We start from the raw sequence: 115,343 nt of genomic DNA, 5'->3' as shown, positions 1-115,343 counted from the left end.
GGCTGAGCGTTGCCTGCAAGAATATTGTGATCAGACGCACTAACAGCGACACCTTCTTGAACAGGTAAACCACAGAATCTTGCTGTTACCTTGATTACTTCGATGGTTTCATTTGAATCTGTACGGGCTAAACCAAGATTCAGTTTTCCGTCAACTAAACGTGAAAAATAACGGTCACTGTTTAGATTCATGTAAAGTTCAATTTGACCAGCGTTATTCGAGCCGCCGTTTGCACCATTCGCTCCCTCAAGCCTACCTGAAATCGACATTGCTTCTGTAGTGCGGTTAGCTAAAAGAACCCTAACTGAAAGGCCTCGTGGATTTTCAATCTTGTCGTAGCCGAAATCAAAATCAAACTTTTCGATTTCACCCCATGTACTGGTGTTGTAATCAATGATGAGTGGTTTATCTGGCTCGATGATACTTTCTAGCCATTGAGAGCCATCGGTTTCTCCCGAGTAGCAGCCGCTGCTGGCCATTGACTGCGCTGATGTCATGAATAATGCACTGGTGATAGCTGTGATAACCGATTTGTTAAGTAAGTTCATTTTGTTCTCATTGAATTGTTATAAGACTAGCCATTGTTTAGAACGACCGACGTACGCGAATTATAGCTATCAAAGCATTGATTAATTGACCTGATGGTTTTTTGTTCTTTTAAATCAGTGGCTTGTGACGAGCTACTTCGGGTTGTACCCTATATTAATACACAGTGTGAATGCAAGCTCCTATAGTGGTAAATGTTATGGGGTTACACATTGATGGTGTGAATTTATTATGTTGTGTTTAAATTATGTACTAATGTTGCTTGAGTCGTTCTAATTAGCTTTATAAAGGGCTAAATTATTTGGGTTAATTGAAATGGCCAGTTAACAAACAGTGCAGCATGATGGTGACTAAACTTGAATCTTTCTTTGCAGAGAAGGGTAATTACTCCCACCTCTAACTTCCCCACTCACGCCTTCACTCAACCATTCACTCCGCATTATTGCCATTCGTCGCATTGATAAAACGGCGTGACAGTTTGTGGTTAACCTTTCAACGTCAACATTTGAGAGGGATTACACATCATGACGGCTTCAAACACTTCAAACTCATTTACTGCTCTGTTTCGTCGTTCACTTTTAATTGGGTTAGCTTTAATCGCTCCTACTCTGGCGCTAGCTAATCCAAGTTCAGACGTGCTTGATATTTACAATCAAGCCGCGCAAGGCAATGAAGACCTAGTCGAGATGGCCTATGAACGCCTCAATGACACGCTGCAACAAGACGGTGCGACGCCGCTGACTTTGGTTTACCTAGGCAGCACAGAAACCTTAATGGGTCGTGATGCACTCTTGCCTTGGAACAGAATGAAGTATGTCGAGAAGGGCTTATCGACCATAGACAAATCACTGGTGTTGCTGAAAGACGAAGACCAACCCATTCATGAACAACCTCGTGTTCAAAGATTACCAGATTCTTACCTGACTCGCGCCATGGCCGCGGTGACTTACACTTCTCTACCTGACATGTTTAACCACTTTGATCGCGGTTACGACTTGTTTCTCTCGCTACTCGCGGAAGATGAATTTCAACAACAGCACTTCTCTGCAACCTCATGGATTTATCGCTACGCAATTACTGCATCGATTCGTGCTGAAGACCTAACGCAAGCACAGGCGTGGTTAAAGCAAATGGAAATGGCCGATGCCGATAACATCGAAACGATGACTGCTAAGGCCCTAATAGCGAAAGCCAAGTAATAGTAGCGAAAGCTAAGTAATAGTTGCGAAAGTGAAATAAAGGGCATGGAAGCTGAATAGTTGGCGAGTAATCATAGGAAAACGGAATGATTGAATTTAAAGGGATCAGTAAGTCGTATCTCACGGGTGGACAAAGTGTCGATGCTCTCAAGGGAGTCGATGGTCAGATAAAACGTGGTGAAATGGTGGCACTGTGCGGCCCTTCTGGATCAGGGAAAAGCACGCTTTTGAACATCCTAGGTTTGTTGGATATGGATTATCGAGGTGAGATAAATATTGATGGCAAAGCGTATCCAACAGAGCAGATTGCTGCTGCGCGTTTTCGCCGCCAGTCATTGGGTTTTGTGTTTCAGCGCTTCAACCTTGTTCCGGTGATGACAGCACTTGAGAACGTCGCATATCCGTTGATGCTGAACCAATGTTCAAAGCAAGAACAGCAGATCAGAGCCCAAGATATGTTAGATCGTGTTGGGCTAGGGTGTTATATCCGTCACCGTCCAGACAACCTTTCAGGTGGTCAGCAGCAACGTGTTGCGATAGCCAGAGCATTGGTCCACAACCCAAGTTTAGTGATTGCTGATGAGCCTACTGCCAGCTTAGACAGCCACACAGCCAATCTGGTGATCGACATTATGAAAGAGCTCGGTCACGAGATGGGCACCACCTTTATTGTCGCAACGCATGACCCAAGAATGGCGGAGCGCTGTGACCGAATGATTGAACTTATCGATGGGCAACTAGCGTCACAAGCCGAAGCAATGGAGGTGATCTCATGGGCAAGTTAACGCAAGGCTTTAGCTCCGTTTTACTTCCAACCTCGGTCCGTTTGGCGTGGCTCAATCTATTGAGAAATGGTCGACGTAGTCTGCTTTCGGTGTTGATCATCGCGATTGCGGTGTTTGCGCTGACTAGTGCGGGCGGTTATGGACTTTACACCTACGAATCTTTGAGAGAATCAACCGCGCGCGATATGGGTCATCTTACTTTGAGCACGCCGGGTTATTTTGAACAAGACGAAGACATGCCGCTGAGTAATGGTTTAGATAATGTTCAAGCGCTCACCAAGAGCATTATTGGCGACAGCGATGTACGTGGTGTGCAGCCTCGAGTTTACTTTAGTGGTTTGGTGTCTAACGGCAGCAAGTCGACCATCTTTATGGGAACAGGCGTTAATGAGCGCGAGTTCGACATGAAAGGGCCTTTCCTTGACGTGCGCAGCGGTCAAACCCTCTCGGATGTGAAATCACCAAGATACGACAGCCAAGAGCCACAAGTGATGCTCGGAACCGACCTTGCTCGTAACCTTAAAGTGGCCGTTGGTGATTGGGTTACATTGCTTGCGACCACCAGTGATGGCGCATTGAATGCCTTTGATTTTAAGGTGCAGGGCATTTACTCGACTGGCGTACCTGAGCTCGACAAACGTCAGTTGTACGTACACATCACTACCGCACAAGAGCTTTTAGCGTCAGACAAAGTCAGCACCTTGTCGGTATTTCTTTTTGAAACTAATAAGACTTCGACGGTTCAACAACGCATCCAATTGGCTTTGGATAAGCAAGTTGGTCAACAAGGCTCAGGCATTGAGATCACCCCATGGCAAGATCGCGCATTCTTCTACACCAAGGTTAAAGATCTTTACGACCGTATCTTCGGCATCATGGGCGCAGTGATGGCATTGGTGGTGTTCGTATCTTTGTTTAACACCATGACCATGTCGGTGACGGAACGCACTTGTGAGATAGGCACTTTGTCGGCACTTGGCAGTTACCCTTCTGAAATCGTTGCGGGTTTTCTAAAAGAGGCGGGCTTACTGGCGGTAATTGGCAGTGCGATAGGCGCACTAGTGAGTGGTTTAGTGTCGGTGTTATTGCTGGTGATTGATGCGCAAATGCCACCACCTCCGGGTCGAACCGAAGGTTACCCACTTAATATTTACTTCTCATTGGAATTGGTTGGTTACGCCACCTTAGGTGTGCTGACGATATGTTTGCTGGCTGCTTACTTCTCTGCTCGCAAAGGCGTAAATAAGCCAATCACGGAGGCGCTGGTTTATGTATAAACTTACTCGTTCACTCACTATTTTAGGTTCTGCGTTGTCCTTGGCTCTAGTATCGGCATCAAGCTGGGCTATCGATTCACAGCTAGTTACCGAGATGATTGCTAAGGCAGACAGCTACCGTCTGAACAGCGAACAGGCATCAAAAGTGGTATCTCTGGTCGCGCTATATCAAGACGAGCAACTGGACAAAACCCGTGAGTACAACGTCTACACAAGACCAAATCGAGAGTCGCTGGTCGTGTTCAAGTCGGCGGTCGAGGCGGGTCAAAAGATGCTGATGATAGAGGACAACTATTGGTTACTGATGCCGAAATCGCGCCGTCCAATTCGTATCACCCCGATGCAAAAATTGCTTGGTGAAGCTTCGGTTGGTGATATCTCAACGCTGACTTGGAGTGAAGACTACCAAGGCGAGTGGGTTGCTGAACAATCGGTTGAGATGCCAAGTGGTGAGCTGCTTGATACCTACCACTTAAAACTCACGGCGAAAACTAAGGGCGCGAGTTATCAATCGATTGATCTGTGGTTAACGGCAGACCGAGCGTTTCCTGTTAAAGCGGATCTGTATCTGCGTTCAGGTAAGTTAGCCAAGCAAGCTTGGTTTACTGAAGGCGTGCGAGATGGCTTGCCAAGTGTGGTGTCGATGACCTTGCTCGATAAGATTCAACCAAGTAAGAAAACCGTGATTGAGTATCGCGAGGTAAGCGAGCAAGCCTTGGCAGATAAATACTACAACCCTGCTTACTTATCGCGTAATAGCGTGTCTGGGCTTTAGGTGGGTGGTATGAAAGCTTCTAGCCGTCGATTCCACATCAAGCCTTCAATCGCTACCTTGTTTGCATTGTCTTGTATGAGTCACACGACTCAAGCGGGCGATCTGAGCCTAGCGTGGGACTGGCAACTGAGTGCTGAAGGCGTTGAATCGCGAGAGTCGCCATTTAGTCCTTTCGTATCTGATAACCGTCAGTCACTCAATGGTTTGCTGGATCTTGAAGTTGGATATGGTAATTGGCTTGGCCTGTTTGCCGTAAAAGCCAATGACATTTTGAGTAATACTCCTCAAGACCAAGACGCGAGCTTTGAATCGGAATTCATTGTACGCGAGTTGTTTTGGCAAGGTGGTGTTGAACTGTCTAATTCAGCGTTCGGTGATCATTACTTCGATGCCACACTCGGTAAGGTTCGCCTAGATTGGGGCGTTGGTTATGGTTACCGACCTTTAGACATCATTAAGCCTTACCGACAAAACCCTGTGGGCATTGTCGCAGAAGAGGGCGCAGGTGTGGCTTCCGCGTCACTGTTCGATATGACGGGCGAATGGACACTGCTTTACAGCGATTCATCATGGACTTCCCAAGATGTGAATCAATTCGAAAAGCAGAATCAGCAACAAGGGTTTGGCTTACGTCGTTTCAACTTAGTAGGCGATCACGAATATCAATGGGTCGCTTATTACGACGATGTACGCCACGGTTTGTTTGGAGCAAGCTTGGTGTCGGTATTAAACCTCGCGTGGGAGTTTCACGGTTCGATGGTTTATCAGCGACAAAGTTTGGGTTACAGCCAGCCCAACTCACTGCTTGAACCGGTTTATCTAGAAGAGCGGGGCGAGGCTTACCAAGCCTTACTCGGACTAACATGGGCCAACGAGACGGGCCACAATGTGGTACTGGAATACTGGTTTGATAGCCGCGCTTGGAGTGATAGTGAGTGGCAAAGCGCTTTAGAGAATGCGGAGTCTTTGTCTCTTAATCCCATGACAACATCGTTGGCGGGCTCTTACGCTCAAGGTTATCAACACGCTAATTTGGTTCAACACAATCTCATGTTTCACTGGTCTTTGGACTCGACACATGGCTGGCTTGAAGATATCACGCCAACATTTGATGTCATGCTGTCTCCGCAAGACGGTGGCTTTATTGCTACGCAGTGGCTCAATTATCAGGCTTTCGATAATGGCGATTCGTCGTTGGAATTGGAACTTGCTGCACGCTTTCTAGGCGGTAAAAGTGATTCTGCTTACGCCAACTTACCGGATAGTCATATGATTCTTTTAAATATCAAAGGACGATTTTAATGGACACTTCTTCAAACAGTCGCTTTTCATGGATCAAAAGCTTCGCGTTCACCACGCTATTTTGCGTTCTTATTGCAATTACAACCCATACGATTTGGGGAGGCGGGTTAACACTCAATTTAGCCATCAGCTTCGGTTTTGGCTACAGCGCGGTGGGCTCTTCGTTTGTGTTGGTTAAGTGGTTTAAACGAGAATCTCGCGTATTTGAAGTTGGCGTTTCGATGGCCATTGCTATGGTGGTGGGTACCTTGAATGCACACTATTGGTTGAACGGCTTTTTCGGCTCTAACCTTTCCGATCTTAAATCCGTGATACTGCTTGGTGTGATCTTCTGTTCCGTTTGTTATTACTACTTCTACACAAGAGAGCAGCAGCTACGTGCCGATAATGAATTAGAGGTGGCGAAACGTCGCCAAGCTGATCAAGAAAAGGTCGTTGTACTTAGCCAGTTAAAACAGCTACAAAGCCAAATCGAGCCGCACTTTTTGTTCAACACTCTTGCGACCATTAATGTATTGATTGAGAGTGATAGCGCCAAAGCTAAGTTGATGCTTGAAAAACTGACAGACTTGTTGCGTGTGACCCTCAAGAACAGCCGTACTGAGCAATTGACCATAGCTCAAGAGGTCGATTTACTAGACGCTTATTTGAACATCCAGAAGATACGATTAGATGAACGTTTGACGTTCTCGATTGAAACCAACGACATCAGCGAACAACAAGTGATTCCACCTTTCTTGATTCAACCTTTGGTTGAGAATGCGTTAACACACGGAATTGAACCTAAGGCTACTGGTGGTGAAGTCAATATCCGAATTGTTCAGCAAGACGACCAGATGAAAATTGAAGTATCAGACAGTGGCGTGGGGCTGACAGCACCGTCTATTGCTGCTGGCCATGGTGTTGGATTGAGTAATATTCGTCAGCGTATTGCTACCCTATACGGAGATAAGGCGAGCCTGACGATCACAGAGCAAGCGACTGGCGGCGTGGTGTCGACAATCTTGTTGCCGCTCATCAGCGAAACTAGCTCCGAGAATGCAGTTCTGAAACTCTAAGTACTGTTACGAAAACAGACGATTTACAGTGTGAATTTAAAGGAAGAATAATGATCAACTCAGGACTAAAACACAGTGTGACGGCAATTATCGCAGACGATGAAGCACTGTTAAGGCATCACTTGGATAAGAGTCTTGCTGAGGTTTGGCCTGAGCTAGAGATTGTCAGTAAGGCCAAAAATGGGACAGAGGCTATGCAGAGTATTCAGCAGCTAAAACCTGATGTCGTCTTTCTTGATATTCGTATGCCAGAGCTTGATGGCATTTCCCTAGCCAAACAATTGAACAAGCTTGCATCACCGCCGCTGGTGGTCTTCATTACGGCTTACGACGAGTATGCGGTTAAAGCTTTTGAGCATAATGCGATAGATTACCTACTCAAGCCAATCAATGAAGAGCGCCTGCTTGCTACCTGTCAGAAGATTCAAGCGCGCTTATCAAGTAATCAAACACAGTCCGGTCATATGCCAGAACAACCCGACATCGCTGCACTCATGAGTCAACTTCAGCAACTGTCACAGTCGGCGTCACAGCAAACGCAGCCTCCTTATTTGTCGCAGAAAAAGTATCTTACGTGGCTCAAAGCCAGCGTTGGCGAAGACATTCACCTGATCGCCGTCGATGATGTGGCGTATTTCAAAGCCGAAGATAAATACGTATCGATATTCAAGAAAGGGCACGGTGGGCTATTAGAGGAGTTTATTCTTCGTGTATCTCTAAAGGAGTTACTCGCTCAACTTAATCCGGATGAGTTTTGGCAGATCCATCGTTCAGTGGTGGTGAAAGTGTCGGCTATTGATAAGGTCAAAAAAGGACTATCCGGTCAGATGTCGGCGTATGTATCCGGTGACAAGCTGCCAATCAGCCGTGCCTCGCAAGCTCTGTTTAAAGGCATGTAGTCTGTTTTTCTTCCCCTTACTCCTGAACTTCTAGTTGAATATGGCTGACTTTACATGTGTTATTGTAATTTATAAGATGACGATCTAGATCACAACTATATTCATTTGGTTAAATATTAAATAATAATCATTAACTCAATCTGTATATTGTCAGTGAATGACATTAAGAGGTTGTTATGAAGACATATTATTTAGCGACGGCAATATGCTTTGCCCTGGTTGGTTGCAGTTCTACATCAAAAACCAATGAAACTTTAATTCAACCAGATCCTGCCTGGACATCTGCTCAACTGGATAATGGTTTTACCTACCATGTTTATCCTGATCATGAAGCATCGGTATCTGTGCGTTTAGTTGTGCACGCGGGCTCCATTCAAGAAACACCTCAACAAGAAGGCTATGCTCACTTTGTCGAGCATATGGCATTTAATGGCAGCAAGAACTTCTCTCAAAATGATGTGATTCGTCTATTTGAAGAAGCTGGCTCCAGCTTTGGTGCGGACATCAATGCCTATACTTCCTATGAAGATACGGTGTATGAATTAGATTTGCCAGATAACCTCCAATTAGAGCAAGCATTGACTTGGATGCGTGACGTTGGCGATGGCCTCGATCTCTCTAGTTCGGAAGTTGAAAAAGAAAAGGGAGTGATTCTTGGTGAGTTTCGTATGGCTCGTCTCGATGATAAGTCATTCCCCGAGAAATATGTTGATTACCTATTCGAAGGCAGCCCTTACGAATCGCAAGGTGCGTTAGGAACTAAAGCTTCGGTTATGGCTGCCACGTCGGAAGGGCTTACCGACTTTTACCAAACTTGGTATCAACCTCAAATCGTTGAGCTAGTGGTTTCTGGTGATGTGGACCTTAAAACACTGATCCCACTGATTGAAGAGAAATTTTCGGGTTGGGAGCGCGGCGAAACGCCAAGACCAGAGAAACAGAATACGACTTCGTTTAATGAAGGTGATTATGTTGAGTATGCAGGTAGAGAAGCGCCAAGCATCACTTTAACGTTCAATCGTGGTCTGTATCGCATCGAAAACCATGCTCAACAACACCAGCGCTGGTTAGATGAAACGGCTCTACAACTCATTCGTCAAAGACTCGAAACGGTATTCAATGACGCAGCTTTACCGACCCAATGGGTAGCATCTGAAAACTATCAGATGGGAGCTCTGAATTATTCATCAATCAGTGTTGGTTTTCCGAATGGTGGGCGTGATGTAATCCAACAGGAGCTTCTCTCTACGCTGGCATCACTGCGTGATTTTGGTGTGTCGAAAATGGATATCGTTGCCGAGCAGCACTACTACCAAGACCTGCTGGATAACATCGAGGATGACTGGGATAAGTTTGATAGCGCTGATCACGCGAGCGATAAAGCGAGCGCTCTTGTTAGTGGCCGAATCGTCCAATCACAGAAAGACTATCAAGCCAGCCTAGAAGCATTCATCGCTAATCTAAGCCTTGAAACGATCAACGACAACATCAAGAATCTGCTTTCTGATGATTACTTCCTTGTTATCGGGATGGACGACTCTGAAGATAGAACCGCTGTCGTCAATTCTTTAGACAGCTTAAAAGCAACTTATAGCGAACCAGGAACCCCACCGCTCGTTATTGCTTCTGCAAGTGCCTTCGCCGTTCCTAGTTCGGCGGGCGAGGTTGTGCTGGTAGAACAAATGTCGGTAGATCCATACATTCAGAAATGGACGTTAAGCAATGGCGTCGATATGTGGTACCTGCGTGATTATGCGGCGGGTGATGATGTTGGTGTGATGTATATGAGTCTCGGTGGAAAAGCCGCTTTGGAACCGAGCTTATACCCAGCGGTTGAAGTGGCATTGCCGACGTTTGCTCGAAGTGGTGTCGGTGAGTTTACGGGATCTGAGCTACTTGCTTATTTTGACCGTGAAGATATCCGAGCAGATAGTTTCATTGGCAATACCCGTCATGGCATTGAATTTAATATTCAGAAAGATGGGCTAAAAGATACATTTGCTGCACTGTATACCTTCATCACGGCACCTAAAATCAACCCTGAGCAACTAGAGGCGGTGAAGCAAGAGTTTGTACAGGGACAAGAATCTTTCTTGAGCAGTCCGGTCGGTCAGTTTGAACGCGCAATAAACCAAAATATCTATAGTCCGGATAGTCGTCACCTGTTGGTTGATAAAGAGCGTGTTGCAGCGGTTTCAGTGGAAGATGTCGATAACCTTCATCAGCAGCTGTTTGGTCAAATGAGACAAAACCAGCTGGTGGTCGTTGGTGATATCGACCCAAGTCTATTGAAGCCTTTGGTTCAGCAGTACTTGGCTTCTATTCCGTTGGAAAAAGCCGCGGTACCTGAATTTAAAGTGGCATACAACCAGCCACTGGAGTCACGTATTGATTTGGCGATTAACAATGTAAATAGTGCTGAGTACATCTTGCGAGTGATCTCTGAACCCGCAAGCGCTACCGAGCAAGACTTCACGGCAAAAGATATTTTCATGGAAAGCTTACTGGAGCGCCTACTGGCGACTCGTTTAGATAGCTATATTCGTGAAGAGTTAAGCTTAGATTACTCGCCTTATACCTACTTAGCATCTGCCGATGGGGAGCCATTTCTTGAGTGGGCTATTGGGGCGATGGTCGCGCCAGAGAATGTCGAAAAAGTAGAAGTGGCAATCGATAAGGTCATTAGCGACCTTCTACAAGGTGTCTCTGAGCAAGAGATGCATGCGGTGGTGAAACAGTTTGAAGCTGATTTTAAGCCTCTTGAGATGAGCTCTATTGACCAAGCCTGGTATGTATCTCGTTATCTGCTTCATGGCTACGATATCGATGCTTTATCTCAAGTGGAACGAATGGCGAGATCGATTTCAGCAGATGATATGAATGCGTTAGTGCAGCGTATCTTTGGTGAAAATAGCCGTAAGGTCAAGAACATCATGCGACCTAAAGCGTCATAACGATCAGCGTTGGACGCATACGTAATGGAAAGCCAAGCCTCGTTGCTTGGCTTTTTTTTTTGGAAGCACTGAAGCTTAATCGGTTGCATCGAATCATTTTCTAAAAAAATGATTTTAAATCAAGACAGCGTTTCATTTGTGTTGTAGATTGGCGATCTACGAGAATATTGTTTGGATATTAGATTGCTTAAACTGGGTACCCGATTAGTCTTAATGTTGTTTTTACTGAGCTTTGGCTTAGTGAATTCTAACGGCTATTCGTTTCCTTCTAAGCCGTTTCAAATCGAGACTGCTCAACAGCAATCTTTCGCGCAAAAACAGTGTCAGAACGCTGCCATTGATGACCCATCGGCCTATTTGGAGTGCGATAAAGTTCAAGTAGGCGCTTCGTCAGTAGGTGACAGATCCAATTATCACGATACTGAATCTAGCCTTCAAGCGACCACTTACCGACGTATATCAACCAATGAGCAAGAAAGCGCGCCTGACCTTGAGCCTGCTTATCACTTGCTGATTGACTTCTCTCCCCCTTCTTTACTGGCTTCGCTGTTAGCGACAACCCCTATGTTGGACCTCAAACAGCACTGGACCAGTATTGTCAGCTCTCCGCCTTCCCGTTTGTCGGGGTGGAAAGAGGGCAACATCCAATATTCCCACTTTCGAGAACTTCTTAGCTAATCCTTTGCCCCTGATTGGTCGCATCGACGATCCCCTGTGTCCGTTGTTTTAGCCAATCCCCAAAACAATTCGCGAATGCACTCTGCTGCCGTTAAATCAGTTTGGTCTGGTTGGGGGTAGCCATCGTTCGCGTTCGCAAAACTTAGTTAAAATAAGAGATCTTGACTGTGAAAAAACGCATTCCAAGAAAACAAATCAACCACTACTCTAAGTGGAAATACGTGGTACTTATTACCACCATTATCATCATGATTCTGAGCGCTTTGCCGTCGTGGTATGGTGAAGATGCTTCGGTTCAAATTAACAATCGCTCTGAGCAAACCATCGACGCGACGCAGGTGACTCAATACCTTGCAAGCGAAGGCATCCAAGCTAAATCGGCTTATCAGAAAGACAAGCGTTTAGTGGTGATCTTAGAAGATGCAGAGCAGCAAGCAAAAGCCAAAGAAGTGCTGAATGAGCGTCTGCTTGATACTGCAACCGTCGCGCTAGCAATGGAGCCAGCAGCACCAAAATGGCTGACTGACATGGGCTTTGCACCGATTCAGCTAGGCCTTGATTTACGTGGTGGTGTGCAGTTCTTACTTGAAGTAGACATGGAACCGGTTTACCACGCGCAAGCGCAAGCCATGGTCGATGAGATCACTAACCAAGTGCGTTATGCCCACGGTAAAGTTGCAAAGGACAAAGTGGAATTTAACTTCCGTACCGATGCAGACTTTGAAAAAGCACAGAAGCTGATTCGTGAAGAGTTCCCACAATGGTTACGTGACCGCTCGGACAAAAAGCTGACTTTGACGCAATCAGAAGACGAACAACGCACGCTTCGCAACCTAACGGTTCAACAAAACCTACAAATCATGCGCAGCCGTATTGAAGAGCTCGGTATCACTGAAGCCTCAATTCAACGCCAAGGCGAAAGCCGTATCCGTATCGAATTACCGGGTGTACAAGATCCTGCAGCTGCAAAAGACGTGATTGGTGCCACAGCATCATTGGCGTTCTACTCGGTATACGACAACCCAACTCGTAATACTCAGACGCTAAAAGATACCGATGGCAACCGTGTGGTTGTTGCTCGCAAAGCAGTACTAAGTGGTGAACACATTATTGATGCACGTAGTGGCATTGGTGAAATGGGTAGCGCAGAAGTAAACATCACCTTAGATTCTGCGGGTGGTAAGAAAATGTCTGAGTTCTCTCGTCACAACATCGGTAAGCCAATGGCGACCGTGTACAGCGAGTACAGCCGAGACAGAGCTGGGAACAGCGAGAAAACCAGTGAAGTGATCAGCGTTGCGAACATCCAATCTCAATTGGGTAGCCGCTTCAGAATTACAGGTGCAGGCAGCATGGCTGAAGCGCAAGAGCTTGCTCTGTTGCTTCGCGCAGGTTCACTAACAGCACCAGTGACTATCATTGAAGAGCGTACCATTGGTCCATCTTTAGGCGCAGAAAACGTGACTAACGGCTTTGCTGCACTGGCGCTTGGTCTTGGTCTTACTCTTACGTTTATGGCGCTATGGTATCGCCGTCTTGGTTGGGTCGCGAATGGTGCGCTTATCGTTAACATGGTAACACTGTTTGGTCTGATCGCATTGCTACCGGGTGCGGTATTAACCCTGCCGGGAATAGCTGGCTTGGTATTAACCGTTGGTATGGCGGTGGATACTAACGTACTTATCTTCGAACGTATTCGAGACAAAATGAAAGAAGGACGCAGCTTTGCTAGTTCCATCGATCGTGGTTTCGATAGCGCGTTCTCATCTATCTTCGATGCTAACTTTACCACCATGATTGTAGCGGTTGCTCTTTACACCATTGGTAACGGACCAATTCAAGGCTTTGCGTTGACATTGGGCTTAGGTCTTCTAACCAGTATGTTTACGGGCATTTTTGCTTCACGAGCAATCATCAATTTGGTTTGGGGGCGTGACCAACGCCATGATGTAAGGATTTAAGCATGAGTACTTCAACAAAAATGACAATTTCAGAACGCTATTTTTCAAATAGTAATATGACTCTCCTTCGTAAGGTTATGTCGGTAATCTCTATTGTGTTGTTCATGAGCTCAGTAATGCTGGTGGCCGTGAAAGGGTTTGACTGGGGGTTGGACTTTACAGGCGGTGTGGTTGCTGAGGTTCAACTTTCAGATCAAGTGACCAAAGACGCGCTGAAAACACAGCTTGATGCTGCTTTCCAACAAGACGTGCAAGTGGTTGGCATGGCAGAGCAAGATCGCTGGACTATTCGCTACAGCCAGCTGACAGACGCACCGCAAACCAACTTAGTTGATGCCTTGGCATCGGTGAGTGACCAAGTGAAAGTACTGAACAGCAGTGTGGTTGGCCCTCAAGTGGGTCAAGACATGGTTGACCAAGGTGGCTTGGCGGTATTGGTGTGTTTCTTAATGATTATGCTTTACCTAAGCGTACGATTTGAATGGCGTTTAGCTCTAGGCGCTTTGGCTGCGATCATTTACGACGTGACGATTATCTTCGGCTTATTCGCCTTGACTCAGTTTGAGTTCAACCTAACGGTGCTGGCGGCGGTATTAGCGATTCTGGGCTACTCACTGAATGACTCGATCATCATTGCTGACCGTGTCCGTGAGATGCTGCGTGGCAATCTTGACGGCGATACTGATAACCTGCTTAACGAATCAGTCAAAGCAACGTTCTCTCGTACCATGGTGACTTCAGGTACGACTTTGTTGACGGTATCTGCGCTTTGGTTGCTTGGTGGAGCGGCTCTACAAGGCTTTGCAATCGCATTGGTAGTGGGCATTGCGAGTGGTACATGGTCTTCAATTTCGGTCGGTATAACCCTTCCGAAATTACTTGGCTTACAGCCTTGTCACTATCAAGTGAAACCGCCTGTAGAAGTTGAGGGTGAGTACCCTTAAGTTATCTATTTTGATAATGCTGCAACTCAGTAAGTGAGCTTACTTTAGCCCTTCGCTTTTAACCGAACGAAGGGCTTTATTTTATTTAAGAGTCAATTAGTTAAGGAAAGAGAGCCTATTTCAAAAAACGACGGGTTGAGCAGGCAAGTACTAATGATATGAAGTATGTTTATATGACGTTAGTAGAAATGAGGCAAGGGAATGGAATATCGACATCAATGTCACGTAGGCGACCACGGTGATGCACTGAAGCACCCTGTATTAAGTGCTCTGGTTCAGTCATTAATGCAGCAGCATTCGCGCCTCAATGTTATCGACACTCACTCAGGTACCGGGTGTTATGACCTAACCATTGCGCCAAGTAATCACGCAGGCGAATTTGCAGAAGGGGTTGGATACCTTTGGCGCAACAAGGCCTACCTTCCTGATTCATTTGCATCTTTTATGTCGATGTTGGAATACTACAATCCGAATCAACTTATCACGCTGTATCCCGGCTCGGCAGCGATTACCTATCAACAAGGTCGCAGCCAAGATAGCTTCTATTTTTCAGATATTCAGCAAGATGAAGCCGATTTACTGCAAACCAATATTGAGAAGTTGCAACGCGATCTCGATGTCTCTAGCAAGTTGATCATTACTGCGGGCGATGGCCTTAAAGCACTGCCTGACGATGTCGCGAAACATGATAGCCACCACCTGATTGTGATCGACCCACCTTACGAAACGGATTCCGAATATCACGCGGTGATTGATGCTTTGGTTAAGGCCTATCAACAGTCAGAGAAAGTCTCTGCGCTGATTTGGTATCCACTCTACACCGATGACAAAAGCTCACTGATTTTGAACCACTGCGTGACAGCGGTGAAAGATGGCTTGCTACCAAGCCCTATCAAATCGGAATTGCGACTGCGCGATCCTAAGGGCGATGACCGACTCATCGGTAGTGGTTTGTTGTTATTTAACCCACCACAAGGCATTGCAGGGACGGTTGCTGACACGCTCGATTACTTACATAGTCAGCTTGCAACTAATGGTGAAGGCTACTGGCAAATGAAAAGCCTATAAATCTGATTGGTATGGGCTTTCTGATGAATTAGTAGACACAGCTCACTAAATAATTGTTATTTATGTGGTTTAAATTGACCAAACGCTAACTTTTATCGATTGATTAATTGCTGTGAATCATTTAAAAATGGAATATTAGTGCGCATAAGTGCATAATGGCTCATAAGTTAAATAATTAGCCCAAATTAATATCAGATTGTGGTTTACCCCCTAAACTGCATTAGGCTCGCACTAGTCACGCGAGCCTTTCTTTTGCCTGAAAGAAACGTTTATAACAATTCTTCTTCAATCTTTAGTGCCTTCTCTCTGAGCTGGGAGTTGAACTCAGTAGCGTTTATTGAGTAGTGCGCTTCTCGGTGGCAATTAGGGCAGAGAGCAATCACGTTTTCAGGACAATCAGCACCACCATCCGCTAATCGTGTCAGGTGATGTACCTCTAGGTAGGGACCAGACTTTGCCTCAAAGGGCGATGCTATTTCACAGCCTTCACAAGTTCCATCTGCTCGTTTTTTTGCATAAAACTTGATAGCGTCACTACGATATTTCACGTGCGTGAGTTGCTCTTTAGGGCTAGCTTTAAGTGGTGTTGAAGCTAAAGCGATGTCTCGTAACTGCTTCAGTGATTTACTTTTAGTTGGCTTGGTAAGGTATGACATTTTTGGAGTTTGAATTTTATCTCCAATACTTTGCGGGACTATATCTAAATGGAAAATTATTGCGTCGCGAAGTTGGTCGTTTTTGTCGGGGCGTTGCTCTATGTGATGACAAATGTAGTTGCAAACTCCAACGAATCTAACCAAACCAGTTGAGACAGATTCAAATAAGAGAATCTCTTTTAGGTTGTTTTGGTGTTCAAAGATGGCCAAGTTTCCTTTAATCATCTGCATATCACCTTCTTGCCCTTCTCCTGTATATCGGAAAGTCCCGTCTGCACTAAAGCCATCAGAGTAACCAAATTCTTCACCTGCATCGCTTGTGAAGATAAATACATATGGGTGTGCTGCAGGCGTAGCTATACCACCATATTGCTGACCTTTGTAACGGCCGTGTATATCTGTACGTCGATTGTAAACTTGTCCTACGTTGAACAATGGAGAGTCCTCATTTATCCGTTTGAATTGGAATTATTATTGATATTTTTATAGTTTGTTTTTTATGTAAAGTTTAAATATAACAGTGGTTTAAGTTAAAGTGTGTAAGTGGATTCTTGGGTGTGAAAAGGTATCGGCTTGGTCACGTTTTTAAAGAGATAAGCCTGCAGGACTCATGCAGGCTTGGGAGGTGTTTAATTCTTGACCACTACAACGCTGGATAATCGATATAGCCCTTTTCGTTGCCGCCGAATAGAGTCGTGCCATCGAGTTGTGCTAGCTCACTGCCGTTTTGTAGGCGTGATACGAGATCTGGGTTAGCCACGAATGGGCGACCAAATGCGACGAGATCCGCGTAGCCTTTGTTTAATACTTCTTCGGCGCGTTCTGGTGTGTAGCTGCCAGCGACGATGATGGTGTTGGAGAACAAGGCTCTTAGTTCGACACGGAAGCTTTCAGGTATCACCGGTGCATCATCCCAATCAGCTTCTGAAAGATGTAGATAAGCGATATCACGAGCTTGCAGTGCTTTCGAAGCCTCCAAAATCGTTGGCACGATGTCTGGGCAGTTCATGTCTTTAAAGGTGATGAATGGCGCCAAGCGCACGCCTACTTTATCGGTACCTATCTCTGCAATCACAGCATCAACCACTTCAATCAGGAAGCGAAGGCGGTTCTCACGGCTTCCACCGTAGTTGTCGTTGCGCTTGTTTGAGTTGGTTCTTAGGAACTGGTCAATCAGGTAGCCATTGCCACCGTGGATTTCCACTCCATTAAAGCCTGCCTTGATGGCTTTCTTTGCTGCGTTCGCAAAATCTTGAACCACTCGATCGATGTCTGCTTGGGTCATCTCTCTTGGTTGGATGCAATCGACCATGTTGCCGTTGCCATTCTCATCAGAAATCCACACCTGAGTTTCTATCGGAGCCAAAGCTGACGGTGCTATCGGCAGTTCGCCTTTTTGAAAGGTAGGGTGAGACACGCGGCCGACATGCCAGAGCTGACAGAATATTGCTGCGCCTTGTTCTTTGGCTGCTGTGGTTACTGACTTCCAACCTTCAATTTGTGCATCGGTATAAACGCCGGGAGTGAATGAGTAGCCTTGAGAGTCATCAGAGATCTGCGTCGCTTCAGTGATGATAAGCCCAGCGCTCGCACGTTGTTGGTAATAGGTTGCCATCATATCGTTTGGCACATTGCCCGGTTGACTGGTACGAGCGCGAGTCATAGGCGCCATAACGACACGGTTTTGCAGTGCTAGGCCCTTGAGTTCTGATGTTTCGAATAATTTGTTCATGGTATCCACCTTGTTTTAATTCAGTACTTTTTAATTCAATGTTTTTAGTTTTGTATTCGGTTTATAGAGCGGATTACTTGCTTTCCGCTGGGCTGAAAATCGAGTTGCTCTGAGGCTTACCAGCTCGGTTGGCTTTGGCAATAAGTAGCAAGCCAATGACAGGGACAACAACGGCTGCGAATGGAATCATTCCTGCGCCTAGCTGGCTGTCGAGTACCATGCCACCAAGGAATCCACCGAAGGCATTCGCTAGGTTAAAGGCTGAAATGTTGGCTGTAGCAGCAAGTTCTTGTCCTTCACCACCGTGGTTCATTACTCGAAGTTGCATGGCAGGAACGTTCGCAAATGATGCAATACCAAAGACAAATGCAGCTGCAACGAATAGGATTTTGTTGTCTACCACTAGGCCCACCACAACCAGTGAAGCGACCATCGCGATTGCCCAAAACATGGAAGCTTTGCCTAAATCTTTATTTGCCTAAATCTTTATCGGAAGAGCGGCCGCCTAATGTGTTACCTATGATCAAGCCCACACCGACAATGACTAAGATCCAAGTGACTGAGTCTTGACCGTAACCCGTGATGTGCATGGCAATAGGCGCAAGGTAGCCGTAAAGCGTCATAAACCCAGACCAAGCAAAAGCGGTGATCGCCAAGCTGATAAGCAGCATTGGATTTTTAAATGCCATTAGTTGAGTCTTGATGTCTTTCGCTTCGCTATGACCGCTTGATTTGATTGACGTTAGGATAGAAATCATCGCGATGGTGCCAAGTGCAGCTACGGTAAAGAAGGTGGTGTGCCAACCGAACTGCAAGGCAATCCTGTGGTAAGCGTGATAGAACCCTTGGGTTTGATGTAACGCGCCGCATGCTTGGCGACGTTCAGGCTGCCCCAAAATTTGGTATCAAATGCCGTTTTTGCGTCTTCAAGAGCAACGTCGGTCACCTTTCCTGCGGGAGCAGATGAGCCAGCAGTGACCACCAAATGATCGAAGGGACCAATCGATTCGAAGTACTCGCAAATCGACTTTTCATTGCTGATATTAACGCCTGTATGTCGGCTCGCAATGTGTACTGTGTTGTCTTCGCTTCTCAATTGCATCGCTAATGCTTTACCGATGCCTTATGTGCCACCAATGATGACGAAAGTACTTTTTTCTTGGTCCGTTACTACGTTGTTCATGTTCTCAATTCCTGCGTGTTCTGCTGATGGTTGCCATTATATTTGTTCGATTAATTTTGATAATTGGCTAAAATATGAATTCATTATTCGGTTGAGATGAACAATGTGACGAGGAAGAAGTAGCATGGATAAGTTTTCAGACATGGCGATGTTCGTCAGTATCGTGAAGCACCAAGGGTTGGCAGCAGCAGGGCGAGAGCTAGGCTTATCACCTGCGACCATGACGGTAAGGATGCAGGCACTGGAAGAGCGATATGGCGTGAAGCTGTTGAATCGAAGTACTCGACATGTGTCTTTGACTGACTCTGGTGAGCTATATCACAAGGCGTGTCTAGAGATATTGGATAACGTTAGCGAAGCCGAAAACCTGATTCAAAATGGCGTCAAAGAGGTTAAAGGCCCTTTAAAGGTCGCCGCACCGAAAGACATCGGTAAGCAATACATTCTTCCTATTCTCTCTGAGTTCTGTCAGCAGTATCCTGACGTGATCCCTTACCTGTATTTGAACGATAACCTGTCGAATATTGCAGAGTCGGGTATGGACGTGGTGATTCGCTACGGAGAGTTAGTCGATAGCAGTTTGATATCAAGACGTTTATCCTTGAGCCGACGTGTGTTGTGTGCTTCTCCTGAATATCTTGCCAAGCATGGTACGCCGTTAACGCCACAAGACTTAGTCGAGCATGACTGTTTGGCAATGCTACGTAGCAATGAAGAGCTCAAGACATGGCACTTCCAAGATCACGACATGAAGAAGTCGATTACCGTTGTGCCAAAACGATTCTCGGACGATGGTGAAGTGATTCGCTACTGGGCATTAAAAGGCGAGGGCATTGCGCTAAAATCGGTACTGGATGTGCAAGATGACATCAATAACCAACGCCTTGTTACTTTGCTCAATGGCTATATGAAAAACTTCAATACCTCGACCTCTGTATCGAGCGCTGACTTGAATGTTGTGTACATCAGCAAGAAGTATCAACCTAAGCGAATTCGACTGTTCTTGGACTTTCTAATCGAAAATTTTGGTCATTTGACCGATAGATCAATTAATTAACGCGATATGACAAAACTCTCGAACTGAAAACGAGGCTACGGACAGGACTGGCAGAACTGGTTATGATGCGAGCAATGCATGGATGTTACTGGAGAAAACAATGAAAATAGTTGGCAATACGGCGATCAAACCATTTCATAAAGCGACCTGCCATTGTGGTGCGGTAGAGTTAGAGCTCAGCCTACCTAACGGAATCGAAAAGCCGCGTCGCTGTGATTGCTCGATCTGTCGTCGTAAAGGGGCGATAGTGGGCTCGGTAGCCTTGGATGGTATCAAGATCCTCAAAGGTGCAGAGCATCTCAAGTTATATCAATTCAATACCAACACCGCGAAGCATTACTTCTGCTCGAACTGTGGTATCTATACCCATCATCAACGTCGCTCTAGCCCAAATGAATATGGATTCAATATTGGTTGTTTGGAAGGAGTGAACCCTTTCGATATCGGTGATGTGGTGACTAATGATGGGGTTAACCACCCTGCGGATCGCTAAGGAGAAAGTATGTCTGACTATGGTGCCTTGATTCGCTGGCAGAAAGGTGACAATGAGGTATTTAGCGATAACCAATACAGTCGCGGGCATACATGGGAGTTCGACGGTGGCGTTATTGTACCCGCCTCGTCATCGCCTCATGTTGTGCCACTACCACTTTCGGTAGCTGAAAATATTGATCCCGAAGAAGCGTTTATTGCAGCGATTGCCAGTTGTCACATGCTGACGTTTTTGGGCATTGCAGCTAAGCGCAAGTACGTGATTGAGTCTTATGTTGATGATGCGATTGGCGTTCTTGAAGAAGATAAAGCAGGGCGTGCTTGGGTGAGCCATGTGACGCTTAGACCCCAAATCCAATTTGTTGGTGATAAGCGCCCTACGGATAAACAACTCGAAAAACTGCACCATCTGGCGCACAGTAACTGTTTCATTGCCAACTCTGTAAAAACCGAGATCACGGTAGAGATAGACTCGTAACCCACACGATTTCTCAGTGGTACTCAAGATCAATTAAGGAAGCAACTTAGCGGTGCTCCCTTACTTTAGATAGTGACTGCGATTGATAGGGCGTTGTTCAAGCCGATCTGCTTACAACGGCTTCTTCAAAGCGCGCCTCGACGTACTCTGTATTTGCGACCATTGCTGCTTTTGAAAAGGGGGAAGAGTGGCTAGAGGGTATGACTGGCGGTTTTTTTGTGTCTGTGTAATCCTACTCACGGTTTCACCAAGCAGCTCTAGACAGCGCAGAATGATTATAGAGATTGATTGGCAGAGAGCTATGTTTAGCGTCCCACTGAATAGTTTTGTACATCGTGTGAGTGATAAGAGCCAAGTAATGGCAAACGCTGCTGAGTGTGGATGCCAGTTGAAGCGAGTTCGTCGCTCACGCAACTGGTTATTGGTGGCTCAAGAGCATCAATTGATCGAATTCAAAGCTTTGTTAACTCATGAAAAAGACGGTTGGATAACAGTAGCCATAGACAAGATACTGCCAAAACCTGTGGTGTGTTTGGCGTCGCTGTTAGCTGCAACACCTTCTATGACAGTTGCTCAATTGGTGATGGAATCTGGATGTTCAATGGCTGAAGCGCGACGAGCCATTGATGACTATGAAGGGTTATAGATAAGTTGTGAGTGCTTGGACAAAGTACCGAGCAGCAAAAAGCCCGTAACGATATGGCGTTATTTCAGCGCAATATCGTTACGGGCTTTATCATCTGACTTTCTGATAAACTAGCGAAAGCGTTAAAGCCGAATTAAGAGTTAGCGACTTTTACACGAATCGTGTTTTTACCAAGCTTGGTCATGTGCAGCTTGTCTAGTGCAGTTTTCGCTTCTTCTGGCTCTGGCATTTCAACGAAAGCAAAACCTTTTGAGTAGCCAGTTTCTTGGTCTAATACTAGGTTGCATGCTTTTACTGAACCGAACTCAGAAAATAGTACACGGATGTCTTGCTCTGTTGTTGAGCGTGATAGGTTACGAACTAGAAGTTTCATAATGAACCTTGAATATGAATTTACTTCGCGCATTGTCGCACACTTTGAAGGTCACCCTAACAAAATAATTTATGCTCTCATTTGCTTGGTAGCCAAGACCTGCGACAGCACTTTGAGTTGTTTATCGTGATTATTCGTTGTCAAACTGTTTGATGGTGAAGGCGTCTTCGATTCGGTTCAGCTCTTCTTGTTCTTTCTGGCGAAGCTCTTCTTGGCGAGCAATTTTCATTTTATTGAGACGTTTCTTCTCTGACTTGGTCAGGAATTTAACGGCTTTTTTGTTAGTTAATGCGTAAGCAGCTACGTCTTCACCTTTTTCTCTGCGCTCGTTTACGCGTTGTGAGAAACGTTCATTGTCGCGAGCCTTACGCTCCGCTGAAGTTAACTTGCTCATGCTTTAAAGCCTTTTCAATTTATCGTGGTAAGGAATCTACACGTGGCGAAACAAAGGGGCATTCATCAGTATGAGGTATTGGCCATTTGTACGCTGGTGGCGCATCTTAGCACAGTGGGGGAGTATGTAGGCATGTATTCGAGGGATTAAACGAAACAGCCCACAACGTGTCGTAGTGGGCTAGATTCTAATGCGGGTGATTCAGATTGAATTGAAGGGCCAGTTGTCTAAATCTTTTCGATGTACAGGATGACCTCTCCGACCTTAAAGCCAAACTTGGACATTTCTGTTTTATTGAACAATCGCTTTTCGTCCATCAAGAACATCCAATCATCTAGCGTTACTTCATAGGTACTGCCGTCGACTTCAATTTCTAGGTCGTATTTCCAATAGAGTGCAGAACCTTGGGTTTCACCATAAGCGGTTCCTACAACGTCGTTAGCGGTGCCTGAGTAGGTGTTGTCGCCAGTTTTGATGAGGTTCCAAACTCGGGTTGAGCGTTCACCATCGGCAAATGAGAACCACTCTTTGATTTCACCGTTGTTACCTTCCCACGTAGCGATGAGTTTAGCATCGAAGCGTCGTAGCAAGTTGCCGGAGCGGTCGAGCACCATTCCGTAGGCCATTAACTCACCATTGAAGAAAGACTCAAGCTTGAGCTTTGGTGTTGTGTCGACATGATTATCAAGGCTGGCAGAGCCGCAACCTGTTAGCCAACTAAGAGACAGTATTGCGAGAGCAAATTTGATTATTTTTGTTTTTGGATTCATTGATTCAAACCTAATAGTTGTTTGCGTAGGCCAGGTTCGGAGGTGTTTTCAGAGAGCCAGATAGCTAGGAAGGCATCGCCAAACTGTTTGTCTTGAATGACACCGATAGGCTGCTCATCGAAGTAAAAGCGGCTGACATTATCTTCGGCTACGCGAATCGTTAGTGTGTTTCCTGCTTTTACGTTGGGCCACATAGTATAGAGTGGCTTTAACCAACGCTCGATGTTGCTGTTAGGGTAGCCAAGCTTGTTCCATTGATCTTCTGTCGCTTCGACCAAGTCCTTACTGTCAATTGAACGGTAGTACTCTATTTTCAATGCGCGTTCTGAGCTCGAAGGTGCGGTGTAGAATTCAGCAGAATAGAGGGTCCAAAATAGATAACTCATTTCACCTTGTCCGCGCTTATTTAAATCGTCGACAGCAGAGGCGCGCGCTCGCTCAGAAAAAAGTAAAGCTACGACTATCAGGGAGAGGGTGAAGACATCTAGACATGTTTTTGTTAATTGATTGTTTGCAGCCGTTTGAGTGTTAGATTGGGCAAACGAGTGTCCCTCAGTGCTCTTTGAAGGGAGCATCTGTGTCCGTTTGAGTGAGTAAGCCATAAGTCACCTAGTTGTCCTTGCCATTGTCGGTTTCATTAAGTTGGAGTAGGCGGCCACAAGAAGAGGCAAAAGTATTCCCCAACTCAACGCAAGGGCAGCAACTACCGATGCATCTGGCCAGGTAGCAAGGAGGGCTCCCGCTTTGATACCTCCCCAATAGCTACTAGTACCCGCTACGGACCCTAAGGCGAACAAGATCACTTTTGAGCATTTTAAGAGCCAATTAAGGCTGTGGTTGAAGCTAATCAAGAACATGATCCATAGGCAGACTAGCCACACGGGGAACCATGATTGATTGGCAATGGCAGGGTCGACGGCGAAGACGCCGAAGTGAAGCATGAGGCTATCAAGCAGTAGCCCCAATGGTAATAAAACGAGTAATTTAAGGTCGCTGTGGCGAGTCGGTGACAATAGGAAGTGAATGATCACCAGTAGTGGTGTTACGAACGGGGCTTGAGCGGTGAAGAACGCGCTGCAAACCCATGTCGTTTGAAACAGAATGAGATTAATAATCCAAAACCGTTTCATCTTTCGCTCCAAAGTAACGAGGTTTTCTTGCCACCAGATGATGAGTGCTGATCACTCGCTCGCGGAACGCACCTTCACAGTAGCAGAAGTAGAAGGTCCACAGGCGCTTGAAGTCTTCTGAGTAGCCCAGAGATTGCAATTCTTCCCAGCTGTTTTGAAAGGCAATATTCCAGTCGTTCAGTGTGCGTGCGTAGTGTAGACCGATATCATCTATCTCTTGAACGACAAGGTCGGTACTGGTCGCAAGGTGTTGGGTCATTACTGATACAGAAGGTAAGCAGCCGCCAGGGAAAATGTATTTTTGAATAAAGTCTACGCCTTTACGGTACTTTTCATAACGCCCATCAGCGATGGTAATCGCTTGAATCAGCATCTTGCCGGAAGGCTTCAGCAGTGAAGAGCATTTCTCGAAGAAGGTTTGTAGGTATTCGTGACCTACCGCTTCTATCATCTCAATGGAAACCAACTTATCGTATTCACCCGTTAGGTTGCGATAGTCTTCTTTGAGTAGAGTAATCTTATCGGTTAAGCCAAGCGATTTTACGCGCTGCTCTGCTAACTCGTGTTGTGCATCTGAAATCGTTGTCGTGGTGACGTGGCAGCCATAATGTTGCGCCATGAAAATCGCTAAACCACCCCAGCCAGTCCCGATCTCAACCACGCTATCCGATTCTGAAAGTTCTAGACGCTCGCAGATCGTTCTCATTTTGTTCTGCTGTGCTTTCGATAAAGTCAGTGCTTCATCACTGTAGATAGCTGACGAGTACTGCATCGAACTATCAAGAAAACGTTCGTACAGCTCATTGCCGATGTCGTAGTGAGCCAAAATGTTTCGCTTAGAGCCTTGCTCAGTGTTGGCGTTCTTGCGACGAAGCAGGAGATTCTTAATGCGAGAAATCCACTGGGTTTTGTCGTCCAGCTCATCTAATTGGGATTGGTTGCGAGCCATAATCTGGATAACGAGTGTTAGGTTTGGACTGGTCCATTTGCCATCAATGTAGGCTTCGGATGCGCCAATACTGCCGTTAACCACAACATCTTTAAAAAAGGTCGCATTATGAATCACGATTCGACCTTTTAAGTCCGCTTCTCTATCACCAAACACCGAGTGCTGGTCTCGCTCGATGATTTCCAGTGTTGCAAATTGCAGACGCTCTAGGACCTTAAAAATTAAAGTTCGATACTTACAGTTGCTTGAAACAGCAACGGCTTTGGCTTGTTGTTCAATGTTGTTGTTTTGTTTTGCAAGCTGTTCCATGTCAACCTCGCTGAGAATTCATTCTAACTTTTTACCAACTAAGTTGGGTGCCATTCGTTGATTTGAGCACACTCACAACATAATCGGGTATTGGTTTCGGCGCTTAAGGTGTAGAGCCCGGATGCGCCACAAACGGTACCTTTTTCAGGAATAACTTGAGAGCCTGATAATAAATCCCCACCACGACCTTAACCGTCATTGCTGGGATCTTAAAAACCGTTCGCCTAATGTTTGTTTTCGATATTGACTGCTTAGTCAGCGCTAGTGTCGCATCGAATATTCGTTCGCTTCGGCGGCTTTCAATGTGGACAAGCGTTCGTTTCGCTGGTGGCTTAATCTTCCAAAAATAGGTCATGTTTAAATCCATGAAAGGCGAAACGTGAAAATCTTTTTTAACTTTCAACTCTTGGCGCATGTCGATCAGATAATAGTGCCTCTCTCGCCAAGGTGTGTTGCTAACCTCGGCCAACATATATCGACACTCTTTTGCGTCGTCGTAACAGAAAAAGCAGTTTATTGGACTAAAGTAAATACCTAAACAGCGACATTGAGCGAGCATTGTGACCCGGTTTACATCAGACCAATCGCCCCCGAGCTGTTGTACTTTCGATGCTATACGTTGTTTGAGAGATTTAGGTTCATCGCTAATTGCATTTTCTTCTTTTTCAGCAAGATAGTCCGATTCGACAAAGCGAATCGGGTTGTACCAGCGAGTTCCAAACAGCATACTTCTCGCGGTGGTCTTAGGCAGCTCATCGAGATCTAGCCCCATCATGTAGAGCTGGTAGCTGAACTCATGAGGGATATCACCAAAGCGGCGATGTCTGACGTTTCCCCAATAGATACCGCTGAACTCTTCACTCTGTTCAAATGCAATTTCCGTATTGGATGCTAGGGTCTCGGTGTTCATTGTGCTGAGCTCGTGCTGAGATCTAGGCCAAAGCGCTTGGTCACATCTAATGCGCTATGCACGCCATCTTCGTGGAACCCGTTGTACCAATACGCGCCTGCGAAATGCGTATTCTGTTTACCGCAAATCCGATCACGCTGTTGCTGTGCATTGACCGTGTTGGAATTCAATACTGGGTGGTGATACACAAAGCTTCGGATGATCTTTTCTGGAGCAATGGCTTCACTCTGGTTTAAGGTCACGCAGAAGGTGTCTTGGCTTTTTATTCCCTGCAGAATATTCATGTTATAAGTGACACAAGCTGGTCGCTTGCTATTACCATCCAGCATGTAGTTCCAACTTGCCCACGCCAGCTTTCTGTCTGGTAGCAAGCTGGTATCGGTATGAAGAACCACTTCGTTGCGGCTGTAAGGTATCTCACCTAATACCTCTTTCTCATCAGCCGTTACATCGCCTAACAGTGCTAACGCTTGGTCTGAATGGCAGGCGAAAATCACTTCATCAAATTGACTTGTTGCACCGTCTTCAAATTCGATAGTCACACCTGTTTCATGGCGAGTGACTTGCTGAATCGATGTGTTCAATGCCACTGGTTTGCTTAAGCGGGAAAGGATGATCTCAACATAGGAACGAGAACCTTTTGGAATCACGTACCATTGAGGGCGATTGGTGATATCTAGCAAGCCATGGTTGTAGAAGAACTGTATGAAGAACTTAAGTTCGAACTCTTCCATCTCTTCAAGGCTTGTTGACCAAATAGCCGCACCCATTGGTAGGATGTAGTGTTGGCTAAAAAAGTCAGAAAATTGGTTGTCTCGTAGGAAGCTGCCAAGGGTAACGTCAGGTGTGAAGCGGTTACTTTCAAATTGAGCCTTACATAACTTGTTGAATTTCAGAATGTCAGAGATCAATGACCAGAACTGCGGCTTGAAGATGTTGCTCCTCTGCGCAAATAGCGAGTTGATGCTGTGTCCATTGTATTCAAACTGAGTGGTTGTGTTGTGAACACTGAAGCTCATCTCTGTTGGTTGTCTCTCGACGCCCAATTGTTCGAGTAATTGATTGAAGTTTGGATAGGTTCGATCGTTGAACACGATGAAACCAGTGTCAACCGAGAACGCCGAGCCTTGATGTTCAATATCAACGGTGGCGGTATGTCCTCCAACGTAATCATTCTTTTCGAATACTGTTACGTCGTGGTGTTTATTTAATATGTGCGCGCAAGTGAGTCCAGAAATGCCTGAACCAATAATGGCGATTTTCTTCATTGTTATACCATCCTTGAAGCGAGTTTTTGCCAAACTGAAGTTGGAAGCATTTTTAGTAGCTTCATTAACATGATGAATCGTCGAGGGAAATCGATCTCGCTCTTTCCTTGAGCAATTCCGTTAACGATTTGCTGAGTTGCAGCCTCACTACTTATAATCATAGGCATAGCGAACGTATTTCGCTCGGTTAATGGTGTTTCCACAAAGCCAGGATGCACAATTGAGACATGAATATTGTGTTTGGCAAGATCAACAGAAAGTGTTCTTCCTAAGTAAGTGAGTGCAGCCTTTGAAGCGCCATAAGCCTCGGCTCTTGGCAGAGGCAGAAAGCTAGCGCTGGAGCTTACTAAAACCAAGCGTCCACCGGATTTGATGTTTTTCAGCCAAGACTTTAGAGCGTAACCAATAGATATTAAATTAATGTTGATGACTCGCTCAAAAAGCTCTGCATCAAAGTTGACTGGGTCATCGATGTATTCGCAGTCACCCGCATTGAGAATGAGAAGGTCAAGTGGATTGTCATGCTCAAGATCCGGGAAGTTATGATAATCCGTCAAGTCAAAGCACAGAGGTGTAATAGACGACTCTGCAATGTCAGTTTCGTGCGAATCGACTAGAGCCTGTAACTTATCTTGGCTACGACCACAAGCAATGACCTGATGTCCTTGCTGGGCATAATCGAGAGCGAGTGATTGGCCGATACCTGAGGTTGCGCCAGTAATCATAATACGCATTATCGGCTCGCTCTTCTCTTGATTGATTTGATGGCGCAGCCCAACACCGGTATATGTTCATACAACATAGAGCCGACATCGAGATAATCTCTGTGGTAAATCACTTGATCGTCAAGCATTTTGAGGTGGCTGTGGCCTTGCACTTCAATAGGCTTCTGCCCATTAAGTTGCTTGTGTGCAAAGTGCATTGTCCAGTATACCGATGCTTCACCGTTAACTTCAAACGTGTGCTCGATGTGAAAGTTACAGCTAGTCACTTGGGTGTAAATGTTGTCGAAGTAGTGAGTTAGTGCTGCGATCCCGTTGACGTGATGCAGCGGGTCTTGGAATTCGATATTAGGGTGATAAACCGTCTTTAGCACGTCGAAATTGTCCGTTCCGAGCTCTCGATACATGTTGAGAAAGTTATCAAGCCATAGAGAGTTATCCATAATATTCACTCTAATCATTTGAAAAAGGCTAAGGCTCTCAATCGTGCTTCTTTATGTTCAACGATGGGTTGCCAGTATTCACTGTTTATTCCGTTTTTTGCTATGTAATCATGTGGGAAATGCACATGCTTATCTGGAATATTTTGCAGCTCTGGTATGTACTTACGGATAAAAATTCCTTTCGGATCAAACTTTTCACTCTGGGTGATCGGATTGAAAATTCGGAAGTAAGGTTGTGCATCACAGCCGGTACTTGAAGCCCACTGCCAGCCACCATTGTTGGCACTAAAATCACCGTCAATTAGGTGATCCATAAAGAAGCGCTCACCCCAACGCCAGTCAATCAACAAGTGTTTAGTTAAAAAGCTAGCGACTACCATTCTTAACCTGTTGTGCATCCAGCCGGTTTCAACCAGTTGGCGCATGGCCGCATCAACCAATGGATACCCCGTTTTTCCTTCACACCACGCTTTGAAGCTAGGATGATCTTGATACCAATCTAAACCATTGTATTTTTGCTGGAAATTAGCCCCTTTGACCAGTTTAGGATGGTGGAATATCAAGTGTTTATAAAAGTCTCGCCAAATTAACTCGTTTAGCCAAGAAAAAGCGGGCAGTTGGGTATCAAACAGTAAATCGGGTTGCTGTTGGATGAGCTGAATGGCTAACCATCTTGGGCTTACCGCGCCAATCGCTAAGTACGGCGATAAACCTGAGGTACCTTTTACTGAAGGGATGTCTCTCAGGTGAGCGTAGTCGTTGACCTTGTTGGCTAGAAAGTTAGGTATCACATTGCCAAGTACGTCTTGGCTTAGTGGCCAACGGCTTGAGTCGACACGCGGAAAGTCGAAGTCATATTCACTGGCAAGCTGGAGCGTTTGCAAGTTGTCAGGCAACTGGGTCTTAGCGTTGTTATTAGAAGCGAGTGCAGCAGGGCTGCATTGAATGCCTTTAGCTTGTACTTCTTTTAACCAGGCATTTTTGAATGGCGTGAAAACCTTGAACATCTCACCTTGCTGGTTAAGCACACTGCCTAGAGGGAGCATCACATCACAGTCGCTGATCTGAAGATTTATACCGCTCGATATCAGTTGTTGGTCACGAGCTTGTTCATCGACTTCTGGCTCTGAATTGGCGAAAACAACCTGAGAACCGAGTTGTTGGCACAGCTTGGTCAATTGCTTGGCTTGATCATCAAAATCGGTCGCTTTTATGTGCAGTAGGGTTATCCCCAAGTCGGCGAGTTCAGCTTCCAGTTGCTTTAAATGACGGAAGATAAAGTCTGCTTTAATCGAAGCAAGGTGATGCTGATGCCACTTTTGTGGTGTTGAAATAAAAACGGCGATTGAAACGCCGTTTTCGATTGCTGAGACGAGAGCCGGATTATCGTAAATGCGTAGGTCTCGTCTTATCCATAGAATATCGCTCAATATCCGTATCTCAATTTAAGTTCTTGCGGGTGAGGGTTTAGATAAACCTGCGACTGCAGGTACTCGTTTGGGTATTCCATCAAGTAGTGATTGATCAGTGTTAGTGGCACTAATAGCGGAATCACGCCCTCTCTGAAAGAAGCAATCTGGTTACATAACTCTTGCTTGTGAGCGCTGCTGAGCTGCTTCTTGAAGTAACCTTGAAGGTGTTGAAGCGTATTGGCGTGCGTACCACGGTTCGCATGGTGCGATAATGCCGTCATAAGCCCTTCAATGTACTTATCTGCAAGCTCATTTATCTCTAGCTCATTGCCAGCTAGTAATTTACCAAGGCTTTTATAGCCCTCGACGTGATGACACATTACTAAGTACTTGTGGGCGCTATGGAACTGGATGAGCTTGTGCTTGGTAATTCCTTCATCTACTAGATCTAGCCACTTCTGATAAGTGAAAACACGAGTCATGAAGTTTTCGCGCAAAATCGGGTCGTTCAGACGGCCATTTTCTTCCACGGGCAACAATGGGTTGCCTTCCATAACCTGCTTCGTAAACATGCCAACTCCTGTGGATTCAGAGCCGCGGCCATGGTGGTGATACACCTTAACGCGCTCCATGCCGCAAGTTGGACTCTTTTGGCATACAATGAAACCAGCGATATGTTGGTTGTTTTTGGAGTAGTTTTGACCGAACTCGATTAGCTCATCAGTGACGTCACCGGTACCATCTGGACGGGAAACGTGAATTAGATCGTCTAACATCCGTGTCTGACGAATAGTTGGACGAGGCGTTGGCAATCCAACTGCCATTTCAGGGCACACTGGCTCAAGCTCAACATAATCTGCAAGGTCTTCAGTACAGAAGCGAGAACGTTTGTGACCTGTATCGAACCTAACTTTATGACCGGCGACACATGCACTGATGCCTATTTTTATTTTTTTATCCATTGGTCAATTCCTTACGCTCATTGCTCATTTTATCTCTTGTCATGTCGGCTGATGCTTATCCCACATTAATTTAGTCGTTTTTAAGTTTATTTCCTAGACGACTTTAAAAGTTCTGTAATGTAAATTAATAAATGTATTTACCTAGAGGGTTGAACAGTTGGCTCACCCCTTTGGTGAAGTATAAGGCATCACTTGACACTGTCAGGCACACACACCCTTCTTTAGTTGCTGGCTGATGGGTATGATGGCCATCTAACCAAATGAAATCGCCTTTGTTGTAGACACCCATCTCATCTTCGAAACTGCCTTCTAACAATAGAGTAATCTCGAAGCCCTTGTGTGTGTGGCAAGGTACTTGTCCATCCTTATCGATGTGCAACAAACTAGTGTGGTGTGCGTCGTCTTCAAAATCGAGTCGTGCTCGAGATATCTTCCCTAGGTTCATCCAGTCCCTTCTCGCGATTGAACTCAAAGCTCGTGGAATAGTGAAAGTAGTATCAGCGACTGTCACTTGCTCGGCTTTCGATTCCACCTCGATTGACTGCGCCAAATCTGCAGTGATCCGATCAATCACATCAAAATCGAAATCTATGTCGTTGGCAAGGAAGCCGGATTGTTCGTTTGTTGTTGCTGTTTGCTGCTCATCAAACACGCTGTCTGCTACGCTAGCTGTTAGCTGCTGTACCTTTGCCTGACAATGTTCACACAGTTCTACATGGCTAGACACAATTAGAGAAACCGAGTCAGCAAGCGTGCCATCAACGAAGTTTTTCAATATTGCATCGTTTGGATGATGTTTAATCATGGCTTTGTTCTCCCATGTGAACCTTGAGTTTGGCTAGCGCGAGTCTTAAACGGGATTTCACGGTTCCGAGTGGGACGCCGAGTTGCTGAGCAAGTTGCTCTTGTGACAACTCTTGAAAGTAAACACCTTTCACTATGGTTTTCTGAGCTAAAGGAAGCTTCTCGATTTGAGTCATAACATGTCGGCTCATAAGATGATCGCCAAAAGGCAAATCTTCGTTTTGAGTCTCAGCCACCATAGCGTCTAATGGCCAAATGTCGTCGGCTATCGTTTGCTCGGCTTTCGATTTTACTTTACGAAGCATATCGAAAGCTGCATTTCGCATTACTGTGTAGACCCAGGTGGTCGCCGCACCTTTATCTTCATTGTAGAGGTGTGCTTTCTTCCAAACGTTAGTCATTGTGTCTTGTACCAACTCGTTAGCGGCAGCTTCGCCGCCAAGTTTGCTGATTCCAAAACGTTTGATTTTGGGTGCAAAGAACTTAAACAAACAGGTGAATGCCTGCTTGTCTCGGTTTTCTCCCACTGAAATCAACCAGCTTGAGAGCTCTGTAGGTACCTTGTTTACACTCGGTAATTTGTTGTCGGGAATGATGACATGCTCCTTGCCCTTCCCTTTACTTCTGCTTTCCACTTGCATAGTCAGTAACCATCATGCGAATTTGAGTAGTACTACGTGCAAAGCTTTAGTCGGGATCACTTTTGTTTAAATTAATTTTTACTATACAAAATTATAGTGAAAAAAAGTGTTCACTGCCCCGTAATGATTTGATTCAAAAAAGGAACTAGCGAAGGGAAACTCGCAGGTTCTGTAAATTCAGATTTCTTTTCTAATGGAATCGGCATCATCTCGAGCAATCGTGCACAAATCCACTGCGGGCTATCAAAATCAGGGGTCGGGTAGAGCGTTCTAATTGAGTCGTGGTCGCGAAATAGCTGCACTAGAAATGCAGTAAAGACACTGGGCACATCATAATCGAGTGCAGGCCAATGGGGTAAGTCACGGAATTGACTTTTAATTAGGCCATCACTTTGGCGATACGAGGAGTGCAACTGCACCAAGTTTTGCCCTTCTACATCGATCTCTAACAACTGTTCATCCGACATGTTGAAGTCGACAATCGATACCTTGGTTCCCCACGTACTCAGACTTTCGGACTTTGTGTTGTCTTGCGTCGCGATAATGAAACCATCACCTTTAGCAGCGTGCGCCACCATGGTGAGATATTTTTGTTCGAAGATTCTTAGCCTTTGTCTTCCTCCTGGTAAAAGAAAGATGGGTAGAGGGAACACAGCAAGATCTAGAGAAGACTCTACGGGGTGGTCTGGATTGGTTTTTGTCCGTGTGATCTTCCCAGTTGAATTCGGCACATAGCACTCCTTGGTTCAAAGATGATTTAACAGGGTATACGGACTGTTTATGAGGTTCGATCAATCTAGGTCAAGAGGTGGTTGTTTATTAATCAAAGTTGTTTGGTAAACCAGCTGCGATAGAAGAGTATGGTTTTTGTTGCACTTGTTCATAAATTCATAAATTCATAGTTCAACTCTTCTTTAGTCGATGTCATTAGGTGGTATGTGGATAAATAGTAAGTGAGCAGGAAGGGTAGATAGCTGCATCTTTCTAACTTTCTTGTTTACTTAACATCACATCGAAGGACTGGTCATGATTGTTATTTATAGTATTAAAGAGTGCTTAAATAGTGAGATGGGTTGCCAGATGACAAGCGTGCACATCGTTTTGTGTCGTTGGAACGAGATGACTTCTTTTATTTAGAAGGTCGAACGCAGGCCTATACCGCTATTGAGAATAATATGATGGAGGGACGCGCTGTTAACACCAAAAAGCGCTTAATTAAGAAGATATTTTCTGCGATTGAAAAGCAGCTCTCTATCTCTCCGATCGATATTGAAATCACCATTAAAGAGCAGCCTTCGCATTGTTGGGGTTTCCGAGGAATGACTGACGATGAAGCACAAGATTTGAAGTACAAAGTAAACGTCTAGGTCTTGTCTGACGCTTCATTATGCACTCCCAAAGGCTATTTATCAGATAAATTTCGGCTCAGGTAAACCCTTGTGCTATACTCCGCGCCCCAATCCGAATTGGTTTGCTTAATCTTAGGAAATTATTATGAGTGCTAAAAACGAACTTCAACAAATTAACAACCGTTTAGACAAGTGTCGCCATAAGTTAGCGGCAGCTAAAGCTCGTAATGATCGTCCTGTTGTTCGTCAATTTGAAGATGAAATCAAAAAGCTAACAAAGAAGATTGCCCAGCTTAAGCACAAGCAAAGCTATGATGTGAATCAAGAACGTAAGTCATTGCTTGATATGCCATTTAGCCGCGAAATTACTAAAGCTGAGCAAGCGGATATGGGTAAACTGAAAAAGTCTGTAAAAGGATTAGTTGTTGTTCACCCAATGACGAAGATTGGTAAAGAGCTTCGTCTTGAGGTTATGACGGGTTATGCCCCTAAAAAATTCTAATTACCAGCGATGGTAATAAAAGAGGAGCTAGCAATAGCTCCTTTTTGCTTTTTTAGGGATTAAGAAAGGGTTAAATCGACGATCGCATTGGCGATAAGATAGACAGATAGGTGTTGATTTGGGTCACAAAACCTCTGATCGCCTACTAAAGTTAACGTGTTACCAACATGACACTTAGCTGACACGCTAGTGTGTTCGGTTTTCTAATCCAACAATTTCTCATCAATTTGCATAAATATAGGCTGAGCAAGACAAATACTTACAGATAAAACTAGACTCATTAGGGAAGATGAGAACGTAAAACAATAGAGGTTATATGAATCAATTAATTTCAATAGGGCCACTAGAATCTTTCTTAATCGCGATCAGCGTTTTGTTTCTAGGTCATTTTGTAAACGCAAAGCTACCGATTCTCAAAAAGTACAATATCCCAGAGCCCATTGTGGGCGGCTTAATTGTTGCTTTTGCGATTACAGGTCTGCATTTTAACAGCGTTGACCTAGAGTTCTCCCTACCTTTACAGAACACATTCATGCTGATGTTCTTTGCGACCGTAGGTCTTGCTGCTAACTACACACAGTTAATGAAAGGCGGTGCGAAGGTATTCTTGTTTCTGGGCGTCGCTTCGGTGTACATCATCATCCAAAATGGTGTGGGTGTGACGTTAGCTACCGCGCTTGGTCTTGAACCGTTGATGGGCTTGATTGCAGGTTCTATTACGCTATCTGGTGGTCACGGTACGGGTGCAGCTTGGTCGCAAACCTTTTCTGATACTTATGGCATTGCCAATACGCTAGAAATCGCGATGGCTTCGGCCACCTTTGGTTTGATCATTGGCGGTATCATTGGTAGCCCGGTGGCACAAAAGCTGATCGATAAAAACAATCTTGAATCAGAGTACGGCACGGGTACACAAACGCACGAGCGTTTCCCTGAGCTGGTGACGTATAACGAGTATGAAGAAGACAAAGTGACAGCCAAGAAGGTGATTGAAGTATTGTTCATTCTCCTTGTCTGTATCACAGGTGCGAAATACCTAGAGCAGTGGGTAGCGACTTTCGAAATTTCTTGGTTGATGATTCCTGACTTTGTTTACGCTTTGTTTATCGGTGTATTCATCACTAATGTGTTTGAAGTGACGAAGCTGCATAAAACCGACAGCGAAACCGTTGATATTCTGGGTACTGTGTCATTGTCTCTATTCTTGGCGATGGCGTTAATGAGCCTCAAGCTGTGGAATATTTTCGACCTTGCGATCCCATTCTTGGTGATCTTAAGTGTTCAATCGGTGGTACTTGGTCTGTTCTCTTACTTTGTGACATTTAAAGTGATGGGTTCAAACTACGACGCAGCGGTTATGTCGGGTGGTCACTGTGGTTTCGGCCTAGGCGCAACACCTACAGCGGTAATGAACATGGGCTCCTTGGTAAACCGTTATGGTCCATCACCACAGGCGTTCATGGTGGTGCCAATCGTAGGCGCATTCTTCATTGATATCGTTAACCTGATTATACTGCAAGGTTACATCTCGTTTATCGGTTAATGTAAACACTTCGCTTAACGCATAAAAAAGCCAGTCTATTGACTGGCTTTTTTTGTCTTGTAAGGCATGTTCTCTTATTTTTTAACTTCCCAAGCTTAGTCTAGAAGCTGCGTAGCAATATTGGCCAATCAGCATTTGAAATAAACATCAGAGAAATATTCTCTAAATAGCCGGCAAACAAGAAAGTATCTTTTCAGGAAAATCCGCTAGGACAACATGGAGTCTGGTAGAATTAAAATTATCTGATACTTTGAAAAATCTATGTAACTGTCCATATAATTTTCACACGATCGAAAATCTTGTTAACAAAAACATCATTTTCCGAATCAACAGAACTCGTGGTTAGTTTTTAAGATCTGAAGGTAGAAGGTAAGTGATTTTTAAAAATAAGGCACTAAAGTCTCTCATAAAATGCATCGCATCTAGGTCGCAGCAGGCTCTCAATTTTAGATTAAATCTCGTAGCGAATAAGCTGACATCTGGTAATCTATAAGCATCTGTAATTTATGTATGCTTTAACACTCTAACAAAATCAGAAGGTTATCAGGAACGAAATGGAAAACTTGATTATTTTAAGTGGTTATAATATTGTAAAAAGTACTTCCCTAGTTTACGTCCATGTTCATAGTCAGAATGTAAAGATAATAAATCACTGCCTACTAAATTAGCATTTAATTTCTTACTTGGGTGAATTTCATATATAACAGCATCATCTGGTGGATCATTAATAAATTTTTCATTTCTTTCATAGTTTCTTTCATGAATTAGTAACATGTCGATTAATGCAGCTACTTTTGTTTTTGAAAGACACTTTTTAGCAACTTTAAGCCATTGGTGAGATGAGTAAGTCCCCTTGGGGTTAGTGCGAATCACAACAAGATTCTTAAAACCTCGATTATAAGCTTCTTCAACCGGGATCGGTGCGCTTAAACCACCATCGACCCAATACTTTTGATTAAAATAAACTGGGTGACGATTTAGTAGTGGTATTGAGCAAGAAGCTTTTAGACTATCCTCCCAGGAGCCTAGACTTAGATCGAAGAATTCAGCCTTATCCTCGTAAAGGCAAGAAGCGCAGGCAAGAACTTTCTTGTATTTCATATTCTTTTTACCTGTATCCCAATCAAGTTTCAAATTGCTTTTTGTCTCCTCGATCAACCAATCTAGATTCATTGCTCCTTTATTTGAAAATAGGTTGTAATAGTTAAAAAAATGTTTTTTTGTGGTAACTTCAGTAATTACACGATAAGCGTGTTGTCGTTGGTTGCAAATATAAGACGCTAAATTTAAAGATCCTGCAGATGCTCCAATTAAAAGAGAAAATGGATTAAAATTATTCTCCATAAAAACGTCTAGTACTCCTGCTGTAAAAACTCCTCTTTGACCTCCCCCTTCAGTAATAAGTGCTAAGCTTGATAAATCATTCACTTTATGAAAAGGCTCAATACTGCTTCTGCAGATGGAAACGTTAACTCCTGACATATTTCACCATTTATCTTAACTAAAGATTAATTTTCAACTTCTATAGGTGATAACTAGGCATGATAACCATATATAAAAATTTATTAGTTAAATTTTATAATGCACCTGCCGGATTACTTATAAGTATTTCCATATTGTAACCCGGAGATTTTGTTAATTATTTTTAATTTTTTAATCTAGAATCCTAAAATAACCTTTAAATTTTACCTATTCATTTATTTTCTCTTTGGATTTAAAATGCAAAGAGACATTCAATGTGGTATGAAAAAATTCACCGAGTCTGAATAAGGAAATTTTGATTAATATAAAAGATTAGATATAAGTAAGGTATATTTTATCAACTAGAACGAGCTGTTGTAGGTAATGCTCTGCCATTTTTAGTTAGAGATATTTGTATCAAATTCAAATCACGATTCCTAAATGCACCAGCGCAGCTAAGTAAATAATATCGCCACATCCTATAAAACATATCGCTATATTTATCTGATATTCTATGCCAATTTTTCTCAAAGTTTTCACACCAAGATAATAGTGTTTTATCATAATCCGGACCAAAGTTATGGATATCTTCAATATTCATCTTTCCTTCTAAAGCAAGGCTTAATTGAGATATGGATGGGATAACTCCATTTGGGAATATATATTTATTAATCCATGGATCTGTTTTATTTACTGATATTGGACTACTTATGGTATGTAATAAAAATAAACCATCATCTTTCATCAGTTCACATACACATTTAAAAAACTCATCATAGTTTTCAGGCCCGACGTGCTCTATCATACCAATTGAAACAACTTTGTCGTATTTATCATCCACTTCATATTCACGATAATCTTGCAAAATTATATTTACGTCTAATCCTTTTTCATTAGCAATTTGTTTCCCTAATTTCATTTGCTCTTGAGATAATGTTAAGCCATCGCAGATTACACCATAATTTTCTGCAGCATAGTTTATAAAACTTGCCCATCCACAGCCAATATCAAGTAATCTTTCACCTGGCTTTAAATCTAATTTCCGACATATGAGATCCATCTTTTTTTCTTGAGCTTGGTCTAGGTTTTCAGCTCCATCCCAGTATGCACAAGTGTAAGTTAAACGCTTGTCTAGCATATTTTCATAAAGATCATTACCAATATCATAATGAAAAGGGACATCTTTTTTAACACGATTTATAGATTGCATGTTAAGTATATTTTTCATGCCGATATTTGCTGATATTTTTAGTATGTCTTTTTTTGATAGATGGCGTTCAATATCATATTTCAATAATTTACTAACTAGTATATCAATTCTATTGCAATCCCAAAGATTATTCATATAACCTTCGCCAAAAGCAATCTTCCCTTTTTTTAAAAGGTCTTCATATATCTTATCATTATTTATTTTTATATCCCATTCATTGCTTCCATTGACTTCGATTCCAGCATCTTTAAGAATTTTATTAATTATTTCTTTGCTTGACATATTAGACCTTTATTGATGAGGATAGTTATTTGTTAGATTAAATATTAAATTATTTATATTTCTAACTAATATCAATATAGGGACAATTAAAGTCATTATTACGACAAGATAATGGTTTGCATGATTTTTTATCCTTATATTATGTGGCTTTGATACTAAATTGATCGCACTAAATCCAAAGTATACTCTCTGATCAGCTACATTCAGGTCATTGATAGTTTCAAATGCGCAAGTTGGCTAGGGTGATTACTTAAAGTTTCTAAGTAATGCTGATAGAGGGATAATTTTGTTATGGAGTAGTGAACAGAGGCTATGATTTCAGGTTCGGTCTTCTTGCTCACATGAATAGAGCAAAATTTTTAGTAATGTTGTTAGGCCAGACGAAAGTCTGGCCTAATAAGCTGTGCAATTTATTTGTTAGTTTTTAAAGCGTGGTCACGATTTGATCAAGAGCTAGACGCGCTTTTGGTTTACCGTGGTTGTAGTCTTCGCCGTCTTTGTGGTAGCCGATAGCCAGTGCTACATCAACAACGTGACCTTCTAGCTCGTCAGCAAACTCTTCGTTGATCATCGCTGCGTCTACGCCTTCCATAGGCGTTGAAGCGATACCAAGACGAGCAAGTGTGTGCAGTGTGTTACCCAGTGCAATGTACACTTGAGACTTAGTCCAGTTACCGTTGAAACCTGTTTCGTCGGTGTTCATTTCTGCGAATGCGTAAGCACCTAAGAATTGCTCGTACATTTCAGCTGGTAGGTGACCAGAGCTTACTTCTGTATCTGCGCGTTTCGCGAATTTCTCTTTAGTGTATTTAGGATCGTGAGCAAACAGGATTGTGTGTGACGCTTCTTTCGCATGTGGCTGGTTAAACTGGAACATGTTCTCGAAAGTATTGTGGAAGCGCTGTTTTGCTTCGTCGCTCTCAATGATGATGAATTTCCAAGGCTGAGAGTTGATAGAAGAAGCTGACAAACGAAGTGCTTCTTTGATTACTTCCATGTCTTCCGCAGAGATGCGTTTTTCTGCATCGTATTTTTTAGTTGTGTAACGAGTGTTTAGATCGGTAATGATTGGATGAGTCATGTTAAATCCTAATATCTATCAATAATAAATGTTGTAGGGTGTTATGTTCGCTAACGTCAACAATAAACGGATAACGCATTTGCGCTTTGTCTCTAATATCATCGGTCTTTAATAGAGCGGGTCTCTAAGAAACAGGCGCTGAAATGGTCATCGAACATGCCCCAATAAATCGAGTATCTGCTGTAGCTCAAGTTGATGGAGACAAGATAATAGAAGATTATCTTGGGAAAAATAGCGAATATATCAAATCACTATGGTAAATAAGGTCCATAATGATTCGATAAGTGTGATCTTAGTAGGTTTGAATTGTCTAGATTCAGTCGTTTAGTACGCCTTGATGCCATACTGGCGCAATAATGGTGGAAGGACGCTGTCTAGGTTTGGGATATCTTCCGGTGTGATTTCGATTAAGCCAAAACCATGCTCGGTATAGATTTTTCTCGTCGCTTCACGTTTTTCCTCGGCGATTGGCGCAGAGTCGGTTCCCCAGAATTGAATGTAGACTTTGCCGCTTGGAAGATAAAAGTCACTGATCACTTCTTTCGCCATTGGCAGTGGACGCTCGTACGCATGTACAACACCCGCCATATATAGCCAGTTGTCGATGATTAGCTCTCCTTTTGAACGCACATAGTGCCCATCCAAGGTCCTATGCTTGGCCTCGAACTTCTGGCGGAAGCTAGAAAATGACACATCCGTTGAATGGCTTTCTGCATCGTGCCCTAGGAATTCAACAACTGATTGCTTCAAACGTTTATTGCGGACTAATGAATCGTGCCACACCACGAATAGGTTTTGTGTGGTTTTATCTTCTCTCTGCTCACCACCGGCCTTTAAACCTGTCGAGGTGACGTGCCAACCGTCTTCTTCTCTTGTTATCCAACCAAGTTCATTGAGCAAGAGGTTAATTTTCTTTGCGCTGAGCTTGAAGGCACTCCCAAGTTGAGTTGCGGTTAGTGTTTGCCCTGAGAAGGTATCCAAGTCGATAAGTAGCTTCTCTGGCCAGACAATGAAGACACCAAACTTTTTGTGTTCCACATACTCCCCACCAAAGCTTTCCCCTCGTTCGGTCAGCACCCACCGATCCTGTGAACGTACGATATAGCCGGCCGTTTTTAAGTCACTGAATAGAATTTTAGCTTCTATATTTCTCTGTTTAGCGAGAGCTGATGTGGAGATCTTGTCTGACATAGTCTTCTCTTAAGTCGTTATTGGGCTACTGGATAACATTGGGGTAGGCGTTACTAGAATAACACATCTATTTTAAGCAATTTCGCTCCTTCATTGTTCATGTATTTTGATGTTTAGGGGCTGGGAAAATCAGAATTTTGAAAAACAGGCATTAATCTGATTTGTAATTAAATTACAAAATTACAAGGTGGATTCATCTGGGTGCATAGAAAACGCACTTGGAATGGCGTTCTTTCATACATGGTTTATAGTTCTTAAGGTGTGTCTTTTATTAAGTGTGATCTTTGTCGCTAATTATTTTTGGTGGTTGGATTTGTAAGTGTGATCTAGATCTTGTATGAATGAGATTTATTATCGTTAATTTTGCTTTGTAATTTTAATTCATGGTGTTTTTGTGATCTAAATCGTTCTCGGTAACCCCTAAGTGTTTTTTGTGTGTGATTGCTGTCACGAAAATTGGCTTGAGGTGCATTTTGTAAATGTTGTGATACATTTCAATCAATTTTTGAGCACACATTTTCGGTCATTTGACCAACCAATACACTACGGGGTTCTACCTATGTTATCACCAGAAGCGAAGATCAAGGTTCAAAACTTTGGTCGTTTCTTATCCAATATGGTAATGCCAAACATCGGCGCATTCATTGCGTGGGGTTTCATTACAGCACTATTCATCCCAACAGGTTGGTGGCCTAACGAAACGTTAGCATCAATGGTTGGTCCTATGATCACTTACTTGCTGCCATTATTGATTGGTTACACCGGTGGTAAGATGGTTGGTGGTGACCGCGGCGCGGTAGTAGGTGCCATCACAACAATGGGTGTTATCGTTGGTACTGACATCCCTATGTTTATGGGTGCAATGATTGTTGGTCCACTAGGTGGTATCGCAATCAAGAAATTCGATGAAGCTGTTCACGGTAAAGTGAAGAGTGGTTTCGAAATGCTAGTGAACAACTTCTCTGCGGGTATCATCGGCATGATCTGTGCGATCATTGCGTTCATCGTGATTGGTCCTGCGGTTAAGATTCTGTCTGGCGGACTTGCGGCTGGTGTAAACGCAATGGTAGAAGCGGGTGCACTACCTCTAGCATCTATCTTTGTTGAACCGGCGAAAATTCTATTCCTAAATAACGCAATCAACCATGGTATCTTCTCTCCACTAGGTATTCAGCAGTCTGAAGAGATCGGCCGTTCTATCTTCTTCCTAATTGAAGCGAACCCAGGTCCTGGTCTAGGTCTACTACTTGCTTACATGGTATTTGGTAAAGGCAGCGCGAAACAATCTGCTGCGGGTGCATCTATCATCCACTTCCTAGGTGGTATCCACGAAATTTACTTCCCATACGTTCTTATGAACCCACGTCTAATCCTTGCGGTAATCGCAGGTGGTATGGCTGGTGTATTCACTAACGTAATGTTCAGCTCTGGCCTAATCTCTCCAGCGTCTCCTGGTTCTATCTTCGCGATTCTGTTGATGACACCAAAAGGCTCTTACATCGGCGTGATTCTATCGGTTATCGCAGCAACGGCAGTATCGTTTGTTGTAGCGTCAATCCTTCTTAAAACATCAGCGCAAGATGATGAGGAAGATTCACTAGAGAAAGCATCAGCACAAATGAAAGACATGAAAGCGTCTTCTAAAGGTGCAGCAACGGGTGCAGACATCAACCTAGCTGACGTGAAAGCAGTATACGTAGCATGTGATGCGGGTATGGGTTCAAGTGCAATGGGTGCAGGTCTACTTCGTAAGAAAGTAGATGCAGCGGGCCTAAATATCACGGTAACTAACTACGCAATCAATAACCTACCAGCTGATTCACAAATTGTTATTACGCATAAAGATTTAACAGACCGTGCACGTAAAACCATTCCTGGTGCAATGCACATGTCTCTGAACAACTTCTTAGATGGCGCAGTATACGACAACCTAGTAGCAGAACTTGTTGAAGCACAAAGTGGTGAAGCGAAGGTAGAAGCTCCGGCTCCTGCAGCAGCACCAGCTCAAGAAGGCAACAAGCTTGCACTGACTAATGACAGCATCTTCCTTGGCCTTAAAGCGACTCAGAAAGAAGACGCAATCAAGTTTGCTGGCGACCAATTAGTGAAACTTGGCAACGTATCTCCAGAGTACGTAGATGGCATGTTTGCTCGTGAAGAGCTTGTATCTACTTACCTAGGCGAGTCTATCGCAGTACCACACGGCACAATTGAAGCGAAGCAATACGTACAAAAAACCGGCATCGTGTTCTGTCAGTACCCTGAAGGTATTCAGTGGGGCGAAGGTGAAGATGATATGGCGAAGATGGTTATCGGTATTGCCGCTGAAGGCGATGAGCACAACATGGTGCTGATGGCTATTACCAATTCACTTGATGATGAAGACGCTGTGGAATGCCTACAGAACACAACAAACCCTGCTGATGTTCTACGTATTCTTAGCGGAAACTAAAAAGCTCTAGTCAAGCTCCTAAGTGAAGGAGGCCGGTATCCCCCTACTGGCCTCATTTTCGGTCTAAATCTGTCTTAACAAGACTCAGTCTGAATAGCTTACTGCTTAATGTCTCTAGTTAATCATCAGGCATGTGGTTGAGCTGTTAGCTATCTAGATTCAAATATTTATAAGGTCAAAATTATGAAAGCATTACATTTTGGTGCAGGTAATATCGGTCGTGGTTTCATTGGTAAACTTCTTTCTGACGCTGGTATGAAGGTTACTTTTGCTGACGTAAATGAAACGGTTGTTAATGCGTTAATTGAACGCCAAGAATACCCAGTGAAGATTGTGGGTGAAGCGTGCGTTGTTGAAACCGTTAAGAACGTGACAGCAGTAAACTCAGCAACAAGCGCTGTGGTAGATTGCATTGCTGAGTCTGATATTGTGACGACAGCCGTTGGCCCGACTGTTCTTAAGATTATTTCTAAGTCTATTGCTCAGGGTATCGAAAGGCGCGCAGCGGCAAACAATACTGCGCCAATGAACATCATCGCAGCAGAAAACATGGTTCGTGGTACTAGCCAACTAAAAGCGGCGGTTTTAGAGCATCTTTCTGATGACATGAAAGCGTTCACTGAAGAACATATTGGCTTTGTTGATTCTGCGGTTGACCGTATCGTACCGCCAGCAGAAGCAGGCGAAACTGACCCACTAGCAGTAACGGTTGAAACGTTCAGCGAGTGGATCGTAGACCAAACACAATTTAAAGGTGAGATTCCAAAGATCCCAGGTATGGAATGCACTGACAACCTTATGGCTTTCGTTGAGCGTAAACTATTCACGCTAAATACAGGCCACTTGGTAACGGCATACCTTGGCGTGCTTGCAGGCCACGAAACAATCAAAGACGCGATTGAAGACCAAGTAATTTACGCTGAAGTAAAAGCGACGATGGAAGAGAGTGGTGAAGTGCTTATCAAGCGTTACGGCTTTGATCCAGAGGCACATGCAGCATACATCTTAAAAATTTTAGGTCGCTTTGCGAACCCATTCCTACGTGACGAAGTTGACCGCGTTGGCCGTCAACCAATCCGTAAACTGAGTCCACAAGATCGTCTAGTCAAGCCACTGAACGGTACGCTAGAATACGGCTTACCAAATGCACACCTTGTAAAAGCGATTGCTGCGGCTTTCCACTACAAGAATGAAGATGACCCTCAAGCGGTTGAACTTCAGGCAATGTTCGCAGAAAAAGGTTTTGCTGAGACATTAGCGCACTATTCTGAGCTGAATATCGACTCAGAAGTTGTTAAACTAGCGGAACAAGCTTATCTAGCATTGAAATGATAAATCATCAAAGTGCCACACCTGTGGCACTTTCTTATTGCCGAGCCGTTATGCCAATACATCCTAGTCATGAAACAGAATTACTCGAGGCCTTATCTGAAGCTGAGAGTGCTAGCGCCTGCTTGATGGCGGCTTATGATGCATTGGATGATACGGTGGATGCGGTTTTAAAAAACATCTTCAAGAAAGATGACACGGCGATTAAATTCGTTGTCGAGCCACTACTTAACAGCGGTGGGCCTTTAGGCGAAATAATGGTTCGCGGCAAGTTGCTCCTGGGCTTGGGTGTTATCAGTAAAGAGCTTTATGACGATTTAGAGGTTTTTGTAACTTTGAAAGAGTGGGCGAAATTACAAGGTGACGACACCAGCTTTACCGAAGTTGATGTTATCTTTGAGCTCAATAAGGTACACGCGATTCAGCGTATTATGCCTATCGAATATGATGCGGAGATGGTCGAAACCATGTCTGGCCCGATGCTTCAAATGTTCTTAGGGCGACATCACCAGAAAGTGAAGTCGACCATTGTTTTGGCTATCACAGACATTATTAACACCTTATGCCGCGACAATGCCTTGAGTTCTTAGATTTCGTTATTGAACGTTTTCATTACGACACAACCACTCGCTACCACCTGTTTTATCCATCCTAGAATAAATATTGATTGCGGTTTCTCTCATTGAGGAATCGCTTTTTGGTATTCACTTTATCCTTCATTTCTTCTGATATAAGCAAGAGCTGTATCGGAGGTGATTCTCTCGCCTAGCATTCAATCTGATTGTTCAAATTCGTCGCAGTCAGCATATCGACGGCAAATTTCAGGTACAAAAAAAGCCACCGAAGTGGCTTTTTATTTCAACAAGACCTGAAATTATAGGTCTTGGATGTTTTCTGCTTCTAGCTCTTGGAAGTAGCGTAGAGTCTTAACTTTTAACTCTTGTTGAGCTGGCTCGTCAGCAACGATGATAGCTTTACGGTGCATTTGTAGTGCTGTCACAGTCCACATGTGGTTTACAGAACCTTCGATAGCAACTTGTAGAGCTTGTGCTTTGTTGTGACCCATAGTCAGGATCATTACTTCTTCAGCGTCTAGTAGAGTCGCAACACCGATAGTTAGTGCGTATTTTGGTACTTGGTTGATGTCGTTGTCGAAGAAGCGAGAGTTCGCGATGCGAGTTTCTTCAGTCAGCGTCTTGATACGAGTACGAGATGCTAGAGAAGAACCTGGTTCGTTGAATGCGATGTGACCGTCGATGCCGATACCGCCCATGAACAGGTTGATTTTACCGTAAGAACGGATTTTTTCTTCGTAAGCTGCACAGTGAGCGTCGATGTCTTCTGCTTTGCCGTCTAGTAGGTTGATGTTCTCTTCTTGAATATCAACGTGGTTGAAGAAGTTTGTGTACATGAAAGTACGGTAAGACTCAGGGTGGTTAGGATCGATACCTACGTACTCATCCATATTGAATGTAACAACGTTTTTAAAGCTAACTTCACCCGCATTGTATAGTGCGATTAGCTCTTTGTAAGTCGTAAGTGGTGTGCCACCAGTTGGTAGACCAAGAACGAATGGACGATCAGCTGTTGGGTTGAATGCTTTGATCGCTTCAACGATGTGACGTGCTGCCCATTTACCTACTTGTGCCGCGTTGTTTAAAGGAATAAGTCTCATTTTTGTAGCCCCTAAGATAAGTAATTTATAGTGTGCTGAAACATTAATTCGCATTATAAAATAAGTGATCTGTTTCTGCCATTGTTTTAGGTCAAGTTTTTACTTTTTTCGTCATATCTGTGAGTCGAACTCTCAAAATTTCATACCTATTGTATGGATATTTGGTGGCGTTAAACAAGATTAATACGCTTGTCATATATCGTAATCTTGATTTAATTCAGCGCCTGAAAGGGTTCACCGATTTTGAAGTTGGAGTGAGTTAGAGGAGTATAGTAGAGGTGAGCAGATAAGCATGAACCCAGGAGATTGAGCAGCTCTCAAAAAGCCGCAGTAATAGTTGCTTTCTGAAAGGGCTCTTAGCTTTGAATTTGCAAGATCTGGATACTTAGAGATAGCTATTGTGTGCTATCGCTATGAATTTTATATAAATCTTGGTAAAACTTAATGGGTTGGCTAAAATTACTAATCACGAAGTGAAGTCGTGTTTGAAGGCACAAAAAAGCCCAAAGTGATGAGGTATCACTTTGAGCGATTTTACTAATCTTCTAACACTAACTCGCTGTTGTATTCTTCCCTAGGCACTTCGCCGTGTTTACAGCCGTTTAGGGTATGAAAGCGACGGCGTCCGCGAGCCAGTTGAATGTACTTCAACCAAACACGCTCTAACTTGGACTTTGCCTTATGAGGGTGAGACAACACTTTAAGGAAGTGCTTTTCTTCTGCATTGATTGGTGTAAGTTCACCAGTCTCAAGTGCAAGCATAGTGTCGCCAAACAAGGTTAGGATTTCCTCTTCTGAAAGAGTAAAATCCCCTGACTTAGCGAACCCTCGTGGGAATTTAATGGTGTCATAAAAACGTTTTTTTCCATGACGGAATTCGGTCTCAGACATATCAGCCTCAGTAATGTGGTTAGATAGAAATTAGTGTTTATTGCTCACGCGAAAATATTGTTAAAAGGCTAAAATAGGAAACAAAACGTTTTTGCCTTTACGATAAACAATCCTAGATCCGCTAGTTAGCAGATTTATTACAGAGATGTATTTGATGGATGTGAAAGTATTTAAAACCTTTCTTGAGGTTGCAAGGGTACGCCACTTTGGGCGTGCTGCTGAGAACTTGTATTTAACACAAGCGGCGGTGAGTGCGCGGATCAAACAGCTAGAAGGCTATTTTGATACTCAGTTGTTCATCCGTGATCGTAATAACATCAAGCTTACCTCTTCAGGTGAGCGTTTGATTGGTTACGCTGAGGTAATGGTTTCTACTTTGCAACAGGCTAAGTTTGAGCTGTCACTAGAGAGTGGAAAAGCCTTGCAGCTAACGTTGGGTGGCACACCGAATATTTGGGATGCGTATTTACAAAACTGTCTGAGTGTTGTGACGGATTCTTTTGGCGGTTACGGCTTTATGGCAGAGGTGATGGGGCGTGAGCAACTGAACCGTAACTTACTTGAGCGCACCTTAGATATGGCCTTTGCTTTTGACCAGATTAAAGCTGAAGAGCTGAACTGTAAAAAAGTGGCTGATCTCGTGTTAGTTTTGGTATCGACACAACCTGATGATTTAGAATCGGTGTTCCAGCATAAGTATGTTTATGTCGACTGGGGAACTCGTTTTGGTTCTGAGCACGCAGAGCGTCATCCAAAAGTACCCGCACCGTACTTACGCACCTCAACGGCTCGTATTGCACTCGATTTTATTTTAGAGAAAGGGGGTAGTGCCTATTTGCCAGTGTCTCTTGTTGAACCTTTTATCGGGTCAGGACAGTTGTACAAGGTGAAAGGCGTTGAAGACTGGTATCGCCCGATTTACCTAAGCTACCGTAAAAACAGTACCTCAGTAGAGGCGATCATGCAGGTTGAGAAGTTGGTTAACGAGATTGACCCATCGACGGCATACACACTGCAACAAGCAGCAGAACAAGCACCTGAGTAGCCGTTTAGGCTGTCACTCATTGCTTTGTTGAATAAATAAAAAATGGCTCCTTTTTGGGAGCCATTTTTGTTTAAACCAGAGATATTCATACTGTCCAAGTTAGAGAAAGCTCTAAGTCGGAAAATCGTTTAAGCCTGGTGTGTAACCCATCTAAAATGCTCTATAGTGTTAAAGCACTCATAGGTTCATTAGGTTTTCAATCGACTCTTCAAGAGAGTGTGACATGTACGAATGGATTGTTTGTCCGTCCGTTGCGTCAATCTCAATCTTAGAAATCTCCTGTTCTACTTGATCTTCAAGAAAGCCTAGTGACTGCTCGACTGATTGACTGGTGAGAACCTGTTGGTTTGATAAAACAATACGACACGTGTGAAGAACCATAGCCTTTTCCTTTTTATATTCGATAGGTCTCTGCATCTTTGGCGTGCTAAGTGCCTATCGTTTGACGTTGTGAGAAGATTGGCTTCTCTGGATTAAATTTAGTCGAATTGGGTAAAAATAAAACCCTTTCATGTGATTTATCTAACCTTAAGCTCCGAAAATGGCTAGCGATAGTGGTTTTTCAGGATAGACTTTTAGGGCGTGAAGTAAGAATTATTGAAAAAGAGAAGAGCTCAATATGTCGAACAATATTCATCACAATAATGCGTTAACTAATGAGCAATGTCATTTGGCTCGCTATGCGCGAGACGCTCGCTTTGATGGTATGTTTTTCACTGCAGTAAAAACGACGGGGATTTTCTGTCGGCCTATCTGTCCTGCAACACCACCAAAAGAAGAGAACGTCGAATATTTTTCTCATCAGGCTCAGGCATTAAAAGCGGGCTACCGACCTTGTTTACGCTGTCGACCAGACAGTGCTCCTTTCTCACCTGCATGGAAAGGGGTTGAAACCACGTTTCTTAGAGCGATGCAGCTTATCGATAACGGTGCATTAAGCTCAGGTTCGATTACCGATCTTGCTGAACGTTTGGGGATCTCTGATCGATACTTACGCACCTTGTTCGACAACTATATTGGCGTGTCACCCAAGCAATATAGCCTGTACAGTCAGTTAATGTTCGCTAAACAGTTGCTGCACAACAGTAGTATGAGTATTACTGATGTCGGCTTTGCGAGTGGCTTTAATAGCACGCGTCGTTTTAACGATGCGTTTCATAAAGAGCTGAAGCTTTCGCCAAGTCAGATTCGACGAACCAAACCTAATGACAGTCTGAGTAATCACATCCAACTGGCCTTTCATGGCCCATTAGATTGGAAGCACTTATTGGACTTCTATCGACGCAGAATGATCGAGGGGATAGAAGAGGTTGGGGATAACTATTATCAGCGAACTGTGACATTAAATGGTTCGAAAGGTTGGTTTAAGGTGACCTTAGCTAAAAAGAACCGATTAGACATTGAGTTTGAGTTGGATGATATAAACCAATTACGAGGTTTGATCACTCACATTCGTCGCATGTTCGACCTAGATGTCGACATCGCCAAAGTTGAGGCGTTTTTGGCGACGATCGATCCTAACTTAGTCGCCAAAAGTGGCATTCGTATCCCAGGTGTATGGAGTGTTTGGGAAGCAGGTGTCAGAGCGATACTTGGACAGCAGGTCTCGGTAACAGCAGCGATTGGTCAGTTAAACCTATTGGTCACAGAGCTTTCTGAATCAGATAAGAAAACCTATTTTCCGACACCGAAACAAATTGCGGAAGCCGATGTGAGCTTTTTGCGCATGCCGGGAAGCCGTAAGGAGACCTTAAAGCGTTTTGCCGAATACATGGTCTACAACCAAGCCGAGCATCCTTCCAAATGGATTGATCTAAAAGGCATTGGCCCTTGGACCATACAGTACGCATTACTTCGTGGCTTGAGTGAGCCGAATCATTTGCTGGTAGGTGATTTAGTGGTGAAGAAGTTTATTGAGCACCGACCGGCTATCAATATAGAGAGTGTTTCACCGTGGGGCAGTTACGCTACGTTCCACTGCTGGAATCAGGCTTAGTAGAAAGAGCAACTCGCGAAAGTCTGCAATACAAAATTAGGAGCAATCATGGCGAACCGTTTTACATATTATGACAGCCCGTTAGGCACTGTGACTCTGCAAGCGAATGAGCAAGGTTTACTCGGAGTTTGGTTTGAAACACACACAACGAAACCGGAAGACCTAGGTACACAAGAAGATAGCTTTCCGATCTTCCGATCGGTCAAAGACCTGCTCGAACGTTATTTTGCAGGAGAATCCGTTCAATTTGATGTACCGATCGTTGCCAAAGGCACTCCTTTTCAGCAATCGGTTTGGCACGCACTTACTACTATTCCTTACGGAGAAACATGGAGCTATGCTCAGTTAGCCGATGCGATCGGTAATCCAAAAGCGGTGCGAGCTGTGGGGTTAGCCAATGGCAAAAACCCGGTATCAGTGATTGTTCCGTGTCATCGAGTGATAGGCAAGAATGGAAAATTGACGGGGTACGCGGGCGGGATTGAACGCAAGCAGCGCTTATTGGCGATCGAAGGAATTGGCGAAAAATAGAGTGCTTGGTTATCGAGGTATTGGTTGAGTAATGCCTCACAATGTTGAACCTAGCCCAAAGGCCTTAAAAGTGTGATTTTGCAATAAGGTTGGTGCTTTCTGGAAAATACTTATTTGGTTGCATATCCTTTTAGTTATGTCCTCTAGGCAAGGATGCCAAATGAATAACCACAATCTACTTCTTCTTGGTCGCAGTAGTGCGCTGTTACTGACAGGCTGTTTAAGCGATACCAGTCAACCTTTTGAAGTCCCACAGCTGGTTCTATTTAAAGGTATGTATGAAAGTACTGATAACGACAGCTAGTTGCTTTTTGAGTCGGGACAAGTTACATATCAGACGGCAGATAACACAGTGACGCGCAGTTATAGCGTCAATGATGATTTGATTACCATTGAGCTGAACTCAGGAAGCAGCCGAACGGGCTCAGGCCTGGTGATGCGCATTCAACAGTAGGGTGAGGGTACTGACATGCAACCAATGCCCAGCGGTTCAATTGAGTAACGTTTGGACCAGAGTCGCTTTAAAGCTCCTTCATCGTTATTCGCAATTGCCACAGCTTTCTTCTTAGCCAGCGAGTTGGGCAGTGTTTTTCTCAAGAAATACCCAAAGAACTGGAGGTATGCGAGCCCCATCATCATGCCCATTACAGGTGGGAAATGCAGGACGGCGTGGAAAGCATATGGTCATAATGAATAGGAATACAATTCGTCTCGCGCCTCGTTTCAATTCAACGTATTGATGTACCGTGTCGGACTGGGTGGTTGGTACAAAGTAAGACATGATCAGTGCTGGAACGAGATAGTTCATCATTGAAGGAATGAATAAGGGGATAAACTCGCTAAAACTGACATAGTCCGCCTGCCATACCATCAAGGTAGTGATGTCGCCAAATGGACTGAACGCACCACCTGCATTCGCCGCTACCTCAATATTCATACAGGCGAGATTAACAAATTTAGGGCTATCTCCTGTGACTTTTAGTACCACGGCACACACTAATAGAGCCGTTGCCAGGTTATCGGGGGAGATGAAGAAAAAGCCCTACCGGGCTTAAGTCCGATAGAGCTTATTCTGTGTCGCCAACATTATGCAGCATTACGATCAAACGCCATTGTTTGTTCTGCAGCACATATTTCAACAGGCCAGCCATAGGATTGGTATTCCGTCGCAAGTTTGTCCGCAACCACGCGAGATACCGTGGCAGTGATCCACATGCCTTTACCCATTACCTGATATTTGAGTGTTCTCATTTCCATTTTTTCACCGTTTTCCTTCTATATTGGCTGCGAGAAGTCTATAGCACCTCTTGAGGCTGGAATTTCGAATTAAGCTCAAATACTTTATAAAATGGCTCATGAATTCAGCTTGGATTAAAACTCAATCAGCAGAACGAAAACGGTTGCGTTTTGGAAGAAAAATCGCGATTTAAGTGCCTGTATTATAATAAAATAAAAATTTTACTAAAAATTTATGTAAGAGATATCTCACATAATTATCAGAGATCGGACTATCCAGAGTCTTGTCCGTTGGGCACTGATTTTTGTGTCTCGTTTGTATGTTTTCGGTTGCGCTATTGCAGCAAAATTTATTTAGTTTTGTATGTGAAATATGAGGATTTTTTCAGTCTATATTTCGATAACTAAACCATAATCGCAGTTTTATATGTTGCCTATCATCTTCAATTTAAACCGATACTCTGTTTGATTTTGGTCATTAACCTTCGTCTCATTAGTTTGCACTATACAAGTGTGTTCTGTTTCATACAAGCTAGATGTATAGAGGTCCTTATGACTAATCCAACGAAAACCGATCGTAAAGTTACGATCGGCAGTTACATCGCACTCGCCTTTGCGGTTGTGTTTTTCTCCGGTTTGATGCATTCCAATGAATGGTATGGCGTATTCGATTTTACGACGCTTAACGGCTCATTTGGTAAAGTTGCTTACGATGTAATTGAATCCGCTGATGGTATTCAAGCGGCAACCACCTCTTTGCGCGGTAAAGGCGGTAGCGGTGCTCGTGACGGTTTCATTTTCGCTTTGACACTTATTCCGACCGTGATGTTTGCTTTGGGTATGATAAACGTACTCGAGCACTACGGTGCGCTAGATGCGGCTCGTAAACTGCTTACTCCACTACTTCGTCCTCTTATGGGCATTCCTGGTAACTCAGGCTTGGCACTGATCGCTTCTTTGCAAAGTACCGATGCTGGTGCAGCGATGACACGTCAGCTTAAAGATGAAGGGCATCTAACTTAGCGCGAGACGGACGTTTTCACTATGTTCCAATTCACAGCAGGTGCGGCGATCGTTAACTTCTTCTCGTCTGGTGCCGTGCTATTTACTCTAACCGCAATGGACGGTTCTCTGGCAGTATCGTCACCTATTGGCCTTGCTGTGACGGTAATGTTCATCTTTAAGTTTGTGGGTGCCAACCTATTCCGTATCTACCTCAATATTACTGAAGGCAAAGAAGACAAACCAAAATCAGACAAAGAACAAAAACTGGAAGAGGAAGTAGCATAATGAGCGAAGTAAAAGCAAAGAAACCAATGGTGACTGATATTTTCGTTGAAGGTGCCAAGAAAGGCTGGGTTATTGCGATCACCTCGACAGTGCCAAATGTTCTGATGGCGTTTGTAATCATCAAAGCATTGCAGATTACGGGTGCGTTGGATCTGATGGGCAGCGTTTTTGCTCCAATCATGGCGGTGTTTGGTTTGCCGGGTGAAGCCGCTGCAGTATTGATCGGTGCGTGGATGTCGATGGGCGGTGCGGTGGGTGTGGTAATGACACTGTTTGACCAAGGTATCTTGAATGGCAATCATATTGCGATCTTAGCGCCGGCGATTTACTTAATGGGTTCACAGGTTCAATACATGGGTCGTATCATGGGACCAATTGGTACCGAAGGCCGTTACATCCCAGTGATGATCGCTATTTCAGTGTTGAATGCGTTTGGTGCGATGTTCCTGATGAACATTATTCTGTAGCCTGACTTCTGAAACTTCTTAGGCTTTAGAAAAAGGAAACCCCGTTTGGCTCTCACCAAGCGGGGTCTATTCTTTTTGTTGCCATCCTGCTACTGCGCGTTACTTATCTTTCAATAGGTAACTGGTGCTCTCTGCATCGTTCCTTGACGTGGCTAAATCTTTTAACCTATCCAATTCATCGCCTTCCTAGCGGTGTCCTTGCTAACTCATCATCCTGATAAGTGACTCTATCCTAGAGCATAACTTCCTTGCTGATAACTCATCCAAAGTCATCAAATCTTCGTCCTGAAGATACCTAATCCATTAGGCTTTTTCCTGTTCCTGCCAACTCCCTGTCGACATGTATATTAAACACTCTCGAGGCATCTCCGACAATCTTCCTTAAGCAAATAATCTTAAGGCAAAGCTAAGAAAAACTGTGCGGACTTATACAAAACAAGGGCTTGGGTTTGTAATCTAGGATTTTTCTGCGAAGCTTGATTGTAATCTCTTACGTTTGTTCTGAGAGATCTCTTAAACATGTGCGGTCGTGAATGTTCCTTGTTTGCTGAATACAGATACGTTGAGGTAGCCCGTCGAATAAACTACCAGTAGGAAATGATAATGGTTACAGCGTTATATGCTTCGTTACTCACGTTAGCCATGTTATGGCTTTCCATTGAGGTGATTAAGCAAAGAAGAAAGAATCAAGTAGCACACGCAGATGGTGGTGTTGAATCGTTACAAGTGGCTCGTTCCGCTCAAAGTAACGCAATGGACTATATTCCGATTACCGTGATACTGATGGCGTTGCTAGAGTTCAACGGCGCAAATGTATGGCTGATTCACGTTATTGGTATTGCTTTTGTTGCTGGTCGTATTATTCATGGAAAAAGCATTCTTGCTCGTAGCCTGAAGGGAAGAAAGCAAGGCATGTATTTGACCTTTGCCAGCATGGTGTCTTTAGTTGTTCTAAACTTGATTTATCTTCCGTTTGATAAGCTTATGTAATGACAAGCATGGCGCAACGCCTCCCTCTACCATGGATGATTGTACTAACAGGGTTAGTGCTGAATATTCTGGCCATTGTTGTGTCGAGTCTAGTGCTGGACAAAATGGTGGTTGAACAAGCTCAGTATCGAGAGCGCCAACAGGGCAATGTCTACTCGATTCAGTTGGCTTGGAATACGATTGAAACTTTAGAGCGTAAGCGTGAATCTATGTTGCTGCACATGGATAATAGTACTTCTTCAAGTTCGGCGGTGACGCCGGAATTAAAAGAAGCGATGCGCGGTCAGCTTGGTGCGTGGGTCAGTGGCGAAGTTCCAGAGATTACTGTCGAAAACCTTTCTCAGGTCATTATGCTGATTAACCAAGCTCAGCAATCGCAACGCACACGCATCGATGACTTCTACCTTGATAATCTAACCTTATCTGAACTCCTCCAAGCTCTTGAAGAGCAGATGACCCTCTATAAAAATATCGCGATCTTTCTTCAGATCTTTGGTTTAGCATTGATTCTTGCGCGTGACCTAGCGAGACGAAATTAACCGTTCTACAACTGCAGCCAAACCTGATGTTGAGTTATTTGTCGAGATGAGGGTGCTGCTGCCCTTGGTAGTTTGGAAGCTGGTCTTTAAGCTTTTTGAAGGTACTGAATGCGTTGTTAGCTGATAAGCGGTTCATTAACCAGTCAGGCAAGATACCGCCCGCATTCGCATATGCCGTATAGGTGATGTGAGTTAGACCATTGGTGAGGGGCTGTAAAACCCAAAGTGCATCGACCTCGTTGATTCGAATATACCCCGACTCTTTAGCCAAGTAATTGGATGCATCTTTAATGGTTAAGGTGAATTGACCGTCTTCTACTTCATATTTCGAATACGTCACCATATCACGGTTACGAGCTGGCCAAGGAGCTTTGAACTGGGTATAGACGATATTCTCATTACTAGAGATCTGCATTAATACTTCACTGTGCGACACATTGTCGATCCAATTCGGTACATTATCGCTATCTTCCAATAATAAGAGAAAACCTGAGTAGCTCGTTTCGACCTGCATTTGAGCTCGAACTTCAACAAGACTATTCCCATGATTACGCATATGAATGGTGATGCCGTTTTCACTTTTGACAAATTGCCACGGAGTCGCATAAGAGAGGGCTGAAAATAAACAGAGTCCAAGTACCAAAATCCTAGGTAATATCATTATTCTTCTATAAAATGAGAAGCTTATCTGCCATGAGTATAGAATAAAAATAGGTTGGGTTCGCGTGACATTTGTTTCTGTGTAAGTGAGAGGATATGACAAAAGAAGTGATAGATGGTTTAGGAAAAAGGTCGGGGAGCGTTGCGCTCCACGACCCTAAATGTAGCGGTCTAGATTATTGCCCCAAACACGCTTCCCCAAGTCGAGCTGGGGCAATTTTATCAAGAACTACATTTAATTCCTTCCAATCGCTAGCCATCTTCTCTGCCTGCTCTTGTGTCAAAACTGAGCCATACTGTTTCATGCGATCATGTTCCACCTTGGTGTAGTGGAAAATGTTGATGTCGATAGAAGCATCATCTTTGTAGGCCTCTGCCATGTTGACGATGTTCTTTTTACTGTCATCGATAAATACAACACTGCTAAAGCTTTGACCTGTTTTATCAAGGATGTAGTCGAGCATGACCCCCTTGTTCATTCCTGTCGTCATCATGATGCCATTAATGTAACTCAGTGGGCGGTCAGGGTTATCGATGTAAATTGGTAGCTCATCTGAGCCTTTTTCTTTCAGCGCGGTACGCGTCATATCGTATTGATTACGAATCATCTCGCGTTCGGTCGCATAACGGTAATTTGGTGAGCGCGAAGTGAGAGCCATTACAGTAAGCCCTTTATCTTGCCAGCCGCTGACTGTGCTTGGCACATCGTCTTCGATAATTCTCATAGGAACAAGTTCGTAAAGAAGTCCGATTGAGTCTTGGAATAGGCAATCTACTTTGTCTTCAGCTGATGGCTTCACATCCAGTTTCCCTCGCTGCCACTGATACCAAATATCACCGCCGATATCGCTCGTTGAGGTTAGAAGCGTGTTATCGATATCAATAACGATCAGCGGTTTTTCGCCTTTCTCTGTTAGTTGACTTACTTTATCTGCCACATCTTGGAATTTATCTGTTTCCTTAACGGTGACGTCGGCAAATGCATTACCGGCCAGAGTAAGAGCGCACAGCGCCGCTAACTTGTGTAGTTTCATCATACTTTCCTTTAACTCAAGATTGACCTCTTAAACGCTTTGTGAAAAAACCATCGTAAGCAGAGGTTGTAGAATGTTATAACATAACAAGGCTATCTGGTTAGATTATCAATAACTAATCCACTTAAAATGTTGTCTAGGTCACATAGCCTAAGAGCAATGTTAGCTGGAGCTTAGAAAATCAATGTTTTATGTACGCAAGCAATTAACCAATAGAAATGGTTAACAAGTGCAGATTGAAAAACGGAAGACAGAGGGTCTTCCGTTTATAGAAGGGAGGGTAGTGGCAATTTATCTAGAGCATATAGGCTTCAACCGTTTTTATATTGGTCCAATTATTGTCCGCATCCTGGATTAACTCCTGTGTGTTCTCCAACCAACGCTTTTGCACTGACTTGTCTAAGTTAAGATATAACTTTCCATCTTCTATTTTCCAAGCTTGTGGATCGGTACGGAATTTGTCTTGGTTTTCGCTGCTCACAAACTGATAAATGGCTTTTTTGGCTGCGGTGTCTCGAACTAAGTTTATTGAAGCGCTCAAGCATGGAGTAGGCGAAACCCAAGGTGACTATGTTTAAAAGTGGCGGGTTTCTGTGGCTCAATTGTTGCAGTTGCAAAACAAGCCCATCAACTGGGCCGCGGATGAAGTGGGGTACAACAGTTACTCTGGCTTCTCTCGGGCATTTCAGCATGTCACCGGAATGTCGCCGCGGTTTTGGTTAAAACAGAATGTGGCTTAAAGCGCCGGGCAACCTTATCAGAAATGTGGCTATTAGCATGAGGCTTGGTTATGTTTTAGCGGAAATTGCGTGTAGTTTGCTCATTTATCGAATGATGGGCTAAAAAGGTGGACTTTATAAGCTCGTTGTAACATCCTGCCCGTCCTATTTTATCAGACATCAATGAGACGAAGTGCCTGCTGAACATTATTTAGCCTCCCGTATCTCATTAAAGCACTAAGGAGTTCCACTTGAACCTATTTGTAAGAGACCTTACCGTTATCGATTCTTCATATATTTGTGAACACAGAGGGGTCGTAGGAGATAGTTGGATTTTAGATGTCACCATGTCTGGTGAACTGAATGAAATGAGTATGGTTTTAGACTTCAGCAGAGTCAAAAAACAGATCAAAAACCTTGTTGATCAGCATGTCGATCATCGTTTACTGCTACCAATGAAAAATGCTGCGATCGTGTATCAAGAGAGTAAATCGGGCTACGCTAAGGTTGATGTATTGCGTGGTGATAAGAGCCTTCACTTGCACTGTCCTGATGAAGCTTACTGTCTGATTGATGCAGAGGCGATTACCATCGAGAGCCTGACCGCACACGTTTACGATATTCTTCGTGACAACCTTCCAAGTAACGTAACAGGGTTAGAGATCACTCTTCGCCACGAGAACATTAATGGTGCGCTCTACCACTATACCCATGGTTTGAAAAAGCACGACGGTAACTGTCAGCGTATCGCCCATGGCCACCGTTCTCCGGTTGAAATTGTGGTTGATGGTCAGCGTGATGAGCGACTTGAGCTAGCGTTTGCAAAGCGTTGGGAAGACATCTACTTAGGATCTAAAGAAGACCAAGTTTCTGTTTCATCATTAAACCTAAGTGAGCACGCTAAGAGTGCAAATGACGAAAGCCATTATGGTTTTAGCTACAAGGCCCCACAAGGTGAGTTTGAGTTAGCGATTGCTAAGTGTGAAACAGAGATCTTGCCAACCGATACCACGGTGGAATTACTTGCAGGCTACATTGCGGATCAAGTTGCTCCAAGTTTGACAGAAAACCAATCACTACAAATCGTGGCTTATGAAGGGGTAGGTAAAGGCGCGATGGCGTTCCGATAAAACTTCATGGGAGACGCAAGTTCACTTCTAGTCAAAACAAAAAAGGCAAGATACTAATTTATCTTGCCTTTCTTTTTGTGGCTAGTTAAACCGAGAAGGTTATTAGCGTCATTTTGTTGGTGCTAACGAAGCAGTACGTGTCGCAGTAGGCTTTTCTCAATCGCAGCGACCATCCCAAAGCTGAGTAATACGGTGCCAAAGAATACGGTTACGTCTTTTGCTAGCTCCGTAATACCCAATACACCACAGACATTGAACAACAAGATGATGATTAATAGGTGACTAACGTAGATACCCAACATACGATTTGAGATAGCACGAACCCATCCATAATTGCCTACGTTTGGATTGGCTAGAAGCCACATAAACACGCCTATTCCCCATAGCGCAGTACCAAGCAAGAAATCATGGATGTTGAACGCAATGTTGAATTTAGAAAGCCACGCCGCTTCAGCAAAATGAATGCCCATTCCTAATGCTATTAATCCTAGCGCCTTAGCCGATGATACTTTCCATTGATGCTGACGAATAACGAAACCCAAGGTCACCATTAATGTACTGAAGAACGGGCCGTTACGAGTAAAGAAAGGTGCTTCCAGTCCAGTCAGGTTTGTATAACTTCCCGCTAAAACACCGTAGATGTAGAGTGCAACTGCGAGAGGCAATAAAAGCTTATCGAGCTTCATCTCAACCATCAAAGCGATGATCATAACCGCGAAGACTAAAGCTGGGATAAACCATAAATGCACCAGTCCTCCCTCTAAGAAAGAGTTGAGGGGTGTGCTCATTAAAAAGCCCCAGTAACCTTGGCGCTCACCTAGATAACCGAGTTCTTCAACTCTAGCGAGGTTGAATGGTACAGCTAAGCAAATGATGCTCCATACCACCCAAACCTTGAGCAGAGGCTTCGAGTAATTGATGACGGTTTCCCAAGGAGATGAGACGAGCTTAGGTTGAATCAGATAACCTGAAATTAGGAAGAACAGAGGGACGGCAAAGCGAGCGGTTTGGTTGAGAATATAACCAACCCATGGCACGTCATTGATTTGCCAATAAGTAAGGGCCATTTGGCCATGTAAGCCAATGATCGCTAAGATAGCAATCACTCGACCCAACTCAATACTGGCGATGCGTTGTGAAGGCGTATTTTGAACGGAAGACATATCAGATCTCTAAGAAAATTTTCGTCGAATCTAGCAGCCTTTGTATTGAACCAGTTAGCGTTAAATCAAGAGTTGCGACCTTTATATGAAGGCTTGTATTGATTTTTTGAAGCCTGTCGCAGCTATATTAAATCCATTGCATTAAGTGCGAAAATACCAAGCGTACAAGTGATAAGCGAACCTAAAGTGGTAAGCGCGATAATATTGGCAGCAAGCGTTGCATTTCCGCCCATCGCTCGTGCCATTACATAACTTGCGGCAGCGGTTGGAGCCGCGCTCATCAGGAAGATCAGCCCAAGCTCGAGACCTTCAAAGCCTAAGGCCAATGCAGTCAATGTGATAAGTAACGGCGAGGCAATTAGCCGGTAACTTGAGGAAAACCAAGTCGCAAGTTTCTCCTGTTTGAGAGAGCTGATATCCAATGAGCCACCAGTACAAAGTAAAGCCAGAGGCAAGGTCATTTTTGCCAAGTATTGCCCGGCATCAGTGATCATTTTAGGAATTGGAATAGACAGTGCGTAACAGAAAACACCGAGGAAAATAGCAATAATAAGAGGGTTTTTGGTTATCGACTTTGCTATCGCTTGAATGGCTTTATCGCCCGTGTCTTTGCCCTTTGGAGTTAAAGCAATCACGGCTTGGATATTGTAGAGCACAGTAATTGATGCAACATAGATCGCCGCAAGTGCCACGCCTTGATTGCCGTAGATATTTGCGGCATACGCTAAACCTATGATACCCGTATTCGCTCGGAATCCACCTTGGATGATGACGCCTTGGTCCTTTGAATCTCTGAACAATAGCTTGGTTGAGAGGGTAGCGATGAGGAAAAAAATGAAATTAGCAGCGAGAGCAAATAACACTAAGGTGCTGCTGGCAGAGAAGTTATGCTCGGATTGAACGATACTCAAGAACAGCATCGCAGGTAAGGCGATTTGAAAAACAATCTTAGAAGCGACATCAATGAAGTTGTCATTGATAAGCCCTATTCGTTTGAGTACCACACCAAGAAACAGCATTAAACAGATAGGGCCTGTCACTGATGCTGAAAACGCAAACTGTTCCCAAAGTGTGTCCATTATTTTTCCTTAAATTTAGCCAACTTCAATATCCTTTGAATACTGTCGCATTTTTCCATCATTCTATGAAAAGAGAAATTAAATCCCAATAGATAAGTAAAATTCTTTGAAAAAAAGAACGAACGTGCTAAAAATGGCTTATCAGGTTTGTGATGGGTGAATAATGAGCAAGGGAAAGATAACCAAAGAGTATATTTTGAGCCATGCATTCGCGCTTGCGAGTGAGAACGGGCTTGAGAGTTTGACCATTGGCGAACTAGCCAAGCAGTGTGGTATGTCTAAGAGTGGTTTGTTTGCACACTTCAACTCTAAAGAGAACCTCCAGCTCTCTGTACTTGAGTACTCCAATGCTATCTTCACCGAGCGAGTCATTATTCCAGCAAGAGAACTTGGTGATGCTGACATTGAAGCGAAGTTAAAACAGCTGCTCGACAACTGGTTGGGGTGGAACCACTCATTCCAAGGCAGTTGCATGTTTATAGATGCTTGGAAAGACGCGGGCAGCGAAACATCTGTGATTCAGCAAGCGCTGCAGAAAACCATTTCAGTTTGGATTGATTACTTGACGATTCAAGTAGCAAAAGCGGTGGAGAGCAAGCAGTTCAGAACCGACCTAGATTCAAAACAGGCAACCTTTGAGCTGTATGGGCTCTATTTGAGTGCGAACTTGTTCTATTCGTTACGAGGCCAACAAGCAAGCCATACCCATTTTTGGAGTGGCGTAGAGCGCTTAATTGCTAGTTGGAAAGTGGTTTAACAGGCAAGCCATAGAGTTGGCGAGGCCCATGAGCTTGGCCTACCTATAAGTCTAAAAATTTAAGATAAGTGGCGGTAGCGTGCATAAACAGCAGTAGCGTCATTTTTTACACCAACAAATAGCACGGTCGTTCGTTTTTTGGCCGAGCTGATTACGCCAGTATATTTGGCGAGATAAGGAACGGTCATGAGTGACAAAATCTATTTTAATACATCGAACAAATTCAGCTTTAAGCGTAGCTTGATTGGAGCAACCACCAATCTGCATTACATCTTAGCGCCGAACCATGCGAAGAAAATCGCGCGTAAATTGCTGCTGACGCCAATGCGAGCAGGGCAAAAAAACGCTGATCCACAAGGGCTGATCAAGAGCGAAATTAAAGGCCGTGATGGTGTGTTAAAAACTTACTCATTGGGTACAGGCCCAGTTTGGGTATTAACTCATGGTTGGTCTGGTACCGCGAGTCAATTCTTTCCTCTGATGGAACATATTGCCGCTAAAGGTTATACCGCTCTGGCTTACGATCACCCGGCGCATGGTGGCAGCGATGGTGTACATGGTCATATTCCGGCGTTTGTGAACGGCCTTGAGGCGATTCTAGATTCGGTTGGGGAAGTTGCAGGCTTGGTTGGTCATAGCATGGGTACCGCTTCTGCGTTGGAATGTAAGCACGTTAAATTAGAAAACAAGCCGCTGCTTCTGATCGCACCTGTATTGGATTACATGGATAACTTGTTTGGCAGCGTTGCTCGTTCTGGTTATTCAATGAAGCTGTTCGAGGCGGTAGTTGAAGAAATACAAGAGCAGTTTAATTACCCAATTCAGTCTGTTGACCCGTATGGCAAGCTTGCGTTTCGTCAGTCTCAGACCATCATTGTGCATGACGAGCAAGATAAGTTTACTAAGTTCGATGTGTCGCAGCGTGCAGCGAATGAAATGGATCGCGTTACTTTGATTGCCACCCAAGGACAAGGTCACGGACGAGTAATGAAGTGCCCGCAAGTGTTTGAGAGTTTTGATACCTTGATTGGCTAAGTTCAGTTAGTCAATCCAGTAAACGTAGGTTGAGAAAGCAAACAACAAAAAAGGCCAGCCAGACATTTCTGGTTGACCTTTGCTTTTAGGTGTTTAGTAAATATTCAGCTAAAGCCTATTTTTAGTTAGCACAGTTTGCTGGGCCAATCTCTTTCCATACGCCCCACTCACCAGAGTTTACTGGGTCATCACCTTTGGTCCACCATTTCGCTTCCCAAACCTTACCGGCTTGAGTCACTTGGTCGCCGCCAGTGTAGACTGCACTTGAATCCCAAGCGTTAGTACACCTACCATCGTCTGTGGTTTTCTTAAGAACTTTCACTGATGCAGCTGCGACTGATGAATCTGTACCGTCACTCACGGTCACAGAGAAGTTCAGAATAGTGTCTTGCGTGTATTCTGCTGCAACAAAGCTTACTGAAGCGCCTTGTACTGTTGCATCGATACCTGTAGGTATATCCCATGTGAAGGTTAGTGTGTCTTGATCGGCATCGCTAGACGCTGATGCATCCACGACCACAACATCTCCCGCATTGACTTCAGCTGGAGCCGTAACCACTGCAACTGGTGCTGTGTTAACTGGACCTGAATCTTTCGGGTTTACCGTTACAACAAGCGTGTCCTTTGACGTTGCGCCTTCGTTGTCCGTTACTGTTAAGCTGAAGATCAGTGTTTCTTGCTGAGCGACTTCAACAACATCGAAGCTTGCAACCGCGGCATTCGCGTTAGCCAGAGTTACTGCTGTACCGCTCACTTGAGACCAAGCATAGCTCGCAATTGTGCCATCGCTGTCTTTTGAAGCGCTGCCATCCAGAGAAACAGAAGCAGGGCCTTCAACAGATTGGTCTGCACCGGCTGATGCGGTTGGTTTCTTGTTCACAGGTTCTGTAGTGCCACCTGCTAAACCCTCGTGCATCGCATTTAGGATGTCGCCGTTATCTGCATCAATTTCCCAAGAGAACAGACCCGCAAGACCAAGGCTACGCACGTACGCACCTTTTGCTTTAACTGAGCGGTCGTCATCAAACGTGATCAACTGACCTGAAGTACGGTTCCAAACGTATGGCGCTTCTGCCATTTCGTCGTAGCCATATTCGAAGCCATTGATGCCTTGGTTGCTGGCGCCAAGCATGTTCGCTTTAATGCCTTTGTAGTCGATAACGCCATCTTCCCATACACCTTGTGCAGTGCTGCGTTTCAGTTTGCCATTACCGACACCTGTCATAGGGTCGCTTGGGTCAGAGAGTGTTGATGGTAGTACGCCTTCCCAACCACGACCGTACATTGCTGTACCTACGACAAGCTTGTTGGCTGGAACACCTTGCTGAAGCAGTAATTGGATACCGTTGTCAGTGGTGTAAGCAGGGCCTGTGTATGGTTTGCCATTTTCATCAATGCCAGAGCCATCACACTGGCCAGGACGCATGAAGTTACCGCAGTTTAATGCTGTTTGGTGACCTAACACATTGTTCCAAGCTCCGTAGAAGTCGTAAGTCATCGCAAAGATGTAGTCCATGTACTGGATAGCATCACCGTAATCCACATCCTCAATTTTGTCGTGACCAACACCGATCGCTGATGTGAGTTCGTAAGTTCGACCATTTTCGTCCTCTAACTCATCAAGCATTGCGCGCAGTTCTGCCATTAGTGCGATATAAGCTGGGCCATCATTTACTGGGTCACCAAGATCTGGCGCAGCACCGCCGCCACCTGGGAATTCCCAATCGATATCCACACCGTCATAGAACTTCCATGTATTTAGGAACTTCTTAACCGATGCGACGAAGGTGTCACGGTTTACTTTGGTTGTGAAATCGAAGAATGGGTCTGACAGGGTCCAGCCGCCAATTGAAGGGATGATTTTCAGATCAGGATTACGCTGCTTGAGCGCCATCATCATTGCATAGTTACCCTTGATTGGTGAGCTGTATTCGTGACCTGCTTGAGGGAAACTTTTCTGGAAAGCTGCCCATGGGTCATGAATCACTACTTCGTAATCGTTGACGCCCTGACATGCCGTCATGAGTGCGTTATAACTGTTACCGCCAACCGATTTCACTGATTCGTTAGGACCACAAATTGGTATGAAGCCATAAAGGATATGGGTCAAGTTATCAGCGGGTAGGTTGTCGACTGTGTAATCGCGGCCATAGATGCCCCATTCAACAAAGTAAGTACCCACTACTGTGCTTGGGTCTGTATTGTATGACTTGTTGTTTGGATCAATGTTCATTGCTAGTGGTGCTAAGTGTGCACCATCCGTATCGGCGATGGTGATCTTTGCGGGTGCACTCTTGCTACAACCTGTTTCGTCACACGCTTCGATTTCCATATCAAATAAGCCGCCCTGATCGTATTCGAATGAAGCCGTAGTTTGGCTGCCCGTGATTGGACCGGTCGCAACCTTAATGCCATCAAAGTAGATGTTGTAAGTGTTTCCTGACGTTCCGCTCCACTGGTTAAACTTAACGTCGACTTTTGCTTTGTCGTGATACTTAACCATCTGGTTGTAGCCCGAAGTTGTTTCCATCGCGAGTTCAATTTTAGAAAACTGTAGGTTGTTGGAACCGTACATGTCGATGCTAGGTGCTGTTGGAGCAGCTAAAGCTGTACCAGATAGCGCTAGAGCAATGCTCGCAGCACAGGTATTAAAACGAATCATACTATTTCTCTCATTCCTTGAAGTTTACGAGAACCAAATGGCCCCATAAGTAGCTCCGATCAGTTTTGAAGGAGCTTCCCCGTCAGTATTCGAGAGAGTTTTAATTTCATAACTGAAAATAAATCTGTTTTCGATGGACAACTAAAAAATTGTATTTTGTTACAAAATTGTTGCTTAGCGAGTGAGAGGTCGAGTCCATGTTTTATAAAATAAAATATCGCCTAGCATGAAAATCTTATATGTGAAATTTCACGACATGAAGTTGTGTAAAGTTGCGGCAAGCTGCATGAAAATATTTTTTAGTTGAAACAGTATCACAAAGTAGTGGCGGCTAGGCAGGGGAGATATGAAGCGTGTTGGTGCAGTGATTTTGGCGATGGAGGGTTATCTTTTGAATTGCTCAGCTAATGAAGCTCTTCTTTGTTGCATGACACTGTGATTATCGCCGGTAGCGGTATGCTCAAAGCCTTCTTTAATAAATTGTTGGGCAGGTGTGCTTGGCTCCAGTCGTTTTAGGCGAGGTGAGTCGTAGGTACCACTGATGGTATAAACCCTTGGTCCAGAGCCTGTATTTAACGTGACGATTTTACCGTCAAACTCAAACGAAGTGGTGATAAGGCGATGATTCATCATCACCCCTTTTTCAGAAAGGGTCAGGATGTCGGTATTGTATGGTGGAGCACCAATCTCAATCCAATTACCATGTACGTTGCTTGGGCTGACAGACTTTTGGTGGGCTTGATAAGCAAAATAACCAGCGGTGACGGCAATCATAAAACCTGCTAATAGAAAGCCGTAGAGTAGTGAGTTGGCAAATATATCTCTGCTTTTAGTGGGCTTTTTTGCCATTATCTCTTCATTTTTTTGCTCGTACCGTCTTTGAGTCTACAAATTAAAACCTTTGTTTGCAAAGATCGTTAGAAGAGTTAGAAGCAAGATCCAATGTTACGATAAATAGGCTTGCTTTGATGTTTCTTCGAGTATTACCACCAATATTTATGTCATCAATGCAAGTTGATGTCAGTAAATCTTAAGTTATGCCTATTTATTTCTTGTAGGAAAGTCGCGAATTGGTTAAAACAATTATCACCCAAGTTTACATATAGGCTTATTCGTTGAGCCCAATAACTGCAATTTTAATATAACAAGGAAGTACAATGATTAAAGAAAACACATACTTTGAAGGTGGCGTAAAATCGCTAGCGTTTAACCAATCTGGTGCTGATGTGAGTGTTGGGGTAATGGCTGCGGGCGAATATACCTTCGGTACGGCGGCTCCAGAAAAGATGACGGTTGTAAAAGGCGCACTAACGGTAAAACGAGTTGGTGATGAAGGCTGGACCACATACCAATCTCGTGAGTCTTTTGACGTTGCTGGTGATTCATCTTTCGACTTACAAGTACAAGAAGCAACGGCTTACCTATGTGAGTACCTTTAGGGAGAAGTGAGCTATCTTCTCTCCGATAAGAAAAAACCACGCACAAAAGTGCGTGGTTAAATAAGTGATAATAACCGGCAGTGGATAGTGTCACTTGTTTTACAGTCATCAAATCGACGACCAAATTCATTGTTATCTTCTCAATCCCTCAAAAGTCCAAACCAAACACTAATAAGTTTCAAATACGCCGCTGTTATAGTCTTGAATGGTTTGTTCAATCTCTTCCATAGAGTTCATGACAAATGGACCATAATGTACAACCGGTTCATCGATTGGCTCTCCGATAAAGATAAGCGCACCGGAATCTTCTTGGCTTTCTAAAGACAGTATTTCGGCGCTTGTTAGGAACGCCAGTTGACCTTGGCTTATGGTCTTTTCACCATTTTTAAGACTGCCCTTGTAAACATAAGTCATGGCATTGTGACTAGCGTTAGTGCTTAGCGAGATTTGATGCCCAATGCTCGCTCGCCAATCTGAAACACTCAATGGCACGCCCGTTTGTTGTAGTGGTCCTTGTATTTTTAAAGTGTTAGCTGCAGGGTTCAGTAATTCAAACCCACCCGCAATAACTCTCAGTAAACCGCTTTCCTCACTTTGGTGTTCAGTAATCGTTTCGCTTTGGAAGTCATGGTATTGCGCTGGCTTCATTTTGTCTTTGGCTGGTTGATTGATCCAAACCTGAAAACCATGAAGTGCACCTTCCTCCATCATCGGCATCTCACTGTGAATAACGCCACGGCCTGCAGCCATCCATTGCGCCCCACCACGACGAAGTTCTCCGACATTGCCCATGTGGTCCTTATGTTGAAAGTGACCTTGCAGCATATAGGTGAGTGTCTCTATCCCACGGTGAGGGTGGGGAGGAAAGCCGCCAACATAGTCTTTGCTCTCATCTGATTTGAGTTCATCAATCATCAAAAATGGAGAGAAGCGTTTGTTATTAAAACCAGCAACTCTTTGGATTTTAACTCCATCGCCATCGGACGTGGCATGGGCTGAGATTACACGTTCTACGGTTCTTACATTCGACATATTGAAACCCTCATAAGCTTGAATAGGGCTAGTGTATGGAATTTAATTTATAAAGAAGATGGTGCTGCGTTGAGTGACTTATTCGAAAATTTTGAACAGGTAACAATATGAAATTAAGTCTATACTCAATATAGGGTAGACCGCCAAGGAGGCCGCTATGGCAGTACAACAAAAACATGGCGAAAGGCATGGTCGAATGGGCTTTAAAAATGACTTTACGACAGATCAAGGTCAACGTTTTACTGAGGTTGCGAATAACGCGGTGAAACGTCGTATCAAAAAGCGCGAAGTTGAAGCGCCTTTTGTGCATTCGGCAAAGGAATCCGCGCTTAAAACCGTCACTAGATCTAAGTGGGAAAACCGAAGCCGAGTTCGGCAAGTGGTTTGGATTATTGTTATTGGTCTTGTCAGCTTATGGGCTATGTACATGGTTGGTTAACGCTGGCGAGTTTTTAGTAGTGTTACATTGTTCCCCTCCGCGTTAGTTTGAATAGCCTCTTCACGTTCAGGGCAGTCGGCTTCTTCATGGATGCTGTCCATCGGATATTCTTCTATCAAAGTTGAAACTGGGTTGTCATGATAATAAGCGTATCGGTTCTTGCCTGAATGCTTGGCAACATACATGGCTTTATCCGCACATCTCGTTAACTCATGTAAATCTTGCGCGTCTTGTGGGTACAAAGACACACCAACACTGAGCGTTAGCTCTTTTATTCTTTCATTTGTTTGGCAGCCGCTTTCGAACAAACCACAGATTCGGTCCAGGATACCGTCGAGGTCTTTTCGAGTCGGGATATCGTAGAGCATTAATACAAATTCATCGCCCGCAAAACGCGCAATCGAATAGTCGTATTCGTGACTTTTTCGATCTCGAGTTCGAATATTGTTGCTCAAGCGATTTGCAAAGTGCTGCAACACACTGTCGCCAACATCGTGTCCATAACTGTCATTGATCCCTTTAAAATCATCTATATCTAAAAAAACCAATGCAGTAAGTGATCGCTTACTATCAACGGTTGTTAGCTTCTCAATAGCCCAACGTTCAAAGCTCCATCGATTGGCTAGTCCAGTAAGTTGGTCTCGGTAAGCTAAGTCTTCGATCCCTTCTTTATACAAACGCTGAATGTAGCTTACTGCTTTTGTGTAGTAGTAAGCGGAGGTATGACACACCAAGCTCATGGTAAACAGGCTAAGAATAAAGCGATGTGTGCTGTTAAAAGGTAGAGAAAAATTACTAGGTAATGCGGTGATCAGTGTACTTATGAATAGACAAAAAGAGGTGCTTAGGATGACGCCAATTCTGAAGTCGTTGATAAAAATAACTGCTGCTAAAATTGGGTAAAGCCAAAGTATGCGGTCGGGAATGGCATAGCTGTATAAAAATAAGATGACGCCTTGCACAAGCAGTACACAGCTAAGAATTAACTCGGAGTACTCAGGGTTGTAGACTCTTCTTACATAAATCGCGTTGGCGGCAGCGATAAAAGCGAAGCACAGCTCAAACATGGACAGCGTGTAGTGTTGCCCCTGAAAGTAAGCCCATGTGTAAAAGATAAAGAGCGCGGCAGCAGTCAGTGAAAATGAGTAGACGATTTTTTGTTTTCGCGTAGAGCGGAGATCCGCCATTTCTTCAAGGTGCCTTCCTACAAGCCTGTTCATGTGATTTGTGCCACTAATTTTGATAATGGTATTAATACTAGATTAAATAATGGGCTATGCGGAGCCTTCGGTGATCATTTAATGTGACTATTATCAAGATTTCATATGAAAGGTTGATCAAAGCATTCTGAGTGATGATAAATATCACTGGTGGTGAAGCTCGCCAAAAGCAAGCGGACGATTATGTGCTTGCTTTCCAACAATTTACTCCACATAGTTCTTTTACTATTGAATTATCAAGGGACCAATTATGTTAATCACGTTCAGTTGCAAGGCGCACGCAAGTGTCACGATGTTTGGTGAAGTAGGCCTCCAGTTTATTAAAATGCTCGGACATAGTGGTAAGATCCCAGGAGCGATTGATGCTTCAGAGGTTCCTCAAGCATTGAATAACCTGCGTACTGCAATCGCTACGGAGCAAAATCAAGCTGTAGAGCAAGACGATATGGATGGCGACAATGAAGATGAAGTTGTTGAAGCGCCAGTAAACATTGGCAGCCGAGCATTTCCGTTGGTAGAGCTATTAAAAGCAGCCATTAAAGAAGAGTGTGAAGTGATGTGGGAAGATGGCAGCGGTAAGCGTTTGTAGGGTTATTCGCCTACATCTTGTGAATCAGTTTCTATGTCGAGTGCAAAGTGCGGTTTGTTCATATGATAGCTTGTTAAAAAGTGGTGCTTAATTGGGCGTGTTTGGGTTATGTAACTAGACTGGAACAATAACTTACATTTATAAAAACACATTAAACTAAGGATATTTGATGAATTTCTACCCCCAAAGTCGTGGCCGTGCCTTTTATTTAGCACTCTTTCTTTAGCGGTTGTATCAACGTCTAGTGTTGCCGATATGTCGACAACGCCTGTCATTGGTGGCGTATGAGGTTTTGAAAAACCAAGTGCTTTCAAGCCTGAGTTACTCGGCCACACTAACTCGCGATGCAGCGATCTTTACGATTGCGGGCGTAACGCTAGATGCGTACATTCTCGCACTGCCTTTAGATGCTAAAACGAAAGCGCGGGTGATCGCTCAGTTGTCTAACCCGACTTACTCCATTCCTTTGGACTACTTTCTCTAGAGTTACTATGATCGCTAGTCGGGCTTGGGCAGTGAAGATGTGTTCAAAGCATACCTGTCGAGAGTCTACGATGATAAGGTATTAAGAGGCTTTGAACATAGCCTCTATTATGTGGGTGATGCGCCTGATTCTGATTACAAAGAGCCTGATACGTCCACAGAAGCAACCGGACATCATGAGGGTATTCGAATCGATGAACACTTTATTGCGAACATGGTTGTGATCTACGATGCGCTGTTTGAGATTGGCGTTTGGCAAGATATGGACACATTGCCATTAAAGAGCGAAGCTAATGGTTCGTTAGCGCCGACTCTCTATGAGTATCTGACTGGAGACCCCGTAGTAGCAGGCGAGAATGGTTGGGGCTTCCCTTCATTGTTGAATAAATTGGATATTCGTTAATGTTTTACTCTCTTCCTAATTAACGACTTACAAATAGTTATCAAGGCAGAGAGTCATTCCGACAAAATCCTCATCACTGTTATCAGCAACCTGATAGCCAAGGCCTTCATAAAATTGGATGGCGCGAGTGTTACCTCTGAAGCTAGATAGGGTGACTTGGTTTCGCTGTTCCTGGCGAGCTTTATTGTGAATCAGCATCATGACTTGTTGACCGATGTTTTGGCTTTGATGTTGAGGGAAAATAATCAATAAGTGAACGTGATATGCGTTGTCGTAAGGCTTGAAGCAGGCAAGCCCGACCTTTTGAGAGTCTCTATAAACCCAATGGAACCAAGAAGGGTGGTAGTCGTTTGAGAGGCGGTTGCGCTGAAACTCGTCATCCCAGCTAAATACATTGTCGACGTGTTCGAAGATACCTTGCTTTACGCAAGCAAACAGTTCTTCAAATTCTGAGTTTGGCACGAGTCGGAATTTTAGTTTGTTGTCCTTGATTGTCATTCTTTATATTTCCTTGCCCTGAATCTTGGATAAGCAAACAATACCATATGTGACTGATATTTATACTAAATGAAAAAGCCACGTAGATACGTGGCCTTGAAAGTTGTATTGTCAGAAGTTTGGCTAAACCATTTTCAGTGCGTGATGTCGAGTGAGTTGTTTGTGTAGCGCGTCTTTGAGCTCCATGCGTTCTACTTTGAGGTTGTGCATGCTGTCGTCATCAATCGGACTGCCTGATATTTCTAATTCACGGATGTCATAATCAAGCTGATGGTATTTTTGCATGTCTGCTTTGAACTTTTCGTCGTCGTGGTTGAGTTGAACAATGTCTAATTTCAGCTCTGGGAAATCTAAGATAAAGGCATGGTTTTCATTGAGCATTGGCACTTCCTCTTTCGTTAAATTAACTTCAGTATAGAACCTATTTTTGAAGATAAATGTGGTTCAAAACACAAAGCGAGATTAGGATCAAAAAAGGGCATTAGCGTGCCCAAGTGGATTCGCTGATGCCCTTTGTTCTATCTGTTGCGTTGATCGCTATAGCGTTTCTGCTAAGAGATTATTTCGCTTTTTTACCAGAGCGTTGTTGCTCTTTGTATGCCAACTTTTCTTTCTTACGTTGCTCGATTAGGTGAGCTGCATCGCCACCTACGTGAGTTTCGCCACGTGCATTTGATAGCTGAACTTGTTTTTCACGCTCACGGAAACGCGCTTTCTGCTCGTCCGTGTGCTTATCAAAACACTTAGGGCAGCTTACGCCTTTCTCGAAGTGCTCAGAGGCTTTGTCTTCCTCTGTGATTGGTAGACGACAAGCGTTACATACATCGTAGCCACTCTTTTCTAGCTGGTGGTTAACGGCGACACGGCCATCAAACACGTAGCAATCGCCTTCCCACATGCTCTCTTCTTCAGGCACTTCTTCTAGGTATTTTAGAATGCCGCCTTCAAGATGGTAAACCTCTTCAAAGCCTTGCTCTTTCATGTAGGCTGTTGATTTTTCACAACGAATACCACCCGTACAGAACATCGCGACTTTCTTGTGCTTCTTAGGGTCTAGATTGTCTTCAACGTACTGAGGGAATTCACGGAAAGTTTCCGTGTTTGGGTTTACCGCGTTTTTGAATGTGCCGATGTCTACTTCGTAGTCGTTACGAGTATCAACCAAGATCACATCTGGATCAGAGATAAGGTCGTTCCATTCGTTTGGCTTAACGTAAGTACCGACAACATGGCGAGGGTCGATGCCTTCAACACCCATGGTTACGATCTCTTTCTTAAGCTTAACCTTGGTGCGGTTGAATGGTTGTTCGTCGTTGAACGACTCTTTGTAAACAACATCCGCTAGGCGGTCGTCTTGCTTGAACCATTGAAGAAGAGCGTCGATAGATTCGCGCTTACCTGCAACGGTACCATTGATACCTTCACTTGCGAGTAACAAAGTACCGCGGATGTTATTGGCTTCTAGAAGCTCAGTCAGCGGTTGGCGAATTTCTTGGTAATCATCAAGTGCTACGAATTTATAAAGAGCACATACAACATATTGAGACATGGTTTTTCCTTTCTGCGAGCTGGAACGTAAATCCAGAGCGGTTGCCTATTCTGATCATAGCTGGGCATGGATACCTAGCTCGTCATGATGGCTTATTAAAATCCGCCGCAGTATAACTAAGGCGATATAGGACAAAAACCAACCAAGTGTAGGGCTATTTATCACCTTTTTTATTGTGGATTTATGGTTTGAGGCTCGAAAAGCCCTGCTGTACAAGTACAGCAGGGCTTGTGTTGAATCTGTCTTACTTAATTAGCGACTACGCTTGGTTAAGTACTTCCGCTAAGCGTTTCACCGCTTCAGTCAGCTCTTCAGGGTTAGCGTTAGTGAAGTTTAAGCGCAGTGCAGCTTTTGCTCCCTCCGGCTTTGGATAGAATACTGGGCTTGGTACAACGGCTACACCATTTGAAAGTAGGGTCTTAGCCAGTTCAAAAGTATCGCACTCTGGAATCTCAACCCAAATAAACATGCCGCCATCGACCGTCTTTAATATGCAGTCAGCAGGCAGTTGTTTTTCTAGCTCTGAAAACAGCACTTCATAGCGAGACTTGTACAGTGAACGAATGCTCTCCATGTGTACGTTAAAGTCTTGGTGTTTTAGAAGGCCAAGCAGTAGGGCCTGCATCGGAACGCTTGAGTGCAAATCTGCGCCTTGCTTCACTTTGATCAGTGGCTCAAGGTAGCTGCGCTTGCCCGTTACCGCACCAATACGTAAACCAGGTGATGCAATCTTAGAGAATGAACGAAGAACGATAGAGTTGTCAGGGCAGAAAGACGAAACCAACGGCAGCTCTGTGCCTGTGAAACGTAGCTCTCGGTATGGTGCATCTTCGATGAACGCGACGTTGTATTTGATACACAGCTCAGCTACTTTTTGGCGAGTCTCTGTTGTCCAGCATACGCCCGTTGGGTTATGGAAATCTGGCACCGCATAGAACATCTTTGGCGATTGCTTGGCAAAGCACGTTTCTAGTTCATCTAGGTTAGGGCCAAATTCGGTTTGAGACACAGTTGCAACGTTGGCTTGAACCAAGCCAAACACTTGCATCGCACCCAAGTAGCTCGGTGCTTCCATCGCAACTACATCATTGGGATCAACATATGCACGAGCAATCAAATCTAGGCCTTGTTGAGAGCCTGTACAGATCATCGCTGTGTGAGTTTCAGGTAATTGGTAGCTTTGCGTTAGGTGATCAAGCAATGGGCCGTAACCAGCTGTTGAGCCGTATTGGAAAACTTCAGGCATGTTCGCTAGGTTTTCTAGCGTTGGCTTCATTAAATCGATTGGGAAGGTTTTCTCATCCGGCAGACCACCAGCCAGTGAGATGATGTTTGGATCGCTTGCTGCGGCGAGGATCTCTCGAATATATGAAGACTGAATTTGTTGTAATGACTGTGCGATTTCCATGTGTTGTGTCTCGTCGTTTTTCGTTTTTATTCTATCGCTTGATATTACACGGCAATTGTAAAAACTAGCGTGTCCATTTATGCTCTTAAACATGTCCATTTATGCTATTTAAACGATGTCACGTCAACATATCTCTCGAATCAATGATGTTCTTTTCCACATTCATCAAGACATCAGCCAGCCGTTGTCTGCCAAAGCGTTATCTGAGATAGCAGCCTACTCAGAGCAACACTTTCATCGCACCTTCAAAAGTGTGGTGGGGGAGTCGTTACATCAATATATTCGCCGTACTCGGATGGAGTATGCCGCCAATCAGTTGATGTTCGATACCAGTTCATCGGTGGTTGAGATAGCCAATAAATGTGGTTTCAGTTCGATGTCTTCGTTTAGCCGAGCGTTTAAAGCGACCTTTAATATGTCTCCGGGCGAGTGGCGCAAACACGATTTGCAGGTGGCCGAAAAGCCTTATTTGAAAGATCCTGAGGTGGCGGCTGGTTATCAAAATGTCGCACAGCGCAAGCTACCCGAGCCCAAAATAGTGGAAGCACCAGAGCGCATGGCAGCCTATGTTCGACACACTGGCTATAACCGTTCTATTCGTAATGCGTGGTTGACATTGAAAGCGTGGGCGAACGCTGAGCAACGTGATTTTTCGACTCAGTTTGGTTTGCACCATTCAAATCCTGCTTGGGTTGAGATGGATCAGTGTCGCTATGTGGCGTGTATCGCGATCAGCGAACCTATTAAGTACCGCAGCGTGGTTAATCAGATGGTGATTCCCTGCGGTTTGCATGCTGTGTTTCGACTCAGTGGCCGTTATGGAGAGTTGCTACCACAAATCAGTATGGTGTTAGAAAAGTGGTTACCTACATCAGGTTTCAAGCAGCGTTCAACACCAGCTTATGTGCACTATCATCAGAATCATTTCTTAAATAGTGATGAAGTGTTCGACCTCGATTTCTATCTTCCGATAAGTTTTTATTAATCCACCCATTTTGAGGAGTAAACATGTATCTTGTTTTGTATTGCCATAACATTGGTATGACTGATTTTTCTTTCTTTGAAACGGAAGATTTCGACAAAGAAGAGGGTTATATCGTGCGAGGAAAATGGCCGAACGAAAAAGCGTTTCGTGATTACTTGACCAAAGAGTTTGGTGATATGAGTGAACTCCGAGTGATTGATTTGATCAGTAGAGGTCAAGAGGCTGAGCACTATTCTGCGCAAGAGTTAGCGACACTCATTAGTGCGTGACCATAGCGATGAATATGGTCTCGTTTAAATAAATCGCATTGTAACGTATTGAAAAACCATCAATAAACTTAGCTTGATTCGGACAGGTAGTCATTATTCAGAGAAAGCTCATGCGGCTTTGAGTCTTCCATCGTCTTTTTTGAGAAATAGGCATTCATGTTTAAAGTTCTGAATAGTATGGTTTTTCGGAGTGAGCCAGCTTTAATATAATTAAACTTGAAGGCTCCCTGTTTCAGTATACATTGGGGAAAAATAGTCATGAAGAAGATAACCATTTTGGCCGCACTGATACAACTCATGTTGGCCTCTACCAGTCACGCTCAAGAACTCAATAATGAGGTGAACAATTCTTTGAGCCTTTGTCCAGAAAACGACATATATTGTCAAATCATCATGAGGGAGCTTTAACTAGAGCTACAAAAGGTTGCCGATCTGGCAACCTTTTTATCTAGAGTGTATCTCGCTTTTGAAGTCTAGCTATTGTGCTACTTCATCCACTAAATACAAGATTGACTGATATGGAATGCCACTGTGGTGTGATAAACCGATCTCACAGGTTCGGCTGTTGCTAAAGCCACGAGTGCAGTGACTTGGTACTTGTTCCTTGAGTGGGTGCACTGCTGCTTCATTCAGTTCTGGCGTGGTGAAGCCTTTATCACCCGCCCAGCCACAACATTGAATATGTTCTGGAACAATCACTTCTTCGGTACAGGCTTTAGCAAGGTTTAACATCGCTCCTTCTAAGCCCATTCGGCGAGAGCTACAAGTCACATGCAGCATCACGGTCTCTTTAAGTGGCTCAAGCGTCAGGTGCTCTAGCAAGTATTGATTCACAAACCCTGTCGGCTCTAGCACCTCTAATGGCTTGGTGAACTGCTCAATACTGCGTTTGGCACACGGACTGGTGTCCATTAATACTGGGTATTCACCCTGACGACTCGCTTGCCACAAGACTTCTTCGAGCTGTTGTGCTTTCGATTGGGCTAGGTCGGTCATCCCTTTGCTGTCGTAAGGCATACCACAACATTGGTCGTCTAGTTTTTTCGGCAGGATGACTTCAAAACCAGCTTTGTTGAGCAGAGACATGGTTACTTCAGTAAGAGGACGTTGGTCGCCCGCATCACTCTGTTGCCCCATGATTCGGCTGGCACATGAAGGAAGGTAAACCACTTTTTTAGTGTTATTCGATGTTGCGGCTGTCATTGGTGAAGCCGTGAGCGAGTGACTGTTAGACTGCGGCATCTCTGGCATCCAAATCGGTGTTGCGCCTTTGGTCACTGAGCGCAGGCTATTGGTAAGCTTGCCGACCGTGTTGGCGCCCAGAACTTTACTCGCTACTTGGTTGGTTTTGAGGCCAGCCTTGGTCAGCTTGGTGGTGGTGGAGAAGTGATCTGCTGTCCACTTAGCGATTGGCGTGAACTTCTCATACTTGGCAACACGAAGCTTCTTAACCAAGTCACCCGTATTAATGCCTACCGGACAACGTTCAGCACACAGACCTGTTGCCGCGCAGGTATCGATGCCTTGGTATTCGAAGGTTTTCTCTAGGTCGCTTGCATCTATCTCTTCACCTGCTGCTCGGCGGCGCTGCAGTTCTCGGTACAGCACAATACGCTGTCGCGGTGATAAGGTAAGTGTGCGAGACGGGCAAACAGGCTCACAGAATCCACACTCAATACAGCGGTCAACAAGGTTGTCGGCAGCAGGCATTGGCTTTAAGTCTGTGATGTGGGAGTTTGGATTGTCGTTGATGATGACGCCAGGATTGAGCAGCCTTTCTGGATCGAACAGCGCTTTGATCTGTTGCATCAGGGCATAGCCATCTTTGCCCCATTCCAATTCTACGTAAGGTGCCATGTTGCGGCCAGTGCCGTGTTCCGCTTTCAGAGAACCTTGATATTTCATGGCGACAAGCTCGGCAACGTCATCCATGAAACCACCGTACCGGCCGATCTCTTCTTGGCTATCAAAGCCTTGGGTAAACACAAAGTGTAGGTTGCCTTCTAGGGCGTGACCGAAAATGATTGCTTCGCTGTAGTCGTATTTATCGAACAGCTCTTGCAGCTCTCGAATACCATTCGCTAGGTTTTCAACTGGGAAAGCAACATCTTCAATGATGACGGTCGTACCGACTTCACGCACGGCGCCAACGGCTGGGAACATGCCTTTGCGAATACCCCACAGGGTAGCGACAGTCTTTGAATCGGACGTGAAAGGAACAGATTTAATAATCGTGTAATCAGCCAATGCATCCAAAATTGATTTACATTGTAAATCTAAGTCCTGCTGCGAGCTAGCGTGTGATTCCACCAAAATAGCCGCTGCTTCTAAATCCAAGTTTGGCATAAACGCAGGCATACCCGGCTTATCCGCGACAGAACGCAGCGCTCTACCATCCATCAATTCAACAGCAGCAACCGGAGTCTTAGATAATGTAGTTACGGCTTTACTGGCTTGCTCGATGTCGGCAAACACCAGCAGTGCAGAGGCTTTATTCGGGTGTTCAATCACCGTGTTGTAAGTGATCTCGGCGATGAAGCCTAGCGTGCCTTCTGAACCGATCATCAGGTGTTTGATGATTTCGATTGGGTCGTGGTAATCGACCAATGCATTGAGCGCGTAGCCCGTGGTGTTTTTAAGGCGATACTTGTGGCGGATTCTGTCGGTGAGTTCTTGATTCGAGGTGGTTTGACGGTGCAATTCAACAATGCCATCAAATAGCGTTTTGTGTGATTGTTTGAATGCCTCAACGCTAGCACTGTTTGCGGTATCGAGCAGGGTGCCATCACTTAGGACGACTTTCATGCTTTCTACCGTGCGATAGGAGTTCTGCGCAGTACCGCAACACATGCCGCTGGCGTTGTTCGCGGCGATACCACCGATTTTACAGGTGTTGATGGAAGCTGGATCTGGGCCGATTTTACGTTGAAAGGGGGCAAGGTATTTGTTGGCATCGGCGCCAATCACACCCGGCTGAAGAATGATTTGATTGCCGTTATCGACGATCTCATGGCCGCGCCAATCGTCGGTCAGAGTGATAAGTACGGAATCTGAAACCGCTTGCCCTGAAAGGCTGGTGCCTGCCGCGCGGAAGGTAAAATGAATGCCCAGTTCACGACAGCTTTGAATAGTGAATATCACTTCGTCTAGGCTTTTAAGCCTTAGAACCATTTTCGGCACCAAGCGATAAAAACTCGCATCGGTGCCGTAAGCCAATCGCTTTGCCTCTTGCGTGACGATGCGTTCCGTTTCTATTCTTTGAGCCAGTATCGCCTCAAGCTGCTGATAAGCCGTGGCGTCGATTACTCGCTCATGGGATGTGTTTGTTTCCATCTTTGCTTCCTTGTGCTTCTTATTTGGCACTGTTCAGGGCGTGTTGACCTTTCGTGGTTAAATTTTGTTCAAGATAAAAGCATTTTAATCGCCGCGAGGGGGAAGTAGCCTAGTCACTCTAAGCAAATCACCCTCCACAAAGAGTAAAACGCTTTTAGCTGAACCCTTCGGGCAGCGTTTGCTGACCATTTCTACTACGTTATCGGCTTCTCATGTAGGCTAGCTACACATCGACGCCTCTGCCTTGTATAAATCCCCCAGCAACTCGCCGCAAAAATCAGCTCGAAAGATCAATACGCCCTAGCTTTTTATTTTATTTTCCAGTGCTTAAACGGTGTCACAACAGCAGTGGAATTGCTGTGACACCGATTGAACTTCAGTCTAAGTAGACCAAAGCATTACAGTGAATCAATGGCTTAATCAAACCCCACCAAAGATTCACGAGTTAAGTCTTTGATTGTTTTTGCGCCAGTTAATGTCATCGCAACGCGCATCTCTTTGTCGTAAAGGTCGAGTAGGTTCTCAACGCCGGCTTGTCCTTGAGCTGCTAATGCGTATACGAAAGAGCGGCCAAGCAAGGTGCAGTCTGCGCCAAGTGCCATCATGCGAACCACATCTAAGCCAGTGCGAATGCCTGAATCGACCAGAATCTTGGTGTCGCCTTTAACTGCATCAGCAATCAAAGGCAGCGCTTTAGCACTCGATAGAACACCGTCAAGCTGACGACCGCCGTGATTTGAAACCACGATACCGTCTGCGCCAAATCTCACCGCGTCTTTTGCATCTTCTTCGTCGAGAATGCCTTTGATGACCATTGGGCCGTCCCAGAAATCACGAATCCACTCTAAATCTTTCCATGAAATCGATGGATCGAAGTTGTCGCCCAACCAACCGATGTAGTCTTCCAGCTTGGTAGGAGAACCACGATAAGTAGAGATGTTGCCTAGGTCGTGTGGTTTACCCAGCAAGCCGACATCAACTGCCCAACTAGGATGACGCATAGATTGGAATACTCGGCGTAGTGCTGCATTTGGTCCACTCATTCCGGAATGCATGTCACGGTAGCGTGCACCGGGTACCGGCATATCAACGGTGAAGACCAATGTTGTTACGCCTGCCGCTTTGGCACGCTCAAGCGCGTTTTTCATGAAGCCGCGATCTTTGAGTACGTAAAGCTGGAACCACATTGGACGTCCAATCTTAGGCGCGACTTCTTCAATCGGGCACACCGACACGGTCGACATGGTAAATGGGATGCCTTTGTTGTCTGCGGCTTTTGCGGCTTGTAGTTCACCGCGTCGTGCATACATACCCGTTAAACCAACAGGCGCCAGTGCGATTGGCATCGCAAGCTTCTCGCCGAACAGCTCGGTTTCTAAGTTTAGATCCGACATGTCGTTGAGTACGCGCTGCTTTAGCGCAATCTCAGCAAGGTCATCCGTGTTGCGGTGTAATGTGTGTTCTCCGTAAGAACCACCGTCAATGTAGTGGAAAAGGAACGGAGGTAATTTTGATTTTGCTGCGGCTCGGTAATCAGTCGATGCGGATATGATCATAATTTCAGTCCTAAATTCTTGGGATGTTGTTCTTCTATGAGAGCTTGGTTTGGGCTGCTTTAATTCGGGAAAATGGCGTTAATACTCGTGGGTGTTGATGTGTTCTAGTGTCCATCCCGGAACTCATCAACTGTCTTATTAGACGGTGTTGCTGTCGGGGAATTGAGTATTAACGCCAAGTGCTTTGGCGGCGACTTATGGCTTACATAAGTGCGTCTGTCATATTGAAGCCGTAGATAACCACTAGGCCGATGATTCCTGTCATCACCAAGTAGTAGAATGTTGGGATTACGGTTTTACGTAGTGTTGCACCTTCACGCCCTAGCAGGCCTACCGTTGCCGAAGCGGCTACCACGTTGTGAATTGCAATCATGTTACCGGCTGCTGCACCAACAGCTTGTAGAGCAACGACGACTGCACTTGAGATAGTCAGGGTGTGCGCTACTTCGAATTGGAACTGGCTGAACATCATGTTTGATACTGTGTTCGAACCCGCAATGAAGGCACCCAGTGCACCCACTGTCGCACTCAATGCAGGGAAAGCAGAGCCCACAAGATCAGCGGCGAAGTTAGCAGTGGTTACAGGCATACTCGCTAGGTCAGCTGCATTGACGCCAGAGTTGATGAAGATGCGAACCATAGGGATGGTGAACACCAGTACGAAGCCTGCACCGATTAGTGTTTTGCTTGATTCACCGAACGCTTTTGCCAGTGGCGCTGCGCTGCGGCCTTGAATCAGAACAGCAACCAATGCCACGAATACTAAGATGCCGCCCGGTAAGTAAAGAGGTTGAATCGCAGTACTCACACCGGTTTCACCAAGAATGTTGCTGAACGATAGGCTAACGCTCTTCAATAGACCTTTGAACTCAGGGCTAACACGACTCGTAACCAAAGTCACAGCCAGCAGCACGTAAGGTGCCCATGCCATCGCCACGCTCATCTTTTTATGGCCTTGAATGTTGTCATCAAGGTCAATTTTCAGAGAACCTAGCCATTCAGGTGGCCATTTGTCTTCGCTCTCAAAGTCCCATTTTGATTTCGGTACTAGGAAGCCACGTTTTGCTGCTGTAACGACAATTGCAAGGCCAACCAGACCGCCAATTAGAGATGGGAACTCAGCGCCTAGGAAGACACCGGTTAGTGCGTAAGGGATGGTGAACGCTGCACCAGCAAACAGTGCGAACGGTAGAATGTCTAAACCTTCTGTCCAGCTTTTGTTCTTACCGAAGAAACGAGTCAGCATCATCGCCATCAACACTGGCATCATCACACCCACAGAGGCGTGAATTAGCGCCACGCTTGAGGTGATTTGTTGAAGGTAAGCGTCCCAAGTAGAACCGTGAGCAATCAGGCTTTCACCGATGTTGTGAGTGTCCAACCCTTTGTTTACACCAACGATGATAGGTGTACCCACCGCGCCGAATGATACTGGCGTCGATTGGATCATCATGCCCATCAATACCGCAGCAAGCGCAGGGAAGCCGATAGCAACCAGTAGCGGCGCTGCAATAGCTGCAGGTGTACCGAAGCCAGATGCGCCCTCAATGAAGGAACCGAAACACCAAGCGATGATGATCGCCTGAACACGACGGTCAGCGGATATGTCCGTGAAGCCATTGCGGATGGTGGTGATAGCTCCGGTGTGTTTCAAAGTGTTTAATAAGAAGATGGCGCCGAACACAATCCAGAGAACCGACACGGTAATACCAAAACCTTGGAATACAGAGGCCAACACGCGAGTGCCAGACATATCCCAAGCAAATAGGGCAATAGCAACGGTTAGTGCAAATGCCACTGGCATCGCTTTTTTCGCAGGCCAGTTCAGGCCGACCAGCAGAATCGCTGCAAGAACTATTGGTGAAAAGGCCAATAGAGCTAGTAGAGTTTCACTCATGGGTACTTCCTCGTACTGTTTTCAAACGTTCATGTTTGAAGTAGATAACACGTTATGGGTTGTCATTTTTTGACTCGCTATTGGCCTCTAAGCGGGAACCATTTGTTTGCGAATCTTGTAATTGGAATGACTCTTTTGTAATTGTTTTGTTAATTTGGCGTGAATTTACCCCTTTATTTTTCATTGATATAGGGAAATAATGAAAATAATTAATTCCAAAATTGGCATAATCAGATGCGAGCAGACGATTTGATCCTGTTTTCACAGGTAGTTGAACTGGGTAGTTTCAGCAAGGTGGCAGAGCAAAATAACCTTGCAAATTCGGTAGTTAGTAAAAGAATTGCACGCCTAGAGGATGAAATTGGCGTGCAATTATTATATCGAACGACGCGTAAATTGACCCTGACTGAGGCGGGCAAGGCAATTTTGCACGGAGCCAAAAATGTGAAGCAGGCGGCCCAAGAGGCTATGGACGCAGTTTCAGGCTTTGGTGAAAATGTCAGCGGTCATATCAAAATGTCAGTGCCTACTATCTCTGGAGATTTGATTCTGGCAGACGCCGTTGCCGAGTTTTGTAATATGCATCCAGGTTTAACGGTCGATATGTCACTGGACAATCGCTTTGTTGACTTAGTAGAAGATGGTTTGGACTTGGTGATTCGTACCGGTTATCTAGAAGACTCCAGCTTGATTGCACGACATATATTGGACTCACAATGGGTGGTGTGTGCCTCGCCTTCGTATATCGCCAAGAACGGTAAACCGATGCAGCCCAAAGACTTAGTTGAGCACAACTGCTTACAATACGCCTATCAAACCACAGGGGCGAGTGAGTGGCAGTTTCTGCATGGTAAAGACGGTTGTACCGACAACGACAAATATATCGTGCGCGTTTCGGGTTCTTTCTCGACTGACAACGCGACCGCGCTAAGAAAAGCCGCCTTAGGTGGGCATGGTGTGGCGTACGTGCCGCGTTGTCTGGTTTATCACGATATTCGCAACGGTCAGCTGGTGGACATCTTCCCTGATTTGGTGGGAAAGAAGTTGGGTATTTATGCGGTGTACCCTTTTACTCGCCAGCCGCCCAACAAGATTAAGTTATTGATTGAACACATAAGAACGCGTTACCTGACGATTTCTCACTATTTTTAATAAGGATCACGATGAGCTATTTAAAAGAGTATCAATATCCAATCACCAATAAACAGATTGTCAGCGATGACTATTTTGGTCAGATAATCGAAGATCCTTATCGCTGGCTAGAAGATGACAGAAGTGACGAAACCGCGCAGTGGGTAGTGAGCCAAAATGCAGTCACGTTTGATTTCCTTGCTCAAATTCCCTACTGCGCTGAACTGCGAGAGCGTTTAGCAAAAGCGCAAGACTACAAAAAGAGCTCGCAGCCGTTTGTCCGAGGCGATTACACCTACTTCTACAACAATGATGGCTTGCAAAACCACAGTATTCTCTATCGTCAGAAAGAGGGGCAATCGGTTGAAGTATTCTTAGACCCGAATACCTTCTCAGAAGATGGCACCACATCTTTGGGCTCAGTGTCGTTTTCGAGAGACTGTAACCTAGTGGCGTACAGTATTTCTGAGGGTGGCAGCGACTGGCGTAAGATCTTCGTGATTGATACCGAGACTAAGCAGCAGCTCGAAACAGAAATCACCGACGCCAAATTTACCGGCATCTCTTGGTTAGGCAATCGCGGATTTTACTACTCAAGCTACGATAAGCCCGATGGTAGTGAACTTTCTGCTCGCACTGAACAGCATAAGCTGTACTTCCATGAATTAGGTACAGAGCAAGCCAGCGACAAGGTTATCTTTGGAGAGAACAACGTTGAGCAGCACCGATATGTGTCCGGCTACACTACCGAAGACGATCGTTATTTAATTATTCTTGGGAAAGAGTCCACGTCGGGTAACCGACTGTTCTATGTCGACTTAAATTCACAAGAACAATCGTTGAACACTCTGATTAGTCATGTGGATAGCGACATGTATCTCATCGATAACCAGGATGAGACCTTCATTCTGTACACCAATCTTAATGCTCCGAACGGTAAGGTAGTGAGCTTTGACACACGAACTGAGCAGTGGCGAGACATCATCTCAGAAAAGCCACAGCCGTTAGACATCAGTACAGGTGGAGGGTACTTGTTCGCGCACTACATGGTGGACGTGGTATCCAAAATTGATCAGCTTGATTACCAAGGTAACCTAGTTCGAGAGCTCCACATGCCAGGATTAGGAACGGCCAGCGGCTTGGGTGGTAAAAAAGAGCAAACTCAGCTTTATTACACCTTTACCAATTATGTTACGCCGCCAACGATTTTCTCTTTTGATGTTGAATCTGGCAGATCGGAAACCTATCAGTGCTCTGAGTCTCCGTTTGAGTCGGACAAATTTGAATCTAAGCAGGTCTTCTATACTTCAGAAGATGGCACTCAGGTTCCGATGTTTATCTCTTATAAGAAAGGACTAAAACTGGACGGCAATAACCCAACCATGTTGTATGCCTATGGCGGCTTTAATGTCAGCCTAACCCCGTCTTTCTCGGGGACGGTGGGCAGTTGGTTGGAGCTTGGTGGCGTGTACGCAGTTCCCAATCTGAGAGGCGGCGGTGAGTACGGTAAGGCGTGGCACAAAGCAGGTACTCAGCAGCAAAAGCAGAATGTGTTTGATGACTTTATCGCTGCAGCAGAATTCCTAATCTCAGAAAACTACACCAGTAGCGACAAGCTGGCGATTCGTGGTGGCTCTAATGGTGGTCTGCTTGTGGGGGCCTGTATGACTCAAAGACCAGAGTTATTCCAAGTGGCTTTGCCAGCTGTTGGAGTATTAGACATGCTGCGTTACCACACATTCACGTCTGGCGAAGGCTGGGCGTACGACTATGGTACATCTGAACAAAACAAAGAGATGTTTGAATACCTGCTTGGTTATTCTCCAGTTCACAATGTGGTACGTGGCGTTGACTATCCAGCAACACTGGTTACGACGGCTGATCATGATGACCGTGTTGTGCCTGCTCACTCTTACAAGTTCATCGCTGAGCTTCAAGACAAGCATGATGGTGGTATGCCTGTGATGATTCGTATTGATGTTAATGCGGGTCACGGTGCTGGAATGCCATTGAGTAAAGCTATCGATCTTACTGCAGATATTTATGCATTTACGCTATTCAACATGGGTGTTGAGTCTCTTGATACGCCGTAGAGATGTCTTGAATCACTTAAAATAGATATCGGACCATAACTAAGAAGCCTCAAAATTGATGATAGATTTTGAGGCTTTTCACATATATGAAAACCAGTCAAAAATACACCATGTTTTCCTCATTTTTACTTACTGCTTTTCGTGATAGACCCCGCCATTATTGATGAAATGAAAGCGATTTCAAGCTGATATTTCACGCAATTCTTGTTCTAAGGTTTTGATATTAAAATAATAGTTTTGGGTGTGGTTTTTCTAAAAGTTTCATGGCTCTCGACCTAATTTATCAGTGTGAACAGCGACCAACTTTTCAACGCTTTCATTGCTTAATATTCCCCTGTTCGATGAAAACTCAAAAAAATAATAGGGAATTACAATGCAAAAATTTAAGCTTTTGCCAATAACGGTCGCAGTGGCGGCTTCGCTTGCTTCAATCTCTTCTTTTGCTGCAGAAACAGATCTTGCCGCTTTGGAACAACGAATCCAAGAGCTGGAATCTCAAGTTGGTGATATCAAGTATGTTGATGATCAACAACAAGCGGTTCTGACTGCAGAAACCAATGTACCAGACGGTATCGTCTTCTCTGGTTACGCTCGTTACGGCGCTCACTACAAAAGTGGTGATGAGCGTTATGTAGACATCGGTACAACAGGTCGCTCTGTTGGTCGTTTAGGTAACGAAGCCAACGGCGGTGAAGTGCAGTTAGCTAAGCTTTTCCAAGCTGACAACGGCGCGATTTGGGACATCGTATTCATGGCTGACCACTGGGAAGCTGACGTATGGGCTGATGACGGCGGCCTAAGCATGAAAAAAATGTACGCTGGTGTAACCAACATCTTTGAAAGTCAGCCTGAGCTTTACATGTGGGCTGGTCGTGACTTCCATCAACGTCCACAACAAGGTTTGAACGACTACTTCTGGATGACACACGATGGTCAAGGTGCTGGTTTTAACAACTTAGACTTTGGTGGTGCCAAGCTCGACATGGGCTTTGTAGGTCAAGTGAAAGGCGGCCTAGTGAACGATAACGGTCGATACGCAATTACCTCTAAGCTTCACTCAATTAACGCAGGCATTGGTCAGCTGGATCTATACGCGAACTACGGTTTTGCATCAGATGAAGCAGATGAAGTCGGAAAGCCAAAAGTAAGTGATGAAACTGCATATCTATTGGGTGCTACCTTAGGCTTGGGTGAGTCTAACAAGTTAGTTATGAAGTATGGTGACGGTGCAGACTCATCTGTATTTGAGCTGAAAGGTGATTACCAAACCTTCTACGCAAGTTTGGAAGGTAGCTACGCAGCATCTGAGCAATTCATCATCGATTACTTAGTGTCGTATAAAGACAACTCTGGTTCTGATCTAGACCGCGAGAACACGGAATACGCTGGTATCGTTCGTCCGCAATACCAATGGAATGATGTGCACTCTACATGGTTAGAAGCGGGCTACGGCATGGTTGATTACGATGACGACGGTGAAGAGAACGCATGGAAAATAACGCTTTCTCAAAACGTTTCTCTAGGTGGTTTACCTTGGAGCCGTCCAATGCTTCGTTTCTACACAACAGTGGGTGATGTAGAAACTAAAGGCAACACTGTGAAGACAACTAATGTCGATACATTGTCGTTCGGTGCAATGTTTGAAGCTTGGTGGTAATCACTGATATAGAAACAGCGGCTCTTTGAATCCGGCATATTTTCAAAGAGCCATGCTTTCGAATATCCATACGTTTCAATAGTAGGTAAATACCGTCCATTTTAGCCCTAAAGGCAGATTGATTAGGGCATGTGATATAGCTCCATTCTTGGGCACATTCTTAGTGCCCTTTTTTTCGCCACTAGATCTTAGTTTCATCTTAAAACTCTGTTCTCCCAGCTACAGTTAGCTCTTATTCGCAACACGCTATTGTTCCGTTTTTATAGAGCTAGTGGCAGTAGATATCTTGGTTCGAAAGGAACTTACCTTACTCATTCCATTATTGTTGTTACTACCAGGATTCAGGAAGCGGTTGTGAATGTGGGCATCATTGAAAGTGTTATATCTATTCTGATTTTTATGCCGAGAAGAGGTTCATCGGACCTTAGGATTGATTGAAATGTTCCCATACAATTTCGCATAGCCACTGAAATAATAGTGGTCAATTTTGACCCGCATATTACCGTCTGTTGCGGGTTCACCTCCGAATAATGCTTTTGAAGAATCGGGGTTTAAACGTTCTCACTTTCACCCTGGCAGCAAATAACAAGATGTCGTTCTGATTAAGTGAGTAAGAATTCCATGAAACAGTTTCATGGCGTGAAGTGAATCTGTAAGCGCTTTCAAGATTTCCAAATCCTGCCTTTTTACCTTCAAGTTTAGTGTGATGACACTCACTTCAAGGAATAAGTAATTTCTCAATAATCATTTTGTAAGCGGTTACAAGCTAATGAAGTATCGAGGTTCGAGTGGCAACAATTAAACACGTATCAGAGTATGCAGGTGTGTCTCAAGCGACAGTGTCTAGAGTGATTAACGGCACCAGTAGAGTGAGCCACGACAAGAAGCTAAAGGTTGAAAAGGCGATCAAAGAGTTGGGTTATCGCCCGAACTCTATCGCTCAGGCTTTGGCTTCAAGTCGTACTGGCAGCGTGGGTGTTGTTGTTCCTGAACTGGGTGGCTCTTTCTACTCAGGCATTTTGCACTGCATAGAAGAAAACCTACGCCGCTTTGGTTACCACGCTGTTGTTACTGCGGGGTCAAATACTGAACAAGGGCAGCGCGAGTCGGTGGAGTTTCTGTTGGGGCGTCGTGTCGATGCCTTGATTCTTCATACTCAACTGCTCAGTGATGATTATTTAATTGAATTGGAAGAACAGGGGACCCCTGTGGTTTTAATTAACCGCTTCATCCCAGAAATGGCGATGAGTTGTATTGATATTGATAACGAAGTCGGGGGGCTACTCGCTACTCAATATCTTTTGCAAAAGGGGCATAAAGATATCGCGTGTATTACCGGGCCTTTAGACAAAGCAGACGCTAGGGGGCGTTTGCAGGGGTATCGCAAGGCACTGGAGGAAGCCGGTGTGCCATACGATGAAGCCTTGGTCTCTGAGGCGGGATTTACTGAAGAGACTGGCAATAGTGCTATGAAGAAGTTGATTAACAGAAAATGCCACTTTACAGCGGTATTTGCTTCAAACGATCACATGGCATTTGGCGCCTTCGAAGTTCTGCATAAAGAGGGATTGTCGGTACCAAAAGACATCTCTCTTGTGGGCTTCGATAACACCATCTTCGCGCGTTATCTGACCCCTAGTTTGACCACCATTAATTTCCCTATTGAAGAGATGAGCATTGAAGCGGTTCAGCTCATTCTGCAAAAGCTAAAGAAAATTAAACATGACGTGAATTTTAAATTGTTGCCGACGTTGGTCACTAGAAACTCGGTATCGGATTTACTCATTGCCCTATAAAAATATTAAGGATAGAACATGAAATTTAAGACCTTAGCGCTTTCATGCGCGGTTGCTTTAGGACTAGGTGCAACAGCTGTTAATGCTGCTGACAAAGAGATTCGTTTCGATGGCTTCCCAGATTTCGATAGCAGCCTGAAGGTATTACTGCCTGATTTCGAAAAGGAAACAGGGATCAAGGTGGATTACCTTATGAACAACCACGGTGACCACCACACGAAACTAACCACTAACTTAGCAACCGGCTCTGGTGCGGGTGACGTGATTGTTGTGGACGTTGAGAAAATTGGTCCATTCGTAAGTTCTGGTGGTCTAGTAAACCTGTCTGAAAACTACGGTGCTGATAAGTACCAAGAGCGATTCGCACCATATGCATGGGCGCAAGGTAAAGGTGCTGATGGCGACATGTACGGTATTCCTGTTGACCTGGGCCCAGGTGTTATGTACTACCGTACCGACGTGTTTGAAAAAGCGGGCATCAATGTTGAAGACGCAATCAAAGACTGGGATTCATACATCGCTGCGGGTGAGAAGCTGAAAGAGCAAAACGTACAACTTATCGCTTCAGCAGCCGACGTGGCACAAGCTATCATCTTTACAACGGTTCCTGAAGGCGAAGGTCTTTACTTCGATAAAGATGGTAACCCAGTTGTGACATCTGAGCGTTTTGTTCATGCTTTTGAAGTAGCAAAAGAGATTCGTGACAAAGGCTTAGATGGCCGCATTTTAGCTTGGTCTAACGAATGGTACGAAGGCTTCCGCAACGGTACATTTGCAACTCAACTTTCTGGCGCTTGGCTACTTGGTCACCTAAATAACTGGATCGCACCTGAAACCAAAGGTAAGTGGGCAGTAGAAAACCTACCTGATGGCATTTACGGCAGCTGGGGTGGTTCATTCCTATCTATCCCAACGCAATCTGACAACCCAGATGAAGCATGGGCACTTATTGAATACATGACGACTGACCGTGATGTTCAACTTAAGCACTTCGAAACGATTGCGGCTTTCCCTGCGAACGTAACGACATATGACGATGAGCTTTTCCAAGAAGAGGTGGAGTTCCTAGGTGGACAGAAAGCGCGTCTTCTATTCGCAGAAGTGGCACAGAACATCAAGCCAGTATCTCCAGCTCAAGGCGACCACGTAGCACGTTCTATTATTTTAGAGAACGCATTGATGGAAGTACTTGATGAAGGCAAGGACATCGAAACTGCACTTAAAGAGGCAGAGCGCCTAATCAAGCGTCGTACGCGTAATCTTTAATTTGTTATTACTTTGAGTAAGTGAGGAAGCGTGGAGAACGCGCTTCCTTTTTAAGAGGTCGTTACTATGAATCATACAGCGAGCACAACGATAGAACCTTCGGAGCAAAGCCTTTTTTCTCGTCTGAGTTTGAAAGCGCTTACACCGTATGGATTCCTTCTGCCGTTTCTGATCATTTTTTCTGTATTTGGGATCTTCCCGCTGTTGTTCTCTGTTTATCTGTCGTTCCACGAATGGAACCCAGTACAGGGCATGGATGCAATGGAGTTCGTTGGTTTTGAGAACTATCACATTGCATTGACTGACCCGTGGCTATGGCGTTCATTAAAGAACACATTGTGGCTAGCTATCACATCGGGTGTGGCACAGCACTTAATTGCTATTCCTGTGGCTTACATGTTGGTTTCAATGGGTGACCGCATGCGTCACTGGCTAACATCGGCGTACTTCCTACCGTTCATCACATCAACGGTCGCAGCGTCACTGATTTTCTTCAATATGTATTCTCCTAACTCAGGGATTATCAACCAAACGCTAATGGCATTGGCCGATAGCACGCTGTTTGGTTGGGCATTTGCTTGGGTTAACGATTTTCAACCAATCCGCTGGTTAGACGATGCCACTATGGTGAAGCCGTCTATCGCGATCATGGTTTTCTGGAAATACACAGGTTTTAACATCGTCCTTTACACCACAGGTTTAATGACGATTCCTAAAGACATTTTAGAAGCTGCACGTATGGATGGTGCGAATGCCTTCCGCCGCTTCTGGAACATCTCACTACCAATGATTCGTCCATTCATCTTTTTTGCAATCACCATGACCATTATCGGTAACCTGCAAATGTTTGAAGAACCGTTCGTTCTAACACGTGGTACCGGTGGTACAGGTCAATCTGGTTTAACTATCTCTATGTACCTCTACAAAGTGGGTTGGGAATGGTTAGAGATGGGCACAGCGTCAGCAATTTCATGGCTTCTGTTTGCACTGATCGCGTCTTGTACTTTAGTTCAATTTTTATTCTTCGGTAAGAAAGGCTTAGGGGAACATTAAGATGTCGACATCAATTAAGACAAATACCTCACCACTAAGTGGCCTAATGCCAAGTGAACGCACCATGTACATCATGACTAAGATCTTGATGGTCATGCTCGGCATATTACTGATTGTTTCCGCAATCATTACGGTGTTCCCGTTTGTGTGGTCAGCACTGCTTTCAACACGTGACCGTTCGGAGATCTTTGGTTCGGGCATCAGCTTTGCGATTGGCGATAGTCTAATGGTGAACTACGCGAAGCTACTAGAAATCATGCCGTTTTGGAAAGCGATGTTTAACTCTATTTACGTGGCTTTCTTAGGCACCACCATTTCGCTGCTGTTTTGTAGCATGGGTGGTTACGCATTTGCTGTGTTTAAGTTCCGCGGTAAGAACGTGTTGTTCGGCATGCTGGTTGGCTCAATGGCGATTCCGCCAGTGCTTAGCTTGATCCCTTACTTCATGATCGTGAAATTCTTAGGATTATTGGATAACCACATGGCGGTTTGGCTACCGTTCACAACCACGCCGTTTGGTATCTTCTTGATGCGTCAGCATGTGATTGCATCGATTCCTAAAGAGCTCTTAGAAGCAGCGAAGTTAGATGGTGCAGGTGAATTCAGAACGTACTGGAGTGTGGTACTGCCACTGATGAAACCAGCACTAGCAACACTCGCTATCGTGCAGTTCGTTTTCTTCTGGAACATGTTTATGCAGCCTCTTGTGGTACTGAACAACCCTGACAATTACGTCATCACACAAGCACTACGAAGTGTTCAAGGTATTCCGAATACGCCATGGGGCGCGGTAATGCTAGGTACCACAATTTCTATTTTACCACTCGTGATTACATACCTGTTCGCATCGAAACAGATGATCAGTGGTTTAACGTCCGGCGCAGTTAAAGGTTAGGTTTAAGGGTTATAACAATGAATAAATTTCAACTTCCAAGTGATTCAAAGTTACGCAGTAAGGAATTTGTATTCGGTGTCGCGACATCTTCATACCAAATTGAAGGCGGCGTTGAAGAGGGCGGTCGTACACCGTCTATCTGGGACACGTTTTGTAAGACGCCAGGTAAGGTAGATAACGGCGACAGTGGTGATGTGGCGTGTGATCACTACCACTTGTGGCAACAAGATATCGAGATGATCCAAGGCTTAGGTGTTGATGCATACCGCCTATCAATTGCATGGCCACGTATCTTGCCGCAAGACGGTGTGGTGAATCAGCAAGGCCTAGAGTTTTACGAGCAGATCATCGATGAATGTCATGCCCGTGGAATGAAGGTGTTCGTGACACTTTATCACTGGGATCTACCGCAATACCTAGAAGACAAAGGCGGCTGGTTAAACCGTGAAACGTCTTACAAGTTTGCAGAATATGCAGAAGTGGTGAGTAACTACTTTGGCAATAAAATTGATGTTTACACCACATTGAACGAACCGTTTGTATCTGCGTTCTTAGGTTACCGTTGGGGCGAGCATGCACCAGGTATCAAGGGTGAAAAAGAAGGTTTCTTAGCCTCTCACCACTTAATGCTAGGTCATGGATTGGCGATGCCGATTCTTCGTAAGAATGCACCTCATGCTAAGCATGGCGTGGTATTTAATGCGACTCCGGCTTACCCACTGACACCGCAAGACCAAGGCGCTGCAGACTACTGTGAAGCAGAGAACTACCACTGGTTCATCGACCCTGTACTGAAAGGTGAATACCCACAGCCAGTAGTCGACCGTCAAGCGATGTACATGCCGATGATTTTAGAAGGCGATCTAGACATCATCAGTGCACCGGTTGATTACATCGGTATCAACTACTACACACGCAACGTCGCTCGCTTCAATGAGAATGGCGACATCGAATCAGTAAAACAGACTGATGCAGAACACACTTACATCGGCTGGGAAATCAACCCACAAGGTTTAACTGATTTATTGGTAAGACTGGATGCTCGTTACGAAAACATGCCGCCTATCTACATCACAGAGAATGGTGCAGCAGGTAACGACGAGTGTGTTAACGGACAAGTGATGGATGACCAACGTGTTCGTTACTTCCAAGGCCACATCGAAGCTGTGCACAATGCTGTTGAAGCGGGTGTGAAAGTTGATGGCTACTTTGCGTGGAGTCTGATGGATAACTTTGAGTGGGCATTCGGCTACTGTCAACGCTTTGGCATCGTCCATGTTGATTACACCACCCAAGAAAGAACACTGAAACAGAGCGCAATTGCGTACCGAAACATGCTTCAAGAGCGCGCTGAGGAGAACAGATAATGGCTAAAGTAGAATTCAAAAACATCAAGAAATCATTCGGTGATGTTGAAGTGGTTAAAGAGTTTGATTTTACGGTTGGAGACGGTGAGTTCGTGGTTTTCCTTGGCCCATCTGGCTGTGGTAAGTCGACCACACTTCGTATGCTTGCAGGCCTAGAAAGCATCAGCTCTGGCGATATCGTGGTTGGTGGCAAAGTGATGAACAAGGTTGATGCAAAAGACCGCGATTTAGCAATGGTATTCCAAAGTTACGCGTTGTACCCACACATGACGGTATACGAAAACATCGCTTTCGCTCTAAAGCTGAAGGGGATGCCAAAGGCTGAGATTGACGTAGAAGTACGCAAAGCTGCGAAAATGCTAGAGCTTGACCCGCTACTAGACCGTAAGCCAAAAGAGCTTTCTGGTGGTCAGCGTCAGCGTGTAGCCATGGGCCGCGCGATGGTTCGTACTCCGAAAGTGTTCTTGTTTGATGAGCCGCTCTCTAACCTAGATGCAAAACTTCGTGGCGTGATGCGTGAAGAGATCAAACACCTACACCGCGAGCTGAAAACCACCACGATCTACGTTACACACGACCAGATCGAAGCGATGACACTAGCAGATCGCATCGTGATTTTGAAAGACGGTTACGTTGCTCAAGTAGGCACACCAACCGAGGTGTTCCAACGTCCAGCTAACAAGTTTGTTGCGCAATTCATTGGTAACCCGTCAATGAATATGTTGGAAGCTAAGCTGATTGAAAAAGAGGGTGAATACTTCGTTGAACTTGGTGATGTTCATATCCCACTGCCGGAGCGTTTTACATCCCTGGCTTCTAAAAACCTAGCGCTTCACTTTGGTGTTCGTCCAACAGACATCCACCTACGTGCTGAGCAAGTTGACCACGACCGTGTGCTGCCATTCACTGTGAAAATCAAAGACAAGGAACTACTAGGTGCGAGCATTCTTCTGAAAACAGAAATCGGCGGCCAACCGCTGATGGTTGAGACCCAAGCTGCTGAAGTGGATGTGAAAGAACTGACACTTTACTTAGATTTGGATGCTTTCCACCTGTTCGACGCACTGAGCGAGAACTCGCTAGCGAGCTAGTCAATTACTAGCTCGCCAGTCAATTTAAGTCAGCCAACGAGCTGATACCAATCTACTTACGACAAATTGTTTTGGCTCCTCCTGAATTGGGAGGGGCTAGGGATAGTGATGATGAAATTCGGATATTTTGACGATAAAAACAAAGAATACGTAGCAATCACGCCGTGTACACCGATTAAATGGTGTAACTATGTAGGCACATTAGATTTCGGTGGCATTGTCGATAGCAACGGCGGTGTGTTGTTGTGTAAAGGTGATCCAGCACTGAACCGTATTACCAAGTACATTGCTCAGCTGCCAAACTCAGACTTCAAAGGCTCGACCATGTACCTCAAGGTGCGTGATGAAGCGGGCAACGTGGAGGTGTTCTCACCTTTCTACACCCCAACTCTGAAGCCACTTGATAAGTTTGAAAACCACACAGGCTTGTCTTACACCACCATCATTGCAGAAGCGTTTGGTGTGCGTTGTGAAGCGACCTTCTTCGTACCAAAATCAGACCAAGTACTACTACAAGACATCAAAGTCACCAACATTTCAGGCAAAGCACTACACGTTGATGTCGTGCCTGTCTACGAATTCACTCACTTTGATGCACTTAAGCAGCTATTAAATGCCGATTGGGTTCCACAAACCATGACGCTTAAAGCGCATCAACAAGAATCGGGTCACACCGTGCTTGAGCAGTATGCTTTCATGAAGCGTGACTGTGCGGTAAATCTGATGACAGCGGATCGCCCTGCGACTTCATTTGATGGCGATCGCCAGTCATTCCTTGGTCAGTTTGGTTACGGTACATGGGCTGCGCCGCAAGCGCTAGAAAACGACGAGCTATGTAATACTGAGTGTTTGCGTGGTGACAACATCGGTGCGCTGAATCTGCGTTTAGGGTGGTTATCTCCAGAGCAGACAGAGCGTACAGTTGTACAAATTGCACAAGAAGAAAGCCTAGAAGCAGCGCAGCCTTTACTGGCTAAATACCGTGACCACCAAGTGGTTGACTCGGCATTCTCTGAATTGGCTGAGCACTGGGATTCTTACCTACAAGCGGTTCAGGTTGAAACGCCAGACCAAGCAATGAACTCGATGCTTAACGTACACAACCCACGCCAATGTCACACCACCAAAAATTGGTCTCGTTATCTGTCTCTTTATCAGCTCGGTTATGGCGCGCGTGGTATCGGTTTCCGTGATTCTTCACAAGATACATTGGGCGTTATTACTCATATGCCAGAAGAGGCGCGTGAGTTTATTGAATGTCTACTATCGGTGCAAAACATCAATGGTTCTGCGATGCACCAGTTCTTCCCATCAACCATGGAAGCGAACGCTGGTGACTCTCGTGAAGAAGAAGATCGCCCGGATTACTACGGTGACGATCATCTGTGGATCATCTACGCCGTCACTCAATATGTGAAAGAAACGGGCAACGCTGATTTCTTGAATAAAGAGATCCCGTTCTACCAAAAAGACAAAACGGGTAATCCTGTGGAAACAGGCACCGTTTGGGATCACTTGTGCCGCGCGATCGAATTTACCTACACCAATACGGGTGAGCACGGTCTACCGTTATTAGGTTTCGCAGACTGGAATGACACGGTGAACCTGCCAACAGGTGCTGAGTCGATGATGGTAGCTAACATGTACGGTAAAGCCCTGCTCGATATGCTGGACCTTTGTGAGCTGCGCGGTGAGGAACAACTGACTGCTCAGTTCAAAGAGCAATACCAGCAAATGCAGCGCACTGTGAATGAGTGCGGTTGGGATGGCGAATGGTTTGTGCGTTACTTTGATGAGCAAGGCCTGCCGATTGGCTCTCATAAGAATGAACAAGGGCAGATCTACACCAACGGTCAAAGCTGGCCTGTGATCTCTGGTTTCGCAACACACGAGCGTGCTACACAAGCGCTAGATTCGGTTTACAACAAGCTGAACACGACCAATGGTATCAAGCTTTCAACTCCTGGTTACAACGGCTTTGATCCACAACTTGGTGGCGTCTCGACATATCCTCCGGGTGCGAAAGAGAACGGCGGTATCTTCCTGCATTCAAATCCATGGGTGATGATTGCCGAAGCGAAAATGGGCAATGGCGAGCGTGCTTACGAGTATTACCGCCAAATTAACCCGGCTTCGAAGAACGACGATATTGATACCTTTGAGTCAGAGCCATACTGCTACCCGCAAAACATCTTAGGCGACGAACATAAACAGTTCGGCTTAGGTCGCAATGCATGGCTGTCTGGTACTTCATCTTGGACATACGTTGCAGGTACGCAGTGGATTCTGGGTGTTCGACCTGAAATTGATGGCTTGCTGGTGGACCCTTGTATTCCGGCTAAGTGGCCTGAATTCAAAGTCCGTCGTCAGTTCCGTGGTGCGACGTATCATATTCATGTCACGAACCCGAATAACGTGTGTAAGGGCGTGGTTGAGATGAAGGTCAATGGTGACCCGATTTCAGGCAACAAAGCACCGGTATTTACATCGGGTGAGCACACGGTTGAAGTGGTTTTAGGTTAACAAAGAGAAGGGCGCTTTATGCGCCCTTTATTACTCTTTCGTTTGGTTATTTGGGTTGATAGGTGGCTTGGCATTGCCAAGTGAAGGTTTGAGACTGGTTCGGGCTAAGCGTCAATAATCCCATCTGGTTATTGAATGCATTGGCAGGGCAAGTCATGGGCTCAATCGCAATACTTTGTTCACTCGTTGGAGTGTAGATCTGAACAAATGGGTAGCTCGCGTCTTGTTGATAGTGAATCTCAGCAGATGAATCTGAGCGTGTCAAAGTCAGTTGGTTAGTCGCAGTTGCTTCAAATTCAAAGCAGTGATTTAGGCTCTGATTAATTAGGTCGTTACTTAGAGAGGAACGATCAAAAGCACGCTTTTCACCATTGGGTAAGTCGTTCTCATGTACGATCTCAGCGCAAGGTGACATGGTCAGTTCACACTGTTTTAGGTCATTGCCCAGCGAGAAGTAAGGGTGCCAAGCATCACCGAATGGGAAGGCATAATCACCACAATTAGAGACGGTTGTCGAGCAAGAGAGCTTGCCCGTTGTGTTTATAGTGAATGTGGTCTCAAGGTTAAAAGCAAACGGAAAGCCTGGATGTAAAGACGACGTTTGATACTGAAGCGTCACACTGGCTGACTCTTCGTTGACAACGCTGTTTGTGATTGAAAAAGGTTGGTTGTAGAGAAGGCCATGTACGGCGTGATCAGACCAAGGAAAGTTAGCTGGGAGTTGATGGTTTCGATTGTTGAAACTGTAACGACCTAAGTTTAAACGGTTTGGAAAAGGAAATAATTTAGCACTGCGGGAAAAGAACGGATGTTGGTTGATCAGTTCATCATAATTCTGATAGCCACAAATAAAAGAGAATGGACTGTTATTTACAATGTATTTATTTATAACAGCACCAAACCCATTGATTAGTTGAAGTTCTATACCATGCTGCTGATTTATTAATGTGACAGAGTCAATATTTCCAAATTTTTCATTTATAATTTTAAACATGTTGATGTCTCCATTTTTGAAAGATATTAACAAGAAGAAAAAAATATTCAATGGCGGTTTTAACATGAATAATAAAATTCCATATTCAAGCTATTCAGGAAATTCAGAACACTTATGTAAAAAGGGCGATGCAGTTGAATTTATTCAACCTTGGTACACGCCAATTTCTACGACACCAGAAAATACAGGTATGGCGATCGGTGGTATCGGTAATACCTTTACACTGACGCCAAATGGCAACACGCCAAACTTCAGTTTTATTCCAGGAGTATTTGTCGATTGTTCAGAGCAAGTTATTAATTTTAATGATTTTTATGCGTCAGTGATGGATGTGCCGACCATTGAAACGCTTCAGGTTCTTAATGAGCAAGAGCTTAGCGTTCATCTGAACTTTTATCCAGCGCTATTCGATGGAAAGAAGATAGATAAAGAAAATATTTCGAATGCGATTAACCTCATTCGTGCCGCATTAGAAAATGGTAACTTCTACAAAGAAAATACAGATAAATTTATCAAGTGGAATGTCGAGTTTTCTAATAAGACTAAATTATTAATTGAATCCGATTCATCGTCGATTGATTGTCAATTATATGTAGCCTTAGATTTCTTTAATGGTTTATTAATAAATGATACAACGAGACAGCTATCACTAACTGTGGGAAATAATAGTGATATAGAAAGTGTTAATGGTAGCGATATAGAATATAAGGCTTTGTATCCATTAGCTGAATATAAATATAATAGTTTTGATGGTATTAATATAAAGCGAAAGGTAGTCTCGCCGATCGTTAAAGAGGATAAGCGCCTCTGTTCCTTGCCGATGCACTGGAACCACTTCCAGATTACTAATGAATCACAGCAAACACGCGTGATTACTCTTGCTCAATCTCTACAAAACTTGATTGGTTCAACCTACCGAAAAGGTCGTGATGGGATTCAAGATTCGGCGTGTACCCTATCTCAAAACCCGATAGATCAGCAGCATCAAGCGGTGAACGTAAATGGTGAAAGCCATGGTTTTACTGGTGTTCAGCTCACTAGCCAGTCCCCTTATCAAAGTGACATTGAGGGTGAGGTGGTGTTTGGTGTCCAAGCCGAAAACCGTTTGATGGAGTCTGGCAAGTTGTCGGTGTCTGTTAAGCCAACGCTTTATACTTCGAAAGTGACCCAGCAAACCGAGTTCGCATTGAAAACTGGCCGCACCAACGCTGAGTTCCAAACGGGGATTTACTCAGGGCGTGAAGCATTGAGCGCATTGGTTGTGGTAAAGGTTGAATTGGAGCCTGGTGAGTCTGTTGACCTGCGTTTTGCTCAAGTGATGGCACATAGCAAAGTGATGCTCAATGGCTGGAACTCGGACAAGGCTTACACGCAATTCTATCCTCAAGCGAAACCAGCCTTACCGATGTTAGAAGATGTCTTGCCAAAGCTTGAAATCATTGAGCAGAATATCGTTGAGCAACAGACCGCTTTCCTAGAGCAAGCTCAAAGCAAGATATCACAACCTGAATCAGCATTGCGCTATGCGACGATGGCGATGAACTCACTATCATTCCTTTCTGAATCAACAGTATGGGATAAAGAAGATAAGTTCCTGGTGAAAGAGTGTGTTGATTACCCATTCTTTAATTCACTGGATGTGTATTTCTACGGCTCGTTTTCACTGCTTTACTTGCTACCTGAACTTGATGGCTGCGTGATGAAAGAGTTCTCAAAAGCTATTTTAGCTGAAGATTTTACTCAGCGCCGCTACTGGGAATATGAAGCGACACCGAATGCTGAATTGATTGATGAAAAGTACCAAGGTGTGCGCGCGATTCGAGGTGCAGTCATCCACGATTTGGGTAGCCCGTTCGACATTCAGCCTGACGCGTATAGTTGGCATAATGTTAAGGAGTGGAAGGACTTAGCACCTAAATACATTCTGATGGTGTACCGTCACTACCAAAAAACACAAGATATTTCAGTGGTTAAAGAGTGTTGGCAAGCCGTAACAGAGAGTATTGATTTCTTGTCGAACTTGATTGCTGAAGGTGACGATTTACCGCTAACCCGCGGTACTGACGACACCTTTGATAACCTTGCGTCTCACGGTATCTCTATTTACTGTGCGAGCCTCTGGGTTGCAGGCCTTCAAGCTGCAAGTGAGCTTGCAAAATTGATGGGCGAACACGATCTAGGCGCGGGTTACCTAACACGTTCGAAAAAGGCATTAGCAACAGTTGAGCAGAGCTTGTGGGATGAGAAAGAGGGTTATTACCACTTCTTCGTGACGCCAGTCCAAGCTAAGCACCTTACCTGTGAAGGCTACCAAGCTTTGGAAACTCTGGGGTTGGTTTTAACGGGTGATGCGGTTGCTGATAAGAATATGCTTAACGACTATCTAAACCATACCGATACTTCAATAAACATCGGTAAGGTAGCTCAACGTGTCTCCAAGAAACGTTTGTTGAGTGAAACCGCACCTCAAGCTTTCACGCAAGAATATCTAGAGTTGGTGCCTGATTCAGACAATAGCTTTGGTGATGCGCTGCTTGCCGATAGCTATCTCAAACTGATTGGCCTAGAGGGTATTTTCCCGCAACAGCGCATTCAGCGTGCATTGAACTATGTTTATAAACATAACTTCGAGATTAACAGCCCTAAACTTGGGGTAGCGAACATGACGCTCGCGGATGGTTCGCCACACGAGGCTTTTCAGGCGCAAGACGTATGGATTGGCGTGCAATTTAGTGTCGCAACTGCGTTGAGCCTAGCGGGCAGGTCTCAGCAAGCGGAAACATTGATGGATACCGTGTATACCGCGCTGTATGACTATTCCAAAATTCCATTTGCCGCACCAGAAGGGTTCAATTGTTCAGCCTCATTTGATGAAAAAGATCTTTCAAAGTGTTTTAAATTGTCACAAGGTGATACCAAAAAGTGGATTAATGCACTTAAATTGCAAAACTGTGTGCTGTCTGACGGTCGGGTTAATCCTAGCTTGACGAAAGTTAGTGATGATTTTGTTAATATTATGCAAGGCGAAATTTCAGCGGAGCAAGCTACGGTTCTTCATAAGTGGCTTCTGAGCACTAGTTTGAAATATACCGCTGGTCGCTACTTCCGACCGGGGATGATTTTTGCCTACTTATATTAATTAAACAGTATTAGCTTCAACTTAAGCAATGTTGAGTTGAACCTGATGGGGAGCTTTAGGGCTCCCCTCAATGTCGCTGGGTTAGGGTATCGAGATGCGCACTAAAACTAAAAAAACCACCGTATACGATGTAGCGAGGTTAGCCGGCGTTTCGCCAAGCACGGTTTCTCGTTTTCTTAATCGAACAACCTATGTGTCGGATGATAAAAGCCAGAATATCGAGCAGGCGATCAAAGACACTGGCTACAAGCCGAATTTTCAAATGCAGGAGAACATCAATCGCCGTTCACTCACGATAGGCGTATTGGTGCAGCATCCTGATAGCCCTTATACCAGTCGAATCCTCAACGACATGGAGAAAACCCTGATAGCTCAGGGCTATTCGTTGGTGATAGCTACCGGGCACTGGCAAAAAAAACTTGAAATACAAGCTTTGGAGTATCTAGCTAAGAGTAATGTTGACGGCATGATTATCGTGACAGGTAGCATTACCAAAGAGGATATTGCCAAGTACGCGCCAGACACTCCGGTTGTTGCGGTGGGCTATGACATGGTTGCAGATAATGTTCGCTCAATTAACATTGATAATGTGTTGGGTGGTTACATGGCGACGCTTCACTTATTGCAACAAGGGCATGTTAATATCGCTCATATTAAGGGGCTTTCGAGCCAACCTGACGCAGGTAACCGCTTCGAAGGCTATAAAAAAGCCCTCCAAGAGGCGGGCATCAAGGTGATGTCAAAGCTTGTTAAGCAAGGGGATTTCAGTAGTGAAACTGGCTATGAGAAAACCGTGGAATTAATCGAATCGAAGATTCACTTCTCTGCCCTGTTTGCTGCCAATGATCAAACCGCTTACGGCGCGATTAAGGCGCTCCATGATCATGGCTACAAAGTGCCAGAAGATGTGTCGGTAATTGGCTTAGATGACTTGCCAACGTCGAGGTATTTCACGCCAGCACTAACTACCTTAAGACAGCCAATTGAAGAGATTGGAAAGGTGTGTGCCCAGTCGATTTTGAACTTACTTTCAGGTAAGAGGCATGAAGCACGACTACCACCGATAGATTTAATCGTAAGAGAGTCGACCAAGTCTTTGTATCGTTAATTTTAAGATGATCACCAAGGTGTTACGCCCTGAAGCATTCGTAGTCGACACTGCCGTTATTGAGTCGTACGACGACAGCTAAGTTTTTAAGCCTCAGAACTATTTTCTGCACCAAGTTATAAAAACTCGCGTCGATGCTACCAGCCAATCGCTGACCTCTTGTGTGACAATACGTTCCGTTTCTATTTTCGGGCTAGTATCAACTGAAGCTGCTGACAAGCTTTGGCGTTGATTACTTGCTGGTGAGATGTGTTTGTCTTCATCTTTTCTCCCTTGTGCTTCTTATTTCGCACCGATTTGATTTTCTTTGCACCAGTTAATGTCATGACAACGTAGTTTTCGGCTCGTTAAGCGGTCAATTAGAAGATTGAATATAAGAGCAATAAGAAGAAATTAGAATGTTGTTTTATGCAATTTTCCAAATGTATCTTAGGGCTGGAACTTGATTAGGTGTGCTTAATGGAGTTATGTGAGAGGGTTGTCAACGGTTTAAATCACTGAAACCTTCCCATTTCATACAAGCTAACTACCTGATTTTCAATAATCTACAGTAGCTAGCTTGGTATGTTGGGAGTTTAATAAAAATTTTCTAAATCAGAATAAGTTTGAGCTCCTCCAAGGTGTAGATATTGAGTTTAAGCTCAGAGAGATCTTCACGTCTTGAAGCTTACTTAGATCATGACTTTCAAAATCTTTTAGCTTGAATGTCCAATTAGATAACAATGTCGGTTTAAAATAATAAGGACCGAAGTATTCATCAATGGCGCCATCTTCTACTATAGTGTTGTGTGATCCCACACTGTTATAGGAATAAAACTTATACTGCGGGCTAGTGTTGAAGGTGTAGCTAGTCCCTAAGTATGTATCTTGGAATTGGCCAGTATGGCTCACCTGGAACTTATAATAGCCATCGGGCAAGTCATTACCTACTAGTTGAATACCAATTTTGTTAACTCTGATTCTATCTCTATCCTTCAATGTGCCACCAGCAAAACTGGAAATATTATATTCAAATGGATTTTTTTGAAAGCTAACATATTTATTGTTATTAATACTAATGGTAAACTCACCACTTTCTTTTAAGCTTTTGACAACATCTTCGTTTTCTAATTGGAATGTATACTCATAATTTTGAGGATAAGAGTTAAGGCTACTTAGATGATCTATTAGATCTTGGTTCATTGTTACCAAGTTTTTATTATATTCATCGTATGTTGAATTCAACTTAGGAACAACGGAGCTATTTTTAAATGTATTGTATTTTAGGGCCGCGTTATAATTTAATTGAGTTGTGTACAATGGTCTTTTGAAAAAGTTATAGCTCCTGAATAGGTACTTTTGAACTTCTAATATGTTAGACTCATCATCTTCTATTTTTTCAATTAAAGCTTCAACACGTTCTAGATCTTCTAGAATAGCTGTTTTTTCGAGCTCTAACTCTACAACCCTAGCAGACATTTGAATTAATGCTAACTGAGTACCAGTCACAGCAGAGCCCCAGGTCATTAATCGATCAAGCGATGCTCGATAAGCCTTAGCTCCTCTTATTGATAGCGCTTCGGCAGCTCCAAGCATTTCTGAAATATCTTGCTGAGTGAGTGTCCAATTCAGTGCAGAGGATTCTAGTTCAGGAATGGCTAAATTGATATCATTCATCTGCTCACGAAGATCAGCCCCAAATTTCTGCTCTTTGACCATTTTTAGAATAGCAGTAATATTATCACTTAATTTTTTGATATGACCTATATTTTCAGCTAGCTTCTTTAAATTTTTAACATCAAAAACAGTTTCTTTAACATCACTTGCTATTTGATCAGCAGAGTCAGCAACGCCACCAACATTACCTGTAAATGCTCCAATAAATGCTTGACCTAGGTCAGCTAGGATAGATAAACAGTTAAACATGGTTTCAATGACAAAATTAGCTTGGTACTCAAGTATGCCTTTTTGAAAGTCTTTTTCTAGAACTTCAACAATAGACTCTTGTTTTTTAAATTCTTCACTTCGTTCTTCTATGACTTTCTGGTAGCTGTCGATTTTTTTGTTTTGGTTATCTATTATTCCCTGTTGCGCTTCTAAAGCACTTTGTAGATGACCCAGCATTAGTTGAGCTGCATCTTTTCTAGTTTCGATATCTAATGTATGATCTTCGAACTGGTTATATTCATCTTGAAATGAAGACATTGAATCAAGGATTATCTGATAAGAATCAGAATAGACATTCATTTTTAATTTTGGAACATAATTACTTGAATTATTGTTCATTTCTAAAAATATTTTTATAGCTTGAATAGAATTGTACAATCCTGCTAGGTTAATATCTTTATCCAGTAAAGATTGCGATTTACCTAAAATATCTGAGTACCAAGATAACATATCTAAACTCAAATTAGGTACTTGATCGTAAATAGATACACTCATATCAAATGCTTGATCAAATATAAATTGAGGATTGTTGTTAGAAGATGTTAAATAGCTGTTGATGTTTAAGTTTTCATCATTATAATCCGTAGGGGATTGGTTTTTTTGTTTTACATATCTGTAGTGACGGCCATTTTCTAGGTGTACTTGGTTAAAAGAATTTAACGTATTAATAGAAATTCTAGTATCAATTTCATTTGATATAACATTAACCATAGCCCTTGAATCTTCAGAAGCTGATAAGTTTACTGAGTGTTCACCAGTTATCTTCCTAGCTAAGATTAAAACTGACTGATTTGATATGTCCGAGACAACAGGAGAATCAATATTTATTGTGTCAGCAATAATAATAATGTTTCTAGCATTCTTGTTAGATCTTAAAATTTCAATTAATAAATCAGAGTTAATAAGCATTCCTTGAATAACACCATCCTTGTAGGATGTTGTTTGTTCTATATCCTTATAAGAGGATGGGTACAACTCATCTTCAATGAGATTGTAATAGTCTGTAAAAGGAGTCGCACTCGAACTATTGGAAGCTAAAATGATACTTAAAGCTAAAATTGTTTTTTTATACATTTTTTTCTCAATATAAACTTAAAATAAGCAAACTTAAGTTTGCTTATTAAAATTATCAAACTGCTATTTAGTTAAAATTGATTTTTTTAGTTGGTGCTTCACTTATAAATGCATTTGCAGCCCATTTATTAGCGACATTACCAACTTCAGCCCACAGTGCCTGAACAGCTTCGACTTCAGTCTGCGTATTCCAAGCTGCAGTCCAGTTATCTGGATCATTCAGTACATCGTCAGTGTCAATACCATCAATAGCTTGTATCGTCGTATCTAAAGTATTGGTAATATCGGCCCAGCCACCTTGTAATTTTTCAAGTGATTGGCGAGCAGCCCCCATAGAGGATTCAATATTATGCATATTACCTGTCGCAAGTGTCCAAGAGGTGTACACTTTTAACTGAGTATCAAGTTCTTGCTGTTTTTCTTCAAGCTCTTGTTTTTTAGCTTCTAATTCAGCCTTAAACGCGATTGCTTCTGCTGAACATTTTGCAGCACAGGTAATTGCAGCAATCGTACCCCAAGGTGGAATCCACGCATATGTAAGAGTCGTCCAAGAAACGGTTTTCCATTTTACATACTTTGCATTGAGAGCATCTTTTTCCAGTATTAAGCGTTCAATTTCAGATTTTAGAATATCCCCGTTATTGCCAAGTTCATCTTGATAAGCATCTTCTAATCGATCTAGCTTAGTTTCGGACTCTGTTAAAGTTAATACGAATTCACCTAATTTTTCATTAAGTAAACCAGCTTTATCATTAAATTCATGAGTTTCATTACTCATTTTTATGAGTTGTTTTTTAAATGCAGATTTATATCTATCAAACTTTTCTTGATCATCATATAAGGCAGCATCATACATTAACTCTGCAAGACTTGATAAAGCATTAGATTTAGAGTTAACTTGTAAGGAATAGTTTTTAAGGTCATGTGCCAGTCTAACCATTTGATCTCGATAACCATTAGCTCCTAGCCATTCGATCGAGATATTATGTATATCTTGATAGTTACTTAATAGCTGGGGATATACTCCAACAAACGGTAAGTCACCTAGCTCAAACTCCCATTTCATGTCTTGTTCTGTATGAGGTAAGCTATATGCCGTTTGTGCAAAAAATTGAATGTCTGACCATTCGTCAGTTGAAAGTATGAAGTCGCCGTTTTCTTCAAATACTGTCGGGTCCCCCAATAATAGACCTTCATTGGCAATCTGAAATGATTGGCTCTGCCCCGAATAATTTTGTGACTTATAGTTGTTCATTGTGTTTTGTGCTGAAAATACAGAAGTACTTTGTAGCGCTGCAATCGCAATGGTTGTTAAAAGTATCTTTTTCTTAAATCTCATATTAAGTTTCCTTTTAGTGGTATGTTTTTATTGTTACGCTGTTTATAAATTCTTGGCATTTCTCACTCAATGCCAGCCAGTTATCACCAAGTGAATCCGCTGTGTATTCAGCTAAGATATATCCCACAGTGGGATCTTTTAAATCACAGTCGAGTTCTTCAATTGTTGATATCACTAGCTCCATAGAGCTGACAAAGGCTTGCCACTGCCCAATTAGATGGCCTAAGCTATTGGTTGCTGGTCCAATTAACATATCGGTTGATTGGATACTCTGTCTGGCTAGTTGCCATGACCTAAAGATTTTTAAGCCATGATCTAATGAGATTTCCAGCTCATTTAGTTCTTGTATTTTTTCTTCTCGTTGGCGATTAACTTCTGCGGCTTGCGACCCGTAAACTCCTGCGACAGCAGGTGCAATGAACCAGCCCCAGAAAGGTACCCAGGCATATGTTGGAGTTGTTGCAGCGATGGTTACAAGCCTCGCATATTCTTTATTTAAAGCATCTATTTCCTTTTTAAGATCCTCTATATCTTCTTTTATTGAATTTTCATCATAATTCCCAATTAAGTCTCCATACCTAGATTCTAAAGTTTCTAAGTCTCTCTGTTGGTCTATTAATAATGTTTGAAAATCAATCATTTCCCTGGCTAATTTTTCAGCTTCTTCTGCACGAGGTATAGCGAATTTGAGTTGCTCTCTGAGAAGCATCACTAATGGCCCTTTTGTATTTTCGAATAGCGTTGAATTTCCTATATCTGCAGCATATTGAAGGTTTTCTATCGACCAATAAATAAATTCCATTATTCCTCCAGAGAAACTACACCATCCAGACATTGCTTGAATGTTGTCTAATAAACTACGGAATGTTTTGTTATTCCATTTCTCTGCGGATTGCTTGAGTTCTTGGTAGCAGCTCATTAACCAATCAAAACCAGAAACATCTATGTGTTCAGGTATAGAAAACTCTGTTGTAAACTCTTTTTCTGTTGTTGGCAGTGAAAGAGCATGTGTGATATACATCTGTATTTGTAGCCAGTGATGATCAGTCAATATGAACTTTCCATATTCATCAACAAACACCCCTTTGCCAGCAAACCTATCTACATCTGAATTTTCCTTATAAATATCAACACCATTTTTTAAGCCTTTAGATAATGCTTCCATAGGTAAAGTTGAGCAAAAGATTGAGGCTGTAATTCCTTTTAAAATAAATCGTCTTTCCATAAGTCTCTCTAATTCTTTAATGTTTTTTTTATTAATATATACAAGCACCCTCTATTTATAAAATTAAAATCAATGCAAGAATATCCTTTTAATAAAAATTAATTATATATTTTTTCTATTGATAGGTGTTTATGCTTTTTTGTTTTTTATATAACGTAATGCTTGTTATATGATTTCTTTATTTATTGATTATTATTTTAAATAAGCTTTCACATACAAATAATAATTTAAAATCAGTAGAGGTATTAATAGATGCTAATATTCGTAATCTATATGTTTTAATGTTTGAATTTGATTAGTGGATAAAGATTTTTAATCAATTAATTGATAGTGTTGTCAATTTCTGTGGGTTATCGCTTGCTTTGTTAACCTTTCTTTTTCATATGATTTTATGAACGTCATAGAGTGGGGGCTAACGACATGATGTGGTGGTGGCAGGAGTAGTTTTTCTGATTTGGAAACTTTGTCGTGTAATTCAATTTACAGATAGAGCTATTCGTTTCGTTCTTAGTCAATACGAACAGTTTTAGTCATATTTAACCTAGTAAGCTTGTCCAACGCTTTGAGTATCGTTGAGGTCTCATCTATCACGCTGTCCCATGATTAATCTGTATACTTGCGTCCACACACTAATCTCCTCCTCCTCGATCCAAAAGATGAAAGAACTACATTTAATGAGTAATGTATTTGATTGTGGCTATGTGTAGTTTACCAAGGTTGGGGAAACAGAGCCTTGGCATTAGAGGAAAATATTGTTGTTATTCAAGATGCTCAATACAAATCAATTTTATATCTTCATCTGATAGAGGCAATTGAGTTAAGCCGCATAGATGGGTGCCTTTAGATAAAGGTTGATTATGTTGACATGTGGCACATACACCAAAGGTGTGTAGACGGTTTTCATTCTGAATTGAACGCAGTAAAAGTTGCAATTGCTGTTGTAATTCTGCGCCATCGACGCCTGTATTTTCCTTTTTATTCGTATTTATTGCCCGTTTCATCAACGGTGGTGGGAACACGGTTTTTATTAGCTTCCTGCCCTGTTGCGATACGACTAAATGCGTCACCCTCTTATCCGTTACGTCAGGTTGTTTTATTAAGTAGCCTTTGGTTTCCAGTACTTTAAGACTTTGGGAAACCGTGCCTTTTGTTAAACCCAAGTATTCAGTTACGGCTTTTGGTGTGTCAGAAAATCGATTGCAAATTGATAAGTAGTACAATGCTTCAAAATGGATAGGCTGCAGGCCATAAGGTGTTAAATCGGCCCGTACTTCATTTCTAAGCAGATTACCGACTCTATCGAGTAAGTGATATAAAATTTCTGTATTCATGAATTAATAGTATCGACTAAAAACAATGTTGACAAGCGGGATTCTATACGATTATGCTATTTGGTATCGACTCGAAACTAAAAGGTAAGAAAATGAAAACTTCTAAACTAGGTTTATCTATATTGGCAGTATCGGTAGTGGCAAGCTCTGGTCAGGTGTTCGCACACGCAAATCACACTGGTGGTATTAATTCTCAGGTGAGTTCTGGCATATTGGCACCATTTGACATCATTCACACCAAAGTCACGACGAAAGGGAATATCGCGACTTTTCATATGGCAGTCTCTGAGCGAGCTGGAGAGGTTAAGCCTACGGCAACAGGCAAACTTGCAGGTAGTAACGTGTTCTCTTACGTTTGGCCGACAACTCTCAACAGTAGTCTGGTTGGTTTCGACGATAATGCAGGAATACTCGCGCTAGCTGTGACGTCTCATCCAGATTTTGATGATACGCCATTGTATGACGAGAATGGTGATGGTAATAAAGCGAATGATGGTGATGTCTGGCATAGTCACTGGGTGGTTTTAGAGCCTAATGAGCAGTGCGGAGTTGGTGCACTTGGTGTGGTAAATATTCCTGAAGGAGCCAAGCCTAATTTACCCAAAACTTGGCCAGGTTTACCGATTTTGATTGATAGCCCTGATTATAAACCCAACTTCAGAGAAAATTCGGTTAATGTCAGTTTTCGGTTTGACAATGTAGAGGCGATGAATCTGGCACAATTTGACGGAGTTACGTCTGGTCTGAGAGTCAATGCTAGTGCACATTCACCTTTGCTTTGTGTGGTTGATGTTTTTGATGTTGCATCTGGTGATCTATCACTGCCGGGTAAAACGAACCAGTAGGAGGGTTAACATGAATCAATGGTCAAAGGCCCCAGAGCTCAAAGTATCGAGCTGGTTAAATACAGATACTCCTTTGCTTCTTAGTGAGTTGAAAGGGAAAGTCATTGCCTTACACACATTTCAGATGCTCTGTCCTGGTTGTGTAAGTCATGGATTACCACAAGCTGCCAAGTTAGCACATTTCTTCAAGGATGAAGCGCTAGAGGTCATAGGGCTACATACGGTTTTCGAACACCATGAAGCTATGCAGCTTAACTCACTTAAAGCATTTGTACATGAATACCGTCTAGATTTTCCAATCGCAATTGATGCTCCTTCAGGCGGATCAATACCTATTACAATGGGCGAATATGGATTAGGGGGGACTCCTGGATTGGTTCTAATTGATAAAATGGGCCATATTCGATTTACTCATCATGGCACCATTGATGACATGATGCTGAGTAAAATGGTGTCATTCTTGTTGGGGGAAGTAACTTCAAATGATGATAGCTTTAATTTTACCGTCAATGATTTAAGGTCGAGTAGTGGAAAATGTTCAGTAAGTTGAACGCCATTGCGGGCATGCATTTGGATAATGGATTCGTGTTCGTATAATGCGATCGACTAGTCAATAAATATTGTTTTAGCTAAGGTTCGCTATTTGAAATAAGGAAGCCACTTTAGCGATTCGGTTGGATATTGATTACAGTAGGTGGAGTGAGGTTGTACTCAATTGAAAGTCAGAAAAGACTGTTAATACAAGTAAATGTACGTGACCATCGTTATCAACCACTAAACTGATTTTCTTTATATGTCAGAAACGAAAAATGTCGCATCCATGCGACATTTTTCTTTTGGCGGCCAAACCAGTTTTGCTATATCCATTCTAGAGTGCAATTCATTAGATGCTTCTCAGAATGTACTTTTAGGACGCTGTTAATCTTGATTAGTTCCCTTTAAGCGGCACTTTTTTCCGAATTATTTTCTAAATCGAATGACGCTGCGATGAGTTTCTTTGTGTAGTCGTTTTTCGGCGCATTAAAAATCTCTTCAGCTGAGCCTTCTTCCATCACTTCACCCTTCTGCATCACAAGTACGCGATCTGAAAGTGCCTTCACGACCGAAAGGTCATGGCTGATGAATAGGAAGCCAATATTGTGCTTTGTTTGGATGTCTTTGAGCAGGTCAATCACGGTTAGCTGTACTGAGCGATCGAGTGCTGAAGTCGGTTCATCCAACAAAATGAAAGATGGCTCAAGAATCAGTGCACGAGCAATCGCAATACGTTGTCTTTGTCCGCCAGAAAACTCATGCGGGTAGCGGTTAATTGAGCTTGGCTCCAAACGAACCTCAATCAGTGCTTTACGAGCTCTTTCTAAACGTTCTTGTTTTGACAAGTGAGGTTGATGCACCGTTAAGCCTTCAGTGATGATTTCGCCAACCGTCATACGTGGTGACAAGGAACCATAAGGGTCTTGGAACACCATTTGAACATCTTTTTTCAGCCTATGGCGCTGTTTTTCGTTGAGTAAGCTGACGTCCTGTCCTTTATAAACAATGCGACCTGAGCTTGGCAATAAGCCGATTAACGCGCGTCCAAGGGTTGACTTGCCAGAACCAGACTCGCCAACAATGCCGAGGGTTTCACCTTGTTTTAGGTTCAACGAGATGCCTTTCACCGCTTCAAAGTACTGATTTTTTGATTTGATGAAGCTCGGTTTCACCAAGAACTTAACACGAATATCTTCAGCAGAAAGAAGCTCTGGAGCTGCGGCGCTTACCGGATCTTTCGCTCCTTTAGGTATTGAGTTAATGAGCATTCTTGTGTAGTCATGTTTAGGGCGATCGAATAGAGATTGAGTCATCCCTTCTTCTACCAGTTCACCTTTACACATCACTATCACACGATCGGCGAAGTGTTTTACCACACCTAAGTCATGAGTGATGAACAAAATTGCCATTCCCATCTTGCCTTGGATCTCTTTGATAAGAGAAAGTACTTCAGCTTGAACCGTTACATCGAGTGCTGTCGTCGGTTCGTCCGCAATCAGAATATCCGGTTCATTAATCAGTGCCATTGCAATCATAATGCGCTGCAGTTGACCACCCGAAAATTCGTGCGGGTACTTGGTGTATGACTTTTCTGGCATTGGCAAGTGCACAAGATTGAACAGCTCTATCACGCGCTGTTTGGCTTGAGATTTTGACACTTTACGATGACACATAATAGCTTCTGCCACTTGAATACCGACGCGCAGGTATGGGTTCAAAGATGTCATCGGCTCTTGAAAGATCATGCCGATTCTATCGCCACGAATCGACTGCATTTCACGCTCGGATTTTTCGAGAACAGATTCACCTTCAAACTCAATTTGAGACTGGGGATCAATAATGGCGTTATCTGGAAGTAGACGCATCAGTGCGTTTGAGGAGACAGACTTACCAGAACCTGATTCACCAACAATGGCCAAGGTTTCGCTGGAGTTGAGGGTAAAGTTAACCTTTTTCACCGCATCAACGATTCCATCGTTGGTTTTGAAGCTAACGGAAAGGTTATTGACTTTAAGAAGAGCCCGGTCCGACATGATATATCCTTATCAATTTAAGACGTTTGGTGAAGATTGAACTTCTGACGTTGTTTTAAGTTGCCCAAAATGGTGATGAGCACGTTGAATTTGTTCTAGCTCTAGCATCCAATGCGAGCTGCGTTGAGCACTGCAAAAAGCGATCAGGTGATTGAGTAGATCTTCACTCTGCTTTTCCAGTAACCCGTGGGTGTGTTGAATCAGCTCTGTGCTCTCAAGAGAGATAAATTGCATTAACGCAAAAGACTGATTCAATGTATCAAAGGCTTGTTGGTGTTGCCCTAAACGGTTGAGAATCTCAGATTGAGCCACGCTTGCATCTCTGAGTCCCGCAAGTAGGCAGGCAAATTGGCAAGGCTTGATATCGCTTTGGTATGCCGCATCTTGAATGTGGTGAGGAAGAGAATTGAGAACATCACCAAAAAGGCGCTGCGCTTCTGGCCAGTGACCTTGCTCCATTAACTGTTCAGCTTTTAGGTAGTGCATCCAGCATCGTTCAATTTCCATATCCACATCCTCGATTTATAATATTTTGAAAGGTTAATGATATTTATTATCAATTGCAAATTAAAATCATTCATATGTTAGGTTTGGTGAATTAAATAGCTTGTTACTCATAAAATTGCATTAAATTGTGTGTTATTTGTTCGGTTGAACAGCGGTGTAGCGTAAGTCACTAAATTTATAGGCAATTACATCTACACTAAATTTATCTACACCCAAGAAATAAAGGACTAAGGAGGCGGCGATGGCGATTCAAAGACTCAATACAGAACAACTGTATCAGGTAGCAGAACTCGAAAAGCTACCATGCAAGTCGACCAAAGAACTGGCTCCAATTGACGAAATCGTCGGGCAAGAACGTGCGCAAAAAGCCGTTGAGTTCGCGATGTCAATTAAGGAAAAGGGTTACAACATTTATGCGATAGGACGCAATGGTCTGGGCAAGCGCACCATGATCCTGCGTTATCTCAATCGACACCCTCATGAAGTTGAGGAGCTTTTTGACTGGTGTTACATCGCGAATTTTGAGGATATCCGTACACCTAAGGTATTGAAACTTCCGCGTGGTGTGGGCAGTAGCTTAAAGCAAGATATTGAAAAGCTGATGCGTAAGCTCATTAAAGCGATGCCACTCGCGTTCGACAATGAGATGTACTTCAGCCGTGCTGATCGACTAAAGAACCAGTTAGCAGCCAAGCAACAAGCTGCGCTAGAAGCGATCAGCCAAGAAGCGAAAAAGAACGGCGTGAACCTGACAATTACCACTCAAGGTGATTACCAGTTTGTGGCGATGAACGGCGATGAGCTTCATACCGAAGAGAGCTTTGATCTGCTGTCACCTGAAGAGCAAGACCAGTTCGATAAAACTATCGATGCACTGGAAGTTGGGCTGCGAACCATTTCTCGTGAACTGACGGAACTTGAAGAGACGTATACCGAGAAAATTCAGAAGCTTAATGATGATACGGCGCGAGATGTGATCACGCACTTCATCAAGCAATTGAAGAAGGATTACAGCCAATATCCAGACATTAAAAAGTATCTAACCGCACTGCGTAAAGACATTGTCGATAACGCTGATATTTTCTTAGAAGAGAGTACTGAGCAGGCAGAAGTTGCGACGGCTTCTTTGGACAAGAAAATGCCGCGTCGCTACAAAGTGAACGTGATTGTGAGCCAGAAGGAAGACACTCTCCCGATTGTGGTCGAGGAGAATCCGAATTATCACTCTCTGTTTGGTTAT

The 115,343-nt window shown here is 43.9% G+C and carries 98 protein-coding genes and 10 pseudogenes (1 of these 108 running past the window's edge); 55 read left to right on the top strand and 53 right to left on the bottom strand.

Annotation, left to right across the window (positions count from 1 at the left end; translation table 11 throughout):
* Nucleotides 1–548, bottom strand: the 5' portion of a protein-coding gene (locus A3712_RS20440) for a hypothetical protein (RefSeq protein ID WP_063524831.1). The gene continues 262 nt to the left of window position 1, outside the view; 548 of the gene's 810 nt are visible here — the first part of the coding sequence; its start codon is at nt 546–548; the stop codon falls past the left edge of the window.
* Nucleotides 549–1,070: 522 nt separating this feature from the next.
* Here A3712_RS20440 and A3712_RS20435 point away from each other — a divergent pair.
* From A3712_RS20435 to rlmJ, 12 genes are all read left to right on the top strand, one after another.
* Nucleotides 1,071–1,745 (top strand): hypothetical protein, encoded by a 675-nt coding sequence (locus A3712_RS20435; protein ID WP_063524830.1) that lies wholly within the window; start codon nt 1,071–1,073, stop codon nt 1,743–1,745.
* 86 nt (nt 1,746–1,831) lie between these two features.
* Complete coding sequence (locus A3712_RS20430; protein ID WP_063524829.1) at nt 1,832–2,530, top strand: ABC transporter ATP-binding protein; 699 nt, start codon at nt 1,832–1,834, stop codon at nt 2,528–2,530.
* Entirely contained in the window at nt 2,518–3,807 is a 1,290-nt protein-coding gene (locus tag A3712_RS20425) for an ABC transporter permease (RefSeq protein ID WP_063524828.1), read from the top strand. The genes A3712_RS20430 and A3712_RS20425 overlap by 13 nt, the downstream gene beginning before the upstream one ends.
* Nucleotides 3,800–4,582, top strand: a complete 783-nt coding sequence (locus A3712_RS20420; RefSeq protein WP_063524827.1) for an outer membrane lipoprotein-sorting protein — start codon at nt 3,800–3,802, stop codon at nt 4,580–4,582. Before A3712_RS20425 ends, A3712_RS20420 begins: the two co-directional genes overlap by 8 nt.
* A gap of 9 nt (nt 4,583–4,591) precedes the next feature.
* Nucleotides 4,592–5,884, top strand: a complete 1,293-nt coding sequence (locus A3712_RS20415) for a hypothetical protein (protein ID WP_063524826.1) — start codon at nt 4,592–4,594, stop codon at nt 5,882–5,884.
* Nucleotides 5,884–6,942 carry a sensor histidine kinase gene (locus tag A3712_RS20410; protein ID WP_063524825.1) on the top strand — a complete coding sequence of 353 codons (1,059 nt, stop codon included), beginning with the start codon at nt 5,884–5,886 and terminating at the stop codon, nt 6,940–6,942. The genes A3712_RS20415 and A3712_RS20410 overlap by 1 nt, the downstream gene beginning before the upstream one ends.
* Nucleotides 6,943–6,992: 50 nt before the next feature.
* Nucleotides 6,993–7,841, top strand: a complete 849-nt coding sequence (locus A3712_RS20405; protein WP_063524824.1) for a LytR/AlgR family response regulator transcription factor — start codon at nt 6,993–6,995, stop codon at nt 7,839–7,841.
* Nucleotides 7,842–8,017: 176 nt separating this feature from the next.
* Nucleotides 8,018–10,795: a M16 family metallopeptidase gene (locus tag A3712_RS20400; RefSeq protein WP_063524823.1), complete on the top strand. Its 2,778-nt coding sequence runs from the start codon at nt 8,018–8,020 to the stop codon at nt 10,793–10,795.
* 213 nt (nt 10,796–11,008) lie between these two features.
* Nucleotides 11,009–11,473 carry a hypothetical protein gene (locus A3712_RS20395; RefSeq protein ID WP_063524822.1) on the top strand — a complete coding sequence of 155 codons (465 nt, stop codon included), beginning with the start codon at nt 11,009–11,011 and terminating at the stop codon, nt 11,471–11,473.
* Nucleotides 11,474–11,634: 161 nt separating this feature from the next.
* The gene (secD, locus tag A3712_RS20390) at nt 11,635–13,434 is read left to right on the top strand and encodes a protein translocase subunit SecD (RefSeq protein WP_082856280.1); all 1,800 of its coding nucleotides are present in this window, start codon (nt 11,635–11,637) and stop codon (nt 13,432–13,434) included.
* A 2-nt stretch (nt 13,435–13,436) separates the two neighbouring features.
* Nucleotides 13,437–14,378 (top strand): protein translocase subunit SecF, encoded by a 942-nt coding sequence (gene secF / locus A3712_RS20385; RefSeq protein WP_063524820.1) that lies wholly within the window; start codon nt 13,437–13,439, stop codon nt 14,376–14,378.
* 201 nt (nt 14,379–14,579) lie between these two features.
* Nucleotides 14,580–15,446 (top strand): 23S rRNA (adenine(2030)-N(6))-methyltransferase RlmJ, encoded by an 867-nt coding sequence (rlmJ, locus tag A3712_RS20380; RefSeq protein ID WP_063524819.1) that lies wholly within the window; start codon nt 14,580–14,582, stop codon nt 15,444–15,446.
* A 269-nt stretch (nt 15,447–15,715) separates the two neighbouring features.
* Here the strand turns inward: rlmJ and A3712_RS20375 are convergent, their stop codons facing one another.
* The 4 genes and pseudogenes from A3712_RS20375 to A3712_RS20360 all read right to left on the bottom strand — a co-directional run.
* Nucleotides 15,716–16,537 (bottom strand): HNH endonuclease, encoded by an 822-nt coding sequence (locus A3712_RS20375; RefSeq protein WP_063524818.1) that lies wholly within the window; start codon nt 16,535–16,537, stop codon nt 15,716–15,718.
* A gap of 208 nt (nt 16,538–16,745) precedes the next feature.
* Nucleotides 16,746–17,834 carry an alkene reductase gene (locus tag A3712_RS20370; RefSeq protein ID WP_063524817.1) on the bottom strand — a complete coding sequence of 363 codons (1,089 nt, stop codon included), beginning with the start codon at nt 17,832–17,834 and terminating at the stop codon, nt 16,746–16,748.
* A 73-nt stretch (nt 17,835–17,907) separates the two neighbouring features.
* Nucleotides 17,908–18,655, bottom strand: a pseudogene (locus A3712_RS20365) (MFS transporter); the annotation flags it as partial.
* Nucleotides 18,652–18,954, bottom strand: a pseudogene (locus A3712_RS20360) (SDR family oxidoreductase); the annotation flags it as partial. The pseudogenes A3712_RS20360 and A3712_RS20365, both read right to left, overlap by 4 nt.
* A gap of 187 nt (nt 18,955–19,141) precedes the next feature.
* Between A3712_RS20360 and A3712_RS20355 the strand changes: the two are divergent.
* The 4 genes from A3712_RS20355 to A3712_RS20340 all read left to right on the top strand — a co-directional run bounded on the left by A3712_RS20355 (nt 19,142) and on the right by A3712_RS20340 (nt 21,690).
* A complete protein-coding gene (locus A3712_RS20355) occupies nt 19,142–20,074 on the top strand; it encodes a LysR family transcriptional regulator (protein WP_063524816.1) in 933 nt (310 codons plus the stop codon).
* Between the two features lie 100 nt (nt 20,075–20,174).
* On the top strand, nt 20,175–20,567 hold the full coding sequence (locus tag A3712_RS20350) for a GFA family protein (protein WP_063524815.1): 393 nt from the start codon (nt 20,175–20,177) through the stop codon (nt 20,565–20,567).
* A 9-nt stretch (nt 20,568–20,576) separates the two neighbouring features.
* Complete coding sequence (locus tag A3712_RS20345; RefSeq protein ID WP_063524814.1) at nt 20,577–21,044, top strand: OsmC family protein; 468 nt, start codon at nt 20,577–20,579, stop codon at nt 21,042–21,044.
* Between the two features lie 301 nt (nt 21,045–21,345).
* The gene (locus tag A3712_RS20340; RefSeq protein WP_063524813.1) at nt 21,346–21,690 is read left to right on the top strand and encodes a ribosome recycling factor family protein; all 345 of its coding nucleotides are present in this window, start codon (nt 21,346–21,348) and stop codon (nt 21,688–21,690) included.
* A gap of 133 nt (nt 21,691–21,823) precedes the next feature.
* Here the strand turns inward: A3712_RS20340 and A3712_RS20335 are convergent, their stop codons facing one another.
* The 15 genes from A3712_RS20335 to A3712_RS20265 all read right to left on the bottom strand — a co-directional run bounded on the left by A3712_RS20335 (nt 21,824) and on the right by A3712_RS20265 (nt 33,508).
* Complete coding sequence (locus A3712_RS20335; RefSeq protein ID WP_063524812.1) at nt 21,824–22,063, bottom strand: RNA recognition motif domain-containing protein; 240 nt, start codon at nt 22,061–22,063, stop codon at nt 21,824–21,826.
* Nucleotides 22,064–22,193: 130 nt separating this feature from the next.
* Nucleotides 22,194–22,457: a hypothetical protein gene (locus tag A3712_RS20330; RefSeq protein ID WP_063524811.1), complete on the bottom strand. Its 264-nt coding sequence runs from the start codon at nt 22,455–22,457 to the stop codon at nt 22,194–22,196.
* Nucleotides 22,458–22,684: 227 nt separating this feature from the next.
* On the bottom strand, nt 22,685–23,227 hold the full coding sequence (locus tag A3712_RS20325; protein WP_063524810.1) for a DUF3833 domain-containing protein: 543 nt from the start codon (nt 23,225–23,227) through the stop codon (nt 22,685–22,687).
* Entirely contained in the window at nt 23,224–23,829 is a 606-nt protein-coding gene (locus tag A3712_RS20320; protein WP_082856279.1) for a chalcone isomerase family protein, read from the bottom strand. Before A3712_RS20320 ends, A3712_RS20325 begins: the two co-directional genes overlap by 4 nt.
* Before the next feature lie 3 nt (nt 23,830–23,832).
* Entirely contained in the window at nt 23,833–24,357 is a 525-nt protein-coding gene (locus A3712_RS20315) for a DUF2878 domain-containing protein (RefSeq protein WP_063524809.1), read from the bottom strand.
* Nucleotides 24,335–25,615 (bottom strand): SAM-dependent methyltransferase, encoded by a 1,281-nt coding sequence (locus tag A3712_RS20310; protein ID WP_063524808.1) that lies wholly within the window; start codon nt 25,613–25,615, stop codon nt 24,335–24,337. The genes A3712_RS20315 and A3712_RS20310 overlap by 23 nt, the downstream gene beginning before the upstream one ends.
* A 103-nt stretch (nt 25,616–25,718) precedes the next feature.
* Complete coding sequence (locus tag A3712_RS20305) at nt 25,719–26,525, bottom strand: DUF1365 domain-containing protein (protein WP_063524807.1); 807 nt, start codon at nt 26,523–26,525, stop codon at nt 25,719–25,721.
* Complete coding sequence (locus A3712_RS20300) at nt 26,522–27,793, bottom strand: NAD(P)/FAD-dependent oxidoreductase (RefSeq protein WP_063524806.1); 1,272 nt, start codon at nt 27,791–27,793, stop codon at nt 26,522–26,524. Before A3712_RS20300 ends, A3712_RS20305 begins: the two co-directional genes overlap by 4 nt.
* Nucleotides 27,794–27,795: 2 nt before the next feature.
* Nucleotides 27,796–28,527, bottom strand: coding sequence for an SDR family NAD(P)-dependent oxidoreductase (locus A3712_RS20295; protein WP_063524805.1), 732 nt, complete (start codon nt 28,525–28,527; stop codon nt 27,796–27,798).
* Nucleotides 28,527–28,958, bottom strand: coding sequence for a nuclear transport factor 2 family protein (locus A3712_RS20290; RefSeq protein ID WP_063524804.1), 432 nt, complete (start codon nt 28,956–28,958; stop codon nt 28,527–28,529). The genes A3712_RS20295 and A3712_RS20290 overlap by 1 nt, the downstream gene beginning before the upstream one ends.
* A gap of 14 nt (nt 28,959–28,972) precedes the next feature.
* Nucleotides 28,973–30,388, bottom strand: coding sequence for a deoxyribodipyrimidine photo-lyase (phrB, locus tag A3712_RS20285; protein ID WP_063524803.1), 1,416 nt, complete (start codon nt 30,386–30,388; stop codon nt 28,973–28,975).
* Nucleotides 30,385–31,332 (bottom strand): YbgA family protein, encoded by a 948-nt coding sequence (locus A3712_RS20280; protein ID WP_063524802.1) that lies wholly within the window; start codon nt 31,330–31,332, stop codon nt 30,385–30,387. Before A3712_RS20280 ends, phrB begins: the two co-directional genes overlap by 4 nt.
* 124 nt (nt 31,333–31,456) lie before the next feature.
* Nucleotides 31,457–32,137, bottom strand: a complete 681-nt coding sequence (locus A3712_RS20275) for a ChrR family anti-sigma-E factor (protein ID WP_063524801.1) — start codon at nt 32,135–32,137, stop codon at nt 31,457–31,459.
* A complete protein-coding gene (locus tag A3712_RS20270) occupies nt 32,130–32,777 on the bottom strand; it encodes a sigma-70 family RNA polymerase sigma factor (RefSeq protein WP_063524800.1) in 648 nt (215 codons plus the stop codon). The genes A3712_RS20275 and A3712_RS20270 overlap by 8 nt, the downstream gene beginning before the upstream one ends.
* A 110-nt stretch (nt 32,778–32,887) precedes the next feature.
* The gene (locus tag A3712_RS20265; protein WP_063524799.1) at nt 32,888–33,508 is read right to left on the bottom strand and encodes an LON peptidase substrate-binding domain-containing protein; all 621 of its coding nucleotides are present in this window, start codon (nt 33,506–33,508) and stop codon (nt 32,888–32,890) included.
* A gap of 295 nt (nt 33,509–33,803) precedes the next feature.
* Between A3712_RS20265 and A3712_RS20260 the strand changes: the two are divergent.
* The 3 genes and pseudogenes from A3712_RS20260 (at nt 33,804) to gltS (ending at nt 36,171) form a co-directional block, all read left to right on the top strand.
* Nucleotides 33,804–34,144, top strand: a pseudogene (locus tag A3712_RS20260) (tautomerase family protein).
* Between the two features lie 127 nt (nt 34,145–34,271).
* Entirely contained in the window at nt 34,272–34,628 is a 357-nt protein-coding gene (locus A3712_RS20255; RefSeq protein WP_004737001.1) for a YibL family ribosome-associated protein, read from the top strand.
* A 316-nt stretch (nt 34,629–34,944) separates the two neighbouring features.
* Nucleotides 34,945–36,171, top strand: a complete 1,227-nt coding sequence (gene gltS, locus A3712_RS20250) for a sodium/glutamate symporter (protein WP_063524798.1) — start codon at nt 34,945–34,947, stop codon at nt 36,169–36,171.
* A 567-nt stretch (nt 36,172–36,738) separates the two neighbouring features.
* Here the strand turns inward: gltS and A3712_RS20245 are convergent.
* The 4 genes from A3712_RS20245 to A3712_RS20230 all read right to left on the bottom strand — a co-directional run bounded on the left by A3712_RS20245 (nt 36,739) and on the right by A3712_RS20230 (nt 41,396).
* Nucleotides 36,739–37,653, bottom strand: coding sequence for a patatin-like phospholipase family protein (locus tag A3712_RS20245; protein ID WP_063524797.1), 915 nt, complete (start codon nt 37,651–37,653; stop codon nt 36,739–36,741).
* A 337-nt stretch (nt 37,654–37,990) separates the two neighbouring features.
* Nucleotides 37,991–39,124, bottom strand: coding sequence for a cyclopropane fatty acyl phospholipid synthase (gene cfa, locus A3712_RS20240; protein ID WP_063524796.1), 1,134 nt, complete (start codon nt 39,122–39,124; stop codon nt 37,991–37,993).
* 424 nt (nt 39,125–39,548) lie between these two features.
* Nucleotides 39,549–40,205 carry a nitroreductase family protein gene (locus tag A3712_RS20235; protein WP_063524795.1) on the bottom strand — a complete coding sequence of 219 codons (657 nt, stop codon included), beginning with the start codon at nt 40,203–40,205 and terminating at the stop codon, nt 39,549–39,551.
* A 324-nt stretch (nt 40,206–40,529) separates the two neighbouring features.
* Nucleotides 40,530–41,396 carry a hypothetical protein gene (locus tag A3712_RS20230; RefSeq protein ID WP_063524794.1) on the bottom strand — a complete coding sequence of 289 codons (867 nt, stop codon included), beginning with the start codon at nt 41,394–41,396 and terminating at the stop codon, nt 40,530–40,532.
* A 559-nt stretch (nt 41,397–41,955) separates the two neighbouring features.
* On the opposite strand from A3712_RS20230, the gene A3712_RS20225 reads away from it, so the two are divergent.
* The 3 genes from A3712_RS20225 (at nt 41,956) to A3712_RS20215 (ending at nt 45,767) form a co-directional block, all read left to right on the top strand.
* Nucleotides 41,956–43,848 carry a PTS mannitol transporter subunit IICBA gene (locus tag A3712_RS20225; protein WP_063524793.1) on the top strand — a complete coding sequence of 631 codons (1,893 nt, stop codon included), beginning with the start codon at nt 41,956–41,958 and terminating at the stop codon, nt 43,846–43,848.
* Between the two features lie 183 nt (nt 43,849–44,031).
* Nucleotides 44,032–45,180 carry a mannitol-1-phosphate 5-dehydrogenase gene (locus tag A3712_RS20220; protein ID WP_063524792.1) on the top strand — a complete coding sequence of 383 codons (1,149 nt, stop codon included), beginning with the start codon at nt 44,032–44,034 and terminating at the stop codon, nt 45,178–45,180.
* Nucleotides 45,181–45,230: 50 nt separating this feature from the next.
* Nucleotides 45,231–45,767, top strand: a complete 537-nt coding sequence (locus A3712_RS20215) for an MltR family transcriptional regulator (protein ID WP_193777311.1) — start codon at nt 45,231–45,233, stop codon at nt 45,765–45,767.
* A 284-nt stretch (nt 45,768–46,051) separates the two neighbouring features.
* On the opposite strand, the gene nagB is transcribed toward A3712_RS20215, so the two are convergent.
* Nucleotides 46,052–46,852 carry a glucosamine-6-phosphate deaminase gene (gene nagB, locus A3712_RS20210; protein WP_063524791.1) on the bottom strand — a complete coding sequence of 267 codons (801 nt, stop codon included), beginning with the start codon at nt 46,850–46,852 and terminating at the stop codon, nt 46,052–46,054.
* Between the two features lie 537 nt (nt 46,853–47,389).
* On the bottom strand, nt 47,390–47,743 hold the full coding sequence (locus A3712_RS20205) for a DUF413 domain-containing protein (RefSeq protein WP_063524790.1): 354 nt from the start codon (nt 47,741–47,743) through the stop codon (nt 47,390–47,392).
* A gap of 154 nt (nt 47,744–47,897) precedes the next feature.
* On the opposite strand from A3712_RS20205, the gene A3712_RS20200 reads away from it, so the two are divergent.
* Entirely contained in the window at nt 47,898–48,788 is an 891-nt protein-coding gene (locus A3712_RS20200; protein WP_063524789.1) for a LysR family transcriptional regulator, read from the top strand.
* A gap of 177 nt (nt 48,789–48,965) precedes the next feature.
* Here the strand turns inward: A3712_RS20200 and A3712_RS20195 are convergent, their stop codons facing one another.
* Nucleotides 48,966–49,169, bottom strand: a complete 204-nt coding sequence (locus A3712_RS20195) for a hypothetical protein (protein ID WP_063524788.1) — start codon at nt 49,167–49,169, stop codon at nt 48,966–48,968.
* Between the two features lie 238 nt (nt 49,170–49,407).
* Here A3712_RS20195 and A3712_RS20190 point away from each other — a divergent pair, with 238 nt between their 5' ends.
* The 3 genes and pseudogenes from A3712_RS20190 (at nt 49,408) to A3712_RS20180 (ending at nt 51,884) form a co-directional block, all read left to right on the top strand.
* Nucleotides 49,408–50,784 (top strand): AlkA N-terminal domain-containing protein, encoded by a 1,377-nt coding sequence (locus tag A3712_RS20190; RefSeq protein ID WP_063524787.1) that lies wholly within the window; start codon nt 49,408–49,410, stop codon nt 50,782–50,784.
* A 48-nt stretch (nt 50,785–50,832) separates the two neighbouring features.
* A complete protein-coding gene (locus A3712_RS20185) occupies nt 50,833–51,315 on the top strand; it encodes a methylated-DNA--[protein]-cysteine S-methyltransferase (RefSeq protein ID WP_063524786.1) in 483 nt (160 codons plus the stop codon).
* Between the two features lie 160 nt (nt 51,316–51,475).
* Nucleotides 51,476–51,884: pseudogene (locus tag A3712_RS20180) on the top strand (hypothetical protein).
* On the opposite strand, the pseudogene nhaD reads toward A3712_RS20180, so the two are convergent.
* Both nhaD and A3712_RS27930 read right to left on the bottom strand, forming a co-directional pair.
* Nucleotides 51,823–52,351, bottom strand: a pseudogene (gene nhaD, locus A3712_RS20175) (sodium:proton antiporter NhaD); the annotation flags it as partial. The pseudogenes A3712_RS20180 and nhaD sit on opposite strands and share 62 nt — an antisense overlap.
* Nucleotides 52,352–52,401: 50 nt before the next feature.
* Nucleotides 52,402–52,572: a hypothetical protein gene (locus tag A3712_RS27930; RefSeq protein WP_197465878.1), complete on the bottom strand. Its 171-nt coding sequence runs from the start codon at nt 52,570–52,572 to the stop codon at nt 52,402–52,404.
* Nucleotides 52,573–53,103: 531 nt separating this feature from the next.
* On the opposite strand from A3712_RS27930, the pseudogene A3712_RS20170 reads away from it, so the two are divergent.
* The 4 genes and pseudogenes from A3712_RS20170 to A3712_RS20155 all read left to right on the top strand — a co-directional run bounded on the left by A3712_RS20170 (nt 53,104) and on the right by A3712_RS20155 (nt 55,837).
* Nucleotides 53,104–53,841, top strand: a pseudogene (locus A3712_RS20170) (nucleoside recognition domain-containing protein).
* Entirely contained in the window at nt 53,841–54,308 is a 468-nt protein-coding gene (locus A3712_RS20165; RefSeq protein ID WP_063524785.1) for a YjiG family protein, read from the top strand. Before A3712_RS20170 ends, A3712_RS20165 begins: the two are co-directional and overlap by 1 nt.
* A gap of 603 nt (nt 54,309–54,911) precedes the next feature.
* Complete coding sequence (locus A3712_RS20160; protein WP_063524784.1) at nt 54,912–55,298, top strand: MAPEG family protein; 387 nt, start codon at nt 54,912–54,914, stop codon at nt 55,296–55,298.
* 8 nt (nt 55,299–55,306) lie between these two features.
* Nucleotides 55,307–55,837, top strand: a complete 531-nt coding sequence (locus tag A3712_RS20155; protein ID WP_063524972.1) for a hypothetical protein — start codon at nt 55,307–55,309, stop codon at nt 55,835–55,837.
* A 34-nt stretch (nt 55,838–55,871) separates the two neighbouring features.
* On the opposite strand, the gene A3712_RS20150 is transcribed toward A3712_RS20155, so the two are convergent.
* The 3 genes and pseudogenes from A3712_RS20150 to A3712_RS20140 form a co-directional block, all read right to left on the bottom strand.
* Nucleotides 55,872–56,498, bottom strand: a complete 627-nt coding sequence (locus tag A3712_RS20150; RefSeq protein ID WP_063524783.1) for an START domain-containing protein — start codon at nt 56,496–56,498, stop codon at nt 55,872–55,874.
* Nucleotides 56,499–56,673: 175 nt separating this feature from the next.
* Nucleotides 56,674–57,531 carry a DUF2608 domain-containing protein gene (locus tag A3712_RS20145; RefSeq protein WP_063524782.1) on the bottom strand — a complete coding sequence of 286 codons (858 nt, stop codon included), beginning with the start codon at nt 57,529–57,531 and terminating at the stop codon, nt 56,674–56,676.
* A gap of 295 nt (nt 57,532–57,826) precedes the next feature.
* Nucleotides 57,827–58,033: pseudogene (locus A3712_RS20140) on the bottom strand (YHS domain-containing (seleno)protein); the annotation flags it as partial.
* Between A3712_RS20140 and A3712_RS27025 the strand changes: the two are divergent.
* Nucleotides 58,023–58,271 (top strand): annotated as a pseudogene (locus A3712_RS27025) (helix-turn-helix domain-containing protein); the annotation flags it as partial. The pseudogenes A3712_RS20140 and A3712_RS27025 sit on opposite strands and share 11 nt — an antisense overlap.
* A gap of 230 nt (nt 58,272–58,501) precedes the next feature.
* Entirely contained in the window at nt 58,502–59,380 is an 879-nt protein-coding gene (locus A3712_RS20135; RefSeq protein ID WP_063524780.1) for a 6-pyruvoyl trahydropterin synthase family protein, read from the top strand.
* A gap of 122 nt (nt 59,381–59,502) precedes the next feature.
* On the opposite strand, the gene A3712_RS20130 is transcribed toward A3712_RS20135, so the two are convergent.
* Together A3712_RS20130 and A3712_RS20125 are read right to left on the bottom strand one after the other, a co-directional pair.
* The gene (locus A3712_RS20130) at nt 59,503–60,543 is read right to left on the bottom strand and encodes an acyltransferase (RefSeq protein WP_063524779.1); all 1,041 of its coding nucleotides are present in this window, start codon (nt 60,541–60,543) and stop codon (nt 59,503–59,505) included.
* Between the two features lie 122 nt (nt 60,544–60,665).
* Nucleotides 60,666–61,622: an AEC family transporter gene (locus tag A3712_RS20125; protein WP_063524778.1), complete on the bottom strand. Its 957-nt coding sequence runs from the start codon at nt 61,620–61,622 to the stop codon at nt 60,666–60,668.
* Between the two features lie 163 nt (nt 61,623–61,785).
* On the opposite strand from A3712_RS20125, the gene A3712_RS20120 reads away from it, so the two are divergent.
* Both A3712_RS20120 and A3712_RS20115 read left to right on the top strand, forming a co-directional pair.
* Nucleotides 61,786–62,379 carry a TetR/AcrR family transcriptional regulator gene (locus A3712_RS20120; RefSeq protein WP_063524777.1) on the top strand — a complete coding sequence of 198 codons (594 nt, stop codon included), beginning with the start codon at nt 61,786–61,788 and terminating at the stop codon, nt 62,377–62,379.
* Between the two features lie 186 nt (nt 62,380–62,565).
* A complete protein-coding gene (locus A3712_RS20115) occupies nt 62,566–63,414 on the top strand; it encodes an alpha/beta hydrolase (RefSeq protein WP_063524776.1) in 849 nt (282 codons plus the stop codon).
* Between the two features lie 121 nt (nt 63,415–63,535).
* Here A3712_RS20115 and A3712_RS20110 read toward each other — a convergent pair whose 3' ends face one another.
* Nucleotides 63,536–66,076 carry a glycosyl hydrolase family 18 protein gene (locus A3712_RS20110; protein ID WP_063524775.1) on the bottom strand — a complete coding sequence of 847 codons (2,541 nt, stop codon included), beginning with the start codon at nt 66,074–66,076 and terminating at the stop codon, nt 63,536–63,538.
* Nucleotides 66,077–66,460: 384 nt separating this feature from the next.
* Nucleotides 66,461–66,925 carry a DUF2850 domain-containing protein gene (locus A3712_RS20105; RefSeq protein WP_063524774.1) on the bottom strand — a complete coding sequence of 155 codons (465 nt, stop codon included), beginning with the start codon at nt 66,923–66,925 and terminating at the stop codon, nt 66,461–66,463.
* A 308-nt stretch (nt 66,926–67,233) separates the two neighbouring features.
* Between A3712_RS20105 and ppnP the strand changes: the two genes are divergently transcribed.
* Nucleotides 67,234–67,515 (top strand): pyrimidine/purine nucleoside phosphorylase, encoded by a 282-nt coding sequence (gene ppnP / locus A3712_RS20100; protein WP_063524773.1) that lies wholly within the window; start codon nt 67,234–67,236, stop codon nt 67,513–67,515.
* Nucleotides 67,516–67,683: 168 nt separating this feature from the next.
* Here the strand turns inward: ppnP and A3712_RS20095 are convergent, their stop codons facing one another.
* On the bottom strand, nt 67,684–68,547 hold the full coding sequence (locus A3712_RS20095; RefSeq protein WP_063524772.1) for a pirin family protein: 864 nt from the start codon (nt 68,545–68,547) through the stop codon (nt 67,684–67,686).
* 157 nt (nt 68,548–68,704) lie between these two features.
* Here A3712_RS20095 and A3712_RS20090 point away from each other — a divergent pair, with 157 nt between their 5' ends.
* Nucleotides 68,705–68,986 carry a hypothetical protein gene (locus A3712_RS20090; RefSeq protein WP_063524771.1) on the top strand — a complete coding sequence of 94 codons (282 nt, stop codon included), beginning with the start codon at nt 68,705–68,707 and terminating at the stop codon, nt 68,984–68,986.
* Here the strand turns inward: A3712_RS20090 and A3712_RS20085 are convergent.
* Nucleotides 68,983–70,173, bottom strand: a complete 1,191-nt coding sequence (locus A3712_RS20085) for a GGDEF domain-containing protein (RefSeq protein WP_063524770.1) — start codon at nt 70,171–70,173, stop codon at nt 68,983–68,985. The two genes, A3712_RS20090 and A3712_RS20085, sit on opposite strands and share 4 nt — an antisense overlap.
* A gap of 283 nt (nt 70,174–70,456) precedes the next feature.
* Here A3712_RS20085 and A3712_RS20080 point away from each other — a divergent pair, with 283 nt between their 5' ends.
* Both A3712_RS20080 and A3712_RS27020 read left to right on the top strand, forming a co-directional pair.
* On the top strand, nt 70,457–70,795 hold the full coding sequence (locus tag A3712_RS20080) for a DUF1840 domain-containing protein (RefSeq protein WP_063524769.1): 339 nt from the start codon (nt 70,457–70,459) through the stop codon (nt 70,793–70,795).
* A gap of 169 nt (nt 70,796–70,964) precedes the next feature.
* Nucleotides 70,965–71,618 (top strand): annotated as a pseudogene (locus A3712_RS27020) (alkaline phosphatase family protein); the annotation flags it as partial.
* Nucleotides 71,619–71,708: 90 nt separating this feature from the next.
* On the opposite strand, the gene A3712_RS20065 reads toward A3712_RS27020, so the two are convergent.
* From A3712_RS20065 to A3712_RS20050, 4 genes are all read right to left on the bottom strand, one after another.
* Nucleotides 71,709–72,179, bottom strand: coding sequence for a GNAT family N-acetyltransferase (locus A3712_RS20065; protein ID WP_063524766.1), 471 nt, complete (start codon nt 72,177–72,179; stop codon nt 71,709–71,711).
* A 123-nt stretch (nt 72,180–72,302) separates the two neighbouring features.
* Nucleotides 72,303–72,560: a YdcH family protein gene (locus A3712_RS20060; RefSeq protein WP_004737050.1), complete on the bottom strand. Its 258-nt coding sequence runs from the start codon at nt 72,558–72,560 to the stop codon at nt 72,303–72,305.
* A gap of 178 nt (nt 72,561–72,738) precedes the next feature.
* Nucleotides 72,739–73,728: an oxygen-dependent tRNA uridine(34) hydroxylase TrhO gene (trhO, locus tag A3712_RS20055; RefSeq protein ID WP_004737051.1), complete on the bottom strand. Its 990-nt coding sequence runs from the start codon at nt 73,726–73,728 to the stop codon at nt 72,739–72,741.
* A gap of 259 nt (nt 73,729–73,987) precedes the next feature.
* Nucleotides 73,988–75,136: an aminotransferase-like domain-containing protein gene (locus tag A3712_RS20050; RefSeq protein ID WP_063524765.1), complete on the bottom strand. Its 1,149-nt coding sequence runs from the start codon at nt 75,134–75,136 to the stop codon at nt 73,988–73,990.
* A 115-nt stretch (nt 75,137–75,251) separates the two neighbouring features.
* Here A3712_RS20050 and A3712_RS20045 point away from each other — a divergent pair, with 115 nt between their 5' ends.
* Nucleotides 75,252–76,121 carry an AraC family transcriptional regulator gene (locus A3712_RS20045; protein WP_063524764.1) on the top strand — a complete coding sequence of 290 codons (870 nt, stop codon included), beginning with the start codon at nt 75,252–75,254 and terminating at the stop codon, nt 76,119–76,121.
* 23 nt (nt 76,122–76,144) lie between these two features.
* Nucleotides 76,145–76,390 (top strand): hypothetical protein, encoded by a 246-nt coding sequence (locus tag A3712_RS20040; RefSeq protein WP_063524763.1) that lies wholly within the window; start codon nt 76,145–76,147, stop codon nt 76,388–76,390.
* A gap of 477 nt (nt 76,391–76,867) precedes the next feature.
* Here A3712_RS20040 and A3712_RS20030 read toward each other — a convergent pair whose 3' ends face one another.
* The 3 genes from A3712_RS20030 to A3712_RS20020 all read right to left on the bottom strand — a co-directional run bounded on the left by A3712_RS20030 (nt 76,868) and on the right by A3712_RS20020 (nt 83,176).
* The gene (locus A3712_RS20030; RefSeq protein ID WP_063524761.1) at nt 76,868–79,723 is read right to left on the bottom strand and encodes an FAD-binding and (Fe-S)-binding domain-containing protein; all 2,856 of its coding nucleotides are present in this window, start codon (nt 79,721–79,723) and stop codon (nt 76,868–76,870) included.
* Between the two features lie 416 nt (nt 79,724–80,139).
* Complete coding sequence (gene lldD / locus A3712_RS20025; RefSeq protein ID WP_063524760.1) at nt 80,140–81,279, bottom strand: FMN-dependent L-lactate dehydrogenase LldD; 1,140 nt, start codon at nt 81,277–81,279, stop codon at nt 80,140–80,142.
* A 202-nt stretch (nt 81,280–81,481) separates the two neighbouring features.
* Nucleotides 81,482–83,176: an L-lactate permease gene (locus A3712_RS20020; RefSeq protein WP_063524759.1), complete on the bottom strand. Its 1,695-nt coding sequence runs from the start codon at nt 83,174–83,176 to the stop codon at nt 81,482–81,484.
* 234 nt (nt 83,177–83,410) lie between these two features.
* Between A3712_RS20020 and A3712_RS20015 the strand changes: the two genes are divergently transcribed.
* The 10 genes from A3712_RS20015 to A3712_RS19970 all read left to right on the top strand — a co-directional run bounded on the left by A3712_RS20015 (nt 83,411) and on the right by A3712_RS19970 (nt 98,048).
* Nucleotides 83,411–84,328 carry a LysR family transcriptional regulator gene (locus A3712_RS20015; RefSeq protein ID WP_063524758.1) on the top strand — a complete coding sequence of 306 codons (918 nt, stop codon included), beginning with the start codon at nt 83,411–83,413 and terminating at the stop codon, nt 84,326–84,328.
* An 11-nt stretch (nt 84,329–84,339) separates the two neighbouring features.
* Nucleotides 84,340–86,400 (top strand): prolyl oligopeptidase family serine peptidase, encoded by a 2,061-nt coding sequence (locus A3712_RS20010; RefSeq protein WP_063524757.1) that lies wholly within the window; start codon nt 84,340–84,342, stop codon nt 86,398–86,400.
* Between the two features lie 373 nt (nt 86,401–86,773).
* Complete coding sequence (locus tag A3712_RS20005; RefSeq protein ID WP_063524756.1) at nt 86,774–88,057, top strand: carbohydrate porin; 1,284 nt, start codon at nt 86,774–86,776, stop codon at nt 88,055–88,057.
* A 788-nt stretch (nt 88,058–88,845) separates the two neighbouring features.
* Nucleotides 88,846–89,853: a LacI family DNA-binding transcriptional regulator gene (locus A3712_RS20000; RefSeq protein WP_063524755.1), complete on the top strand. Its 1,008-nt coding sequence runs from the start codon at nt 88,846–88,848 to the stop codon at nt 89,851–89,853.
* Between the two features lie 18 nt (nt 89,854–89,871).
* Nucleotides 89,872–91,119, top strand: a complete 1,248-nt coding sequence (locus A3712_RS19995) for an ABC transporter substrate-binding protein (protein ID WP_063524754.1) — start codon at nt 89,872–89,874, stop codon at nt 91,117–91,119.
* Nucleotides 91,120–91,185: 66 nt separating this feature from the next.
* Nucleotides 91,186–92,172: a carbohydrate ABC transporter permease gene (locus A3712_RS19990; protein WP_063524753.1), complete on the top strand. Its 987-nt coding sequence runs from the start codon at nt 91,186–91,188 to the stop codon at nt 92,170–92,172.
* Between the two features lie 46 nt (nt 92,173–92,218).
* Complete coding sequence (locus tag A3712_RS19985) at nt 92,219–93,067, top strand: carbohydrate ABC transporter permease (RefSeq protein WP_017061568.1); 849 nt, start codon at nt 92,219–92,221, stop codon at nt 93,065–93,067.
* A 17-nt stretch (nt 93,068–93,084) separates the two neighbouring features.
* Nucleotides 93,085–94,434, top strand: a complete 1,350-nt coding sequence (locus A3712_RS19980; protein WP_063524752.1) for a GH1 family beta-glucosidase — start codon at nt 93,085–93,087, stop codon at nt 94,432–94,434.
* Nucleotides 94,434–95,525, top strand: a complete 1,092-nt coding sequence (locus A3712_RS19975; protein WP_063524751.1) for an ABC transporter ATP-binding protein — start codon at nt 94,434–94,436, stop codon at nt 95,523–95,525. The genes A3712_RS19980 and A3712_RS19975 overlap by 1 nt, the downstream gene beginning before the upstream one ends.
* A gap of 108 nt (nt 95,526–95,633) precedes the next feature.
* Nucleotides 95,634–98,048 (top strand): GH36-type glycosyl hydrolase domain-containing protein, encoded by a 2,415-nt coding sequence (locus tag A3712_RS19970; RefSeq protein ID WP_063524750.1) that lies wholly within the window; start codon nt 95,634–95,636, stop codon nt 98,046–98,048.
* Nucleotides 98,049–98,094: 46 nt separating this feature from the next.
* Here A3712_RS19970 and A3712_RS19965 read toward each other — a convergent pair whose 3' ends face one another.
* Nucleotides 98,095–99,042, bottom strand: a complete 948-nt coding sequence (locus A3712_RS19965) for an aldose 1-epimerase (protein ID WP_063524971.1) — start codon at nt 99,040–99,042, stop codon at nt 98,095–98,097.
* Between the two features lie 64 nt (nt 99,043–99,106).
* On the opposite strand from A3712_RS19965, the gene A3712_RS19960 reads away from it, so the two are divergent.
* Together A3712_RS19960 and A3712_RS19955 are read left to right on the top strand one after the other, a co-directional pair.
* On the top strand, nt 99,107–102,181 hold the full coding sequence (locus A3712_RS19960; RefSeq protein ID WP_063524749.1) for a GH116 family glycosyl hydrolase: 3,075 nt from the start codon (nt 99,107–99,109) through the stop codon (nt 102,179–102,181).
* A 94-nt stretch (nt 102,182–102,275) separates the two neighbouring features.
* Nucleotides 102,276–103,289, top strand: coding sequence for a LacI family DNA-binding transcriptional regulator (locus tag A3712_RS19955; protein ID WP_063524748.1), 1,014 nt, complete (start codon nt 102,276–102,278; stop codon nt 103,287–103,289).
* A gap of 67 nt (nt 103,290–103,356) precedes the next feature.
* Here the strand turns inward: A3712_RS19955 and A3712_RS28955 are convergent.
* The 5 genes and pseudogenes from A3712_RS28955 to A3712_RS19935 form a co-directional block, all read right to left on the bottom strand.
* Nucleotides 103,357–103,552, bottom strand: a pseudogene (locus tag A3712_RS28955) (hypothetical protein); the annotation flags it as partial.
* Nucleotides 103,553–103,883: 331 nt separating this feature from the next.
* Complete coding sequence (locus A3712_RS19950; RefSeq protein WP_063524747.1) at nt 103,884–106,289, bottom strand: hypothetical protein; 2,406 nt, start codon at nt 106,287–106,289, stop codon at nt 103,884–103,886.
* A 67-nt stretch (nt 106,290–106,356) separates the two neighbouring features.
* Complete coding sequence (locus tag A3712_RS19945) at nt 106,357–107,628, bottom strand: alpha-xenorhabdolysin family binary toxin subunit A (protein ID WP_063524746.1); 1,272 nt, start codon at nt 107,626–107,628, stop codon at nt 106,357–106,359.
* A 13-nt stretch (nt 107,629–107,641) separates the two neighbouring features.
* Entirely contained in the window at nt 107,642–108,853 is a 1,212-nt protein-coding gene (locus A3712_RS19940) for an alpha-xenorhabdolysin family binary toxin subunit A (protein WP_063524745.1), read from the bottom strand.
* A 758-nt stretch (nt 108,854–109,611) separates the two neighbouring features.
* Nucleotides 109,612–110,184, bottom strand: a complete 573-nt coding sequence (locus A3712_RS19935) for a MarR family winged helix-turn-helix transcriptional regulator (protein ID WP_063524744.1) — start codon at nt 110,182–110,184, stop codon at nt 109,612–109,614.
* Between the two features lie 92 nt (nt 110,185–110,276).
* Here A3712_RS19935 and A3712_RS19930 point away from each other — a divergent pair, with 92 nt between their 5' ends.
* Entirely contained in the window at nt 110,277–111,029 is a 753-nt protein-coding gene (locus tag A3712_RS19930; RefSeq protein WP_063524970.1) for a hypothetical protein, read from the top strand.
* Nucleotides 111,030–111,039: 10 nt separating this feature from the next.
* A complete protein-coding gene (locus A3712_RS19925) occupies nt 111,040–111,579 on the top strand; it encodes a redoxin domain-containing protein (RefSeq protein WP_063524743.1) in 540 nt (179 codons plus the stop codon).
* Nucleotides 111,580–111,967: 388 nt separating this feature from the next.
* Here the strand turns inward: A3712_RS19925 and A3712_RS19920 are convergent, their stop codons facing one another.
* A complete protein-coding gene (locus A3712_RS19920) occupies nt 111,968–113,596 on the bottom strand; it encodes an ABC transporter ATP-binding protein (protein ID WP_063524742.1) in 1,629 nt (542 codons plus the stop codon).
* Nucleotides 113,597–113,608: 12 nt separating this feature from the next.
* Complete coding sequence (locus A3712_RS19915) at nt 113,609–114,103, bottom strand: hypothetical protein (RefSeq protein WP_063524741.1); 495 nt, start codon at nt 114,101–114,103, stop codon at nt 113,609–113,611.
* Between the two features lie 241 nt (nt 114,104–114,344).
* Here A3712_RS19915 and A3712_RS19910 point away from each other — a divergent pair.
* On the top strand, nt 114,345–115,343 hold a 999-nt coding region (locus A3712_RS19910; RefSeq protein ID WP_157618828.1), incomplete at its 3' end, for a Lon-like protease helical domain-containing protein.

It is taken from the genome of Vibrio sp. HI00D65 (assembly GCF_001635455.1).
GTDB lineage: Bacteria > Pseudomonadota > Gammaproteobacteria > Enterobacterales > Vibrionaceae > Vibrio.
The sequence above is the reverse complement of the archived record's forward strand: the minus strand, read 5'-3'. Positions and strand labels throughout refer to the sequence as shown.

What these genes read in the sequence shown, in the direction of transcription:
- A3712_RS20435 (WP_063524830.1), top strand. Translation starts at nt 1,071, where the DNA reads ATGACGGCTTCAAACACTTCAAACTCATTTACTGCTCTGTTTCGTCGT.
- A3712_RS20430 (WP_063524829.1), top strand. Translation starts at nt 1,832, where the DNA reads ATGATTGAATTTAAAGGGATCAGTAAGTCGTATCTCACGGGTGGACAA.
- A3712_RS20425 (WP_063524828.1), top strand. Translation starts at nt 2,518, where the DNA reads ATGGGCAAGTTAACGCAAGGCTTTAGCTCCGTTTTACTTCCAACCTCG.
- A3712_RS20420 (WP_063524827.1), top strand. Translation starts at nt 3,800, where the DNA reads ATGTATAAACTTACTCGTTCACTCACTATTTTAGGTTCTGCGTTGTCC.
- A3712_RS20415 (WP_063524826.1), top strand. Translation starts at nt 4,592, where the DNA reads ATGAAAGCTTCTAGCCGTCGATTCCACATCAAGCCTTCAATCGCTACC.
- A3712_RS20410 (WP_063524825.1), top strand. Translation starts at nt 5,884, where the DNA reads ATGGACACTTCTTCAAACAGTCGCTTTTCATGGATCAAAAGCTTCGCG.
- A3712_RS20405 (WP_063524824.1), top strand. Translation starts at nt 6,993, where the DNA reads ATGATCAACTCAGGACTAAAACACAGTGTGACGGCAATTATCGCAGAC.
- A3712_RS20400 (WP_063524823.1), top strand. Translation starts at nt 8,018, where the DNA reads ATGAAGACATATTATTTAGCGACGGCAATATGCTTTGCCCTGGTTGGT.
- A3712_RS20395 (WP_063524822.1), top strand. Translation starts at nt 11,009, where the DNA reads ATGTTGTTTTTACTGAGCTTTGGCTTAGTGAATTCTAACGGCTATTCG.
- secF (WP_063524820.1), top strand. Translation starts at nt 13,437, where the DNA reads ATGAGTACTTCAACAAAAATGACAATTTCAGAACGCTATTTTTCAAAT.
- rlmJ (WP_063524819.1), top strand. Translation starts at nt 14,580, where the DNA reads ATGGAATATCGACATCAATGTCACGTAGGCGACCACGGTGATGCACTG.
- A3712_RS20370 (WP_063524817.1), bottom strand. Translation starts at nt 17,834, where the DNA reads ATGAACAAATTATTCGAAACATCAGAACTCAAGGGCCTAGCACTGCAA.
- A3712_RS20355 (WP_063524816.1), top strand. Translation starts at nt 19,142, where the DNA reads ATGGATAAGTTTTCAGACATGGCGATGTTCGTCAGTATCGTGAAGCAC.
- A3712_RS20350 (WP_063524815.1), top strand. Translation starts at nt 20,175, where the DNA reads ATGAAAATAGTTGGCAATACGGCGATCAAACCATTTCATAAAGCGACC.
- A3712_RS20345 (WP_063524814.1), top strand. Translation starts at nt 20,577, where the DNA reads ATGTCTGACTATGGTGCCTTGATTCGCTGGCAGAAAGGTGACAATGAG.
- A3712_RS20340 (WP_063524813.1), top strand. Translation starts at nt 21,346, where the DNA reads ATGTTTAGCGTCCCACTGAATAGTTTTGTACATCGTGTGAGTGATAAG.
- A3712_RS20335 (WP_063524812.1), bottom strand. Translation starts at nt 22,063, where the DNA reads ATGAAACTTCTAGTTCGTAACCTATCACGCTCAACAACAGAGCAAGAC.
- A3712_RS20330 (WP_063524811.1), bottom strand. Translation starts at nt 22,457, where the DNA reads ATGAGCAAGTTAACTTCAGCGGAGCGTAAGGCTCGCGACAATGAACGT.
- A3712_RS20325 (WP_063524810.1), bottom strand. Translation starts at nt 23,227, where the DNA reads ATGAATCCAAAAACAAAAATAATCAAATTTGCTCTCGCAATACTGTCT.
- A3712_RS20320 (WP_082856279.1), bottom strand. Translation starts at nt 23,829, where the DNA reads ATGGCTTACTCACTCAAACGGACACAGATGCTCCCTTCAAAGAGCACT.
- A3712_RS20315 (WP_063524809.1), bottom strand. Translation starts at nt 24,357, where the DNA reads ATGAAACGGTTTTGGATTATTAATCTCATTCTGTTTCAAACGACATGG.
- A3712_RS20310 (WP_063524808.1), bottom strand. Translation starts at nt 25,615, where the DNA reads ATGGAACAGCTTGCAAAACAAAACAACAACATTGAACAACAAGCCAAA.
- A3712_RS20305 (WP_063524807.1), bottom strand. Translation starts at nt 26,525, where the DNA reads ATGAACACCGAGACCCTAGCATCCAATACGGAAATTGCATTTGAACAG.
- A3712_RS20300 (WP_063524806.1), bottom strand. Translation starts at nt 27,793, where the DNA reads ATGAAGAAAATCGCCATTATTGGTTCAGGCATTTCTGGACTCACTTGC.
- A3712_RS20295 (WP_063524805.1), bottom strand. Translation starts at nt 28,527, where the DNA reads ATGCGTATTATGATTACTGGCGCAACCTCAGGTATCGGCCAATCACTC.
- A3712_RS20290 (WP_063524804.1), bottom strand. Translation starts at nt 28,958, where the DNA reads ATGGATAACTCTCTATGGCTTGATAACTTTCTCAACATGTATCGAGAG.
- A3712_RS20280 (WP_063524802.1), bottom strand. Translation starts at nt 31,332, where the DNA reads ATGGATAAAAAAATAAAAATAGGCATCAGTGCATGTGTCGCCGGTCAT.
- A3712_RS20275 (WP_063524801.1), bottom strand. Translation starts at nt 32,137, where the DNA reads ATGATTAAACATCATCCAAACGATGCAATATTGAAAAACTTCGTTGAT.
- A3712_RS20270 (WP_063524800.1), bottom strand. Translation starts at nt 32,777, where the DNA reads ATGCAAGTGGAAAGCAGAAGTAAAGGGAAGGGCAAGGAGCATGTCATC.
- A3712_RS20255 (WP_004737001.1), top strand. Translation starts at nt 34,272, where the DNA reads ATGAGTGCTAAAAACGAACTTCAACAAATTAACAACCGTTTAGACAAG.
- gltS (WP_063524798.1), top strand. Translation starts at nt 34,945, where the DNA reads ATGAATCAATTAATTTCAATAGGGCCACTAGAATCTTTCTTAATCGCG.
- A3712_RS20245 (WP_063524797.1), bottom strand. Translation starts at nt 37,653, where the DNA reads ATGTCAGGAGTTAACGTTTCCATCTGCAGAAGCAGTATTGAGCCTTTT.
- cfa (WP_063524796.1), bottom strand. Translation starts at nt 39,124, where the DNA reads ATGTCAAGCAAAGAAATAATTAATAAAATTCTTAAAGATGCTGGAATC.
- A3712_RS20235 (WP_063524795.1), bottom strand. Translation starts at nt 40,205, where the DNA reads ATGACTCATCCAATCATTACCGATCTAAACACTCGTTACACAACTAAA.
- A3712_RS20230 (WP_063524794.1), bottom strand. Translation starts at nt 41,396, where the DNA reads ATGTCAGACAAGATCTCCACATCAGCTCTCGCTAAACAGAGAAATATA.
- A3712_RS20225 (WP_063524793.1), top strand. Translation starts at nt 41,956, where the DNA reads ATGTTATCACCAGAAGCGAAGATCAAGGTTCAAAACTTTGGTCGTTTC.
- A3712_RS20220 (WP_063524792.1), top strand. Translation starts at nt 44,032, where the DNA reads ATGAAAGCATTACATTTTGGTGCAGGTAATATCGGTCGTGGTTTCATT.
- A3712_RS20215 (WP_193777311.1), top strand. Translation starts at nt 45,231, where the DNA reads ATGCCAATACATCCTAGTCATGAAACAGAATTACTCGAGGCCTTATCT.
- nagB (WP_063524791.1), bottom strand. Translation starts at nt 46,852, where the DNA reads ATGAGACTTATTCCTTTAAACAACGCGGCACAAGTAGGTAAATGGGCA.
- A3712_RS20205 (WP_063524790.1), bottom strand. Translation starts at nt 47,743, where the DNA reads ATGTCTGAGACCGAATTCCGTCATGGAAAAAAACGTTTTTATGACACC.
- A3712_RS20200 (WP_063524789.1), top strand. Translation starts at nt 47,898, where the DNA reads ATGGATGTGAAAGTATTTAAAACCTTTCTTGAGGTTGCAAGGGTACGC.
- A3712_RS20195 (WP_063524788.1), bottom strand. Translation starts at nt 49,169, where the DNA reads ATGGTTCTTCACACGTGTCGTATTGTTTTATCAAACCAACAGGTTCTC.
- A3712_RS20190 (WP_063524787.1), top strand. Translation starts at nt 49,408, where the DNA reads ATGTCGAACAATATTCATCACAATAATGCGTTAACTAATGAGCAATGT.
- A3712_RS20185 (WP_063524786.1), top strand. Translation starts at nt 50,833, where the DNA reads ATGGCGAACCGTTTTACATATTATGACAGCCCGTTAGGCACTGTGACT.
- A3712_RS27930 (WP_197465878.1), bottom strand. Translation starts at nt 52,572, where the DNA reads ATGGAAATGAGAACACTCAAATATCAGGTAATGGGTAAAGGCATGTGG.
- A3712_RS20165 (WP_063524785.1), top strand. Translation starts at nt 53,841, where the DNA reads ATGAGCGAAGTAAAAGCAAAGAAACCAATGGTGACTGATATTTTCGTT.
- A3712_RS20160 (WP_063524784.1), top strand. Translation starts at nt 54,912, where the DNA reads ATGGTTACAGCGTTATATGCTTCGTTACTCACGTTAGCCATGTTATGG.
- A3712_RS20155 (WP_063524972.1), top strand. Translation starts at nt 55,307, where the DNA reads ATGGCGCAACGCCTCCCTCTACCATGGATGATTGTACTAACAGGGTTA.
- A3712_RS20150 (WP_063524783.1), bottom strand. Translation starts at nt 56,498, where the DNA reads ATGATATTACCTAGGATTTTGGTACTTGGACTCTGTTTATTTTCAGCC.
- A3712_RS20145 (WP_063524782.1), bottom strand. Translation starts at nt 57,531, where the DNA reads ATGAAACTACACAAGTTAGCGGCGCTGTGCGCTCTTACTCTGGCCGGT.
- A3712_RS20130 (WP_063524779.1), bottom strand. Translation starts at nt 60,543, where the DNA reads ATGTCTTCCGTTCAAAATACGCCTTCACAACGCATCGCCAGTATTGAG.
- A3712_RS20125 (WP_063524778.1), bottom strand. Translation starts at nt 61,622, where the DNA reads ATGGACACACTTTGGGAACAGTTTGCGTTTTCAGCATCAGTGACAGGC.
- A3712_RS20120 (WP_063524777.1), top strand. Translation starts at nt 61,786, where the DNA reads ATGAGCAAGGGAAAGATAACCAAAGAGTATATTTTGAGCCATGCATTC.
- A3712_RS20115 (WP_063524776.1), top strand. Translation starts at nt 62,566, where the DNA reads ATGAGTGACAAAATCTATTTTAATACATCGAACAAATTCAGCTTTAAG.
- A3712_RS20110 (WP_063524775.1), bottom strand. Translation starts at nt 66,076, where the DNA reads ATGATTCGTTTTAATACCTGTGCTGCGAGCATTGCTCTAGCGCTATCT.
- A3712_RS20105 (WP_063524774.1), bottom strand. Translation starts at nt 66,925, where the DNA reads ATGGCAAAAAAGCCCACTAAAAGCAGAGATATATTTGCCAACTCACTA.
- ppnP (WP_063524773.1), top strand. Translation starts at nt 67,234, where the DNA reads ATGATTAAAGAAAACACATACTTTGAAGGTGGCGTAAAATCGCTAGCG.
- A3712_RS20095 (WP_063524772.1), bottom strand. Translation starts at nt 68,547, where the DNA reads ATGTCGAATGTAAGAACCGTAGAACGTGTAATCTCAGCCCATGCCACG.
- A3712_RS20090 (WP_063524771.1), top strand. Translation starts at nt 68,705, where the DNA reads ATGGCAGTACAACAAAAACATGGCGAAAGGCATGGTCGAATGGGCTTT.
- A3712_RS20085 (WP_063524770.1), bottom strand. Translation starts at nt 70,173, where the DNA reads ATGGCGGATCTCCGCTCTACGCGAAAACAAAAAATCGTCTACTCATTT.
- A3712_RS20080 (WP_063524769.1), top strand. Translation starts at nt 70,457, where the DNA reads ATGTTAATCACGTTCAGTTGCAAGGCGCACGCAAGTGTCACGATGTTT.
- A3712_RS20065 (WP_063524766.1), bottom strand. Translation starts at nt 72,179, where the DNA reads ATGACAATCAAGGACAACAAACTAAAATTCCGACTCGTGCCAAACTCA.
- A3712_RS20060 (WP_004737050.1), bottom strand. Translation starts at nt 72,560, where the DNA reads ATGCTCAATGAAAACCATGCCTTTATCTTAGATTTCCCAGAGCTGAAA.
- trhO (WP_004737051.1), bottom strand. Translation starts at nt 73,728, where the DNA reads ATGTCTCAATATGTTGTATGTGCTCTTTATAAATTCGTAGCACTTGAT.
- A3712_RS20050 (WP_063524765.1), bottom strand. Translation starts at nt 75,136, where the DNA reads ATGGAAATCGCACAGTCATTACAACAAATTCAGTCTTCATATATTCGA.
- A3712_RS20045 (WP_063524764.1), top strand. Translation starts at nt 75,252, where the DNA reads ATGTCACGTCAACATATCTCTCGAATCAATGATGTTCTTTTCCACATT.
- A3712_RS20040 (WP_063524763.1), top strand. Translation starts at nt 76,145, where the DNA reads ATGTATCTTGTTTTGTATTGCCATAACATTGGTATGACTGATTTTTCT.
- A3712_RS20030 (WP_063524761.1), bottom strand. Translation starts at nt 79,723, where the DNA reads ATGGAAACAAACACATCCCATGAGCGAGTAATCGACGCCACGGCTTAT.
- lldD (WP_063524760.1), bottom strand. Translation starts at nt 81,279, where the DNA reads ATGATCATATCCGCATCGACTGATTACCGAGCCGCAGCAAAATCAAAA.
- A3712_RS20020 (WP_063524759.1), bottom strand. Translation starts at nt 83,176, where the DNA reads ATGAGTGAAACTCTACTAGCTCTATTGGCCTTTTCACCAATAGTTCTT.
- A3712_RS20015 (WP_063524758.1), top strand. Translation starts at nt 83,411, where the DNA reads ATGCGAGCAGACGATTTGATCCTGTTTTCACAGGTAGTTGAACTGGGT.
- A3712_RS20010 (WP_063524757.1), top strand. Translation starts at nt 84,340, where the DNA reads ATGAGCTATTTAAAAGAGTATCAATATCCAATCACCAATAAACAGATT.
- A3712_RS20005 (WP_063524756.1), top strand. Translation starts at nt 86,774, where the DNA reads ATGCAAAAATTTAAGCTTTTGCCAATAACGGTCGCAGTGGCGGCTTCG.
- A3712_RS19995 (WP_063524754.1), top strand. Translation starts at nt 89,872, where the DNA reads ATGAAATTTAAGACCTTAGCGCTTTCATGCGCGGTTGCTTTAGGACTA.
- A3712_RS19990 (WP_063524753.1), top strand. Translation starts at nt 91,186, where the DNA reads ATGAATCATACAGCGAGCACAACGATAGAACCTTCGGAGCAAAGCCTT.
- A3712_RS19985 (WP_017061568.1), top strand. Translation starts at nt 92,219, where the DNA reads ATGCCAAGTGAACGCACCATGTACATCATGACTAAGATCTTGATGGTC.
- A3712_RS19980 (WP_063524752.1), top strand. Translation starts at nt 93,085, where the DNA reads ATGAATAAATTTCAACTTCCAAGTGATTCAAAGTTACGCAGTAAGGAA.
- A3712_RS19975 (WP_063524751.1), top strand. Translation starts at nt 94,434, where the DNA reads ATGGCTAAAGTAGAATTCAAAAACATCAAGAAATCATTCGGTGATGTT.
- A3712_RS19970 (WP_063524750.1), top strand. Translation starts at nt 95,634, where the DNA reads ATGATGAAATTCGGATATTTTGACGATAAAAACAAAGAATACGTAGCA.
- A3712_RS19965 (WP_063524971.1), bottom strand. Translation starts at nt 99,042, where the DNA reads ATGTTTAAAATTATAAATGAAAAATTTGGAAATATTGACTCTGTCACA.
- A3712_RS19960 (WP_063524749.1), top strand. Translation starts at nt 99,107, where the DNA reads ATGAATAATAAAATTCCATATTCAAGCTATTCAGGAAATTCAGAACAC.
- A3712_RS19955 (WP_063524748.1), top strand. Translation starts at nt 102,276, where the DNA reads ATGCGCACTAAAACTAAAAAAACCACCGTATACGATGTAGCGAGGTTA.
- A3712_RS19950 (WP_063524747.1), bottom strand. Translation starts at nt 106,289, where the DNA reads ATGTATAAAAAAACAATTTTAGCTTTAAGTATCATTTTAGCTTCCAAT.
- A3712_RS19945 (WP_063524746.1), bottom strand. Translation starts at nt 107,628, where the DNA reads ATGAGATTTAAGAAAAAGATACTTTTAACAACCATTGCGATTGCAGCG.
- A3712_RS19940 (WP_063524745.1), bottom strand. Translation starts at nt 108,853, where the DNA reads ATGGAAAGACGATTTATTTTAAAAGGAATTACAGCCTCAATCTTTTGC.
- A3712_RS19935 (WP_063524744.1), bottom strand. Translation starts at nt 110,184, where the DNA reads ATGAATACAGAAATTTTATATCACTTACTCGATAGAGTCGGTAATCTG.
- A3712_RS19930 (WP_063524970.1), top strand. Translation starts at nt 110,277, where the DNA reads ATGAAAACTTCTAAACTAGGTTTATCTATATTGGCAGTATCGGTAGTG.
- A3712_RS19925 (WP_063524743.1), top strand. Translation starts at nt 111,040, where the DNA reads ATGAATCAATGGTCAAAGGCCCCAGAGCTCAAAGTATCGAGCTGGTTA.
- A3712_RS19920 (WP_063524742.1), bottom strand. Translation starts at nt 113,596, where the DNA reads ATGTCGGACCGGGCTCTTCTTAAAGTCAATAACCTTTCCGTTAGCTTC.
- A3712_RS19915 (WP_063524741.1), bottom strand. Translation starts at nt 114,103, where the DNA reads ATGGAAATTGAACGATGCTGGATGCACTACCTAAAAGCTGAACAGTTA.